Here is a 115343-nt window from a genome sequence, read left to right as displayed (position 1 = left end):
GCCTACCAAGTGTTCACCGCCCGCACGGTGGTTGAAGAGTCTTCAAGCGCGCCCACCAAGGCGCTCACGTTCTGGAATGGCCTGGTGATTCAGTTGCTCAACCCCAAGGGCATCGTCGCGGTATTGCCGATTACCAGTGTGATGTTGCCGGCAGCGCATATTACCGGGGCGTCCATCGCCGGGGTTTCAGCGTTGCTGGGGCTGGGCGCCGTTGGTGCGCCGTGGGCCTACGCCTTGCTGGGCGCCGTGCTGGGAAGGCGCATCAACGGGGCGTCGGCATTTACGGTGTTCAACCGCTGCATGGGGTTGGCGCTGGCCGGCTGTGCGTATTTCATGTTTCACGCGTTCTATCTGCACATCGCTTCAACATGAGCGGATCTTGTGACGATCTAGAATAAAATGAGTTTGTCTCACTATGAGTGTCTGTCGACAATGGCTGCCATCAATATCGACATTGGAGTTGTAAGTCATGGCAGTCGCTCATTCCCTTGGATTTCCGCGCATTGGACGCGATCGTGAACTGAAAAAAGCGCAGGAAGCGTTTTGGAAAGGCGAACTCGACGAAGCCGGCCTGCGTGCGGTTGGCCGTGACTTGCGCAAAACTCACTGGGCGCTGCAGAAACAGGCCGGTATCGAGCTGCTGCCGGCCGGTGACTTCGCCTGGTACGACCAGGTACTGACCCACTCGCTGATGTTCGGCGTGATCCCCGAGCGCTTCCGCCCAGCCGATGGCAAAGCCACCTTGCACACGCTGTTCGGCATGGCGCGTGGCGTCAGCGACAGCTGCTGCGGCGGTGCCCACGCCCAGGAAATGACCAAGTGGTTCGATACCAACTACCACTACCTGGTGCCTGAATTCAGCGCCGACCAGCACTTCCACTTGGGTTGGGAACAGCTGTTCGAAGAGGTCAAAGAAGCCCGCGACCTCGGTCATAACGTCAAGCCTGTCGTCATCGGCCCGCTGACTTACCTGTGGCTGGGCAAGGCCAAGGGCGGCGACTTCGACAAGCTCGACCTGCTCGACCGCTTGCTGCCGTTGTATGGCCAGATCTTTCAGCGCCTGGCTGACCTGGGCGTGGAGTGGGTGCAAATCGACGAGCCGATCCTGGTACTCGATCTACCTCAAGAATGGAAAAACGCCTTTGAGCGTGCCTACAACCAGATCCAGCGCGACCCGCTGAAAAAACTGGTGGCCACGTACTTCGGTGGCCTGGAAGAAAACCTCGGCCTGGCCGCTAACCTGCCGGTGGATGGCTTGCACATCGACCTGGTGCGCGCACCGGATCAGTACCCGACCATTCTTGATCGCTTGCCGGCGTATAAAGTGTTGTCCCTGGGTGTGGTCAATGGCCGTAACGTCTGGCGCTGCGACCTGGAAAAAGCCCTGGCAACCTTGCAGCACGCGCATGAGAAATTGGGTGATCGCCTGTGGGTGGCGCCGTCCTGCTCGCTGCTGCACAGCCCGGTTGATGTGCACCGCGAAGACACACTGGATGCCGAGTTGAAAAGCTGGCTGGCCTTCGCCGTGCAGAAGTGCTCGGAAGTCGCGGTGCTGGCCCAGGCCGTCAACGCGCCAGAAGCCCCCAATGTGCTCGCCGCCCTGGCTGAAAGCCGCGCCGTGCAAGCCGCCCGTGCGGCCTCGCCACGGATCCACAAGCCTGAGGTGCAAGCCCGTGTGGCGGCGATTACCGCCAAGGACAGCCAGCGCCAGTCGCTGTTTGCCCAGCGTATCGAGAAGCAACGCGCCGGCCTGAACCTGCCGCTGTTCCCGACCACCACCATCGGTTCGTTCCCACAAACCGCGTCGATCCGCCTGGCCCGCCAGTCCTACAAGGCCGGCAAGTTGAGCAAAGCCGAATACGTCCAAGCCATGCACAGCGAGATCAAGCACGCCGTCGAAGTGCAGGAAAACCTTGGCCTCGACGTGCTGGTACACGGCGAAGCCGAGCGTAACGACATGGTCGAGTACTTTGCCGAGCAACTCGACGGCTACGTGTTCACCCGCTTCGGCTGGGTGCAGAGCTACGGTTCGCGTTGCGTGAAGCCCGCGGTGATCTTTGGCGACCTGAGCCGCCCGCAAGCCATGACCGTGGAGTGGATCCGCTACGCCCAAGGCCTGACCGACAAGGTCATGAAAGGCATGCTGACCGGCCCGGTGACCATGCTGATGTGGTCGTTCCCGCGCGAAGACGTGAGCCGCGAAGTGCAGGCCCGTCAACTCGCCCTGGCGATCCGCGATGAAGTGGTCGACCTGGAAGCGGCCGGCATCAAGATCGTGCAGATCGACGAAGCCGCCTTCCGCGAAGGCTTGCCGTTGCGCCAGGCGCAGTGGCAGCACTACCTGGACTGGGCGACCGAAGTGTTCCGCCTGTGCGCCAGCGGTGTGCGCGACGAAACCCAGATCCACACGCACATGTGCTACAGCGAGTTCAACGACGTGATCGAGTCCATCGCGGCGATGGACGCCGACGTGATCACCATCGAGACCTCACGTTCCGACATGGAGCTGCTCGACGCGTTCGAAGCCTTTGCTTACCCGAACGACATCGGCCCAGGCGTCTACGACATTCACTCGCCACGCGTGCCGGATGCGTCGGAAATGGCCAACCTGCTGCGCAAGGCGGCCCAGCGGATTCCGGCCGAGCGCCTGTGGGTCAACCCGGACTGCGGCTTGAAAACCCGTGCCTGGCCGGAGACCGAAGCGGCGTTGATTCATATGGTGACCGCTGCGCGGCAACTGCGGAATGAATTGGCCTAACACGAGATAAATAATGTGGGAGCGGGCTTGCCCGCGATTGCGGTGGGTCAGCCAGCACATTCGGCACTGACACGCTGCTATCGCGGGCAAGCCCGCTCCCACATTGGATAGGCAGTGTTGCGAATGATGATGTAGCCGAGCGTCCCGACGCTGTCGTTCAGGCTGGCGATAACCCCCCCGGAAATCACCCTTGAGCTCCACTGGCCCGCGATCAGCCCCAGCGCCTCGATGCTGATGCTCATGTTGTAGTAGAGCGTGCGGATTGGCTTAATGTACGCCCAGCCGTAAGCACCGAGCACCACCGACGAGTGCCCCGACGCAGGAGCGGCTCCAGAGCGGAAACTTAATGGATTCTTACGGCGTCAATGATGAAATCAGCAGGGCTTTGTCTGCGGTGAACAGGGAGGCATGATGACGAACATGAATGGGCAGCCGGCCGAGGCGGTGATTGAGTTTTGGAAGCAGGCGGGGCCCAAGCGCTGGTTTGCCAAGGACGACGCCTTCGACGCGGCGTTTCGCGACACCTTCCACACCACGCATATGCAAGCCGCCCGGCGCGAGCTGGAAGGCTGGCTGGCATCGGCGCACGGCGCGCTGGCGTTGCTGATCCTGCTGGACCAGTACCCGCGCAACGCCTTTCGCGGTACGGCGCATATGTTTGCTACCGACCCGCTGGCACGTCTGTATGCGCAGCGCATTGTGGACGCCGGGCTGGATCAGTTGATCGAGCCCCAGTTGCGGGCGTTCTGCTATCTGCCGTTTGAGCACTCGGAAGACCCGACCGATCAGCAGCGTTCATTGGCGTTGAACCAGCGCCTGGATGCCAGCACCTACTACTGGGCCAGGGAGCATGCCGCGATCATCGAACGGTTTGGGCGTTTCCCGCATCGCAACGAGGTGTTGGCCAGGGCTACCACGGTGCAAGAGCGGGAGTTTCTGAATGCCGGTGGTTTCTCGGGTTAGGGCGATTGATCACGCCGAGGGGCTCGGGCATTTCAACAGAGTTTATGTGCAGAAAAACCTGTTATTTATGACAGTAGACTGAGCGCCGGGTTAGGTATGTAGTGCCAGTGAGTCAGCCTCGGAACCGCTGAGCGCTGAGTATTCACTATCAACCCGCCGGTGCGGTGAACGCTCACGGCCATGGGAGTGTCGATCATGTCTGATTCAAACCAATCTCCATGTAAAGTGTCTTGTAACGTGAGTTGTGATGAGCACCATAATGACTGCTGCGACGACAGCTCAGCGGTGCACGTGCATGTACATGTGCACCATCATCATCACTGCTGCCGAACCGCGCCGGTTAAGCCCGTTGCATTGCCGGTCATCAAGTTTGGATTTTGCGGCCCCACAGTGGGTAATCCCAGTTATACCAGATTGCTGGTGCAAGTTAACGAGCCTTCCAATTATGGGGTAAGTGGGATTTATAATAAAATCGAGGCTGTACGTTTTTTAGATGCATCAAAAGATGTCCTTTCTTCACCGTTAACGGCCGCTCAATTAAAAGCTGGGTATGATGTGCTTTCTATTGGTCTCTTTAACAGTAATTTCACCATAGCAGAAGCCGCTCGGTTGAAAGAGTATGCTGCGTTAGGCGGTGTTGTACTATTGACGTTCGATGTGACTCCGTGTGCAGGAGGGCCTGTTGTTCTAAAGCAATTTGGACATACCGGTTCCTTTGCTGGCTCTATTTTAGGGGAGTACAGCGGAGTGTCCTCTGTGACCCAAAATTTAAGCAGTTATTTTGGTGATTCTTCTGGCGTGACGCTAAAAGGGGCTTCAGCAATGGCAATAACGTCGGCACAACTTCCTTCGGGGAGCAGGGTGTTAGCGACCGCCGGTGCTAATGTGCTTTTCTGGACGGTAGGGGGTACTGAGGAGCGAGTGGTTGCGATGTGTGATGTGGATCTTATGCATGCTGAAGTGGCAGGCACTGCAGTCGATAACGGCCAAGAGAAATTCTTGAATAATATGATGGCTTATCTCTTTGATAAAGTATTAGAGAACAAATAGTCGTGGCGGACTTTAATACGGATAGGTGAGGTGGCAAGGCTGTTCATGCACGCCTACTGCGGGTATTCCTGCCGGTAATACCCCTATAAAAAGCAAGCATTGTCATTCTTGCCGCTGATCTCGTAGGTTGGGTGTTCACCTCAGGAGACCCGCTATGAATTCGCCCCGGCTGCGCCTATATGTAGATGCCCAATTCACCAGCCCCTACGCCATGTCCGTGTTCGTGACCCTGCGCGAAAAAGGCCTGGCGTTCGACACGCTCACCCTGGACCTGGACTCCGCGCAAAACCAGACGGCGGACTTTACCCAACTGTCGCTCACCCAGCGTGTGCCGACGTTGGTGGAAGGCGACTTTGCCCTGTCGGAATCTTCCGCAATCACCGAATACCTGGAACAGGCCTATCCCGAAACGCCGGTGTACCCGGCCGACCCAAAGCAGCGGGCGAGGGCGCGTCAGGTGCAGGCGTGGCTGCGCAGCGACTTGCTGCCGATTCGCCAGGAACGCTCGACGCTGGTGGTGTTTTACGGGCAGAAGATGCCGCCGTTGTCGCGTGTGGCCGAAGCGGCGGCGAGCAAGTTGATCAGTGCGACGCAGGCGCTGTTGGCCGGTAACCCACGACACCTTTTCGGCGAGTGGTCGATTGCCGACCTTGACTTGGCGGTGATGCTCAATCGTCTGATCCTCAACGGTGACAGTGTGCCGGCCGAATGCGTGGAATACGCACAGCGCCAATGGCAGCGGCCGTCGGTGCAGGCATGGGTCAACCTCCAACGCCCACCGCTCTAAGGGTTTACATCCATTCCTGGGCCACGCGCCGGTCCAGGTCTTCCCAATCGGCCATGCCCAGCACCCGCGTAGTGTTCAAGCCGCGCAGGTAACCGCGCAGTTGCTGGGCGCTGGCGTAACGCTGGTCGGCGTCGGCGGCCTCGTCCTGTAACACGGTTTCATAGTCGACCAGGTAATCGGCGACCCGCTCGCGAAACTCCGGCAAGACGGCTTCGCGGATGCGGTCGAAGGTTTTCTGGTGGGGCTTCATGGTGGGGTCCTTATATTTTTATAGAGGTCGAGATACCTGACACTATCGGTTCAAATGATAGTCACCATCAAGGATCACACGTTCTGTTTTTGTGCCAAAAGCGGACAATCAGCCCATCGAGACGCTGATCAAGGAAATGCGCGATGAGGACGATTATCCAACTGGGTTTAATGATGCTGATGTTCGGGAGTGTGGTCCTGACCAGCCCGGCATTTGCTGATGATCTGCGTACAGGCCATTTGCTGCCACTCGTCGGTAGCGTAGACTCCCTGCAGCACGTGCAGTCAGTGGGTGTGTTGTACAGCGAAAACACCCGCGACAACCTCAGTTACCTTGAACGCTACCACGCCATGGCCATGAACGGCGCCAAGGATGCCCTTGACGGGCGCATCCGTGAGGCCTTCGTCAACAGTTCCGACCCGGAACTGGCGATTGATTGGTTGATGAGTTCATTGCAGGGCACTTTTCGCATCGTCACTGTCTATAGCAGCCTGGATGAACTGGTGCAGGCTCACCCGGATGTGGTGGTGATGCTCGATACCCATAACCAACTGCTGACCCAGCGCAACGACGTGGTCGAGGCGCGTTTTGTGGCACGCTTCTATGATGCGGACCTGCAATACATCGCCAAAGCCGAAGGTTCGGTGCACAAGCAGGTGCCGTCGGTATGGGTGCATGACAAAGCGGCGCCCGAGATTGCCGCGCAGATTGAACAGCAACGTGATGTGCAGCTTGATGCGTTGAAGCAGTTCGACGCGTCGCTCAAGGCCCTGGTCCGCGCCGGATGATGTGCGGATCGATGTGAACCCTATTGGTTATTTTCAGGAATGTTTATGCGCTCTTTTTTCGTCCCGGCCCTGGCTTTTGCTTCCTTGTTGCTGACCGGTTGTATCACTGCTCCCAACGCTCCGACCTTGACCCTGCAAACTAACAAAACGCCCGAAAGCTACCTGCAATGCGTATTGCCCAAGCTTGAAAAACACGGCATCACTTCGACCGTGACGCAAAACTCTCGTCACGCCAAGGTGGTGTTGACCAGCAAGATTGCCGCCGATGACGTGCTGGAGGCCTACAAATCCCAGGACGGCACCAAAGTGTTCCTGTACGAGCGCAAGCCGCTGGCCTCGGCGATCAAGCCGTCGCGGCTTGAGCTGGCGGCGCAGGATTGCAAGTAACTAAAGACTACACACAGTTCCAATGTGGGAGGGAGCAAGCCCCCTCCCACATTTTGTTATGCGCAGGGCTTAAGGTTTCACTTCGTTGCTGAAGCTGCCGACCGTCTTGACCAAGCCCTTGGCCGCCAACGCCACCAACTCAGCGCCTTTTTCCACCGTCGCCAGGGCCGGGTCCGACCCCATGCGCCCGTCGGGGAAGCGTGCGCGGAAGTCCAACGCTTCGCGGATCGGCCCGGTGTTGGCGATTTGCGGTGAATACTCGGCAGACTTGATCGAATCCGGATACGCCCACTGCGTCACCGCAATTTCCGACGGCGTGGCATGGCTGCCGTGGCCGACCGGGAATTGGCGCTGAGCCAGGTCGCAAATGCCTTCCAGATCCCACCAGTTCACCAGTTTCAACGCGAAACCGGCCGGGCGCCGCGCGAAGCTGGCCTCGGCGTACAGCTCGGAAAACGCCGCTTCAATGGTGGCGATATTGCCGCCGTGGCCATTCAGAAACAGGATCTTCTCGAAACCGTGCCCGGCCAACGAGCGCACCCAGTCGCCAATCGCGGCGATGAAGGTGGAAGGGCGCAAGGAAATGGTGCCGGGAAAACCAAGGTGGTGCTGGGCCATGCCGATATTGAAGGTCGGGCCGATCAGGATGTCGGCGCTCTTTTGCGCCTCTTGGGCGATGATCTCCGGGCACATCCAGTCGGTGCCCAGCAGGCCGGTGGGGCCGTGTTGCTCGTTGGAGCCGATGGGGATCACTACCGTGCGGCTGCGTTCCAGAAACTGCCCGATCTCGATCCAGGTGGAGTGGTGTAGAAGCATGCGACGCTCTCTTTTATCTGTGGGGACAGGCTAACCACCACGGATTGTACGACTACTCGCCACCTGTTGGGGCTTGCAGTTGAGATAGGTTGAAGACTTCAACCAACGCTGGTCCGGATACCAGGAAAACATGAACTGCCCATCCTTGAGCTTATCCACCACCTGGCGCGCCACCTGCGGGCGTACGGCCGGGCAACCCTGGCTGCGGCCGATGCGGCCTTCGCGCTTGCTCCACGCAGAGTTGACGTAGTCGGCGGCGTGAATCACCAACGCACGGTCGCGGGCCTGATCATTGAAGCCGGGCTCCAGGCCGTCCATGCGCAACGAATAGCCGTGGGCGCCGAGGTAGCTTTCCTGGGTACGGAACAAACCCAGGCTGGACTGATGACTGCCTTCGAGGTTGGAAAACTGGGTGGCGAAGTTTTCCCCGGAGTTTGCCCCGTGGGCCACCAGGTCGCGCAGCACCAAGGTCTTTTTACGTAAGTCGAAGATCCACAGCCGACGAGCGGTCGAGGGTTGGGAGTAGTCAATAACTGCCAGGCGTTCTGAGCGTTCCTCGCCGTTATTGACCGCGCACTGCACGGCGCTCAGGGCGCTTTTCAGTACAGTGGGATTGAGTTCTGGAGCCGAGCGCGCCAGGCTGCTATACAAGTTAGGAGGATTCCCATTGGCGGCGAGCGCAAAATTGCTCAGCGTAGCCAGGGTTACGGTGATCAAACCGAAGCGGCACATAAAAGTCAGCATCTACAAAGCGTCCCCCGCTGTGGATTGGAGCCAAGTCAATTGTTCAAAAAACACGCATGTTACTTGAGCATTTGCCTGCTCGTTGCACCACTGGTCGCGACAGCCGATGAGCTGCCGGCGGGTGAGGTGCCGGTTGTTTCCCCAAGCCCTTTGCAAATGGCCCCGGTGCAACAGGCCCTCGCGCAGTTACCCAGCGTTTGCCCCAGCCTCGCTCCGCACATCGACGCTGCGGCCCAATCGCGCTTGCAAGCGTTGTACCAGCAGCAGGGTGATGTGCCGCTGTGGTCCGCCGATGATCGCCGCCAAGCCTTGCACGCGCAGTTGCTGATGCTGGCCGACGACGGCCTGGACCCCACCCACTATAGCCTGCCCACGGCGGACGCCACGGCGAACGTGCTGTGCAGCGATATCGACGTCAGCCGCCAGTACTTGCAAGCCCTGCAGGACCTGCACTACGGGCGCTTGCAGCAATCGCGCTTCGAACCGCTGTGGCATTCCCAGCCGCCTACGCGTGACCCGAATACCGAGGTGCTGGCCTTCGCCGCCAGCGGCTTGCAAGACATGGCCCAAGCCTTCGACCAGGCGCGCCCCAGCGCCGACCTTTATCGCAGTTTGCGCAATGCCTATGCCACCGTGCGCCTGCAACCCTTACCGCATTGGGACCCGGTCACCAGCGGCCCATTGCTGCGCCCCGGCATGGACGATGCGCGCGTGCCGGAGCTGGCGCAACGCTTGTACCACGGCGGCTACCTGGCCAAGGCGCCCACCGGCAATGGCAAGCAATACCGTGACGAACTGGTCAAGGCGGTCAAGGCCTTCCAACTTAGCCATTCCTTGCAGGCCGACGGCGTGATCGGCGCGGGCACCGTGGCCGAGCTGAATATCAGCCCGGCGATGCGCCGCGACCAACTGCGCATCAACCTTGAGCGTTTCCGCTGGCTGGCCCAGGACCTGGAGCCCGAAGGCGTGCTGGTCAACGTCGCCGCCGCGCAGCTGAGCGTCTATCAGAGCGGCATCCCCGTGTGGCAAACCCGCCTGCAAGTCGGGCGCGCCGAACGCCAGACGCCGCTGCTCAAGTCGCGCATTACCCGGTTGACCCTGAACCCGACCTGGACCATCCCGCCGACCATCATGCGCGAGGACAAACTCCCGGCTATCCGCCTCAACCCCGAATATTTGCGCCAGCAGAACCTGCAAGTGCTCGACCCCGAGGGCCGCCCGCTGGCGCCTGAACAGATCGACTGGGCGCGCCCCGGCAACATTCTCCTGCGCCAGGACGCCGGCCCGCGCAACCCGCTGGGCAAAATCGTGATGCGCTTTCCCAACCCCTACTCGGTGTATTTGCACGACACCCCCAGCCAGCCGCTGTTTACCAAAGGCCCGCGAGCGTTCAGTTCCGGCTGTGTGAGGGTTGAGCAACCGTTGCTGCTGCGCGACCTGCTGGTAACCCCGGCCGAACGCGCGCGCACCGACGAATTGCTCGCCACCGGGGTGACCCATGAATTCCGGCTGGCGACGCCGGTGCCGGTGTTGCTGGGGTACTGGACGGTGGAAGTCGACCGCCAGGGCGCGCTGGTGTACGCGCCGGATATTTATGGGCGCGATCCGGTGTTGATGAAGGCGATGGGGGCAGTGCTTTAACGTGTGGCGAGCGGGCTTGTTGTGGCTTGGATGTGCGTCAGAATCAACTCTACGGCCTGATCCGCCGTCACCAGCGCGGTGTCGACTGTCAGCGGCGGTTCATCCCAAGGCTCATACTCATGCGCCAATACCGACGGCCAAGTCGGCGGAGCCAGCCCGGCAATATCACCCGCGCGGGTTTCGACACGGCGCTGATGTTCCTGGTGGTCCGAACAGATAACTTGAATATCCAGCCACTCAACACCTGCCGCCCTAGCCACTGCCCGCCACGCCGCGCGGCTTTCCTTGACCGGGTTCACGCCGTCAGCAATCACAATCTGCCCCAAGCGCAGATTGCTCAGCGCCAGCGCATTCGCCACGCCATAGCCGCTGGCCCCCACATCCCCGGCCAATACGCCTGAACTGCGCAGCGCCTGTTCGATCACATCGATACGCAGGTAAACCGCCCTCGTTCGGCGTGCCAGTTCGCTGGCAAGCGTAGTTTTACCGGTGCCGGGCAGGCCACTGAACACAATGAGCATGGTCAATCCTTTGCAAAGGGCAGTGCGGCCAGTCTAGCCGCGCTTACTTCAAATAGCAGGCACTGATCCAGTCGGCCGGCTGCGCTGCCAATTGCGTGGCCACGGGCAAGTAACGCTTGTCCAATTGCGCCGCCAGCCAGAACAACGTCGCGCTGCTCTTGGGTTGCCAGGTGCCGCTGTAACCGGCTTCACCCACGCCAGCGCGGTCTTTGTCGAATTGCACATGGGTGTGCACGAACTCCTGATGGCTGCGCTGCCCATTGGCATATGGCACCAGCCAATCAAGGGCGGCCGCCAGGGACGCGCCGTTCGCGCGCAGGGTCAGCCAGTCGCCGCCGACGCCGTTGGGCTTGGCTGCCAGCGCGGCTTGCACCAACGGTTCGAGGTCGTAGACCACGTAATGCAGGGCGTCGCGGTCCTGAAAGTCGGTCACCGAACCCTCAGGCAGCACGTTATCGGCGATCTGCTGTTTAAACAGCTGATGGGCGTGCTCAAGCATCGCCTGGTCGCCGAGTGCGGCGCCCGCCACGGTGACCAATTTTACGCGATGACTCTGCCAGTTATTGGTCTGGGTGGCTTTTTTCTGCCTGTGGAATTGTTCGATGCGCGCGATGTAGCCGTTGCCCAATGTGCTGATCAGGCGACGGCTGGCCTCGCGGGTTGCCGGGCGCAGGCTGTCGGCGGTGAGCGCATAGGCAGTGATCAGCATGTCGAGGTTGGTTTCGTCGATCGGGTTGAAATCCGGCTGGTACACCTCGGCCCATGCGGCAAGGTAGTCGTCGACTTGCTTGAGGTAGCGCGGGTCATTGCTTAACCGCCACGCCAGGGCCGCCTGGCGCATCACCGGCCAATCCTGTTCGGTGGCGATACTTTGCTCGCGGATTCCCTGGTGAGGCAGGGTGCCTTCGGTGTGCAGATGGGGCAGGGGATGCGGCGGGTCTGCCAAGTGCCGTTGCGCGGCGGCCAGCAGCGCCTGAGCTACCGGGTTCGACGTGGCCGGCTGGCACAGGCTCGGTGCTTGCGCGGCTGCTATTGCGGTGTGGGAAAGCGCGACGAGCAGTGTGGTAAAAATGAGGGTGGTTTTTTGCATGGCGGGCTCTGCCGGACCGTAACGCGCCCACGCTAGCACGCTGGCGAATCGGCTTGGATGAAACTCCCGTATGCTGACCTCCCACCCAGTTCGCCTCTAGGACACCCCATGACCTTGCCGTTTGTGAAGATGCATGCCCACGGCGACGATTTCATCATCATCGACCGCCGTGGCCAGGGCGACCCGATCACTGCGCAGATCGCCCGCCGCCTGGGCAATCGCCACACCGGTATCGGTTTCAACCAGCTGGCCGTGGTTCTCGATTGCGATGACGCCGCTGCGCGCATCAAGTTCTGGAACCCCAACGGCACGCCGCTGCAGACCTGCGGCAGCGCCACACGGGGTGTCGCCGACCGTTTGATGCATGAAACCGGCCGCGATTCGATTGTGCTGCGCACCGACCGTGGCTTGCTCAAATGCGTTCGCGCGGCGGGGCAGCAGGTGTCGGTCGATATGGGCGAGCCGTCGCTGGGCTGGGCAGCCGTGCCGCTGGCCGAGGCGATGGATACCCGCAGCTTGCCCATCCAGGGCGACCCGGCGGCGTGCAGCATGGGCAACCCGCATTGCACTTTTTTTGTGGAGGACATCGCCGCCGTCGACGTGGCAGCCGTCGGCCCTGCACTCGAAACCCACCCGTTGTTCCCGGCCAGGACCAATGTGCATTTTGTGCAGGTGCTGGACCGCAGCCATATCCGCCTGCGCATCTGGGAGCGCGGCGGTGGTGTGCCGCAGGGCTCCGGTTCGTGTTGTTGCGCGGCGGTGGTCAACGGCATTCGACGCGGCCTGCTGGATGAAACGGTGCAGGTGCAGTGCGACGGCGGCACGCTCATGGTGCAGTGGGACGGGCAGGGCGGTGTGATATTGACCGGCAGCGTGGAACCGATCATGCAGGGCACCGCGTACGGTTTCTAAAATTTCACGGTAAACGTCGTGCCGTGGGGGGCGCAGGAACTCACCGCCACATCGCCGCCGTGTACTTTGGCCAACTCGCGCACGATGTACAGGCCCAAGCCCACGCTGCGCACATCGCTGCCCTGGTCGGTGCCACGGGTCATGGGCTCGAACAGGCCGGCCAGCAACGCCTGGGGAATCACCGCGCCGTAGTTGTGTACCGACACTTCACAGCCTTTATCGTAGAGCCTGGAGGTGACGGTGATCGGTTGATGCAGGTCGCCGTACGCCACGCTGTTGGCCACCAGGTTGCCGATGATCTGCTGCACACGGTCGGCATCCAGGCAGGCATCGCCCTGGCCTTGGGCGTGATGCGCCAACGTGGCCTTGGGAAAGGCCATGCGCAACTCATCCACGGCGCATGCAATTACCGCGTGCAAATCCAACGGTGCGGCTTTGATAGAGATACCGTGGCCGACCCGGGCCTGGGTGAAGTCCAGCAGGTCGGCGATCATTCGCTGGGCGCGCTCGGACGACTGGGCGATATGGCCCAATAACTGATGCTCCTTGGCCGTACGCTCGCCACGGTCGAGAAAGTCGGATGCCATACGGATGGCCGTAAGAGGGTTCTTCAAATCGTGACTGACGATCGCCACCATTTGCTCGGCAAACAGCGCACGGCGCTGGGCAATGGCGTAAGCCTCGCTCAACTCGGCCTGGGCTTGCTGCAGCGCGATTTCGGTGGCGGTTCTTTCCTGCAACAGTGCTTCGGCCATGTGGCGCGCGTTGAGCAGCTCGCGTTCGTACTTGTCACGGTCGGTGGTGCCGAACAAGGCCAGGTCGAACATCACCGCGTCAGCCTCTTCGCGCTTGTTGCCATTGAGCAGCACGGTCACTTTGTGCCCGTCGTGGTGCAGCATGTCGAGTTTCACTTCGCTGACACTGCCGCGCAGGCGCAGCATGGGCGCCAGGTGCGTCTGGTGGAAAATCCGCCCGCCCATGCTCAACAAATCCTGAAAGCGCCGCCCGCACAGTTCAGCGCTGCTGAACCCCAGCCATTCGCTGAACCGCGCGTTGGCCTGCAGGATCGTGCCGTCTTCAGCGGTGACGGCCAGGGCGCAGGCGGCGTTGTCGAACAGCTCAGCCGACATCGGCAATCGCCCACGGCGCCAGAAAGCTGTCCATGGCCGCCGCACAGGCCAGCGGCGCGCTCATGTGTGGGCAATGGCCGATGTTGTCCACCAGGCAGTAAGTACTGTTGGGCAGCACGCCATGCAGGTATTCACCCACGGCGACCGGGGCGATCAGGTCGTCGCTCGATTGCAGGATCAGCACCGGGGTGGTCAGGCCGATCACGTCCTGGCGGTTGTCCGACATAAAGGTGACCCGCGCAAATTGCTTGGCGATGTCGGGCTCAGTACGGCAGAAACTGTCGCGCAACTCCGCGCTCAATGCTGGCTGGGCGGGGGCGCCCATGATCACCGGGGCCATGGCGCTGGACCAGCCAAGGTAGTTGCTGTCGAGGGTGTCGAGCAGGTCGTCGATGTCGCTGCGCTGGAAACCGCCGACGTAACCGGCATCATCAATGTAGCGCGGCGAGGGGCCGACCATTACATGGGCGGCGATGCGCCCGGGGGCCAGGCGGTCGGTGAGGGTGGCGATCATTGCGCTGACCGAGTGGCTGACCAGGATCACCGGGCCCGTGGCAAAGGCTTCGATAATCTCGTTCAAATCCTGGGCGTAGCCGTCCAGTGTGCTGTATTTGGTTTTGTCGAACGCACCGAGGTCCGACAGGCCGGCACCGACCAAGTCGTACATCACCACGCGGAAACGATCAATGAATGGCGGCGCCAGGTAATTCCACATGGCTTGGTTGCAGCCGAACCCGTGGGAAAACACCAGGGTCGCCATCCCATTGCCCATCACACTGACGTTGTTGCGGTGCTCTAGGTTCATGGCGTCCTCCTGGATGGCGTTTTGCTATGCGCGCGTGGGCGCAGTTTAGATAGTCGCAGGCGTGGGGTCACGCGTTATACGTCGATAAGGTAAAGTCGGTGACTCCAAGAAGAAACTTCAGGTAACAAATATAATGGCGATTCTGCGGCAATCCGTATTGAGTCTACTGGCGCTGGTATTCGTTGCGCTGCTGAGCACCGCCCAGGCGCAGACTTCGCCCCTCGGCGTTACCCTGGACCAGCGGGTGATCGACCTCACCAACACCCTCGACGCCGGCACCACCCAACGCCTTAAAGACCAACTTGCCGCCCTTGAGCAGCGCAAAGGCGCGCAAGTCGCGGTACTGCTGGTGCCCACCACCGGCGGCGCGAGCATTGAGGACTACGCCAACCAACTGTTCCGCGCCTGGAAACTGGGGCGCAAGGACGTCAACGACGGCATCCTGCTGGTCGTGGCCAAGGACGACCGCAAAGTGCGCATCGAGGTGGGTTATGGCCTGGAAGGCACCGTCACCGACCTGTTGGCCCATCGCATCATTGAAGAACACATCACCCCGGCATTTCGCCAGGGCGACTACGTGGGCGGTGTGCAGCAAGCGGTCAACGATCTGACCATGCTGGTGGACGGCGGCGACCTGCCGAAGCAGGCGGCGCCGCAGGTTAACCCGCAGATCATCGCGGTACTGCTGGCGTTTATCGCCGGCGCCATCGGCGGTGTATTGATCGCCGCCGGCAAGCTGCACTGGCGCCGTGCGCTGATTGCCACCGTGGCGGTGACGGTGCTGCTGGCGATTTATGCGGGGGGCCATGAATGGCCGCTGTACCTGCTGGCCTTTCCCCTGACCCTGCTGATCGGCGGGGCCACGTTTGGCGTCTTGTGGCTGGCGCGCGCGGTGTTTTACTGCGTGGTGGCAGCGCTGGCGTACATCATCGCGTTGCTGGTGGTGGACCACTTCGTGGGCGTCAATTTCGTGCACTGGCTGGCGCTGCCATTTGGCGGCGCCTTGGTGTTGGCGCTGTACGTGGGGCTGTTCTTCGTCATCCGTGAATCCTGGAAGACCAAACCACGTTTCTTCCTTGTGCGTGCGTTGGTGGTGGCAGCGGTGTACGTGGCGGTGGGGTTCATGCTCGGGCACGGTTACCAGGGCTGGATACTGGCGATACCGGCGGCCTCCGTCGTGGCGTTCATAGTGTTTATCCAGAGCATTTCCGATGGTGGCTCGGGGTCGGGCGGCGGGTCGGGTTCAAGTTCCGGCAGCTCCAGTTCCAGCTCCAGCAGCAGTTCGTCCGGTGGCGGTGGTTCCAGCGGCGGCGGCGGGGCGTCGGGCAGTTGGTAAGCCGCTAGCGCGGCGTGTAGCCCACCCAGCCTTTAAAACTGAAACCGGCGTAGTGCGCCACCACCAGCGGCGCGCCCGCGCCCAACACCAACACATTGCCGGTGGATGGCACGCGTTCGCGCAGCAGCAGCGTGGTCATGCGCTGCAGTCCGTCAAAACCCGGCACCAACCGCACGGGGCCTTCGGCGTAGCGGGCGACAGCGTCAGGGTCGGAAAAAAAGCTCATGGCGGCACCTGCGGATTTGGCGAGGGGTAAACCCTACTGTGGCAACGTAACAGAGGCAATTGCTGCCACCGGCTTTCGTGGTAAAACGTTGATCTTTTCCACCCCGAGTACGGATGCTCAATGCCTGCCACCAACACCCCAAACATCATCATTCGTGAGGCCATCGCCGAGGACTCCCTGTGCATTGGCGTATTGGGCATGCAGGTGTTCCTCGACACCTATGCCACCGAAGGTATTCGCAGCTCGATTGCCAATGAAGCGCTGCAAGCCTTTGCGCCGCACGCCATCGCTGCACTGATCGCGCAACCAGGCACTTCACTGCTGGTCGCTGAAACCAACGGCCACCTGATCGGCTTTGCCCAGATCAAGCTCAACGCCAGCCACTCGATGATCGACACCGCCGACACTGCCGAGCTGCAACGCCTCTACCTCCAGGAGCGATTTACCGGCTGCGGGCTGGGCTGTCAATTGCTGCAAGCGGCGGAGCAAAACGCTGCACGCAATGGCGCGGCGTTACTGTGGGCGACCGTGTGGGTGGGCAACGAGCGCGCGTTGGGTTTTTACCCGCGGCGCGGCTATGAGGTGCTGGGTTCACCCACCTATACCTTCCAGGGCGAAACCCATGGCAATCGCCTGTTTGGTAAAGCCCTGCCACTCAACGCGTAAGGGCTCAGGGCAGGACGATATAGTCGTTCTGTTGGATGATCGGTCGATGCGGGCCTTGCACCAGGTGGACGTAGCGCCCATCCACCAGGTCGATAGGCAGGCAGTCGTCGATATCCATGACGCCGTCGGTATGCGCCTGTGACCAGTGGCGCAGCATCTGTTGTTTGCCCTTGCTCATCGCCTCCTTTTTGTTGCGGGCGACCAGCAGCAGGTAATGGTGGGCCTCGCCAAACGCGTTGGCTTCATAGCCGCCGAGGTTGATGAAGTACAGGTGATGCGCATCCGCCTGCGGCGCCATCTGGCTGATCTCGACTTTCCAGCCGTCGACGCCATCGACGGCCATCCACGAATCGATATGCACGCCCTTGGGGCTGCCGAACCAGCCGTCGCGCAGTTGCGGGTAGGCCGCCTCCAACGTATCCGCCACCGCGAACACCACATCGTGAACTTCAATTCTGGCCCGTGGGTGCTTGCCCCCGAGCATGACGACAAACAGCATTGCAGGTTCTTCCTGGCGACTTGGCAAAGGCTAACCATACTTCGATTGAACCCTTTTGTCCGGTCAGTGCCACACAGTTAATCCGCACACTCATCAGGAGGTTGTCATGCGTACTATTGATCTGGCCGGTGTTCCCGTGCCTGTCATCGGCCAGGGCACCTGGCGCATGGGGGAAAACCCTGACCAGCGTCGGGCTGAAGTCGCCGCGTTGCAATTGGGCATCGACGAGGGCATGAGCCTGATCGATACCGCCGAAATGTATGGCGAAGGCGGTGCCGAAGAAGTCGTCGGCGAGGCCATTCGCGGTAAGCGTGACCAGGTGTTCCTGGTCAGTAAAGTCTACCCTCACAATGCCAGCCACAAGGGTGTCCCTCGCGCCTGTGAAGCCAGCCTGCAGCGCCTGGGCACCGATTATATTGATCTGTACCTGTTGCACTGGCGCGGCCAATACCCTCTTGAAGAAACCGTCGAAGCTTTTGAACGCCTGCGCGAGGCCGGCAAGATCGGCCGTTGGGGCGTTTCCAATTTTGACGTGGCCGACCTGCAAGAACTTGCCTCCCCAGCCTGTGCGACCAACCAGGTGCTCTACAACATCGAAGAGCGTGGTATTGAATTCGACCTGCTGCCGTGGTGGCAACAGCACCACTTGCCATTGATGGCTTATTGCCCCATCGCCCAGGGCGGTGAATTGCTGTCCAGCCCCACGCTCAAGCAAATCGCGCGACGCCATGAGGTGACACCGGCCCAGGTATCACTCGCCTGGGTCTTGCGCCAGGACGGTGTGATTGCCATCCCCAAGGCCGTTACACCCGAACACGTGCGGCTCAATGCCGGTGCCGCGCAACTGGTGCTGGATGAGCACGACCTGGACGCAATCGACCGTGTATTCGGCGCACCCAAACGCAAGCACCCGCTCGCGATGGTGTAGCCGGCCAGCAGCGGGCACGGCGCCGTCCTTGGCAGCCGTGCCCGCATCAGCCGAGGTTAGCCGGCGACCGGGCTACGCCAGTCGTCCGAGCCGGACGTACCGGCCACTTCGTGGGTCCAGATGATCTTGCGATAGGTGAAATACACATCCTCCAAATGGGTGAAGTGCGCATTGTCGGGGTCCTGGCAATTGGGCATGCGCGATTGAACGTCGACGATGGTCGCGCCTTCCAGCTCAATGGTGAAGTAATGCTCCTGGGTGCCGGCCGAGGAGGTGCGGAACCACTCCAGCCGGCACGACACTTCTTCGCCCGAGGTCAGCGCGCTGAACAGCAGTGGTGAGGATTTATCGAAGACTTTGCTGATCATCAGCGGTTTGTGCACCCGTTGGCCGGTTGGCTGGCCCGACTGCGGATCGCGGGGAATGATCACCTGATGGGCAAATGCCTGCACGAGGATCTGATCCTCATGCCCCTCCTGATAGATGTTGCCGACCGAATCCTGGGTAAATGTGCCTGCCGTGATCAAACCTTGTTTTACACCGGTAACAGAGAGGTACGCGGGTGTTGGCATGACTGGTTTCCTTGTCTGATTGAGTAGGTATTCCTGAACGGCGAGGATGCTGTTCAGGCAAGTCTCTATAACAAGAAGCGTGCCTGAAATGACAAAGGCTAATGAAATAAAGGCGTTGGAAGTTTGTGGGCTGGGTTGGTTTAAAAGTTGTGGTGTTTTTATCGGCTTTTAGGGTCGATGTTTGCGCGCATGTGTGCAGTTAGTTGCTCACGCTGTGTGCGGTGTATGTGCGTGGCCGCACAGGGTAAAGGGGGTGTTTGTACTGGTTTAACTGCGCAGCTTGCTGCGCAGGTCCTGATTTTACTGGCGTGTAGGAAGTTTCTTAAGTATGGGTCTTTGACTTGCTGATTGTTCGTTGGATGGCTAAGGTTCGACTGCTTCCTTGAATATTGAACAGGAATCAAATGGGGTTCCGGTTTGTTTAATTGGAATAAGTTTGCTGCTTTTACCATGCAATAGTTCTCTGCGGCCAAAAATGCTTTATTCAGACACGCTGTATGCTTATTACCTTGAAGTTGCGCGGCAACCTTGTTCGCCAGGGAATTTTGCCGGCGGTGATATTCGGTTTTCGAGCGAGTTTGAAGCCTTGGAATCCGAGCTTGGCAAGGCGCAATCGATTCACGGTGCAAGCCTGCCCGATTGGCAGAAGGTCAGCGAGAACAGCGAGGGCCTGCTGCGTGAGCAGTCCAAGGATCTGCGGGTCGCAGCCTGGTTGGCCTGGGCGCTGTATCAGCGTGATTCATTTCCCGGGCTTTTGGCTGGCCTCGGTTTACTGCGTCATCTGTGTGAGCAGCACTGGGCGGTTGTGTACCCCGCCAAGTCGCGGACCCGCAGCGCCGCGTTTAATTGGTTGGTGTTGCGGCTGGAGCCACTCTTTGCGCAGAGCTTGTCCCTTACCGACCAGTTGCCCTTGTTCCAGGCGCTCCTGGAGCACCTCGCGAGCCTGGACGCGTTATGGGGCGAGCACCTCGGTGATGATGCGCCCTTGTTGTTGCCGATCCGCAGGCAATTGTCGGAGCGCCTGGCACTTGCTGCGCAAAGCCGACCTGATCCTGGCGGGCTTGCGGGCGTCATTGCCCAGGTCAAGCAGGCGACAACGCAATTGCGCAAGCCCGAGCAGCCGGTCAATAACGAAAAAGACGCGCAAAAACTGCTGCGTGCATTGCAGGAACAGGCTCGCCCGTTGTGTGCCTGGTGGTTACGCCAGAGTGCGACTGACCTGCGTGCCTTGCGCCTGAGCCGAACCCTGGCATGGCTGACGCTCATCAACTACCCGGACGCCAATAGTGAGCGCGTAACGGCGTTGCGTGCGCCGGCACCCGACAAGCTCAAGCGCTTCCAGGATCGCTTTAACCAGGGGCATTACGCGGATCTTTTGCTGGAACTCGAGGTAAGCCTGGCCACTGCGTTGTTCTGGTTCGACGGGTTGCGTATGGCCTGGGAGTGCCTTGAAGCCCTGCAGGCTGACCTGGCCATGACCGAGTTGGAAATGAATTTTGCCTTGTTGTTGCAACGCCTGCCGAGCCTGCCCGAGTTCAGGTTTGACGACGGCAGCGGGTTTGCCGACGCCGCGACGGCGGACTGGATCGCGCTGCATGTGCTCCGTCATCTGCATAAGGCCGAGCCCGCCAGCGTCGTGGCCGATGTCGGCAGCGAACCTTGGGAAGCGGCTTTGCAGGCCGTGATGTCCAGGCTGCGTAAGGACGGGCTCAAGGCGGCGGTCGGCGAGCTCAAGCAAGGTGTGCAGGCCGCGTGCAGTGACCGAGCGCGTTTTCATTGGCGATTGGCGCTGGCGAGGTTGTGCATTCGGGCGGGCAAGCATGAGTTGGGCAAGATCCAGCTTGAACAGCTCGACCTTGAACTACAGCACGCAGGCCTTGAGCGTTGGGAGCCTGAGTTGGCTTTTCAAGTCGCCCGGCTCCTGCATCGCTGCTACGACCTTTTGCCCCAAGACCACGCCGTGCGCGAGCGCAAGGAAGTCACCCATCGCAGGTTGTGCCACTTCGATCTCGAAGCGGTACTTGAATAGGCTTTCGAGCCCACCAAAAAAGGAGAAATACCGTGGCCAAAGACGGTTCGGTAGCACCCAAGGAACGTATCAATATCACCTTCAAGCCCGCCATCGGCGGTGCTCAAGAGGAAGTCGAGCTGCCGTTGAAGTTGCTGGTGCTGGGGGATTTCAGCCAGCGTGAAGATTCGCGCAAGCTCGAAGATCGAAAGCCTATTGGTATCGACAAGAACACCCTCGATGAGGTGCTGGCCAAACAAGCGTTGAGCTTGACGTTGAGCGTGCCCAATCGTTTGCAGGACAACACCGGCGTCGAAGAGTTGGCCATCCAGGTTCGGATCAACTCAATGAAAGATTTCAACCCTGCACACCTGGTTGAGCAAATCCCCGAATTACAAAAACTGATGGCATTGCGTGAAGCGTTGATGGCGCTCAAGGGGCCGCTGGGCAACACCCCCAGCTTTCGCAAAGCCATTGAACAAGCACTGGCCGATGACGAGTCGCGTGCGCGGGTACTTGCTGAGCTGGGGCTGAGCAGCTCTGGCGCCGCGAAACTTCAGTAAAAGGACACTGACACCATGATGACTACCCCGCAAAATTCGCAGTCGGCCAGCACGGCTGACGAGTACAGCATCCTCGACAACATCGTTGCCCAGACGCTGCTGAGTGCCGACGACGAGGCCTACGGCATCGCCAAACGTGGCGTGTCGGCGTTCATCGAAGAGCTGCTCAAGCCGCAGAACAGTGCAGAGCCGGTGAAGAAACGCCTGGTCGACCGGATGATCGCCGAGATCGATACCAAACTCAGCCAGCAAATGGACGAGATTCTTCATCACCCGGATTTCCAGGCACTGGAGTCTGCCTGGAGGGGCCTGCTCTTGCTGGTCGAGCGCACCAACTTCCGAGAGAACATCAAGATCGAACTGTTGAATGTCTCGCGGCAGGACCTGCTGGATGACTTTGAGGACTCGCCGGAAATTACCCAGTCCGGGCTCTACAAGCATATTTACAGCGCCGAATACGGTCAGTTCGGTGGCCAGCCGGTAGGCGCAATCATTGCCAACTATTTCCTTTCACCCAGTGCACCTGACGTAAAGCTGATGCAGTACGCATCCAGCGTAGCCTGTATGGCTCACGCACCTTTTATCGCCGCTGCCGGGCCGAGCTTCTTTGGATTGGAAAGCTTCACGGGGTTGCCTGATCTCAAGGACCTCAGGGACCATTTCGAAGGACCGCAGTTTGCCAAATGGCAAAGCTTTCGCCAGAGCGAAGACGCCCGCTATATCGGCCTTACCGTGCCACGCTTCCTGCTGCGCACGCCCTATGATCCGCTTGAATGCCCGGTCAAAACCTTTGCCTATCAGGAAACCGTGGTCAACAGCCACGAGCACTATCTATGGGGCAACACCGCGTATGCCTTCGCGACGCGCCTGACCGACAGCTTCGCGCGCTTTCGCTGGTGCCCGAATATCATCGGCCCGCAAAGCGGCGGGGCAGTGGAGGATCTGCCGCTGCATCACTTCCAGAGCATGGGTGAGATCGAAACCAAGATCCCGACCGAAGTACTGGTTTCAGACCGGCGCGAATATGAGCTGGCGCAAGAGGGTTTTATTGCCCTGACCATGCGCAAGGGCAGCGACAACGCCGCGTTCTTTTCCGCCAGTTCCGTGCAGAAGCCCAAGTCGTTCGGCACCAGTGAAGAGGGCAAGGCGGCCGAATTGAATTACCGCCTTGGCACCCAGCTGCCCTACATGATGGTGGTCAATCGCCTGGCTCATTACCTCAAAGTCCTGCAGCGCGAGCAATTGGGCTCGTGGAAAGAGCGCACGGACCTGGAGCTGGAGCTCAACAAGTGGATTCGTCAATACGTCGCCGATCAGGAGAACCCCAGTGCCGAGGTGCGTGGGCGCCGCCCATTGCGGGCAGCGCGCATCGTTGTCAGTGATGTTGACGGAGAGCCTGGCTGGTATCGGGTGAACTTGAGCGTGCGCCCGCACTTCAAGTACATGGGGGCAGACTTCACGTTGTCGCTGGTCGGCAAGCTCGATAAAGAATGAGCCGGAGCCAGGGGAGGCCCCACCACAATAGCCTTTTCGAACGCCTCGAATGCGATGCACCCACCCAGACGTGCGGCGTGACGTCTGTCGCCGCACACTTGGGGAAGATGCTCAGCACCCGCGCAGGCAGTGTCCAGACGCTGCCTGACTACGGCTTGCCTGATCTCAATGACATGCGCCTTAGCTTGCATGAGTCCTTGAGCCAGTCACGCCTGCTGATCGAGCGTTTCATCCGGGCTTACGAGCCGCGGTTGGCGAATGTGCGCGTCCGTGTGCTGCCACGGGTGAACGAGCCTTTGACCTTGGCCTTTGCGATTGACGCCGCGCTGATGATCGAGGGTGTGATGCAACCCGTTGTGTTCCATGCGCGACTGAGCGATGCCGGGCACGTTGAGGTCAGCATCGATGGGCTTTAATCACTATTTTCAGAGTGAGCTCAGCGCCTTGCGGCAACTCGGGCGACAGTTCTCCGAGCGTAACCCTGCGCTGGCGCCGTTTCTTGCGCAGACCGGCCAGGATCCGGATGTAGAACGATTACTGGAAGGGTTTGCGTTCCTGACGGGTCGCCTGCGCCAGAAGCTGGATGATGAGTTGCCAGAGCTCACGCATTCCTTGATGCATTTGCTATGGCCTAACTACATGCGGCCAATGCCGGCCTTCAGCATCCTGCAATTTGACCCCTTGAAACGTGCAGGCCCGACGGTGCGAGTGGCGCGCGATACTGCGGTGGAAAGTGCAGCTGTCCAGGGCGAGCGCTGTCGCTTTCGCACCTGCTACACCACGGATGTCATGCCATTGCAACTCAGTGGCCTGGAGTACAGGTGTCAGGGCGAAAGCGCATGTTTGGACCTGCGTTTGAACATGAGTGCCGAGGGCAATTTCAGCGAGCTGGCGTTTGACGCCTTGCGCCTGCACCTGGCCGGGGACCGCTATATCAGCCAAGGGCTGTACCTCAGCCTGCTGCGCCACCTTGACGGCATCCATTTACTGTTACTGGATCACGCAGGTTTGCCGGTCAATGGCACTGATGGGCAACCGGCAACGCTGCGTTTGCGCGCCAGTCAGGTCCAGCCGGTGGGGTTTTCAGAGGCGCAGGCGCTGATTCCGTATCCGCAGAATACGTTCCCTGGTTATCGACACCTGCAGGAATACTTTGCCTTTCCTGACAAGTACCTGTTTGTCGATGTCGAGGGGTTGGGTGCGCTGCACTCGCTCCCCCATGCACTGCTCAAGCAGGTGCATGGCATGGTGCTGCGCTTCGAACTGCGCACCCAGGGCCACCAACCCCAACCGCCCACGCTGGACAACGTGAAGTTGTATTGCACGCCCATCGTCAACCTGTTCAAACATGATGCGGTGCCCGTTCGCATGGACGGAAAACAGGACGAGTACCTTCTGGTGCCGGGGGAATATACGCCGGGCAATGCTGCGGTGTTTTCCGTGGACAGTGTCATCGGCTGGCGCCCTGGCGGGTTGGGTTATCAGGCGTACGTGCCTTTCGAATCCTTTGAGCATGATGCCGATGTCGACCTGTCGACGGCGCCTTCCAGCTACAGCCTTCGTCAACGCGTGTCGTTGCAGCATGGTGGCCTTGATACCTGGATGGGGTTCGGCGCTCGCTCTGGGAACGGCCAGGAAACACTTTCGATCGAACTGACCTGTACCAATGGCAACCTGCCACGGCAGTTGCGCGCAGGCGACATAAACCAGCCCTGTGAACAGGCACCGGTGTCACTCACCTTTCGCAATATCACTGCGCCAACTGCGAGCTTTGTACCGCCATTGGATCAGGACTTCCTGTGGAAGCTGATCAGCAACATGTCGCTCAGCTACGTGTCATTGGCCGATATCAACGCCTTGAAAGTGATCCTCGAAACCTACGACTTTGCGCGCTATCACGATCGGCAGGCGCAAAAGGTCAGCCAGACAAGGCTGGGTGCGTTGCGATCGATCAGCCACGAGGCAGTCGACCGGTTGCACCGTGGGCTGCCCATTCGCGGTTTACGCGTGGACCTTGCAATCGATCCACAAGGGTTTCTCGGGTTGGGCGACATGTTTGTGTTCGCCTCCGTCCTCAACGAGTTCTTCGCACTCTACGCCAGCCTTAATTCGTATCACGAGTTGCGAGTCACCAGCACACAAGGAGACGTGTATCTATGGCCATCCCGGATGGGGCAACAGCCCCTGCTTTGACCCACCTGTGTCGGGTGATTCGTGAGTACACGCTGTTCCAGGCGGTTCAGCAGGTGATCGAACGATTGCGCGAGGCCCACCCGCTATTGGATGAGGACGCGCTGTATGCGCAGCTGGAGTTCCAGGCGAACCCTGGCCTGGGGTTTGCGGGGCATGACATTGATCGTGTGGAGTTTTTTGTGGAGCACGGCCAATTGCGCGCGCGTCTGCGCCTGAACATTTTGGGGTTATTTGGTGCGGGCTCGCCACTGCCGGCATTTTATGGCGAGCAGGCGTTTACCGAGCGGCCTGGGGGCAACCCTACCCGCGACTTCCTCGACCTGTTCCACCAGCGGCTGCACCGGCTGATGTTGCCGATCTGGCGTAAGTACCGCTACCGCGCGTGTTTCCAGCGCGGTGCCAGCGATGTGTTTTCCGAGCAGATGTTTGCGCTGATCGGCTTGGGTGGCACGGCGATTCGCCGAGCCACGCAACTGGACTGCAAGCGACTGTTGCCTTACCTGGGGCTCCTGAGTTTGCGCGCGCATTCGGCCGCGTTGATCGAGACCGTCCTGCGGTACTACTTCAAGCACACCCCGTTGTTCATCGAACAATGGGTCGAGCGCACCGTGGAGGTCGCCCCTTTGCAACGCAATAACTTGGGCGTCGCCAACAGCGAGCTCGGTCAGAACCTGGTGTTGGGGCAGCGTGTGGCCGACCGCAGTGGGAAGTTCAGGGTGCAGGTGCTGGCACTCAGTTGGCAGCGTCTTCACGAGTTCCTGCCCACTGGCAGCGGGTATCAGCCCTTGTGCTCACTGGTGCGTTTCACCCTGCGCGATCCGTTGGAGTTCGACCTGCGCCTGGTGTTGGCCAAAGGCGAGATCAAGGCGTTGCACATTGGCGAGCGCAATGTCTGTCGCCTGGGTTGGACCACCTGGCTGGAACCTGAACATGCCGATGGCGTGGTCACGCTTGCGGGCAACTTTCGTTAGGGACGGATGATCATGATTAATGTAGACCTGCAACAACTTATACGCACGTTGACAGCCCAGGCACGGCGTGACCTGGAACGCGCATCCGAGCGTTGTGTGATGCGCGGTGGCCGTGAAGTGCTGGTGGAAGATTTGCTGCTGGCGTTGCTGGAGCATCCCGACGGGTTGATGGTCAAGGCCCTGGCTGACGCCGGCGTGCAGACGAGCGAGCTGCAAGCAACATTGCAGCCCAGAAGCGAACAGAGCGCTACCCGCAACCCGGTTTTCGCCCAGGCGCTGGTTCACTGGCTGCAGCAGGCGCTGATGGTTGCTCACATTGAGCTGGAGCAACGCTGTGTGGATCACGGCGCGCTGTTGCTGGCGCTGTTGCGCCACCCGTTGGATTACTCCGGCAGCGGCTATCACGGCGTGCTGAGCCGTCTGGATGCCGGCCGCGTGCGTGATTTCCTCGTGAGCCAGGTGGGTGAGCCCCAAGCTGAGGTGTCCGAGTCGCTGTTGCAGCGTTTTACCCATGACCTGACCCGCCAGGCGCGCGAAGGGTTGATCGATCCGGTGTTGTGTCGTGACAGTGAAATACGACAACTGATCGATATCCTTGTACGGCGGCGCAAGAACAACCCGATTCTGGTCGGCGAGGCCGGTGTGGGGAAAACGGCGATTGTTGAAGGGCTTGCCCTGAAAATCGTCACTTCACAGGTGCCCGAGGCGCTCAAGGATGTGCGCTTGCTGACCCTGGATATGGGCCTGCTGCAAGCCGGTGCCAGCCTCAAGGGCGAATTCGAGCGGCGCCTCAAGGGCTTGATCGATGAGGTCAACGCTGCGCCACAGCCGGTGATCCTGTTTATCGACGAGGCCCACACCCTGGTAGGCGCGGGAGGCCAGGCCGGAGGTTCCGACGCCGCGAACCTGCTTAAGCCGGCATTGGCGCGGGGAGGGCTGCGTACCATCGCAGCGACGACGTGGGCGGAGTACAAACAGTACATCGAAAAGGACCCGGCATTGGCGCGGCGTTTCCAACCGGTGCTGGTCGGCGAGCCGAGCGTTGAAGAGGCCGTGTCCATCCTGCGCGGCCTGGTCCCGGTGTATGAGGCGAGCCATGGGGTTTACGTACGCGACGATGCAGTCGTAGCGGCAGCGCATATGAGCGCGCGTTACCTCGCGGGCCGCCAGTTACCGGACAAGGCCGTGGATGTGCTGGACACGGCGTGCGCCCGGGTGCGAACGCGCCAGGCCATGCCGCCCGAGGCATTGCAGAGTCTTTGTGCGCAGCTGGAGCAAGGCACCCGGCAGCATCGGGCATTGAGCCGGGACGCCGACATGGGATTGCCGGTGGATGCGCAGGCGCTGCAGGCGTTGAAGGTGCACTTGCAAGCCGTTGAGTGCGAGCGCCAGGCGCTGGAGCAGCAGGACGGGCAATCATCGGGCACGCTTGAGGTGTGCCCGCGCCTGGTGGCGCAGGTCATCAGCGCCTGGACCGGTATTCCGGTGGAGCAGTTAGCGCTGGAGCCCAACGAAAAAGTCCTGGGCTTTGCCGATGCCCTGCGCGCTCGCATCCTGGGGCAAGAGCACGCCGTGCAGGCCCTTGACCGCGCCCTGCGAGCCGTTGCTGCCGGCCTGAACAAGCCAGAGTCGCCGGTAGGGGTTTTTCTACTGGTGGGCCCCAGCGGGGTAGGCAAGACAGAAACCGCACTGGCGCTGGCGGATCTTTTGTACGGCGGTGAGCGGTTTATCACCACCATCAACATGTCGGAGTACCAGGAAAAGCATGCCTTGTCCCGCCTGATCGGCGCTCCACCGGGCTACATCGGTTACGGCGAGGGCGGCATCCTCACGGAAGCCGTGCGCCAACGCCCGTATTCAGTGGTGCTGCTCGACGAAGTCGAGAAAGCCGACCCGGAAGTGCTGAACCTGTTTTACCAAGTCTTTGACAAGGGCCGCGCCAATGATGGCGAAGGGCGAGAAATTGATTTTCGCAATACGCTGCTCCTGATGACGTCAAACCTGGGCAGCGACTGCATCAGCGCGCTATGTGCAGACGGCCGGCGACCCGACGCCCAGGTGTTGCAGGAGGCGCTGCACCCGGTGCTGCGTGCTCATTTCAAACCGGCCTTGTTGGCCCGGATGCGTGTCGTGCCGTACTACCCGATTGAGGGGCACGTGCTGCACGACGTGGCAAGGCTCAAGTTGGCAAGCCTGGGGGAGCGGCTGCAGCGACGCAAGCTCACGTTTACGTACTCGCCCGAGCTGATTACACACATGGCCGAGCGTTGTGCCCACGCAGATAGCGGTGCGCGGTACATCGATCAATGGGTGGAGCGGTATTTGCTGCCACAGATGGTAGACCGCCTTCTCAGCGCCATGGCCATGGGTGAGTCATTGTCCTTGGCGCATGCGCAATTGGATGGCAACGGCCAGCCGACGTGTGAGTTCAGCTGATGACAGACGACCTGTTTAGCGATCTTCCCGATCCTCTGGCCTCTGCCAATACCTTGCTGAGCTGCTTGATGGGCTTGGCCCAAGGCGGTGACGAAGCAACCTTGCCTGACGTGTGTGTTGCGGGTGCCGCGCAACTGAGCCAGTGCGAACTCAGCCAGTTGTATCTGATGGATGAGGTGACGGGTCGACTTGACCTGATCGCCCAGCACGTGCCCGAAACGCTGAGGTGCATCGACCTGGCTGCGGGGCCTGCATGGCAAAAAGAGCAACTGCTGCACTACGTCCTCAACCAGCGGCACATGCTCAGCATTGATGACGTGGAACATTGCCTCTATGACACGGCTTTTCTGCCGGCGACGCAGACGCCTTGGCGTTCATTGTTGGCGGTGCCGTTGTTCAATCGGGGCCAGCACATTACCGGCGTACTGCTGTGTGCCAGTTGGCAGGCAACGCCGTTGCATGGCTATGCCCGGTCATTGGGCAAATTGGGCAGCGTTGCCTTGAACCAGTTGCGCCTGCTGCGGTGCGTTCAGCCCGCGCCAGGCGCGACAAGGTCGCAACGCGGTGCGCCGATTACAGGGGCGTATGGCTTGATCGGCAACAGCGCGGCGATTGAGGCGACCTGCCACTTGATCGACAAGGTCTTGCATACCCCTTACACCGTTCTGTTACGCGGCGAGACCGGCACCGGCAAGGAAGTCGTGGCACGCGCCATTCACTCGGCGGGGCCGCGCAGTGCCCAGGCTTTCGTGGTGCAAAATTGCGCAGCTTTCCCGGAGGGCTTGCTGGAGAGCGAGCTGTTTGGCTACCGCAAAGGTGCATTCACCGGTGCCGAGCGCAATTATGCGGGGCTGTTCGACGCCGCACATGGCGGCACGTTGTTGCTGGATGAAATCGGCGACATGCCGCTGGCATTGCAAGCCAAGTTGCTGCGGGTATTGCAGGACGGCGAGGTTCGTCCGTTGGGCGCCAGCAGCGCCCATAAGGTCGACGTGCGCATCATCGCCGCGACCCACCGTGACCTGGCTGCGATGGTGGCAGAGGGCAGTTTCCGCGAAGACCTTTATTACCGGCTCGCCCAGTTCCCTATCCAATTACCTGCCTTGCGTGAGCGCGATGGCGATGTGCTGCAACTGGCGCGACATTTCGCTGACAAGGCGTGTGCGTCACTCGGCAGGGCGCCTGTTGAGTGGTCGAACAGCGCACTTGACCAACTGTCGAGCCACGGCTTCCCCGGCAATGTCCGCGAACTCAAGTGCCTGGTGGAGCGCGCCGTTCTGCTGTGTGACGACGGCATGATTTTGCCCGTGCACTTGTCTCTGCCTCTGGGCCCGGTGGCTGGCGCTTCAGTCGATACGACGTTGCGCCAGCGCATGGAGCGAGTGGAGCGGGTGTTCCTGATGGATTGTTTGCACAAGAATCGTGGCAATCGCACGCGCACTGCACGTGAACTTGGCGTTGCGCGTCGCACGCTGCTCTACCGTCTTGCTCGTCTGAACATTCCTTTTGGCGATGCCAAGGGTGAGTGCTGAATGGTGTGCTTGAACATTGCCGAGTATGACCGCCGCCTGCGTCGAATCGGGCCTGGCGACCTTAACGTTGTGGGGGAAACCTGATGCCTGTTCGTGCGTGGCAAGCCGTTGTGCTTGTGTTGTGTTTGTTGGGGGGGTGCAGCGCGAACTATGTGTTTGATGATGCCGATTACCGCCCGTTGGGTGAGCCGAAGGTAACCACCCGTGGCCAGTAAATGGGGAGCGTCAGACCATGCAACTCGTGTTTGAAGTCTGTGATGTCAAGGGCGTGAACAGCGCAGTCTCGGCCCGCAAAATGTTCGACGGGCGTGGTGGTGTGATTGGCCGCGGTGCGGGTTGTGACTGGATGATTGCTGATTCCAGCCGCTTGCTTTCCAGCCACCATGGATTGGTCGCTTACCGCGAAGGTCGGTACTTTTTGACGGATATCAGCACTAACGGGATCGGTGTGTCCGGCAGTGCCGAGCGCCTGCGCAAAGGGCAGGCACGCTTGATCGGCGACGGCGAGGTGTTTGAACTGGGACCGTTTGCGATACGCGCGCGGCTGATAGCGCAGGTGCCGTCTCGCGATGAGCCCGACGATGCCGCGAGGGGCGCCATTCCCGATGATGCATTCCTGACGTTGGACCCGATCCAATCACTGGATCTTGAGCAACAGCGTCAGACAACATCGCAGGATTTGGCGGCATTGGACGAAGTCGTCGCCGTGCCTGGGTCGTGGCCGGATCACGGTGTGGCAAGCCGGGACCACCTGACACTACCGCGACGAGCTGAACCTGCGCAGCAAGCCTCCTCGACGCCTTGCGCCCCGCCACCGCAGGACAATAACGCCTTTTGGGCGCAGTTCGCGGCTGCGCTGGGCATTTGCCTGGAGGCTCAGGACCGCGCCAGCCAGGAGGCTCTGGCGATCAAGGCGGCGCGCTTGCTTCGCATGGGCGTCGAGGGCTTGCAACAAGGCCTGCGCACGTGTGAAGAGCTGAAAAGTGAGCTGGGCCTGACACTCGTCGACACCCGGCAAAAAAGCTTGAACCCCTTGACCGAGTGTGTCGATACCGATGCTGCTTTAGGGCGACTGCTGGGGCCGGAGAGTTCGGACTATCTGCCTGCCGAGCAGGCCATTGCCCAGGCCCATCGAGATCTGCAGGCCCATCAGGTTGCACTGCTGGCGGCGTCTCGCAGTGCGCTACGCAACGCACGTAATGCCTTCGCGCCAGGCCATTTGCTGATGTGCTTCGAATCTCACGATAAGCGGCCGCGGTTTTCCACCGACGGCGGGCACTGGCGCGCTTACCAGCGTCACTTCCAGCGCTTGATCGAGGATGAGCAGGCAGCCGGCGGCGACATTGCCAAGGCATACGAAGAACAGGTTCGCTTGATCTCAACACTGCACGTCGATTATTCAGGATGATAGTTATGCATCGAGCCACGCGTGTTTCAATGCTGTTCCTGCTCGGCCTGTTGGCTGGTTGCAGCGCGGTATCGCCTTTTTCCACGTTGACCAAATTGGAGGTGGCGCTGGCTGCCAGTGACCACGTCAACCCCGACCTGCACGGCCGCCCCTCGCCGGTGGTGGTGCACCTGCTTGAGTTGCGCCATCACGTTGCCTTTGAGAACGCCGACTTCTTCAGCCTGTACAGTAATGCCGAGCAAGCACTGCCCAAGGATTGGTTGGGCAGCGAGGAACTTGAGTTGCGCCCCGGTGAACGGTTGCCACTCAAGCTCAGGCTTGAACCAAAAACGCGTTTTCTGGGGGTGTTGGCGGCGTATCGAGACTTGCCTCATGTGCAATGGCGGTTGGTTATCCCGGTTACACCGCAACAGTTGACCGTGGCTGACCTCGTGCTGGACCAGAGCGGTATTCGCGTTGCCTCGCCCATACCTGACCAGGAGGCCGAGTGATATGCCGGTTCATAAAGTCATCTGGCAGGAAGGCATGTTGCTCAGGCCCCAGCATTTCCAGCACAACGACCGCTATTACCACCAGCAACTCAATCAAACCCGGTTACTTGGCAGTGATGCCTGGGGTTTCCTCACGCTTGAGGTTGACCTGCAGTACCTGAATTTTGGCAAGGTAGTGGTCAACCAGGCCTCTGGCGTTTTGCCGGACGGCAGCCTGTTCGAACTGAGCGGGGCGATGGAACCCTTGGTCCTGCAGGTGCCCGCCAACTCGGGCAAGCAAGCGATTTATCTGGCGTTGCCGCTGGTCACCGGCAACCAGGTCGAGGTGCGCGAGCAACAGCAGACTGATGTGCTGTCACGCTACCTGGCCTGTGATGTGGAGGTGGGTGATTCGAACGCCGGTGTCGACTCTCGTTTGCGTATCAGTTGCGCGCGCCCTGATCTGCGTCTTCTGCTGGGGGAACAGCCCAACGACCCCGCCTTGATCAAACTCAAGGTGGCGCAAGTGGTGGGCGCTTCCGATGAAGGCGGCGTGACCCTGGACACGGACTTCACACCCACCTTTATTTTTCTTCAGGGCAGTGGGTATGTGTCGTCGTGCCTCAAGGAGGTCATCAGCCTGCTTGGCAGCCGCGGCGACGCCATTGCGATGCGTATCCGCGGCGAAGGGGCGGCAGCCGGCTCGGAAATCGGCGACTTCCTGATGTTGCAACTGATCAATCGAACCGAACTGGAGCTACGTCATTACTTGAGCCAGGCCCAGGTTCGCCCGCAGGAGTTGTTCCGGGCGCTGCTGTCGATGTTTGGTGAGTTATCAACGTTCGCCACTGACAGCAAACGCGCGCATCTGGAGGTGCGTTACAGGCATGGCGATCAAGGTGGGAGTTTTCGCGGGCTGATGGACGGCGTCCGTGACGTGCTGTCTATGGTGTTGGAGCAACACGCCATAGAGCTGCCATTGCAGCAACGCCAATACGGGGTGTTGGTCTGCCCGGTGAGCGACCTGAAGCTGTTGGGCAGCGCAACATTCATTCTGGCGGCCACGGCGCAGTGTGATTCGGAGGAACTGCGCCATCGCCTGCCGGCACATTTGAAGGTCGGGCCGGTGGAACGCATACGCGAGTTGGTCAACCTGCACTTGGCGGGCATCAAGGTCAAACCCTTGCCGGTGGCGCCGCGCCAGATTCCGTTCCATGCCGGCAAAACCTATTTCATGCTCGATCTGAATGCCCGCGACATCACACAGTTAGAGCAGTCGGGCGGTTTCGCCTTCCATGTAGGCGGTGAATTTTCAGCGCTTGAACTCAACTTCTGGGCCATCAGGAACTGAACGCTATGGACAGTGAATACCCGCAGGACGAAAAAACCGTATTGCTCGACCATGAGGGCCGTGGCCCGGCACAGGGGCCGATAACGGATTTCCCTTCGCCGCCACGTTTCGAGCAATTGGAAGATCGCATGATCTACGCGGCCCGCGTGCAAGACGCGCAGAGTTTCAAGATAGGTCTCAACCCGCTGGTGGCCGCCGCGTCGGCTTTATTGTCGCAAGTGGTTCAGCTCAAGGGCTGCTCCGGTCGCGAAAGCCTGGGCACGGTCAACGATCGACTGTCATCGGCGGTCACTCAATTTGAAACCCGCGCCTTGCAGTGCGGGGTCGAGAGCAGCCAGGTCATTTCGGCGCGCTACGTGCTGTGCAGCGTGGTCGATGAGGCCGTGGTCACCACGGCGTGGGGTAATCGCAGCGACTGGTCGAAGATGAGCCTGTTGAGTCGCTTTCACAATGAAACCTTCGGCGGCGAGAAAGTCTTCCAGTTGTTGGAGCGACTGTCTCGCGACCCGGTCAAGCACCTGGCGATGCTGGAGTTGATGTACCTGTGCCTGTCCATCGGTTTCGAAGGCAAGTACCGCATCATGGAGCGCGGCGGGTCGCAACTCGACATCGTCCGAGACGCCTTGTATCGACAGATAAGGCAGGTGCGCGGTGAGCCACCCTCGCATCGTGTGCCGCCTGCTCCTGCGGGGCCTGCGCGACGTAGGCGAATACGCGTCATCTCTGCTGCTTGGCTTGCGGCCTTCACGTTGGCCTGTGTGCTGGCGATGTACGCAGGGTTTGCCTGGAGGCTGGGCCTCGATGCCGCGACGACGCTGCAACCCCTTCAATTTTCGGCGTCGACTCTGACTCAGACGCCCTTGTAAACGCTGGGAGCAATGAATGAACGCATTCTTCAAGAGCGCGGGCACCGTGCTGGGCAGGATTTGGGTCTGGAGCTTGTTACTGGTGCTGTCCTGCGCCGTATTGGTGTGGTGTGTGGGGCCTTTGCTGGCGGTGGATGATTACCGGTTCTGGCAGGGCCAAACGGCGCGACTGGTGACCATCAGCGCACTGTTTTTGCTGTGGGGGCTGGCGATGGTGGTCGCCGGCGGACGCCGTGCGGGCGGGACCAGGAGGCCTGAACGCGAGGCTCGCGATCAGCCACCGGGGTGGGCGCAAGACGAGCGCAAGCACGTACGCGGTCGCTTCAAGGAGGCGGTCCAACGGCTGAAAACTTCGCGTCGTTACGCCGGGCACAATGAGCGATGGCGTAATGAATTGCCGTGGTACTTGTTGATCGGCGAACAAGGCAGTGGCAAGACGCGTCTATTGGCGGCGGCCGGTTTGCAGTCGCCGCTGGATCATGGCGAGGCGATGCCGACGCACGGCACCGCGCATTGCGAATGGTATTTTGCCGACGACGGCGTGCTCATCGATACGCCGGGGCGCTATCTGACGCAACCCGACAGCGTGGTGGACGCCGCGGGCTGGTCGACACTGTTGAGCATGCTCAAGTTGCGGCGCCGCGTACGCCCACTCAATGGTGTGGTGGTGGCGTTATCGGTAGACACACTGATGAGCGGCAATGAACACGATCTGGATCTGCATGCTCGCCGTGTGCATTCCCGCCTGCAGGAAGTCCAGCAGTCGTTGCACGTGGATGTACCGATCTATCTGGTGATGACTCAGGCTGACCGGGTCTCGGGGTTCACCGAGTTCTTCGACGCATCTGCGGGAGAGCCTGCCGAAAGCGTGCTGGGGCAGTGCCTCGACCCTGGCAAGGCAGGCATTGACATCACACAGGTGCGCCAAGCGTTTGAGGCGTTACTGCAGGGGTTGAGTGCTGAGCTGATCACGCGATTGCACCAGGAACGCAATGTCGACCGCCGTGGCCGTATGTTGGATTTCCCTCAGCACGCGGCGCAACTCGGCGAGCGTTTGTGTTTGTTCGTCGAGTCGGCCTTTTCCGCTCACCGTTACCAGCGTATCAATGGTTTGCGCGGGTTCTATTTGACCTGTGCCGGCGACAGGCACGCCCAGTTCGTCCAAGGCTTGTTCAGTCGGGTGATCTTCGCTGAAGCCGGTCTTGCAGGCCTGCAGACCACGGAGCAACGTCGCATTCGTCGCCGCCTCGGGTTGCAGGTGTTAGCCATGGCCGGTGTAATCGGTGGTGTCGGGTGGTTGTGGGCCCACAGTTACGCGGTCAACCAGCAGCGCTTGGCACAATTGGCAACACTGCTCACGCAACCTTCGCCTACGGCGCCGGACACCGACCACACCCTGGCGCTGTTGGATGCGCGCCTGGCGGCGACGCAGGTGTTTCCACCCGCGCAAGACGCCCCGTTCATAGAGCGCGCCGGCCTGTATCAAGGTGAGGCGAGCCGCCCCTTGGCGGCCCGTGCCTATGAGCAGGCCCTGCTACAGCCTTTGCTCTCCCAGGTAACGGCACAGCTTGAAGAACAGGTACGCGCCAGCCTGGGGGATCGTGAACGGCTGTTGGAAAACCTGCGTGCGTACCTGATGCTCACATTGCGTGAGCGCCGCGACAGCGCCTGGTTGGCACAGCGGATAGCAGACCAAGGGCCTGTGGGGAATGGGGGCGATGCATCGGCGCAGACACGCCTGAATGAGCACCTGGCGCGGCTGCTCGCACAACCGTTCGTGGCGCCGCTGGATGAAGCGCTTGTGGCCACCGCGCGTGAGAAACTGCGCGGTGAGTCGCTGGCCGATGTGGTTTATCGCGCCCTGCGCGAACAATCGCGCAACCTGGAGCCCGTGCGTCTTGCCGAGGGCAAGGTGTTCGCCGCCACGGATCCACCGATACCGGGCTTTTACACAAAACGGTATGTGCAGTACTTCGAGGCTCAAGGCCCACGGCTGGTGAATGCCATCGCGCAGGACAACTGGGTATTGGGGGAGAGCACCGACCTGAGTGCCATGGCGTTGCGCCGGCTGATGACTGAGTTGCAGCAGCGCTATTTCAGTGAGTACGCCGATGTCTGGAGTGCCGCCCTCGCGCGAGTCAAGCTGCAACGCACCGACAGCCTCAAGCAAGATGCCGAACAGCTGGCGAGCCTGACATCGGCCCAGTCACCGTTGATGCAGTTATTGCTGATACTGCGTGAAAACACGCGGTTGCTGCCTGCCCCGGAGTTGTTGGGCACGTTGGCGCCTCTGACCGGTGAGGCTGGCGCGCTGGTGCAGTCGGCGCTGGCCGATGGCCGCGGCGCGTTGGTTCCAGACCCTGCCCGCCGTGCGCTGCAACGGCGTTTTGAGCCTTTGCACCAGTTGCTCGATGAGCAGCAGAACCCCGGCGCTGAGTTGACCCAGGCGTTGCGCGTGCTCGACGAATTGCACGTGCAACTGGCAGCGTTGAATCGGGAGAACTCACCGGAACAGGCAGCCTTCAATAGGGTCAAGCGGCGAATGGAGGGGCAGCAGGATGCATTGGGCGGCCTGCGTGATGCCGCTGCGCGTCTTCCGTTACCGCTCGCCGGCTGGTTCGAGGGGATGGCTGACGACAGTTGGCGCCACCTGCTGGAGGGCGCTTATGTGCACGTCAACCAACGCTATCAAAGTGAGGTGTATGGCCTCTACGCCAAAGCGATTCGAAAGCGTTACCCCTTCGAAGCCCACGCGGCCAGCGAAGTTGCGCTTAACGATTTTCACGAGTTTTTCAAGCCCAATGGGGTGATGGCGGGCTTTTATGAGGGCTATCTGCGGCCTTTCATCAGTGCCGACGGCGGCCGCTTCCGGCTGCGCGGCGTGGATGGCAACAGCTTGCCGATATCACGCTCGTTGCTGGAGCAACTGGCCAAAGCCCAGGTTATCCGGCGCGCGTTCTTCACCCAGGAAACCAGTGAGTTGTCTGTTCGATTTACCGTGGCGCCCTATAGCCTGGATCAGTCTGTCAGCCGCGCGACGCTGCGTTTTGGCGAGAAGCAGCTTGAGTATCGTCATGGCCCGATCGTGCCCATGACGTTTGATTGGCCCATCGACGCGGACAATGGCCGTAGCAGCCTGGTATTGGAAAGAGGGACCGAGCAACGGCCCTTGGGTATCGAGAAAAATACCGGGACCTGGTCGCTCTTCAGGTTTTTCGACTTGTTGCAAAAAGAACCTGCAAGCGGGCGAAATGCGCAGCTATACAAGGCCGACCTCGCCGGTTTGCGCGCCAATTACCTGTTGACGAGCCAACGCACACCCAGCCCGTTTGATATGGAGGCGTGGCGCACTTTCCGCCTGCCGGAGCAACTGTGAAGCCTGTGCACGTTCAGTGGCGCAGCGCCGGACGCACGCAACAGGGCCGGGCCAGGTCGCGCAACGAAGATGCCTTCCTGGACGGCCCGCAGCATGGCTGCTGGGCGGTGGCGGATGGCATGGGCGGGCATCGGGATGGCGATGTGGCCAGTCAGTGGGTGATCGAAAGCCTTGCTTCGTTGAGGGCCGAGGGTAACCTCGACCAACGTGTCAACGCTGCTCGTCAACGCTTGCAGAGTGTCAACCAGCGGTTGGGGAGTGCGCCAGGACGCTCCAACGCAAGCGTCGATGCCACGATGGGCAGTACCGTCGTGGCGTTACTGCTCGAGGCGGGGCGTGCGGCGTGTGTGTGGGCGGGTGACAGCCGTTGCTATCTATGGCGCGGCCAGCGGTTGTACCAGTTGTCGAGGGACCACTCGCTGCTTCAGCGCCTTGTGGCTGAGCGCCAATTGAGCAGCGCGCAAGCTCAGGCGCACCCTGATGCGCGGGCATTGACCCGCGCCATTGGTGCGCATGCGTCATTGCGGCTTGAGGTGCTGGAACTCAACACTCAACCAGGCGATGTGTTTTTGTTGTGCAGCGATGGCCTGTATCAGGCACTCAGCCACCGGGAGCTGGGGCGAGCCTTGAGCGTGGGGACGCCGCAGCAAGCGGTGGAGCGGTTGTTTGCGATGGTGTTACGCACACGCGCACGGGATGATTTGACCGCTGTGGTTGTACAGCCATGAGTGAAGCATCGACCCTGCCGGGTTTACTCGCCGGGCGCTATCAGCTTGAACGTGAGCTGGGCAGGGGCGGGATGGGCGTGGTTTATCGCGCCCGAGACCTGCTGCACGAGCAATTTGGCGAGCCCGGCTCCCGCGTGGCGCTCAAGCTGCTGGGCGAAGCGTTTTCTGCGTGCCCTGATGCACATGTGCTGCTCTACAGCGAGTTCGCCATGACCCGCAGCCTGCGCCATGAATACGTGGTAAGGGTGTTTTCGTTCGAGGTGGATACCGCCAGCCGTACGGCGTTCTTCACCATGGAGTTGATGCACGGCATTACCCTGGATCGACTGCTGCTGGGGTGCGCGGATGGCTTGCCCTGGCGAGAATTACAGCCCATTGCCTTGCAGTTGCTGGATGCCCTGGTTTACGCCCATCAGCAAAATGTACTGCACGGCGACATCAAGCCCGCCAACGTCATGATGAGCGAAGAGGGTGTTCGCTTGTTCGATTTTGGCCTGGGGCATGCCCAGGCGCAGGTGGCGGCAGGTTTGCCGAGTTTGAGCCGCAACCGTTTTAATGCCTGGACACGTGCTTACGCGGCCCCGGAATTACTCGCGGGCGGTGTGTTGACCGCTGCCGCCGACCTGTATGGCGTGGCGTGTATTGTGTACGAGCTGGCCCAAGGCAGGCGCCTTGGCGAGCGTGAACCCACGCAAAGACTGGCGCGGCCTCGGCAACTGCCCAGGTATTGCTGGCCGGCGTTACGCGCGGCCCTGGCGGTTGACCCCGAGCACCGAACCCTCACCGTTGCCGACTTGCGCGAGGCGATGGGGTGCACGCGACGTGCCTGGTATCTGTAGCAAAAACCTCACCCCGCCAAACCATGCAACTGACAGTATTCACCCCAACTCAACCCGGCCATCTGCGCGACTTCCTTGTGCACCTCAAGGCGCTGGGCTTCGAAGGCTTCGGCAGACTCGGCCGTCAACTTGAGGGTCAGCTCCCAGGCAAACAAGTGCTGGCGTTCAGCTTCGGCCTCAAAGGCTTCGTGCAGGCGTTCGGCGCGGTACTGCGCCTGGGTTTCGCCCTTGGCCTGCGCGGCCAGGGGGTTGAGGGTGTCCAGCTGCAGGGCCACGTCTGGATGGTCGTGCAAGAATTTGTCCAGGGCACGCTGGTGGTTATCACCGGGTTCTGACAAAGGTTTGTTCCCGTTCAAGTGAGTTAATCCAATGGGGCCAAGCCCCGATGCGCGTCAGTCAAGGAGCAACATCGCCACAGGTTAGCGGAATAATTACCCGCAGGCGCGGCAAAAGTCTTTCGCGCAGGCTATCAGGGCGTGTAGCGTTACCTTGGGTTTTCGGGCTTGCCTGTAGCGGGCGCAGAGGGACGGGTCATGGCGCAAACGCTGTTTAAACTTTTCCTTACGCAGCGTCTGGCAGCCTTGGCCAGCACCGAATCGTTGCGTGCCATCCGTGAAGGCTTGTTGTGGATATTGCCATGCCTGCTGGTGTCGGCCGGCTTCCTGATCTTGTCCGAATGCGCCAAGGTGCTGGGGTTCGATGCGCAGGTGGTGGTCTTTCTGTCCGGGCTGCACAACCAGATCAGCTCGGTGATCCCGCTGCTGGTGGCGGCCTCGATTGGTTACATGCTGGCGATCCAGCACCGTCTGCCCCAATTACCCGTGGCCTTTTTGTGCCTGGCCCATGTGATGGTCGCCACGTTTGTCTTGCGTGATTACCCACGGGCTTCGGCCACGTTCATGCTGTTTATCGCGATTGCCTCGCCGCTGCTCAATGTGCCGGCGATTGCCTGGCTGCACCGCTTTCGCTGGACCCGCCTGGTCAACGCGGACCTGGTCGGGCATAACCTGCGGGGCACCATCAATATGGTGGTGCCGGGCGCTATCACCGCGCTGTGGCTGGTGGTGCTGTTGTCGTTGCTGTTGCAGATTCCTTATGTGGCGCAACTGCAAGGCCCGCAGGTGCTCGACGCGCTGCAGTCGCCGTATGGCAGCGGCTTGTTTGTGACCTTGATGAATTCGCTGCTGTGGTTTTTCGGTATTCACGGTGTGTATGCCATGCAGCCGTTGTTCGATGTGCTGGACCAGGCCGTGGTGCTTAACGCCAGCGCATCTGCGGCGGGTGAACCGGTCAAGTACCTGCTCAACAGTGGCTTGTTGGGCAGTTTCGCGTTTATCGGTGGGTCTGGCGGTGCGTTGTGTCTGCTGATGGCGATCCTGCTGTTTTCCAAGAGCCAGTCCATGCGTTTGCTGGCGATGGCCAGTTTGCCGCTGTCGCTGTTCAACGTCAGCGAGGTGCTGCTGTTTGGCTTGCCGATCATTCTCAACCCGCGCTTGTTCATCCCGTTTTTACTGGTGCCGGCCGTCAACACCCTGCTGGCGTTGACGGTGGTGCAGCTGGGGTGGGTGTCACCGGCGGTGGCGAGTGTGCCGTTTACTGCGCCGGTGCTGCTCAATGCCTACCTCAGCACGCACGGCGATGTGGCGGCGGTGGTGCTGCAGCTGGCGCTGCTGGGCATCGGCACCCTGGTGTATGCGCCGTATGTGCGCGCGATTAATCGCCAGGCCAGCGAAGGCGGCACGGTGTATCTCAAGTCGTTGGGCATGACCTTTCGCGGCCTCGAAGAGAAGGGCCGCCTGCTGGAGCTGGACCCGGTGCAGGCCTCGCACAAGCACCTGGCACGCCAGGCCGTGGAGTTAAGCCGCATCCAGCAGATCAGTGATTACGAGTTCTACCTCGAATTCCAACCGCAAATTTCCACGCGCACCGGCCTGTGCACCGGCTGTGAAGCCCTGATGCGCGCGCGGGACAGCCAGGGCACGGTGCATTCACCCTGGGAATTCCTGCAGTGGCTGGCCCAGGCGCGGCTGATGCCGGACGTGGATGTGTGGGTGGCGTCCCAGGCGGTGCGCCAGTACCAGAAGTGGCGTAAAAGCGGCTTTGCGTTGCCGATGACCATTAATATTTCCAGCGCCACCCTGACCGATGCTGCCTATGGTGATCGGCTGGTGGAGATCCTCGCCCAGGCCCATGGCCAGGTGTCGGTGGAAATCACCGAAGACGCGCTGGTCAGTGATATCCAGGCCACGCGCCAGACCATCCAGAAGCTGCAGGCCATCGGCGCCAAAGTGTATATCGATGACTTCGGCACCGGGTTTTCCGCGTTGAGCTACCTGCACCAGTTCCCGGTGGACTTCATCAAGATCGACCGCAGTTTTGTGGTGGCCCAGCGCGACCCCAAGGGCGCCCAGGTACTGACCGGCATGCTGCGCTTCTGTGAGGCGCTGAACCTGGGCGTGGTGGTCGAGGGCGTTGAGACCGCCGAGCAGTTGGCGTTCCTGAACACCGGCACTGAGCTGTTTATTCAGGGCTGGTATTTCAGCAAGGCGCTGCCCGGTGATCAGCTGCAACGCTTCGTACGCGAACGTGCGGCGGCCCAGGTTTAGGCCGGCTGCGCGGCGTATTCGCGCCGGGTTTGTTCGATCTCTTCTACCAGCGTGTCGATCCGCGCCAGGCGCGCGCGGTTGTCGTGGTCCCAGGGGTGAAAGCCTGGTTTGAAGTAGTGCAGCCACGGCCGCAGCATGCGCGGGAACACACCCTTGGGGCCATACAGAAACTTGAGCATGCGCCAGAAGCCCTTCACATGCCCACCGGCCTTGCGGTCGGCAATCAGCAGGCGCAGGTGAAAATCCAACACCACCAACCAGAAGAACACGCTGGTGGTGAGCATGGTGGTGGTGCGCAACAAGTAGCGCCCAGGCCCGGGCGTGATCACCGTGTTCCACACATCGAAGGCGACGGCTTTGTGTTCGGTTTCTTCGAGGGCGTGCCAGTACCACATTTGCTGGTAGCCCTTGAGTGAATCGCCAAAGCGCGTGGGGTCACTCAGCAGGATTTCCGCGAGCATCGCCGTGTAATGTTCAAGGGCGATGGTCACCGCCAGGTTGAACGACGGCGGCAGGTGTTTTTTCTGCAGGTCGAGAATGAACTTGAGGCGCCGGTCCAGGGTGTGCGCCGGCAGGCCCGCCGCTTGCAAGTGATCGTTATAGGCCACGTGTTCGCGGCTGTGCATGGCTTCCTGGCCGATAAACCCCTGGATCTGTTTTTTCAGCGCCGGGTCGTCGATGCGCTGGCGGTAGTGGCGCACGCTGTCCATGAAAAACAGCTCGCCCTGGGGAAACAGCAGCGACAGTGCGTTGAAGAAATGCGTGATGAACGGGCCTTGTTCATGCCAGTCCTTGATGCGCTCGGCAGGCAAGGCAAAGTGGATATCGCGACGGATGGGCAGCATCGTAGGTGCTCCTGTTCAGAGACGAGGTTCGTCGTTGGTTTCAAACACCGGCGCACGTGTTTTGGGGGCCATGCGCTTGCTGGCGAACACCACCAGGGCTTGATACGCGGCGGGCAGGCAGCGGGCGAGCAGGTCGAGGCAGTACGCGTCGCGGCCGATCAGCACGCGGCGTTTGTTGTTGCGCACGCCTTGCAGGATGACCTTGGCGGCGTGGTCGGCGTCGGTGATGAAGAGCTTTTCGAAGTCGGCGCGGGCCTGTTGCTCGCTGTGGATCAAAAAGCCGGTCATGTTCGCGTCGATACGGCTGCTGCGGCAGATATCGGTGCGAATGCCGCCAGGGTGAACACAGGTGGCGGACACGCCGCAGCGTTGCAGGTCGAGTTCCTGGCGCAGGGATTCGGTAAAGCCGCGTACGGCAAACTTGGTCGCGTTGTAGCCGCTCATGCCGGGCTGGGCAAACAGGCCAAACACACTGGAGGTGTTGATCACATGCCCATCGCCGCTGGCTTTGAGGTGCGGCAAAAACGCCTTGGTGCCATGCACCACGCCCCAGAAGTTGATGCCGACGATCCACTCAAGGTCGGCGTAGTCCACACCTTCGACGGTACTCGACAGCGCCACGCCGGCATTGTTGAAGATCAGGTTGACCTGGCCGTGGTCGGCCACGCAGCGCGCAGCCCAGTCGTGCATGGCCTGGCGATCGGACACGTCCAGCACGTGGGTGGTGAGCTTGACCTTGGCCTGCGTCGAGGTCTTGATCAGCGCCAACGTGTGCTCCAGCCCTTGGCTGTTCTTGTCCGCCAGGGCCAGGTGGCAACCTTCGCGTGCCAGGGCCAAGGCCAGGGCGCGACCCATGCCGGAAGCCGCGCCGGTAATGGCCGCCACGCGGCCGTTGAATGACTTCATGACAGGCTGCCTTCTGCGGTGGAGTGGGGCGCCGAAACCGTGCGTGGTGTCGGTGTGGGCAACGGGTTGGCGAGGTAATCCTTGAGCGCAAAATGCCGCGTGACCTGCTTGAAACGCCAGGTCGAGCCGGGCCACAACGTGGTGTTCTTGCCGGTGCGCGGGTCGAGATACCAGCTTTGGCAACCGCCGGTACTCCAGATGGTGCGCTTGAGCTTGTCCTGCAAATACTCGTTGTAGGCGCGTTCCACGGCGGGTTTGACGTCGACCGTGGCGATGCGTTGGTGCTGCATTTGTTGCAGCGCATCGAGGATGTAGGTGACCTGGGCCTCGATCATCAGAATCATTGAATTATGCCCAAGGCCAGTGTTCGGGCCGACGATCAGGAACAGGTTCGGATAGCCCGGCACCGTGGTGCCTTTGTACGCGTGGGCGCCGTCGCGCCAAGCGTCCATCAGGTCGATGCCGTCGCGGCCGATGATGCAATCGCGCGGCAGCGGGTCGGTGGCCTGGAAACCGGTGCCGAAAATCAGGCAATCGGCCGGGTGCTTGAGGCCGTCGGCGGTGATCACGCCGTCCGCTTCGATGCGCAGCACTTTGTCGGTGACCACCTCGACATTGCTGCGCGACAGCGCGGGGTAATAGTCATTGGAGATCAGCACACGCTTACAGCCGATGGTGTAGTCCGGCGTCAGGGTTTTGCGCAGGGACGGGCGGGCGACTTGTTTGCGCAGGTGGCGCAGGGCGATTTTCTGCACCATCTTCATCAACCGTGGGTGCAGGGCAAAGCCCACCACGCGGCCTTCCAGTGCCCAATAAAAAGCCCCGCGCACCAGGCGCTGGGTGAAGGGCAGGTGTTTGAAGGCCCAGCGCTCAAGCCGCGAAATCTCCCGGTCGGGCTTGGGCATGATCCACGGCGGTGTGCGTTGGAACAGGTCCAGGTGCGCCACCTGCGGCGCGATCTTTGGCACGAACTGGATGGCGCTGGCGCCAGTGCCGATCACCGCCACGCGTTTGCCCTTCAACGAATAGTCGTGGTCCCACTGCTGGGAGTGGAAGCGTTTGCCCTTGAAACTGTCGAGCCCGGGGATATCCGGCAGCGCCGGGCGCGACAAGCCGCCCATGCCCGACACCAGCACCCGCGCGCTGACCTGGCGACCATCGCTGAAGCTCAGTTGCCAGCGTTGCTGCTGTTCATCGAACACCGCACGGTGCAGGCCCATGCCGAAACGCAGGTAGGGCGCCAGCGCGAAACGCCGCGCGCATTGCTCAAGGTAGGCGCGGATCTCCGCCTGCGGCGCGAACTGCCGCGTCCAGTCCGGGTTGGGCGCAAACGAAAACGAATACACATGCGACTGCACATCGCAGGCGCAACCTGGGTAGTGGTTGTCACGCCACGTGCCGCCGAGGGTCTGGGCCTGCTCGGCGATAAAAAAGTCGGTGAACCCGGCTTCCTTGAGTTTGATCGCCATGCACAGGCCGGCAAAACCTGAACCGATGATGGCGATGTCGATTGAATCGCTGTGGGCATTCATGGGTTGTCCCTCGTGGGCATCGATGTGCTCCTGTTTTTGTTTTGTCTTTTAGATAGAACACCATTGCAAAGGAAAATTGAATTAATTATTTTAAAAAAGATTTTAAATAATCTACCTGAAAATTTCGCCTACGCTAGGACCTTGTTCCGCATGTGCGACTTGTCCGACGGACGAGCACGGTATGCATGAAGTTCAGGTCCAGGGTGTGGACGATGGCTGAGGCCTTGATCAATACCGGTCAGGTCGACAGCGGCAGGGAAGCAGAGGGCCGAGCTATGGCGGTTGAATGGGTTGTCGCTGCGGGTGTAGTGGTGGGTGCCAGCATCGTGTTGTGGGGCTTCAGTGCCTGGATGACACGGCGCATTGAAGCCACCGTGCCGATCAACGGGCGTTTCGTCGAGGTCGATGGCGAGCGCTTTCACTATTACGAAGAAGGCAAAGGCCCACCGCTGGTGATGATTCACGGGCTGATGGGCAGCAGTCGCAACCTGACGTATGCCTTGTCCGGCCAACTGCGTGAGCGTTTTCGCGTGATCACGTTGGACCGACCGGGTTCGGGCTATTCCACCCGGCATGCGGGCACGCCGGCAGACGTGCCGGCCCAGGCCCGCCAAATCGCTGCGTTCATCAAGACGCTGGACCTGGGTAAACCGTTGGTGTTGGGCCATTCCCTCGGCGGCGCGATATCCCTGGCGTTGGCGCTTGACCATCCCCACGCGGTGTCCGGGTTGATCCTGGTGGCGCCGCTGACGCACCCGCAGCGCCTGTTGCCGCTGGTGTTCCTGTCGCTGGCGGTGCGCCCGGCCCTGTTGCGGCGCTGGATGGCACACACCCTGACCATGCCCGTGGGCTTGCTGACCAGAGGTTCGGTGGTCAAAGGCGTGTTCGCCCCGGATGCCGCGCCGGCCGACTTCGCGACACGCGGTGGCGGGTTGCTGGGTATGCGGCCGGACAACTTCTATGCCGCCTCAACCGAGATCAACACGGTCAACGAGCACCTGCCGGACATGGTCAAGCGCTACCCGCAACTGACCCTGCCCATCGGGCTGATCTATGGCGCGCGCGACAAGGTGCTGGACTTCCAGAAGCACGGCCAGGCGCTGGCGAGCAAGGTGCCGGGGCTCAAGTTGCAGGTGGTGGAAGGCCGCGGGCATATGTTGCCGATCACCGCCACGGAGCGTGTGGCAGCGCTGGTGGAGCAGGTCGCCAAGCGCGTGCATCCACCCCAAAGCGCCACGGTGTTGCACCCGCCGTTTGCCCTGGCGAGTCAATAATTGTGCTATCCGACTCGCGGTTCCATGGCGTCGATGCCTGCTTTAGACACCTGACCAAACGGCTGAAAAAGAGACTGCTCGGTCACGTCAAAAAGCCTTCGAGAAACTAGTTGACGACCTAACGATTCCGCGCTATTTATTTAAAAAAATTATTTCAATGTCTAATTTGAAACAATTTTTGAAGTGCCTAAGAGCGAATAAAATAATGAAAAAAACGCCTTTTATCGCATCTCCAATCTGTCTCGTTCGGAGGCTGCCATGAATCAGACTCTGGTAACCCCGACCGTCTGGACCGACGGCAAACGTCACTTGTGGTGGCTGGGCATCATGCCCCTGGCGACCCCGTTGCTTTCCGGCGCCCTGGCCATTACCACCGGCGTGCAGCAACTGTGGTGGGTCGGCGTGCTGATCATCTTCGGCTTGATCCCCTTGATCGACGGCCTGCTCGGCGAAGACGTCAGCAACCCGCCTGAATCCGCCGTCAGCAACCTTGAATCGCAAAGCTACTACCGCTGGATCGTCTACACCGGTGTGCTGTTCGTGATCACTTCGGTGGTAGTCACCGGCTGGCTGGCTGCAGGCGGTATCGACTGGATCATTAACGGCGGGCTGCTTAACGCCACCGCAACCCTCGAACCATCAAGCTGGCTGGCCAAAACCGCTGCGTTTATTACCGCGCGCACTGAGTTGCACGGCGAAATCAGCGGGTTCACTTACCTGGGCATGGCGATGTCTACCGGCGCCGCCACCGGGATCGCGATCAACACCGCCCACGAGCTGGGGCACAAGCCCAAGCCGCTGGAAGTGTTCCTGGCCAAGGTCACGCTGGCGCCGACCTTCTACGGGCACTTTTACACCGAACACAACCGTGGCCACCACGTACGGGTGGCAACCCCGGAAGATCCGGCCAGTTCGCGCCTGGGTGAAAGTTTCTGGGCGTTCCTGCCGCGCTCGGTATGGCTCAGCGCCGTATCGGCCTGGAACCTGGAGCGTGAACGCCTGCGCAAACTGGGCCTGCCGGCGTTGCACTGGAAGAACGCCGTGCTCAGCGCCTGGATGTACAGCGTGGTGTTGTGGGGCGCGATGATTGCCTGGTTGGGCGCAGCAGTGATTCCGTTCCTGATCATTCAGGGCATCTACGGGTTCTCGTTGCTGGAAGTGGTGAACTACGTCGAGCACTACGGCTTGAAGCGCCAGACGTTGCCCAATGGCCGTTATGAGCGTTGTTCGCCTCGGCACTCGTGGAACAGCAACCGTATTGTGACCAATATCTTTCTGTTCCAGCTGCAGCGGCATTCCGATCACCATGCCAACCCCACGCGTAGTTACCAGTCGTTGCGCCACTTTGATGAGTCGCCGCAACTTCCCTACGGGTATGCCAGCATGATTGTCTGGGCCTATGTGCCGTACTTGTGGCGACGGCGCATGGACCATCGGGTACTTAATCATTATGCCGGAGATATCACCCTGACTAATCTTCAGCCGTCACAACGCTTGAAGTATTTGGAGAAGTACAGCAACAGTGCCAGGCCGTTTTAATCTGAATTAAACCGCTGTGGGTGTACTTGCGATCTGAGTATTGCGCAGGTTTTTATCGCCCACGGTTTACCGAACTGAGTGCCGGAAAGTTTGACCCTACAACAATAATTCCAAGGGAAGGACGTACATTATGCAAAGCCCTGCCACGTTCACCGCTCACGTTATATTGGCCGCCCTTGGCCTGATTGTTTACCACCAGGCCCAGGCCGCGCGCATCGAACCTGCCGGCAGCGCCTTTACGGCCCAGGGCCCGATCAGCTTTTCCAAGGGCGCACTGATCAGCGCCGACTGCACCATCAAGGTCGCGGGTAAAGTCGCCGCCGATGGTGCGTCGGTGAATGTCGATAAAGTTGAATTTGACGGCGGACTTAAATGCAGCCGCGTCGAAGCCATCAACTTGCCGTGGGTCTTAGTTGCCAAAAACACCAAGAGCGGTTCCATGTCAAACATCAGCGTGGATGTGCACGCGTTCGGTTTAGGTGGCCAGTGCGGCCCTTCGACCGCCGACGGCACCTGGGATAACGCCACCGGCAAGTTGGAAGCCGCGAATGTGCCGATTGGCGAAGACTGCAAGATCAAGACGGTGTCGATCAAGATGCCGCCGAACTTCAAAGTCGTCGAATAAGCGTAGCGGTAATTGAATTGAGATTTGGCTGGAAAGGGAAGTTCTGCAGTTTCACCGTGACCTCTCGATCATGGCCATTACCCCTGGCGAAATGACTCGCCATAACATGTGAGGAAAAACAATGAAAAGCTTGAAAACTCTCGTGTCGTTGACTGCTCTGACTGTTTGCATGGGTGCTGCTTCGATGGCCACTGCGGCCACCATTTCTCCAGCGGGCACTGGCTTCACCACGCCAGGCGGCACGATTGCGGTGTCGTCACCGGCGTCGTTCGGAGCGGCTGTTTCTTGCAGCATCGTGTTTACCGGTAGCGTAGCGGGCGACGGTTCCTCCGCCTCCATCACTGGCGCGTCGGTCAGTGGTTCCAACCCATTGTGTGGTGTTCCGGTGCTGCTCGGTCTGCCTTGGACCTTGACCCCAACCTCTACCTCAACCGGGGCTGGCGTGTACCAAGGCACTGTATCGGGTGTGAACTTCAAGATCGTCAGCAACTGCTCCAGCAGCCCAACCACAATCAACGTGCTCTACAACAACAACACCCACGCTATCACCGTGCCTTCGGCGCAAACAGTTGGCAGCTGCAAAATTACCGCTCTGAACGCTGCTCCATCCCCATCGCTGACTGTAAACCCTTGATAGCAATGCGCTTGACGTGATGATCACACGTTGAAACGCAGGTGCCCCTCACGGGGCACCTGTTGAGGACAACCATGGGCGGCAGGTCCGGCCATGGTGAAAAAAATAATAAGGAGTGGAGCATGAATAATAAGAAACAACCGGCCCAGGCATTACTCGGCCTGGCATTGTTGGGCGGGCTTATGGTCGCAGCCGGGCCGGTACACGCTGGCGGCTTCTCGACTCCTACGTTTGGTGCTCAAGGTTGGGGCCGTGCGTTCGGCGGCGGTTCGTTGTTCAAGAACGACCCATCATCGGCCTACAACAACCCGGCTGCCATGGCGTTTATCGATCAAACCATCGCGCAGCAGAACGTCATCTATGCGCGCGTCAATATCAAGTTCAAAGGTGATGCCTACGATTACAAAGGTGATCCGGCCTCTGTCGGTGTGCTCGACGAATTCGGCGGCGTCACATCCACACCGCGTACCGGTGACGGTGGTGAAGGCGGTTTCACCGCTTGGCTGCCCACTGGGTTCCTGGTGATACCGATCAACGATCGTTTCAGTTTCGGTTTGAGCCAGGTCGTGCCACAAGGCATGAAATCGACCTGGGACGACGATTGGAAAGGCCGCGACTTTGCCGTCGACACCAAAATCGAGACCGTGGGCCTGACCGGCTCGCTGTCCTTCAAGGTCAATGACCAGTTCTCTATCGGTGGCGGTGCCATCGTTCAACACACCAGTGGGTTTGTCAGCCAGAACGTCGATTTGTACGCGGCGGCGGCGGTTTCACCGGGTCTGGGAGGCTTCGGTATCCCGTTTCCATCCGGGGTAGGGCAATCGCTTATTCGGGTAAAGGTCGACAATACGTCAGTGGGCTGGTTCGCCGGCATGGCCTGGAAACCTACCGACCAAGACACCATTGGCCTGAACTACCACGCCAAGATCAAAAACAAACTGGAGGGCAAGTACAAGTTCAACGCCGATCCAGGCAGTCGGTTATTGATGACGGACGTTGGCGGTGACGGCCTGACCCTGGTCGAGCGTGCCTACCCTGGCCTGAAGCTGTTCCCGGACGGCGCCAATGCCAGCACCCAGTTGGATATCCCGGCCACTGCGGCCATCGATTGGGTACACGTGTTCAACGATCGCTTCAGCCTCGGCGCCAGTGCGTTGTGGACCCAGTGGTCGTCGTTCAAGGCGCTGACGTTGAAGTCTGATGGCAACACCATCGTGTCGATTCCCTACAAGTACAAGGACGTGATGATGTACTCGCTGGGCGGCGACTATAAGCTCACCGACGACTTTACATTGCGTGCCGGTGTGGCGCTTGACCAGACGCCGACCCGCAACTCCACACGTGACCCACGCATTCCCGACGGTGACCGTTACTTCGCCTCGCTGGGCTTTGGCTACAACATCAAGGCTGTTCCGGGCTTGACTATCGATGGTGCCTATTCACGGCAGTTTGTCGAGGAGGTCAAGCTCAAGACCGTCAACGAGGACCGTCTTGGCGCCGCGCGCCTGGATGGCAAAGTCGACAGCAAAGGCGAGGTGGTCAGCCTGTCGGCAACTTACATGTTCTAAACCTGTTGAACCTGTGCATGCCGGTGTGAAGCAGTCAGTCAGCGCATCTTTCTGCTGCTTCATACTCGCTTGACCGAGCGGGTCTGAAAGGTTGTTTAAAGGCTTAAACAGGCTGATCTGCCAGCCTGTTTTTTTTGTCTACGCATTAAATAAAAATTTCAAAACATAATTTGAATTTATCTATTCAAGTTTGTAGTGTGGCCTTACCACGCAACTCATTTCGATGTGCCTGCGCATCGGCCATGCCCTGATCAAGTAGAGGTATCCCCATGGTTATCTGGTTATTGGCGGGTTTCGCAGCAGCGATTGCCCTGGCGTACCGACAAGCCGCTGCTGCTGTGTGGTTGGGCGCAGGCTTGATCTGGTTGGCGCTCGGTTACCTGTTCAACGTAGTGGCGGGTTTGGGCGCCACCGTCGCGGCGCTGCTGGTGGTGTTGCCCGCGTTGCTGCTGGCAATCAAACCTCTGCGCCGTGTGGTGTTGACCAGCAAGGCTCTGGGCCTGTTTCGTACGATCATGCCGGCCATGTCCGACACCGAGCGCGCCGCCATCGAGTCCGGCACGGTGTGGTGGGACGCCGAGCTGTTCAGCGGCAAGCCCAATTGGGATCGTCTGCTCAAGGCCGCACCGGCCAGCCTCAGCGCCGAAGAGCAAGCCTTCCTCGACAACGAGGTCGAGACCCTGTGCAATATGTCCAACGACTGGGAAACCACCCAGGTCTGGCAGGACATGTCCCCCGAAGGCTGGCAGTACACCAAGGACGCCGGGTTCCTCGGCATGATCATTCCCAAGCAATACGGCGGCAAAGGCTTCTCCCACTATGCGCATTCGCAAGTGGTGATGAAGCTGTCGACGCGCTGCTCGGCGGCGGCAATTTCAGTGATGGTCCCCAATTCCCTGGGCCCGGCTGAACTGCTGTTGCACTACGGCACCGATGCCCAGCGCAACTACTACCTGCCACGGCTGGCGCGCGGTGAAGACATCCCGTGTTTTGCGTTGACCAGCCCGTATGCCGGCTCCGATGCCGGGGCGATTCCCGACCTGGGCATCGTCTGCAAAGGCATGCACGAAGGCGAGCAAGTGCTGGGCTTTAAAGTGACCTGGGACAAGCGCTACATCACGCTCGGCCCCATCGCTACGGTGCTCGGCCTGGCGTTTCGTGCCGAGGACCCGGACGGTTTACTGGGCAAGGCGGGTTCGCTGGGAATCACCTGCGCGCTGATTCCGACGTCCCATCCCGGCGTCAACAGCGGCCGTCGTCATTGGCCTTTGAATGCCGTGTTCCAGAACGGTCCCACCACCGGCAAGGATGTGTTTATTCCACTGGAGTGGGTGATCGGCGGCCGCGAACAAGTCGGCAACGGCTGGCGCATGCTGATGGAATGCCTGGCCGCAGGCCGGGCGATTTCCTTGCCGTCGGCCAACGTCGGCCTGGGCAAAGTCGCGGTACGTGGCACTACCGCTTACGCGGCGATGCGCAAGCAGTTCGGCCTGCCCATCGGCAAGTTCGAAGGCGTGCAGGCGCCGTTGGCGCGCATGGCCGGGCATTTGTATGCCTGCGATGCGGTGCGCAAGGTGTCGGTGGCGTCGCTGGATGCGGGTGAGAAACCCTCGGTGATCTCGGCCATCGCCAAGTACCACGTCACCGAGCGTGCGCGCATCATCGTCAACGACGGCATGGACATCGTCGCCGGCAAAGGCATCTGCATGGGGCCGAACAACTTCCTGGCGCGCGCTTACCAGCAAAGCCCGATTGCGATCACGGTGGAGGGCGCGAACATCATGACGCGCTGCCTGATCATCTTTGGCCAGGGCCTGATTCGCTGCCATCCGTATGTGTTCCGCGAGATGGAGGCCGCGCGTAACCCGGATCGGCGCCAGGCGCTGGAAGCCTTCGACAGCGCAATGTTCGGCCATATGAGCTTTGTACTGGCCAATACTGTGCGCGCGGCGGTGCATTCGCTCACGGGTGGGCGGCTGATTTCAGCGCCTGCCAAGACCGAGCCGGCGCTGGCGTCCTACTACCGTCAGGCTAATCGGCTGTCGGTGGTGTTGGCGTTGATCTCGGATGTGTCCATGGGCGTGCTCGGTGGAGCGCTTAAACGCAAGGAAAGTATCACCGGGCGCTTGGGCGATATTCTGTCGCAGTTGTACATTTTGTCCTGCGTACTCAAGCGCTTTGAGGATGACGGCCGGCCCCAGGCAGACCTGCCGCTGGTGCACTGGTCGGCCCAGGACGCGCTGCTGCGTGCCCACGAAGCCTTGGCCGAAGTGCTCGATAACTACCCTTCGAAAGCCGCTGCCACCGTGGTGCGCGGGTTGAGTTTTCCGTTCGGCATTCCTCTGCGCAAGCCATCGGACCGATTGTTGGCCCAAGTGGCCGAGGTGGTGCAAACCCCCGGTGAAACCCGTGACCGCCTGCTGGCCAATTCCTACATCCCGCGGCCGGAAATCGACAAGCTGGCCTACGGCGAACTGGGTTTCCGTCTGTTGCCGCAAGTGGAACTGATCGATGCCAGGCTCAAGCCCGCCGTCAAGCAAGGCCTGATCGAGCCGATGCCGATTTGCGCCACGGCCTTCACCGGGTGGCGCGTCAAGGCGCGCGCGCTGGATTTGATCAGCGACGATGAAGACAGCCTGCTGGGGCGTTATGTGGAATACGCCGACCACGGCATCCAGGTCGACGACTTCCCGCAGGACTTTGGTCTGCTGGAGGCGTTGCAGCAGCGTCAACAGGCGTTGGAGCCCAAGGCCAAGCGCCGCACCACCCAAAGCGAAAACGCCTCGGTCAATTAGGACAAGCGCGGTCCCAATGTGGGAGCTGGCTTGCCTGCGATAGCGGTTTACCTGACACACCGCCATCGCAGGCAAGCCAGCTCCCACAAGGATCGGGTTTACAAGGCAAGGCATGTGGTGTGAGTGAATACGTTTACTGAATGAGCACGGTCAATGTGGGAGGGGGCTTGCTCCCGAAAGCGGTGGGTCAGCTTGCACCTATGCACCTGAGAGACCGCATTCGCGAGCAAGCCCGCTCCCACATTGGGTCGGGTTTACAAGGCAAGTTTGTTTTGTGAGTGGGACCTTTTATGAGTGACAGCTATCTATCCTTCGTCAATTCCCCCTGGGGCCGGCGCCTGGCCCAGGCTATCGGCCTGCCGCAACCCTTGCCGTTGCAGCGCCATCGCAGCGGCCAGCAAGGCCTTGCCAACCCGGTGATCGTCGCCGGGGCAGGGCGGCTTTGCGCGCAGGTGCAACAGGTTTTCCAAGCGACCGACACCGTCGCCGCCACCCCGGCGACCCTCAAGGCGCCGTCCACGGTCAAGGTGCAAGGCGCGGTGTTCGACGCCAGTGCGGTGCTCGACCTGCAGCAGCTCGATGAGCTCTATGTATTCTTCCACGCCAACGCCAAACGCCTCAGTCATCACGGCCGCGTAGTGGTACTCGGCACGGCCCCGGAACATTGCCAGGATTTGCCCCAGGCCATCGCCCAACGTGCACTTGAAGGCCTGGTGCGGTCGCTGGCCAAGGAACTGCGCCGCGCAATTACCGTGCAATTGATCTACGTCGCGCCCGGCGCTGAAGACGCCCTGGACAGCAGCCTGCGGTTCTTCCTGTCGCGCCGCTCGGCCTATGTGTCCGGGCAAGTGGTGCGCCTGGAGAAACCGGTGGGCGGCCCTGTCGCGGTGAACTGGGAAAAACCCTTCGCCGGCCGACGCGCCCTGGTCACCGGCGCTTCGCGTGGCATTGGCTTGGCCATCGCCCAGGTGCTGGCGCGCGACGGCGCCCATGTGGTCTGCGTCGACGTGCCCCAAGCCCAAGACGCGTTGCAGCAAGCCGCCAGCAGCGTGAACGGCTCCGCCTTGCCGTTGGACATCACCGCCGACGATGCGGCCGCGCTGTTGCTGGGGCATGTCAGCCAGTACGGCGCCTTTGATGTGGTGGTGCACAACGCCGGCATCACCCGCGACAAAACCATTGCCAAGATGACCGAGGCGGCCTGGCGCAGTGTGCTGGCGGTCAACCTGCAAGCGCCATTGCAGTTGAGCTGCGCGTTACTGCAAAGCCAGGGTGTGAACCCGGGCGGGCGGATCGTGTGCGTGTCATCGATTTCGGGTATCGCCGGCAACCTGGGGCAAAGCAACTACGCCACCTCCAAGGCCGGTGTGATCGGCCTGGTGCAAGGCCTGGCACCGCTGGCCGCAGCGCAGCAAGTCACGGTGAATGCCGTGGCGCCAGGGTTTATCGAAACGCAGATGACGGCAAAGATTCCGCTGATGATCCGCGAGGCGGGGCGGCGCATGAACTCGCTGTCCCAAGGCGGGCAGCCGATTGACGTGGCCGAGACGATTGCCTGGCTGGCGCACCCGGCGTCCGGCGCAGTCAACGGCCAAGTCGTACGCGTGTGCGGCCAAAGCCTGCTGGGAGCCTGAGCCATGCACTACGTGACGCAGATTATCGAACCACCACCGTCGCGCACCCGGTTGTTGCTGGACGGCGTGCGTGCGCTGCGCAAACCCAAGCTCGACGCTGCGCCGCCGCTGCCCAACGCGCTGCTGGTGCGTTCGGCGGTGGAGCTGTCGGCCAGCGGCATCGCGGCGTATGGCCGTGCCTGTGGTTTTTGCCGCGAGCAGGGCGTGCCATTGGCTTATCCGCATGTATTGGCGTTCCCGCTGCACCTGATGTTGCTGACCCGGCCGAGCTTCCCGTACCCGGCCAGCGGCATGGTGCACCTGGCCAATCGCATTCGTCAGCACCAGCGCTTGCACGAGGGCCAGGCCCTGCGCCTGGAGGTGTTTTGCGAGCGCTGGGTGGCGCATCCCAAGGGCCAGGCGCTGAGTATCGCCACGCGGGCCTACAGCGCCGACGCGCTGGTGTGGCAGAGCGACAGCCTGTACCTGCGTCGCGAGGTTAAAAACCCGGTCGGCGAACCGTGGGATGACGTGTTGGCGTTGCCGGAAGAGGGCCTGTTACGCACCCAACGCTGGGTGTTGCCCGCCGACCTGGGCCGCAGGTTTGCCCAGGTCTCGGGGGATTTCAACCCGATTCATACCTCGCTGATCGGCGCCAAAATTTTCGGTTTTCGCCGCGCCATCGCCCACGGCATGTGGACCCTGGGCCGCGCATTGGCCGCCCAGCAGCCGCCGGGTGGGTTGGATCAGGCGCAGGCGCATTGCGACTTCAAACTGCCGATTTTCCTGCCCGGCCAGGTCGCCCTGTGGAACCGCCCGGTGACCGGCCCGCGCCGTGAGTTCGAAGTGCGCAATTTTGCCGGTGATAAACCGCATATGCGTGGGCTATTTGTTTGGAATGAGACCCCCACATGAGTGACTACAGTTTCAACCCGGCCCCGACCCGCCGCGTGGCGATTATCGGCGGCAACCGTATTGCGTTTGCGCGCTCCAACACCGTGTATGCCCACGACAGCAACCAGGACCTGTTGGTCGCCGCGTTGCAAGGGCTGGTCGACCGCTACCACCTGCACGGCCAGCACCTGGGCGAGTTTGCCGCGGGCGCGGTGATCAAGCATTCGCGGGATTTCAACCTGGCGCGCGAATCGTTGCTGTCCACCACGTTGTCGCCGGACACACCGGCCTACGATGTGCAGCAAGCCTGCGGCACCGGCCTGGAGGCGGCGTTGCTGGTGGCAAATAAAATCGCCCTCGGCCAGATCGAAGTGGGCATCGCTGGCGGTTCCGACACCACCTCCGACGCGCCCATCGGCATCAACGAATCCCTGCGCCACACCTTACTTGCGGCCAATCGCGCCAAGGGCCTGGGCGATAAGTTCAAGGCGTTGTTGAAGGTGCGCCCGTCGATGTTTTTCAAGCCGTTGCTGCCGCGCAATGGCGAGCCGCGCACCGGCCTGTCGATGGGCGAGCACTGTGAAGAAATGGCCAAGCGCTGGCAGATCAAACGCCTGGCCCAGGATGAGTTGACCCTGACCAGTCACCAATGCCTGGATGCCGCCTACAAACGCGGCTTTTTCGACGACTTGATCAGCCCTTACCGCGGGCTGGCGCGCGACAACAACCTGCGCGCCGATGCCAGCCTGGAAAAGCTCGCGGGCCTGTCGCCCGCCTACGACCGCCAGAACGGCACGCTCACGGCGGGCAATTCCACGCCACTGACCGATGGCGCCTCAGTGGTGCTGCTGGCCAGCGAAGCCTGGGCCGCCGAGCATGGCTTGCCAGTGCTGGCTTACCTGCGCACTGGCGAGACGGCGGCGGTCAATTTTGTCGACGGCACCGAGGGCCTGCTGATGGCCCCGGCCTATGCGGTGCCCAGGATGCTCAAGCGCGAAGGCCTGAGTTTTGCCGACTTCGATTTCTTCGAGATCCACGAAGCCTTTGCCGCCCAGGTGCTGTGCACGCTCAAGGCTTGGGAAGACGCCGATTACTGCCGCGAGCGACTCCGCCTGGACGCACCGCTGGGCGCCATCGCGCGCAGCAAGATGAACGTCAATGGCGGCTCGCTCGGCTGCGGTCACCCGTTCGCCGCTACCGGTGGCCGGCAATTGGCGGCGCTGGCCAAAACCATTCATGAGAACGGCGGCGGGCGCGGCTTGATTTCGATCTGCGCGGCGGGCGGGCTGGGCATTACCGCCATCGTCGAAAAGTAGCGCTAAAAAAATAACAACAAGGAGACTGCCATGAACGCTGTAAGCCTGGAACACGCAGAACGGATCTGGTTGAACGCTTACTTGCCGGGCGTGCCGGCAGACATTGAGTCCGGGATCGAGGCCTACCCGTCGTTGCGCGAGGTGTTCCTGGAGCACCTGGAGAAGTTTCGCGAGCGCGTCGCCTACGTCAGCATCGGTACGCAAATGACCTACGCCGACTGGCAAGTACAAGGTGTCGCGTTTGCCGCGTGGCTGCAGGGCCAGGGCGTGCAGAAGGGCGACCGCGTGGCGTTGATGATGCCCAATTGCTTGCAGTACCCGATCTGCCTGTTGGGTACGATCCTGGCCGGTGCGGTGGTGGTTAACGTCAACCCGCTGTACACCGCCCATGAGCTCAAGCACCTGCTCAAGGACAGCGGCGCCGAAACGGTGGTGATCTTCGAGAACTTCGCTCACACCCTGGAAAAGGTGATTGCCGGCAGCAGCGTCAAGCGCGTGGTGGTGGCGGCCATCGGCGATTTGCTGGGCACTTTCAAGGGCGCGGCGATGAACTTCATCCTGCGCCGCGTGCAAAAGCAGGTGCCAACATTCAACCTGCCAGGCGCCGTGCGCTTCAACCAGGTGCTGAAACAGGGGCGGGCGCTGAATCACTTCCCGGTGGCGATGAACCTGGATGAATTGGCCTTCCTGCAATACACCGGCGGCACCACCGGTGATGCCAAAGGGGTGATGCTCAGCCACCGCAATATCATCGCCAACCTGTTGCAGGCCAAGGCCTGGGTCGGTGACCAGTTGGACCAGGATAAGCAGGAAACCAACGTCACCTTGCTGCCGCTTTACCACATCTTTTCGCTGACGGTGAACTGCTTGATGTTCATGTGCCTGGGCGGGCGCAACATCCTGATCGCCAACCCGCGCGACGTGAAGCGCGTGCAGATGATCCTGCGCAAGGAGCGTTTCAACGGGATTGCCGGGGTCAACACGTTGTTCAATGGTTTGCTGGAGAACAAGGAATTCTGCGCGCGGGATTTCTCCGACTTGCGCATGGTGATCGCCGGCGGCATGGCCACGCACACGGCGGTGGCCAAGCGCTGGAAGGAAGTCACCGGGTTGCCGATTATCGAAGGCTACGGGCTCACCGAGTGCTCGCCGGTGGTGAGCATCAGCCCGATCAACATCGCACGCATGCGTGAGATGGAATTCACCGGCAGCATCGGCGTGCCCTTGCCGTCGACCTGGGTGCGCTTTATGCGTGAGGATGGCGAACTGGCCGAGGTCGGTGAACAAGGCGAACTGCAAGTGCGCGGCCCACAGGTGATGCAGGGCTACTGGCAGCGCCCGAAGGAAACCGCCGAAGTGCTGGATGCCGAGGGCTGGCTGTCGACCGGTGATATTGGCGTGATGGATGAGCGCGGTTATATCCGCCTGGTTGACCGCAAGAAAGATATGATCCTGGTCTCGGGCTTCAACGTGTACCCCAATGAAATCGAAGACGTGGTGGCGTTGCATCCGGGCGTTGGGGAAGTGGCGGCTATCGGCGTGGAAGACGCGGTGACGGGGGAGAAGGTCAAGATCATCGTCGTGCGCAAAGACCCGGAACTGACCCAGGAACAGATCCTCGCCCACTGCCGGGAATACCTGACGGGTTACAAAGTGCCGCGGTATGTGGAATTTCGCACCACTGAGTTGCCCAAGACCACCGTGGGCAAAGTGCTGCGCCGCGCCTTGCGCTGATTCGAAGGTCTCGACGCTCCAAAGGTGGGAGGGAGCAAGCCCCCGATGGCGGTGGGTCAGTTGATGCATTTGGTGGCTGACCCACCGCCTTCGCGAGCAAGCCCGCTCCCACCTTTGGAGCTCAGTACATCAGGTAGATGTGTGTACTCGGTCAAGTGTGGGAGCTGGCTTGTCGGACCGCCGAACCGCTGCGAAGGCAGCAACTGGTTATGCCTGATGTACCGAGGTGTCTGCATCGCAGGCAAGCCAGCTCCCACATTGGGCCTATGTAAACCTCAGGAATTAGTGTTTCCAGGCCGCCGGATTCACCAGGTTTTTCGGCCGCTCACCCGCCAGCGCGGCCAGCAGGTTGTCCACCGCACACTTGGCCATTGCCTCGCGCGTTTCATGGGTCGCCGAGCCGATATGCGGTGTCGCCACCACGTTATTCAAACGCAACAACGCCGAGTCGTGATTCAACGGCTCGCGCTCAAACACATCCAAACCCGCCGCGCGAATCGTGCGTTGCTGCAGGGCCTCAACCAGCGCGGCCTCATCCACCACTTTGCCGCGTGAGATGTTGATGAAGATCGTCTCCGGGCCCATCAGCGCGAATTCTTCAGCGCCGATCAACTTCTCGGTTTCGGCGGTCAACGGCAAGGTCAGGCAGACAAAATCGGCTTCCTTGAGCAACTCCACCAGGCTGCGGTATTGCGCGCCGAAACGTTCTTCCACCAACGGCTTGGGTGAGTGGCTGTGGTAGATCACCGGCATGCCAAACCCAAAATGCCCGCGCTGCGCCAGGGCTTCGCCGATGCGGCCCATGCCGATAATGCCCAGGGTTTTGCCGTGCACGTCGGTGCCGAAATGCGCCGGGCCAATGTTCTTGCTCCACTGGCCGGCACGCACCATGTCGGCCAGTTCGACCACCCGGCGTGCAGTCGCCAGGATCAGCGCAAAACCGGTATCGGCGGTGGTTTCGGTGAGCACGTCCGGGGTGTTGCTGAGCAGGATGCCGCGCTGGGTCAGGTAGCCGATATCGTAGTTGTCGACACCCACCGATACGCTGGCCACCGCTTCAAGCGTGGGCGCCAGGTCGAGCAGTTTGGCGTCCAGGCGCAGGCTGGCACCCAGCAGCCCGTGGGCGGTGGGCAAGGCGTCGCGCAGCTTGGCCAGGCCGGTTTCGTCCAGCGCTTCAATAAGCGTGACGTCGGCGTGCTCGTGCAGGCGGGCCATCAGTGGGGCGGAGAGTTTTTTGTACAAAACGACAGATTTTTTCATCAGGTTTTCACCTTTAATCCAAGGGTGGGCATCGGCGCGCGTTCACGGTCGCTGGCGCCGGGCTTGAGGAAAATCGTGAGGACCACCGAGAGCATCAGCGCACCGCTCATCAGCAGGTACGAAGCGCCCGGCGAGCCGGTGCTGCTATTGAGATAACCGACCAGGTACGAGCCGCCAAAAGAACCGAGCGCGCCCATGCTGTTGATCAGCGCCATGGCGCCACCGGCAACGTTGGCCGGCAGAATCTCGGGGACAATGGCGAAGAACGGCCCGTAAGGCGCATACATGCAGGCTCCGGCGATCACCAGCAGGGTGTAGGACCACCAGAAATGTTCGGCGCCGAGTGCGTAGGAGGCGTAGAACGCGATGGACGCAATCAACAACGGCGGCCACACAAAACGTTTACGTTTTTGCAGCTTGTCCGAGCCCCACGACACCGCGAGCATGCCGATCACGGCCGCCAGGTACGGCAGCGCCGACAGCCAGCCGGCTTCGACCATGTCCATCTGCAAGCCGGCCTTGAGGATCGACGGCAGCCACAGCACAAAGCCGTACACGCCGATGCTCCAGCAGAAAAACTGCAGCGCCAGGATGATCACCTTGGGCGAGCGAAAGGCCTCGGCGTAGTTCTTCACCGCCTTGATCCCGACTTGCTCGGCGGCCAGCGCGCTTTGCAGGTCTTTCTTATGTTGCTCACTCAGCCACTTGGCGTCGGCGGGTTTCTCATCCGCCAGCTTCCACCAGATAAACGCCCAGATGACCGCCGGCAAGCCTTCGATGATAAACATCCAGCGCCAGCTGAAATGCTGCACCAGATAGCCCGAGACCACTGACATCCACAGCATGGTCACCGGGTTGCCGAGGATCAGGAAGGTATTGGCACGCGAGCGTTCGGCACGCGTGAACCAGTGGCACAGGTACACCAGCATCGCCGGCATCACGGCGGCTTCGACCACCCCGAGCATGAAGCGAATGGCGATCAGCATGTAGGCGTTGGACACCACGCCGGTCAGCGTGGCGAGGCCGCCCCAGAGGATCAGGCTGACGAAAATCAGCTTTTTAACGCTGCGCTTTTGCGCGTAGATCGCCCCCGGCACCTGGAAAAAAAAGTAACCGAGGAAGAACAGCGCACCCAGCAGTGATGACATGCCGGGGGTGATCATCAGGTCTTCGGCCATTCCCGAGGCGGCGGCGAAACCGTAGTTGGCGCGGTCCAGGTACGCCAGGCTGTAGGTGATAAAAACGATGGGCATGATGTACCACCAGCGACGGGTGGCGAGTTTCAAGGTGTCCATGGGGTTGCTCCTGAGCTTGTTGTAGTTGTGGCAACAGGGTGTGGGTCATGCAACAGATCGAGTGGATAACTGCGCACGCGTGGGCAAACCTTCCATATCGCCGCGGCTCTGCACGGCGCGGCTGCCGATCCAGTTACCGCGCTGTACGGCTTCGCGAAAGCTGAGGTTTTCCAACAGGGCGCTGATCATGCCGACGGCGAAACCATCGCCGGCGCCCACGGTATCCACGACTTTTTCCACCGGCACGGCGGCGACAAAGCCCTGGTCCATCTGGGTGCGGTAATAGGCGCCGTCCGGCCCAAGCTTGATCGCTACGGCTTCGGCGCCTTGGTCGAGGTAGAACGCGGCGATGTCGGCCGGGTCGTCGAAGCCGGTGAGCAAGCGACCTTCGCTCAGGCCCGGCAAGACCCAATCCGCCAGCGCGGCAAGGGCGTTGATTTCGCTGATCATTTGCGCCTGGCTGGCCCATAACGAGGGGCGCAGGTTCGGGTCGAACGACACGCTGCGCCCAGCCTTGCGCATTTGTGTCATCAGCTCGCGGGACAGTTCGCGGGTGGCCGCGGACAACGCGGGCGCAATGCCGGTGGCGTGCAGGTGGCGCGCCTGCAGCAGCGCGGGGCTGATGGCGGCAATCGACAAGTGACTGGCCGCCGAGCCTTTGCGAAAGTATTCCACCTGAGGGTCGGCGCCGGCTTCTTCGCGGGACTTGAATTGAAAGCCGGTCGGGTGCAGCGGATCGACCGCCACGTGCCGGCAATCCAGGCCTTCGTTTTTCAACGTGTCGACCACAAACCGCCCCAGGGAATCATTGCCGACCCGGCTCAGCCAGGCCACATTGAACCCCAGGCGCGACAGGCCAATGGCGACATTGCTGTCGGCCCCGGCAATGCGTTTGTGAAACTGGGCCACTTGGGCCAGGTCGCCGGTCTGCTCGGCGACAAACATCGCCATGGTTTCACCAAACGACAGGATATCGATCTCAGACATGGGCATTCTCCGCACGCGGCTGGCCAAGGAGGGCGAGGGTGGCGACCTGTTGCGCGGTGACGTCGATCAGGTCATCGCCTTGCAACGGGAATTCCACGGCCCGGGTAATACCTTGAGTCATATGCTTGAGCAGTTGTTCCCACAGATGCAGGTCGGTGGCGCCGGGCGGCAGGGCGACCAGCTTGCCGTCCGGCCGACGCGCCACGGCCTTGCAGTGCAGGTAAGCCACGTGCCGGCCCAACAGGCGCGCGGCGGTGAGGGCGGATTGGTCCTGCCACTGCCAGTTGCCGATGTCGAAGGTCATCTTGACCGGCAGGCCCAGGCGCTCAACTTCGCTAAAGAACCGCTGCATCGGCTCGATCCGCCCGCCGTGCAGGGTCTGGTCGTTTTCCACCAGCAGTTGCACCGCGTGGCGGTTGAGCAGGGCATGCAGGCTTTGCAGGTCGTTGGTGTCGGTGAAGTAGCCGAGGGAGACTTTCAGCCAGCGCGAGCCGAAGGCCTGGGCGCGGTCCAGGGTGGCGGCGAGTTCGGCATTCGGCTGGGCACGCCCGGCCACCCAGAGTTCCAGCGGCGAGGAGAACACTGATTCCAGGCCGTGTTCGGCGGCGGCCTGGGCCAGTGTGGCCGGGTGTTCGCGGGTCAGCAGTTCTTCACGCCATTCGATGCGTTGGGCGCCGGCGGCGCTCAGCAACTCGACAAAACTCAGTTGGCCCTGTTGGCGAACCAAGTCGGCGCCGTAGCTGGAAAGGCTGATGGAAACGGGGTATTTGTGCATTGTTGTGTACCTCTGAAACCGGTTTCATTTTTATTCGCAAAACCAAAAGTGGGCGCTGGCTTGCCTGCGATGACGGTGTGTCGGCGACTACTTTTTCGTCTTAGAGACCGTCATCGCAGGCAAGCCAGCTCCCACAATAGATTGGGTTGATCCTCGGATAATCAGTTCCGGCAAAAAGTCCAGGGTGCGCGCCGGCGCGTCATCACCGCGCAGGCGTTTGAGCAGGCAGTCGAAGGCACTGGCGCCAATCGCTTCAGTGGGCTGGGCGAGGGCGGTAATGCCGCTGCCTACCAGCGAGTACCAGTCCAGGTCATCCAGGGCGATCAGGCCAACCTCTTCAAACAGGTTGCAGCCCAGGGCCTTGAGCGCGCGGGTGCAGGCCAGCGCGGCAATGCCGTTGGCGCAGAACACGGCCTTGGGGCCGGGGTTGGCAAGAAAGCGTTGCAAGCGCTTTTCCAGTGCGTCATCCAGCTCCAGCACCGCGCCGGTCAAACCCGGGCGGCTGCCAATCTCGGCCGTGAAGCTGGCCTGGCGCTCCAGGCGCGAGCTGGTGCCATCGGCGGCTTCACTCACCAACAACACATCGCGATAACCCTGCTGTTGCAGATGCTCGATGGCGATGCGCACGGCTGCGGGGTTATCCAACCCCACCAGGTCGCTGTGCAGTGGCTCGACTTTACGGTCGACCAGCACCAGCGGCATTTCCGCCTGCAGTTCAAGTAATTGATCAAGGTGATGGCCGAGGGTGTTCACGATCAACCCTTCGATGTTGTACGAGCGCAGCGCCGCCAGGTGTTGGCGCTCCTGCGCGTCATCGCGGTCGGTGTTGCACACCACCAGGCTGTAGCCGTGCTGGCGGCAGGCGGTTTCGACGCCGTGCATCACGGCAATGGAGTAAGGGTTGCGGATATCGGCGACCAGCATGCCGATCAAGCGTGTGCGCCCTCGTTTCAAACCGCGCGCCATTTGGTTGGGGCGGTAGCCGAGGTCGTTGATGGCCTGTTCGATGCGCAGGGCTGTGGCGTCGGAGAGCAGGGCGCGGTCATCACCGATAAAGCGCGACACGCTGGCCTTGGACACACCGGCGCGCTCGGCCACGTCGAGCATGGTCACGCGGCTGCGCTGGGCGGCGGAAAATGGCGTCACGGTGGTAAGCCTTTCTTATTGGATTTAACGGATTCGTTACCTGGGTGTTGAACTGAAACCGGTTTCATCAAATGCCAGTTGCCCGGTTTGCGTCAAGGAAAATTTAGAAATCGGCAGCGGTTCCACGCCGAAGAAAACGACGAATGGTCAGGTCTACCTGTTAGTTATGACAGTATCCAGCGAGGGGCTTTGGGCGTTTAATTATTCCAACAGCGAACAGGTAACGCAGTTCTATCCTGGCTCGGCGTGATGACACTTATCCTGAGGCCGGAATATGACTGACATAAAAAAACCCCTGCTTGCCGCCGGTAAAAGCGGTGGGGTGTTTGCAAGTATCCCAGGTTTGACCCCGTTAACTATCGATGGCGTCACTACCACCGACTTCAGAGGGATCGTTCCGCAAGCGTTATTGCTGGCGCCACTCAAAGTGACTATTCGCATGTGGGGCACGACACTAGCACCGGGTTCCGTGCCCGATAAAGTCCAGCTCTATTGGATTAGCAATAAGCTTGTAAAGCTACTTGATACATTGGATGTACCACCCGCTCCGCCACCCCTTCGTGACTCTTACGACCTTTATATCAGCGTGGGAGATTTGTTCAGCGCCCCTTATCGCGAAGCGCAGCTTTATTACACCGTCACGACTGACGGCGGCTTGAACATGAACACCATGGAAGGGACCGTTACGATCACCATCGACCGTGACGTGCCACGGTGGCTGCTCCCGAGTGACACACTGCGGTTTGTCGTGCCACCGGTACCGGCACTCAACGAACAGTATTTGCTGGCCAATCCAAGTGTTCGTTTTTTCCATCCGTTCTACAACGTCGGGGCGGTCGGTGATTATGTCGAGCTCTATGTATCCAACCAACCGAACCCGCCTCCCGGCCTGCCCGCGGCTGGAAGGTCATTGGTCGACTTCAGCACCAACCCGCCGACTGTGGCGCTCGATGCTGCGGCCTTTCGCAGCCTGAACAACGGGCCAGCATACGTTTTCAGTAAAATTTTTGACGCCACCGGGAACTTCAGTACCAGAAGTGTCGGTGCGCCGTTTGTGGTTGGTTTCGCCACTACACCGTTGCCGGTCCCGACCCTTCCTGCTCCGGTTGTGCAGCACACACTAAGTAAAACTGGCTACTTGTACTGCAATTCGCAACCCAGTGTGATGTCCGGAATACGTTGGTTGATACCTGCCAACAGCAACATTTTGGTGAATGATAGGCTTGTGATTGTTTGTCAGGGTTTCAATGAAAATAACTGGGCGACTCAAAACCCGAATTTCATCATTAGCCAAACAATAACGTGGGCCCCGGAGCACGCAAGTAGTAAAGGCGCATTCATAACGGTGGGGACGTTGGAGTCGTTTGACACAACGCTGTTTCCATTGCGCGACGCAAAATCAGCAACCCTGGTTTACGAAGTATGGCGCAACGGTGTGAAAGAGGCCGAATCGCACCCTGGGCGTGTGCGAGTTGACCTGACTTACTCGACAGGCTGCTATTGCACGCCGCGAGGAGTTGTTTGCGTTAAGTAGTGCGTTTTTTATAAGGCTTATTGCAAGGCAAGTGCGGTCGCAGTTTTTCAAAAAAGTTGGCGGTTGATTCGAAGGCTTTATTCAGCCGGCGATGGAAGCAGTTGTTCGATTGATATAACTAACCGGAGCATGACGATGGACATCACAAACAGACAGCTCATTACCAATTTTGTACCCAAGCTTCCTAGCGATTACACGCCTGCTAAACTACCCGCCGGCAGATTTACAGACGAGGTGCTAGGTTACACAGGGCTTCTGAAATATAGCGCCGTAAAAGGTCAACAAACCGACCTGGTGGTTGGCAATTGGGATAGCGCCACTACAGATCCTGACGTTCCGGACAACGTAACGGTCAGGCTCCGTCCTTACATGGACGTTAACAGTATGACCCCAGAGGCGGAAAATACGTATTTCGAGCGGGGTGGGATTGATTATAGGATACAGGTTTCTTCTGGCGACCCTTTTCTCACGATATCCCTACCGCAGGCCAGTTATCAGCGTGGCGTTTGGTTGGTCAGCGTACTATTCACAGACGCTTATGTAGTTAACCAAAACAGCACGGTCGCACAACTGCTGATCGTGGATGATACCGCTCCTTTCGAGCGTTCTGGCACTCGGCCTCCTGCACTCACGTTGCCTGCTGGCGTATCGAATCCGCTGACGCGTGCGGACTTCTTGAGCGCAGCCAATCAAACGTTGAATTTGGGGATACCTTACACCGCAGCGGACGGTTATTCTGCTGACGATATGGTCGAGGTACGACGCAACGGCGTGCTGCTTAATGTTCCGCCCTTTGGCACAAGGTTCCCGATCACCCTCACCACGCCACCCACTGTTCCCATTTCATTGGCCATGTACGACGCGGCACCTGGAAACTTTCCAATTACCTATCAAATATTTGAAGTCACCGGAAAACCCTCCCAGGATTCGGAAGCCTTGTTGCTTGGCGACTTGTCGCAGGCTCCAGCACCGACCGGTTTCCAGCCACTTACCATCGATAATGCGGTTCCCGGTGACAGACAGTTCGATCTTCGTGAAATGGGCATCTCAAATGGTTTGATCGCGCGAGTTCCTGCTATCCAGAACGTCCTGCCGACAGACGTAATCACCGTCACCTTGTCAGGAGGGGCTGGCGGCCCATTCTCGGTGGGGCAGCAGGTGAACGCCTCTACCTTTCCGATGCGGTTTGATTTCACCGATGTTCAACTGCGCGCACTGTGGGGCGCAGGTCCAGGCGATGTGTCAATCACGGCTGCTTATACTTTAATGCGTGCCGGCAATATCTTTCCGGCAGTGCCATTGAGTGAAACGTTCAATCTGAACCTTAAACTGGTTGGGCCGAACCCGAACCCAAATCCTCCAGGGCCTAACGGTGTCAACAACGATCTACTTCCTTTGGTGGTGCAGGCGGTTCGTGGCCCCGGCTCATTTGGACCCAATAACATTCTGGAAATTGGCGACGTAAATCGGGATGCACGCGCAGTGATTCCTTATTGGACCGCACAGCCATTGATCGATACGCAACTGCCGGTCACGTTTAACGTGAATTACGGTGGTCGGATTTTCTCGCAAACAGTGACAAGTATCGATCCGGCCCGGCAAGTTGTAGTGCCGATTCCGTTCGATGCTATATTGAATGCGGGAAATGGTAAGGTGCAGGTCTTTTATACTGTTACGTCCACAGGCAGCTCTTACACGCAGCGTTCTCCCGATACGGAAGTCACTGTAAGTTCTGCGGTCCGATTTATGGATGCGCCGGTAGTAGTGGGCGCTATTGCTCAAGGTACAAGTAGGGCGGTAGGTTGCGTTAGTTTGGTGCCGCAGGGGCCTACTGGTCTCCTTAGAGTGACTATCCCTGCTTCTCGATATTTGTCATTAACAGAGGAGGTTGAAGTGACGTACATTGGCTACCAAACCAACAACGCTACAGGTACGCCTTTACCGGCGTTCGTTAAATCTTTCAGATTACCAGGTGTAGCGGCTATTACGACCGGTTTTACGGTGGATTTGGGGACTTCTACCGAACTGTTTGATCCGATTCACGCTACGCGTGCGCAAAGGGCTATTGGTTCTGCAACGTTGACATATAAAACCATTTCCGGAGGTGTGACAGTGGAATCTCGTACTGCCACTATTATTGTAAGGGGCGTCGTTCCTGGCCCTACCGGAACTAGCCTCTATTGCTCCGGTGGCGTTATTCCATAAGCAAGGGCGGCAGTAGTTGCCAAAGAGGGGGCAGGCTCCTCTTTGGCATCATCCATTGCGTTAGTTTTATATTTTGGGGGTGCTGGCGAGGTTTTTCCTGCATCTCTGATTGGCTTGTTCACTTAGCTGATCAAGAAAAGTCCTACATATTTTACAGGCGTGCTGTTCAATCATGGCGCCGCTTGATGGGTCGGGCTCCATGCGATTTAGAACCCTCCCTGTCGTTTCGTGAAGGCATTAGAGGTTCATTGATATGTCGGCAGTATTCAGTTTTAAACCAACACCCTTGAGCCTTGCCTTAACGGCTCAAGCAGTCTCCTTATTGTTCCTGGCCGTTCCGAGTGTTCAGGCACAAACGCCAGTCAATGTGCCAGGCACGACTATAAATGCGTCCACAAGGCTGGACAGCTATTTATTGAGTCCGGGCTCGGGCTTAACTGGCACGGGTGCGAACACCAACGAAATTATTGCGAGCGGAGCCAGTTTAAGGCTTCAGGCAGGCAGCCGATCGTTAGAGATTACTGCGCGCGATAATTCGAGGGTGGAGCTAGATGCTTCACAAATGACCGGCAGGACCACGTCCGGTCTTTCTGCCATCGGCAACACCAGTGTGTTCATTACCAACAACAGCTTGGTTTCCAATGCTTTTGGCAGTGGTGTGACGCTTGGCCGTAACAGCACCGGTAGGGATGGTTCATTCGTTACGGTGAAAGACAGCAGGGTGGTGGGTACTGTTCGCGGTATTACCGTCGGCGGCTACAGTGCGGCGACGCTGGACAATGCCCGCGTTGAAGCTACCGCTGCGACGGGTAGCGGTTTGATGCTGCTTAATGGCGCGGCGGCGGTCAGGAATAACAGCGTGGTAGTTGGAGGGCAAAACGGTGTAATGATGTTCACGGCCGGCAATCTGACGCAGGCCAACTCTTTGATAGTCGACAGTTCGGTAGTCCAAGGTAGAACCGGGGCCGCCATTTTGGTCAACCCGAGTGCAGCCAATAAGCCGCTGGCCGATATTCAAGTGCTTAATGGCTCGCAATTGCTCAGCGGTAACGGTGTTCTGCTTCAGGTCATCAATAATTCCACTGCCAACATGAACGTCGACAACAGCACTCTGGTCGGTGACGTGAGCATTGGCGCGGGCAGCACCGGCACGGTACAGCTCAACAACAATGCGTCGCTCACCGGTCAGCTGTTCAACGTCAAGCAACTTGATGTCAACGGTAATGCTCAATGGATGCTGGTGGGTGACAGCCAGGTCAACGCGCTGAGAATGGCGGGCGGTAACGTCGTCTTTGGCAGCCCAACCCAGTACTTCCAACTCAACACCAACAGCTTGGCCGGTAACGGCACGTTCAAAATGCACACTAACTTCAACACCGGCGAGACCGACTTGTTGAATGTCAACGGCAACGCCGAAGGTAATCACCAACTGTTGATCGGCGCCAGTGGCTCGGAGAGGGCCACTGGCGACGCCATTAAGGTGGTGCACACTGAAAGCGGTGGCGCCAAGTTCGCCCTGCTAGGCGGTACCGTCGACGCCGGCGCTTATGAATATGGGCTCAAGCAGGAAGGCACCGATTGGTACCTGGACACCGAGAAAAAGGGCACCAGTACCAGCGCCAAAGCGGTCCTGGCACTCGCCAACGCGGCACCGGCTGTATTGCTGGGCGAGTCGAGCATCCTGCGCACCCGTATGGGTGAAGTCCGCTTCGGCGAAGGCAAGAGCCAAGGCCTGTGGATGCGCGGCTACGGCAACAAGGTGGACGTGGCGGCGAACAGCAATGGCGTGGGCTACTCGCAGAATCAGGCGGGCCTGACCATTGGTGCGGACTGGGCTGTAGATGAACTGTGGACATTGGGTGTGATGGGCGGTTACAGCAATTCCACCCTGGGCCTGAGCCGCGGCAGCAGCGGTATGGTCAACAGCTACTACGCTGGTGTTTATGGCATTTTGCGTGATGACGAGAGCGGTGTGTATGTCGACCTGACAGCCAAGGTCAACCGCTTGAACGGTCAAAGCCAGGTCAATATGAGCGACGGCCAGCGCGCCAAAGGCAAATACTCGCAAGACGCCGTGAGTGGTTCGGTTGAAGTCGGTAAGAACATCAAGCTCGATGATGACGGTTTGTACCTTGAACCCTTCGCTCAGTTGGCCGTCGCCGCGATTGGCGGCTCCAACTACACCATGGACAACGGCCTGAAGGCAAAAAGCGATCGTGCCACTTCAGCAATCGGCAAGGTCGGTGTAACCCTCGGTAAAAACATCCAGCTCGACAGCGGCGGCATCCTGCAGCCGTACATGCGTACTGCTGTGGCGCGTGATTTCAGCCCGGACAACAAGGTCTATATCAACGATCAGCAATTTAAAAATAACCTGTCGGGTGGCAGTGTAGAAGTCGCGGGCGGCATGGCTGTTTCGTTGTCGCCAAGCCTGAGTGTGCATGCCGAAGCCACGCACATGAAAGGCAAGGCCTACGATCAGCCTTGGGGTGCGACGGTAGGTGTGCAGTGGGCCTTTTAAAGGGTTCACGCAGTTGAACAGGGGAAGCTTCGGCTTCCCCTTTTTTTGCGCATCAGATCAGCACGCTCGACCTAACTGAACAACCCTGCCGCAATATTGATCGAAAAACCCAAAATCGCCGTGTTGAACAGGAAACCGATCAACGACTGGCCAAGCACCACTTTGCGCATACTGCGCGTGGCCACGCCCACGTCCGCTGTTTGCACTGCCACGCCGATGGTGAACGAGAAGTACAGGAAGTCCCAATAGTTGGGGTTGCGCAAACCTTCGGCAAAGCGCAGCGCCGGCTCCTCGCCTTCCCAGGTGTAAAAAAGCCGCGCGTAATGCACGCTGAAAATCACCCCGGTCAGCAACCATGAGCCGACCACCGTCATGCCGGTAAAGCCGTAATGCAGCAGGCGTGCCGTGCTGTCCAGGTCCTTGCTGCCCACCAGGTTTACGGTGATGGTCGCCAGGCTGGCTATGGCCGCGATGCACACCATGAACAGCACCAGCCCGGCGTTTTCATCCTCGATCTCGGCGATGCGTTTTACGTCGTCGGCGCGGGCGCGGGTCGCCAGCCACATCATCAGCAGCAAGTAGGTCCAGACCCCGGCGTTCCAGCCGATGAGGATTTTGCTGATGAGGGTATCGGCCGGCGCCAGGATGCCGACGGCAAGGCCGAGGACGGCGGCGCAGGAGAGGCGGGGGTGGGTGCGGGCGAGGAAGGCCATGGGGGCTCACAACAGGGGAGGTTGTGAGCACGATAGCGCATTCTCCACAGGCTGACCTCTGCGGCGAGCGGGCTTGTTGTGGTGAGAGCGCTCGCCACCTGATGCCCGCCCGCCACAACGGGCCTGCATGCCACAACAGGCCCGCTAGCTGCACAGATCCGAGCTTAGCTCTTTTTGCGCACCAGCTTCATGACCACCACAAAGAACACCGGCACAAACACCACCGCCAGCGTTGCGGTGATCATTCCGCCGATCACCCCGGTGCCGATGGCCTGTTGGCTGGCCGAACTCGCGCCGGTGGCAATCGCCAACGGCACCACGCCGAGGATAAAGGCCAGCGACGTCATGATGATCGGCCGCAACCTGAGCCGCGCGGCTTTCAGGGTGGCGTCGATCAGGTCCTCGCCTTGCTCATACAGGTCCTTGGCAAACTCGATGATCAAGATCGCGTTCTTCGCCGACAAACCGATGATGGTGATCAAGCCGACCTTGAAGAATACATCGTTAGGCATGCCGCGCAAGCTCACCGCCAATACCGCGCCGAGCACACCGAGCGGCACCACCAGCAACACCGAGGTGGGGATCGACCAGCTTTCATACAGCGCCGCCAGGCACAGGAACACGATCAGCAGCGACAGGCCAAGCAGCAACGGCGCCTGGGAGCCGGACAAGCGTTCCTGCAGCGACAAACCGGTCCATTCCTGGCCCAGGCCCGCGGGCAGTTGGCTGACCAGGCGCTGGATTTCTGTCATCGCCTCACCCGTGCTATGCCCCGGTGCCGCTTCGCCGCTGATGGCGATGGCGGGGTAGCCGTTATAGCGGGTCAATTGCGCCGGGCCCTGGGTCCACTTGGCCTCGACAAACGCCGACAACGGCACCATTTTTCCGGCGGTGTTGCGCACGTTGATCTTCAGCAAGTCCGCGACCTGGCTGCGCTGGTCGCCTTCGGCCTGCACCACCACCCGCTGCATGCGGCCCTGGTTGGGGAAGTCGTTGATATACGCCGAGCCAATGGCCGAGGACAGCACATTGCCGACGTCTGCAAAAGACACCCCCAATGCATTGGCCTGCTTGCGGTCCACTTCCAGTTGCACTTGCGGCGCTTCGGCCAGGGCGCTTTCACGCACGTTGGCCAGGATCGGGCTTTTCGCGGCAGCCGCCAGCAACTCGGTACGCGCGGCCATCAAGGCCGCGTGGCCGACACCGCCACGGTCCTGCAAGCGGAACTCGAACCCACTGGAGGTGCCGAGGCCGTCCACCGGCGGCGGCAGGATCGCGTAGGCAATCGCGTCCTTGAGCTCGGTGAAGGCTGCGTTGGCGCGATCGGCAATCGATGCGGCAGAGTCATCGCTGCCGCGTTCCGACCAATCCTTCAACGTGGTAAACGCCAACGCTGCGTTCTGCCCCGAGCCGGAGAAGCTGAACCCCATGATCATGGTGGTATCACCCACGCCAGGCTCCCCAGCGTTATGTGCCTCGATCTGCTCGGCCACCTGCACCGTACGGTTTTTGCTCGCGCCCGGTGGCAGTTGGATATCGGTGATGGTGTAGCCCTGGTCTTCCACCGGCAGGAACGAGGAGGGCAGGCGGCTGAACATCCACCCCAGGCCTACCAGCAACACCAGATAAATCAGCAAATAACGGCCGCTGCGCTTGAGCGCATACGCCACCCAGCCTTCGTAGCGATCGGTGAGGCTTTCAAAGCGTTTGTTGAACCAACCGAAGAAACCGCCCTTGGCATGGTGCTCGCCCTTGGCAATCGGCTTGAGCAAGGTCGCGCACAGCGCCGGGGTCAAGGTCAGGGCGAGGAACGCCGAGAACAGGATCGAGGTGGCCATCGACAGCGAGAACTGTTGGTAAATCACCCCCACCGAACCCGGCATGAACGCCATCGGCAGGAATACCGCCACCAGCACCAAGGTAATGCCGACGATGGCCCCGGTGATCTGGCCCATGGCCTTGCGCGTGGCCTCCTTGGGCGACAGGCCTTCGGTGACCATGATGCGCTCGACGTTTTCCACCACCACAATCGCGTCGTCCACCAGGATACCGATGGCCAGCACCATGCCGAACATGGTCAGCACGTTGATCGAGAACCCCAGCAACAGCATGGTGGCAAAGGTGCCCATCAACGCAATCGGCACCACCAACGTCGGGATCAAGGTGTAGCGCACGTTTTGCAGGAACAGGTACATCACCGCAAATACCAGCGCCATGGCTTCCAGCAAGGTGTAGACCACCTTGGTGATCGAGACTTTGACGAACGGCGAGGTGTCGTACGGAATCTTGTATTCCACGTTGGCCGGGAAGTAGCGCGACAGCTCATCCATCTTCGCGCGCACCAGGGTCGCGGTGTTCAGCGCGTTGGCGCCCGGCGACAGCTGCACACTGACGGCGGTGGACGGCTTGCCGTTCAGGCGTGTGGAAAACTGATATTCCTGGCTGCCGATTTCTACCCGCGCCACATCGCCGATGCGCACAGTGGAACCGTCGGGGTTGGCCTTGAGCACGATGTCGGCGAACTCAGCCGGCGTCGACAATTGGCCCTTGACCAGGATTGCGGCGGTGATTTCCTGGGTTTTGGTGCCCGGCAAATCACCAATACTGCCCGCCGAGACCTGGGCGTTCTGCGCGCTGATGGCGGCGTTGACGTCGGCCGGCGTGAGGTTGAAGCCAATCAGTTTTTGCGGGTCGATCCAGACGCGCATGGCGCGCTCGGCGCCATACAACTGCGCCTTGCCCACGCCGTCGAGGCGCTTGAGCTCATTCATCACGTTGCGCGCCAGGTAATCACTGAGCGCGACGTCATCGAGCTTGCCGTCGTTGGACGTCAGGGTCACCAACAGCAGGAAACCGGCGGAGACTTTCTCCACCTGCAAACCTTGCTGGGTCACCGCTTGCGGCAGGCGCGGCTCTACCGCTTTCAGGCGGTTTTGCACATCGACCTGGGCCATTTCCGGGTCGGTGCCCGGTTGGAAGGTCGCGGTGATGGTGGCCGAACCCAGGCTGCTCTGGGATTCGAAATACAGCAGGTGATCGGCGCCGTTGAGCTCCTGCTCGATCAGGCTGACCACGCTTTCGTCCAGGGTCTGGGCCGAGGCGCCCGGGTACACCGCGTAGATTTCCACCTTCGGCGGCGCGACGTTGGGGTACTGGGCCACCGGCAACTGCGGGATGGCGAGCGCGCCGGCCAGCAGGATAAACAGGGCCACCACCCAGGCGAAGATCGGGCGGTCAATAAAGAACTGCGGCATTGTCAGGTATTCCTTTGCTTAGCGGACCGAGGCCTGGGCATTCGGCGCGGGGCTGTCGTCCACTTCGACCTTTTCGCCGGGGCGCGCGTGTTGCAGGCCTTCGACGATGATGCGGTCACCGGCTTTGAGGCCGCTGCTGACGATCCAACGATCCTCGATCACCGCGCCCAGCTCCACCGGCTGCAGGCGTACGGTCTGTTCGGCGTCCAACAACAGCACCATGGGGATGCCGGCGCTGTCACGGGTAATGGCGCGTTGCGGCACGCTGATGCCTTGTTTGTCCACGGCTTGTTCCAGGCGCACCCGCACAAAGCTGCCGGGCAACAGGTCGAGGTCCGGGTTGGGGAACTCGCTGCGCAGGACGATTTGCCCGGTGCCCGGGTCGACGCTGATTTCGGCAAACAGCAATTTGCCCGGCAGCGGGTACAGGCTGCCGTCGTCCTCGATCAACGTGGCCTTGGCCTGGTCCTGGCCGACTTGCTTCAAGCTGCCGGCACGGAAGGCGCGGCGCAGGTCGTTGAGCTCACGGGTGGACTGGGTCAGGTCGGCGTGGATCGGGTCCAGTTGCTGGATGATCGCCAGCGGCGTGGCTTCGTTCTGCCCGACCAGCGCGCCCTCGGTGACCAGTGCACGGCCGATACGCCCGGAAATCGGCGCCGTCACGGTGGCGTAGCCCAGGTTGAGTTTGGCGCGTTCGACGGCGGCCTTGTTGGCGGCGACTTCGGCGTTGGTCTGGCGCACGGCGGCGCGGGCGTTGTCGTAGTCCTGGCCGCTGATGGCGTTGCCTTCGACCAACTGGCTGTAACGCTGCTCTTGCAGGCGCGCCTGGAAGGCGTTGGCCTCAGCCTTGCGCAGGTTGGCCTGGGCGCTGTCGAGGTCGGCTTTAAAGGGCGCGGGGTCAATGCGAAACAGCACGTCGCCCTGTTTCACGTCATGGCCTTCCTTGAACACGCGGTGCATCACCACGCCGGCCACCCGTGCGCGCACTTCGGCAATGCGTGGCGCGGCAATGCGCCCACTCAGCTCACTGGTGATGGACAAAGGCTTGGCCTCAAGGGTCTCGATGCGGACCTTGGCCAGGGGCGTTTCCGGCGCTTCGTCCGTCGACTGGCCGCACGCGCTCAGGGCGAGCGTCAGGGCCAGCAGGCAAAACGGCGCAAACAGATTCTTCGACATGCTCATATCCCAATAGTGACTGGCGCATCCTAAAGACACCTGCGCCGTGGTGCTGTGAAGCTGTGTAGCTCGTCTGTGAAGAAATGTAAGGTGCGACCCATAGTTCGCTGAGGGCGTATATCCTTGCACAATCCTGCAAACAGCAAAGATCAAATGTGGGAGGGGGCTTGCTCCCGATGGCGGTGGATCAGCCAATAAATGGGTCGACTTAACCACCGCCATCGGGAACAGCCCCCTCCCACAGTGGTTTTGTGTACGACCGCTAACAGTATTATTTGGAAACACCATGCCCAACATCCTTCTGGTGGAAGACGACGCCGCACTCTCCGAGCTGATTGCCAGCTACCTGGAGCGCAATGGCTACCACGTCAGCGTACTCAGCCGTGGCGACCACGTGCGCGAACGCGCGCGCCTCAACCCACCGGACCTGGTGATTCTCGACCTGATGCTGCCCGGCCTCGACGGCCTGCAGGTGTGCCGCCTTTTGCGCGCCGACTCGGCGGGCCTGCCGATCCTGATGCTCACCGCGCGCGACGACAGCCACGACCAGGTGCTGGGCCTGGAAATGGGCGCCGACGACTATGTAACCAAACCCTGCGAGCCGCGCGTGCTGCTGGCCCGTGTGCGTACCCTGTTGCGCCGCAGCAGCCTGTCCGAACCCCAGGCGGCCAACGACCAGATCATCATGGGCAACCTGTGCATCGACCTGTCGGAGCGCACCGTGACTTGGCGTGAGCAGGCGGTGGAGCTGTCCAGCGGCGAATACAACCTGCTGGTGGTGTTGGCCCGGCACGCCGGTGAAGTGCTCAGCCGCGACCAGATCCTGCAACGCCTGCGCGGTATCGAGTTCAACGGCACCGACCGTTCGGTGGACGTGGCCATCTCCAAGCTGCGTCGCAAGTTCGATGACCACGCCGGAGAGGCGCGCAAGATCAAGACCGTGTGGGGCAAGGGCTACCTGTTCAGCCGTTCCGAGTGGGAATGCTGATCCATGTTTCGTGTCCTCCTGCGCCTCTACCTGATCACCATCGTCACCTACAGTGCGGCGATTTACCTGATCCCCAAGTTGGTGATTCAGGTGTTCGAACACCGCTACATGAACTACAACGTCGAGCAGAGTCGCGGCCTGCAAACACTCATCGTCAAGCAGTACCTGCGCGCACCGGTTGAGCGTTGGTCGCAGGTCACCGACCAACTGCGCCAAGACTTCGCGCCGCTCCAGGTTCACCTGCTGCTGCGCCAGGACGCCAGCTACACCCCTGCAGAAGAGCAGCTGCTGGAACAAGGCAAACCGGTAATTCGCCTGGGCGAGTGGGGCTGGATGGAAGAGGTCAGCTCGCCGATCAACCAGCAGTATGCGGTCAAGCTGACCATCCCGCCCGACCCGCTGGACATGAACCTGTTGTACTGGTCAATGAACGTGCTGATCGGCGCCGCGCTGCTGGCCTGCCTGCTGTTCTGGCTGCGCCCGCACTGGCGTGACCTGGAACGCCTGAAAAACACCGCCGCCCAGCTGGGCAGGGGCAACCTGACCGAGCGCACGCGTATTCCCGCCAGTTCCAACATCGGCAGCCTGGCGTCGGTGTTCGACACCATGGCCGACGATATCGAACGCCTGCTCAACCAGCAGCGCGACCTGCTTAACGCGGTGTCCCATGAACTGCGCACGCCGCTGACGCGCCTGGATTTCGGCCTGGCCCTGGCATTGTCCGAAGACTTGCCGCCGGCCAGCCGCGAACGCCTGCAAAGCCTGGTGGCGCACATTCGTGAGCTGGATGAGTTGGTGCTGGAGCTGCTCTCCTACAGCCGCCTGCAAAACCCGGCGCAACTGCCGGAGCGGGTTGACGTGGTACTCGATGAGTTCATCGACAGTGTGCTGGGCAGCGTCGACGATGAGCTGGAAAACCCCGAGATTGTCATCGACGTGGCGCTCGACTGCGCCGTGGAGCGCTTCAGCCTCGACCCACGCCTCACCGCGCGCGCGCTGCAAAACCTGCTGCGCAATGCCACGCGCTACTGCGACAGGCGCATCCAGGTGGGCGTCAAGGTGTGTGCCAACGGCTGTGAAATCTGGGTGGATGACGATGGCATCGGCATTCCCGTGGACCAGCGTGAGCGGATTTTCGAACCCTTCTATCGCCTCGACCGCAGCCGCGACCGCGCCACCGGCGGCTTCGGCCTCGGCTTGGCGATCAGCCGCCGCGCGATGGAAGCCCAGGGCGGCAGCTTGACGGCGCAGGCTTCGCCGCTGGGCGGCGCGCGGTTTCGGCTGTGGTTGCCCAGCGTCGCCTGATCAGAGCACCTTGACGGCACGGCCGATCGCCTGGATCGGCCCCGTCGGCTTGCCGGTCGGCGAGCCACGCGGGTCTTCCAGGGTCAGTTCGAACAATTGGTTTGGCGCCAGTGGCGGGAGTTTGTCCAGCGGCACCGACAACGTCTGCCCCGGCTTGACCAACCCCAGCGACACGGGGCCTTGCCACCCATCCGCTTTGGTCCAGAATTGCAGCGCCTTGTCGGCAGGCACCTCCATCACGCCCAATGGAATCAGCTGGATCTGCTGGGTGTTGCTGGCCTGGATAACCCAACCTGGCGCCTGGCTTTGGGGCGCCACCAGCACCACCACAAAGGTTGGCTCAGCGGTGGGTGGGCGGGTCAACAGCAGCGCGGCCAGTAGCACCGTTGTCAGCAGACCGGCACCGGCCAAACCGCGCCAGAGCGCCAGCAGGTTCCACCACGACACGCGGGTGTCGGGGCTTGCTGTGGTGCGTTCGATACGCCGCCACAGCTGGGCGGAAGGTGGCACCGGCTCGGCCAATGCCGTCAGCGGCAACAGGCGCTGCTCCCAGGCATCCACCGCTGCGCGTAACGCGCTGTCGTGTTGTAGGCGTTGTTCGACCTCGGCGCGCTGTTCAGAGGGCAGGGTGCCCAGCACGTATTCGCCGGCCAGTTCATCAAGTGGGTTACTCATGCCATGCACTCCCGCAGCGCGGCGAGGCTACGTTTGATCCAGGCTTTGACGGTCCCCAGCGGAGTGTCCAGTTTCTGTGCGATTTCGCTGTGGGAATAGCCGTCGACATAGGCATGCAGGATGCAGCGGCGACGGGCCGGGTCGAGCTGTTCCAGGCAGTGGTGAATCTGCCCGGACCGTGCGGTGAATTCAACGCTGTCATCGGTGGCTGCAATGGCCTCATGTTCTTCGCTCAACGCCACCTCGCGGTAATGATTGCGCACCCAATTCAGCGCCAGATGCCGAGTCACGCTGAACACCCAGCCCCGCGCCGAGCCACGGCTGGGGTCGAAACTGCCGGCGCCACGCCAGATCTTGATAAACGCTTCATGCACGATATCTTCGGCCAGGGCTTTGTCACGCGCGATGCGCAGGGCCACGCCGAGCAGGCGGCTGCTCTCTTGCTCATAGAGTTGGCGCAGGGCGCGTTGATCGCCCCGGGCGCAGGCCTGCAAACAGGCGTCGTAATCAAACAGGGTTTCAGGTAAGGGCACGGTTTTACGCCGCAAGAACAAGACCAATACCCCGACCCAGAGGCCGGGGCGCTATCGCAGCAGCGTAGCTGAGTTTGCTCAGTTGGCCGCCCAAAAGATGTAGTCGGCCTGGTACTTCACCACTTCCTGCTTGCCCTTGTTCGCGACGGTGCACGCAGTGCTCGGTGCCACGCCGCCTTTAAGGGCGACGCGCTGGACGTAGCTGACGCCAGTCATCGCACCTTTGCCTTCGGCCGGGTTGGCCTTGACCAACTGATAGGGCAGGTTGCCCGCACTCGACGGCGCCACGGCCAATTGAGTGCCGGTGATTTTCGAACCGTCATTGGCCTGCCAGGTGGCAGGCGGGCCGAAATAGGTGCCCACGGGTTTGCCGCTGCGGTCATTCAGCACAGCCTTGGGGCCGACGAAGGTCCATTCGGTCTGGCCGGCGGCGTTAGCTTTGTCGCGGCATTCGTAGGTGATTTCGCCGACGCCGGTAGTCTCCAGCGCCACTTTGTGCCCGTCCGGCACCTTGATGCTGTCGGGCAAACCGGTCTGGGCAAAGGCAGTGGGTGCAGCGGCCAGCAGAACAGCCAGGCAGAGCAGTGTTTTAGCGTGCATGGGGGTTTCTCCATTTCAGTAAAACAGCGGGGTAACTGCAGGTACTACCCACGGCGCGCACGATTGGATGCAGTGATTAGAAAATAAACCCACGAGGGCGCACACTGTGCCCCCCGCACTACCCGAGGAGAGATTGGCAATGACCGGTGTTCACACGTCTGCTCAACAGGGTTTCTCTACCCAGGCCGTCACTTACGCCCAAGGCCGGCCCGACTATCCACGGCAACTCACCGGCTGGCTGACCGAGGCACTGCACGTCAACGCGCAATCGACGGTGATCGACCTGGGTGCCGGCACCGGTAAGTTCACCCGTTTACTCAGCACCCTGGCGCCCGCGTTGATCGCCGTCGAGCCGGTGCAGGCGATGGGCGCGCAGCTGAATAAACTCCTGCCGCAGGTGCGCCTGGTGGAGGGCACCGCCGAATCCATGCCGCTGGCAACCGCTGTCGCGGATGCGCTGGTGTGTGCCCAGGCCTTCCATTGGTTCTCCACCGAGGCGGCGCTGGCGGAAATCCACCGTGTACTCAAGCCCGATGGGCGCTTGGGGCTGGTGTGGAATGTGCGCGATGAGTCAGTGGATTGGGTCGCCGCGATTACCGAGATCATCACGCCGTATGAGGGCGACACGCCGCGCTTTCACACAGGCCGTTGGCGAGAAGCCTTCACCGGCGAGTATTTTTGCGCGCCGCAAATGACCTGCTTTCCCTATCAGCATGTCGGCAGCCCGCAGGAGGTGATCATGGATCGCTTTCTGTCGGTGAGCTTTATTGCGGCGCTGCCCGCTGCAGAAAAAGCCACCGTGACTGCGCAGTTGCAGGCGCTGATCGACAGCCATCCCGCTTTGCAGGGGCGCGACACCGTGGCGTTCCCTTATCAGACACAGGCTTATGTGTGTCAGCGCCTGCCATAAAAGGCATAAAGTCAGATCATATTGATATAAGTCGTTATAAGAAAAATCGCTATCCTGCGGCCAGAAATTTATAAGGCCGCGGGTAGCTGTAATGGATGTGGGGAATATTGGTTTTGTAGTGGCGGGCCTGATTGTTGGTTTTATCGTGGGCATGACCGGTGTCGGTGGGGGTTCCTTGATGACGCCGATCCTGCTTTGGTTCGGCATCAACCCGGCCACCGCTGTGGGCACCGACCTGTTGTATGCGGCCATCACCAAGTCGGGTGGTGTGCTGGTACACAGCAAGAACAAGAACATCGACTGGACCATCACCGGCTGGCTGACCTTGGGCAGTGTGCCTGCGGTGCTGCTGACCTTGTGGTTTCTGGCCAGCCTGCATACTGACCCCAGCGCCATGAATGCGGTGATCAAGCAGGCGCTCGGCGTTGTGTTGCTGCTGACGGCGTTGGCGATTCTGTTCAAGAAAAGCCTGTTGGCGTTTGCCCAGCGTCATGCCGGTGATGACTACCACATGAGCCCGCGTAATTTGAACGCGCTGACGGTGGTGACGGGGGCGATCCTCGGCACTATGGTTGCGCTCACGTCGATTGGCGCGGGTGCGCTGGGGACGGTGGCGCTGTTTATTTTGTATCCGTTTCTGGCTACGCGGCGGTTGGTCGGGACTGAGATTGCCCACGCCGTACCGCTGACGCTGGTGGCGGGGCTGGGGCATGCCAGCATGGGGAACATGGACTGGCATTTGTTGGGTTTTTTGCTGATGGGGTCGTTGCCTGGGATTTACTTCGGCAGCCATATGACCGGCAAGGTTCCTGATGGTGTGTTGCGGCCGTGTTTGGCGGTTATGTTGATGGCCATTGGGTATAAGTTGGCGTTTTGATGAGTACATATCCGTTGCTGCGGTAACGGCTTCGTATGGTTCCGCTCTTACAGCGGGTCACTTTTGTAAAGACACAAAAGTAACCAAAAAGTCTTTGCCCCACCACTCGGTGCCTCGCCTAGGCTCGGCATGCCCGCACTCCGGCTTGAATCCGTGGGCCGCCGCGATGGGCCATCCTTGGCCCAGCGCGGCTAACCCGGCGTCCTGCCGGGTTACCCACGGATTCAAGCCTGCGTTCGGCCATCGTGGTTAACGGGGCCTGTCAGATCAAGATCAAAATCTACAGCACGGCGGCCTAGTAGCCGACCTGAGTGGTTGAAGCAAAAGCAGGGCAAAAGCAGAGCAAGAACAGATCAGAAACAGAGCTGCTTTTCTGTGGGAGCTGGCTTGCCTGCGATGCAGACACCTCGGTAGATCAGTGAGACACAGTTGATGCCATCGCAGGCAAGCCAGCTCCCACATTTGACCGAGTACACACATCTACCTGGTGTACTGAGCTCAAAATGTGGGAGCACGGCGGCCTAGTAGCCGACCTGAGTGGTTGAAGCAAAAGCAGGGCAACAGCACAGCAAAAACAGATCAGAAGCAGAGCTGCTTTTGTGTGGGAGCTGGCTTGCCTGCGATGCAGACACCTCGGTACATCAGTAAGACACAGTTGATGCCTTCGCAGGCAAGCCAGCTCCCACCTTTGACCGAGTACACACATCTACCTGATGTACTGAGCTCCAAATGTGGGAGCGGGCTTGCTCGCGAATGCGGTGGGCCATTCACCAGGTGCATCAACTGACACACCGCCATCGGGAGCAAGCCCCCTCCACAGTTAACCGAGTTCAGCTTCCAAGAACAGGTCGGCTGCCAGGCCGCCTTGGCTGTGCTTTTGATTCAACCACTCAGGTCGGCTACTAGGCCGCCGTGCTGTAGATCTTGATCTTGATTTTGATCTTAGGCGCCCCGTTAAACCACGCTGGCCGAACGCAGGCTTTGGAGCGGGGGTAAACCGGCAGGACGCCGGTTTAGCCGCGCTGGGCCAAGGATGGCCCATCGCGGCGGCCCCCGCTCCAAAGCCTGCGTGAGGGCACACCGAGCCGGAGGCGAGGTGCCGAGTGGTGGGGCAAGAGCGTTTTGGTTACTTTGCCGCTTTTGCAAAGTGACCCGCCGTAAGGGCGGAACCAATACCAGCCGTGACCGCAGCAACGGATATGTACTCATTCTTAGTCGATAAACCTAAACCTAACCCTTCCCCGGCCCATTCCCGATCTGCCACACAAACGGCGGCTCTGCCCCATTAATCACCCAATCCCCCACAATCCGCGCCTTATAGATCACCGGATTATGCGAAGACACCGTGCGCGCATTCCGCCAGTGACGATCAAGCGCCTTGCCCTGACGCACATCCGACGCCCCCAGCGCATTGAACAACTCACTGGTAGCCCGCTGGATCAACGCCGACACCACCACCTGCGCCGTCGCCGAGTCAATCTCGGCCGCCACATTCGCGGCATGCTCGGCGGCATCATCCCCACCAAACCGCGCCAGGTAAGCCTCTTGCGCCGGCACTGCGGCCTTCAGCGCACTGGCCTCGGCGGCATACACCAGGGCCGCCACTTCACCGACGACTTGTTGAACCTGCGCATCCTGGCTGACATGCGCGGCATTGCCATGGCTGTAAATACGCTTGCGGTTGCGCACCTGGTGCGCCACGTCGCTGAGCGCTGCACGACCAATCCCGGCCAGGCTGGCCAGCAGTACGAGCTGGTAAAAAGCGGTCTGGTATTTGAACCGGGTGGCAAAGTCGATCACGTTTTCCGCTTCCACCACAGCATCGGTAAAGCGCGTTGTACCGCTGCCCGTGGTGCGCTGGCCGAAGCCGTCCCAATCATCGCTTTGCACCACGCCAGGCTGGCGCGTGCGGGTGGCCGCGATCACATCGCCACCGGTGTCGCTGCGCTGCGCGTACACGTCGATCCAGTCGGAGAAAAGGCTGCCGGTGCTGTAGAACTTTTCGCCGTTGAGCTTCCACCTGTCGCCATCGGGGCTGACCTGGGTGACCACATCGCCGATGGCCACGTTGCCGATCTCAGTCCAGGCGCAGCCGACGATATCGCCGTCGACAAAGCGCTTGAACCACAGCTCACGGCCGGCGCTCGGTGGCGCATTCAGGCGGTCTTCGGCAAACGCGAAATGCCCACGCAAGGCCTGCGGCACATTCGAGTCGGCGGCCGCCAGTTCAATCAGCAACTCGAACAGCTGCGGCAACGACGCGCCACCGCCGCCGTATTCCACCGGCACCCGTACCGCGCCGAAGCCGGCCTGCTTGAGCCATTGGATCGGTTCATAGGGCAGGGCGCGCGTCTGTTCGCGCGCGACCGCGCCTTCGGCGATGCGCTGGAAGATCGGCCGAAAGCGTGCGGCCAGCGTGGGGTAGTCGACGCCGGTAGACAGCGGGTTGATGACGTGTTGTTCGGTCATGGGGACGGCTCCTTGGCAGTGATCAATCGTTAGCCGATTGCACAGTCCGTGCCGGGCGCCAGCCCCCATGTTTACGGGAGATGGGGCTGAACAACTGTTGCTCCGGCAACAACGAATCGACAAAGCGGCGCGATTCACGACATTCACGCCAACGCCGTTGAGCGTCGCTTTGCAGGCTGCAACGCCTGTGGGCCGGGCCTTTGCCGGTGGCTGGCACGCTTGCTGCTCAAGCCTTGGGAAACATCCCTGTGTGCGAGGTACTGCCAGATGAGTCAGCAAGCCGTGAAATTTGCCTATTGGGTGCCCAACGTCAGCGGTGGGCTGGTGGTCAGCAAGATCGAGCAACGCACCGATTGGGGCATCGACTACAACCGCAAGCTGGCGCAATTGGCCGAAGCGGCCGGCTTTGAATACGGCCTGACACAAATTCGCTTCACCGCCGGCTACGGCGCGGAAAACCAGCATGAATCCGTGGCCTTCAGCCATGCGCTGCTGGCGGCGACCACCACGCTCAAGGTGATCGCGGCGATCCTGCCCGGCCCGTGGCAGCCGGCGCTGGCGGCCAAGCAACTGGCAACCATCGACCAACTCACCAATGGCCGTATCGCGGTGAATATCGTCAGCGGCTGGTTCAAGGGCGAGTTCCAGGCCATCGGCGAACACTGGCTGGAGCACGATGAGCGTTATCGGCGTTCCGAGGAGTTTATCCGTGCGCTGAAAGGCATCTGGACCCAGGACGATTTCACCTTCAAAGGCGACTTCTACCGTTTCAATAACTACACACTCAAGCCCAAGCCACTGGGCCAGCCGGAAGTGTTCCAGGGCGGCAGTTCGCGGGCGGCGCGGGACATGGCTGCGCGCGTGTCGGACTGGTACTTCACCAACGGCAACACGCCGGAAGGCATCAAGGCCCAGGTCGATGACATTCGCGCCAAGGCCGCTGCGAATAACCATTCGGTCAAAGTCGGCGTGAACGCCTTTGTGATCGCCCGCGACACCGAGGAAGAAGCCCGCGCGGTGCTCGCCGAGATTATCGACAAGGCTGACCCTGAGGCCGTGAATGCCTTTGGTGACGCGGCCAAACAGGCCGGCAAGGCCTCACCGGAAGGCGAGGGTAATTGGGCCAAGTCCAGTTTTGAAGACCTGGTGCAGTACAACGACGGCTTCAAGACCAACCTGATCGGCACCCCGCAGCAGATTGCCGAGCGCATCGTTGCGCTCAAGGCCGTGGGCGTGGACCTGGTGCTGGCGGGCTTCCTGCACTTCCAGGAGGAAGTCTATTACTTCGGCAAACGTGTGTTGCCGCTGGTGCGCGAGCTGGAAGCCAAGGCCGGGATCAAGCAGGTGGCATAAGCCTTTACCGAGTGAAGACCACCACCGCCGCACGCAGTTTGTTGTTGCCAAACCGGCACATTCGTTCGAACTCCGTGTGGCTGACCGGCAGATGCTGGCAGTCCAGGGGCTGGCGATGCTGGCTGTGGTCAACATCCGGGTCGTGCAGGTAGACGAAGTCGTCGTCGCAATCGGTAACCATCACCCAGTGCGGCGATTTGGAGCGGGTCAGCCGGTAGCTGCTGATCAACACCAGCGGCTGCCCGCCGGCCTGCAACACCTGCGGTAAATCCAGTGCGCCGCCGAGCAGCTGCTCGACGTCGCTGCCGGCCAGTTCTTCCTCAAACGCTTCGTGCACCAGGCGCATGACGTCCTTTTTATGCTGATCGCGCACGCCATCCAGAAACAGCGGCCCGCGCACATTCACCTGCATGCGCACGCGAAAGCCCCGGCGCCAGGCCGCCAGCGCCAAGCCTTGCGGGCTGCAGCCGCCGTGGCCGGCGGTCATGAACACGGTGGTCGCTTCACGCCAGATTTGCAGCTCTTCGCGCCGCCCGGCCACACGGCCCGGCACCAGCGCACCCATTGCCATCAGCAGGCACGCAGCGCCGCAGGTGAAGTCGGTGGTCTGCTGGTAATACGGCACGCTTTGCGGGCGCGCATCCTGATGCTGGACGATGCGTTTTTCCAGGCGCAGCGCCGGGGCGTGGTCTTCGTAGTAGTCGTTGATCAGCGCAAAGCGCCGGTAGCCATTGCGCTCATACAGGGCGAGGGCGCCGGGGTTGTCGGCGCGCACTTCCAGGCGCAGGTAGGCGCAATCATGCGCCACGGCGCAGGCCTCGATGCGTGCCAGCAGCTGTTTGCCCAGGCCCATGCCGCGTGCGTGCTCGGCGATGGCAATGGAATACAGGCGTGCCAGCGAGGTGCCGCGATGGAACAACACCAAGGCGTAACCCAGTAACGACGCGTCTTTTTCGGCGACCAGCAGCTGGCCATGGGCGCGGCTGATCATCCACTGAAAACTGCGCGGCGAGAGCCGGTCGGTGGTGAAACAGTGCTGTTCCAGTGCCACCAATTCGGGCACGTCAGCGGGGGTTGCAACGCGAAAGGAAAGAGCCATATGACCGCCGTAAAAGTTGCGTAACGAAACGGGACTTCTCTAAAAGATCGTGCTTAATAGAAAAGGTCGAGTTCTCTAAAGCGGATCAAATATTATGTCGGCGGTACAAAGTCATTGGCGTGAAGTATCCGAGCAAACCGTCACGGCGACAATAACTTCCAACGGTTATTTTTCTCCACCCCTCAAAGGTTCCAGTCAAGTCGTGATCATTGTCGAACGCAAGGAAGATTGGGCCTCCTACTTCCCCAGCGAAGACATCGTCACCGCCCAGGAGTACCTCGAGCAAACCCGCGAGAACGAGACGGGCAAGCGTGTGCAGGTGATCAACCTGTGCCGCAGCTACAAGTACCTGGGGCATGGCTACTACTGTTCGCTGCTGGCCGAGGCACGTGGGCACAAAGTGATTCCGTCGGTGCGCACCATCAGCGAACTGACCAAGAAGTCGTTGTATGGCCTGTCGTTGGATGACCTGGATAAAACCCTCGATAAAGCCTTGAGTCATCACCTCTACAGCAATACCGAAGGCTTTACCCTGACACTTTATTTTGGCCGGACCAATATAGAGCCGCTGCAGGAGTTGGCCCGTCAGTTGTTTGAAACCTTCCCATGCCCGATTCTGTTAGTTGAGTTTCGCAAGAATAACGGCTGGCACATCGAAGGGGTTAAATCCGGCGTATTGCACAAGTTGCGTGACGACCAGGAAGACCAGTTCGCCCACGCCCTGGACAACTTCAGCCGCAAGATCTGGCGCCAGCCGCGCTCACGCCGCTTGGCGCGTTACGACCTGGCCATCCTGCACGATCCCCAAGAGCAACTGCCGCCGTCGAATGCCAAGGCCCTGGAAAATTTCGTACGGGTTGGCAAGGGCCTGGGCATTGATGTGGAACTGATCGAACGCAAGGACTACTCGCGCCTCGCCGAGTACGATGCCTTGCTGATCCGCGAGACCACCAGTGTTGACAACCACACCTACCGTTTCGCCAAAAAGGCTGAAAGTGAAGGCTTGGTGGTGATGGACGACCCGGCGTCGATCCTGCGTTGTACCAACAAGGTTTACCTCACCGACTTGCTCAACAGCCATCAACTGGGCATGCCCGCCACCGAAATTCTGTACAAGGAACGACCGGAAGATTTCGAGCGGGTCGGCGAACGCCTGGGCTTCCCGCTGGTACTGAAGATTCCCGACGGCTGTTTCTCCCGCGGTGTGATCAAGGTGGAAAGCCAGGAGGCCTTGCTCAAGGCCACCGCCGAGTTGTTCGAACATTCGGTGCTGTTGCTGGCCCAGGAATTCTTCTACACCGAGTACGACTGGCGCATCGGCGTACTCAATCGCAAGCCGATCTTTGCCTGCCAGTACTTCATGTCCAAGGGCCATTGGCAGATCTACAACCACAAGGCCATCGGCCAGGACATCAACGGTGAATGCCGCACGCTGGCGGTCCACGAAGCGCCCAAGGCGGTGGTGGAGCTGGCGGTGAAGACCGCCAACCTGATCGGCGACGGGCTCTACGGCGTCGACCTCAAGCAGTCCGGTGACAAGGTGGTGGTGATCGAAGTAAACGACAACCCCAACATGGACGCCGGCATCGAAGACGCCTACTTGCAAGACGACCTGTATGCGCTGGTGCTGGAGGAGTTTGTGCGGCGCCTGGAGTTGAAGCGCCAGGGCCAGGTGTGGTGACGCGCGATGATCCAGCGCTTTGAATTGACCGGTGGCAAGCTGCACAGTGGCGAGGGCGACGATGCCCCGATCATGTTGTTCAATAACCCCGACCTTGCCGAGCGTGAGTGGCTGCGTGACCACCACAAATTGGATGAACATGCGCTGGCCTCGGCGCTCGACCCGGATGAAGTGTCGCGCATCGAATTTCACCCAGACAACCTGTTCCTGATCTGGAAACGTCCGGAGAACTATTCCGGCGGTGGCAACCTGGTGTTTGAGGTGTCGTCCTGCGGGCTGTTGTTTTCGCCGGACCGCTTGCTGGTGATTGCCACTGATGAAACCCCGCTGTCGGGGCTCGGCGCACGCCGGCCGCTGCACACGCCGCTGGATGTGTTGCTTGATCTGTTGCTCAATAACATTCATCACTACTTGGGCCACCTCAAGGTGATCAAGCTGGTGGCGCGGGAGTTGCAACAGCAGTTCAACGCGTCGATGAGCAATCATCACCTGATGCAGATGTTCAGCCTCAGCGAGAGTTTGATCTATTACATCAATGCGCTGCACAGCAACGGCGCGGTGCTGTCGCGGTTGCGTAACCATGCTGAAAAGGAGCATTTCAGTGCTGAAATTCTGGGGCTGATTGATGACCTGATTATCGAAAACCACCAGTGCTACAAGCAGGCGGAGATTTATTCGAATGTGTTTTCCGGGTTGATCGATGCGCGTGGGAATTTGATGAACAACAGCATGAATAATCTGTTGCGTAAGTTGACGCTGATTAACGTGGTGTTTTTGCCGCTTAACTTGATTGCCAGTGTGGGGGGGATGTCGGAGTTCAGCATGATGACGGCGGGGACGCCTTGGTGGGTGTCGTATCCGCTGTTTCTGCTGGCGATGGGGATGGGAGCGGGATTGATGGTGTTGGGGTTGAAGCGGATAGCGGGTGGGGCGAGTGTGGTGTGAGGTGATGTGATGTGAGTACATATCCGTTGCTGCGGTAACGGCTTCGTATGGTTCCGCTCTTACAGCGGGTCACTTTTGGCAAACGCCCCAAAAGTAACCAAAAGGTCTTTGCCCCACCACTCGGTGCCTCGCCTAGGCTCGGCATGCCCGCACTCCGGCCCGTTTCCGCGGGTCGCCGCGATGGGCCATCCCTGGCCCAGCGCGGCTAAACCGGCATCCCTGCCGGTTTACCCGCTCCACCGTGCCTACGTGCGGCCATCGTGGTTAACGGGGCCTGTCAGATCAAGATCAAGATCAAGATCAAGATCAAAATCAAAAGCAAGAGCACGGCGGCCTAGTAGCCGACCTGAGTGGTTGAAGCAAAAGCAGGGCAAAAACAGATCAAAAGCAGAGCTGCTTTTGTGTGGGAGCTGGCTTGCCTGCGATGCAGACACCTCGGTACATCAGTAAGACACAGTCGATGCCTTCGCAGCGGTTCGGCGGTCCGACAAGCCAGCTCCCACCTTTGACCGAGTACACACACATCTACCTGATGTACTGAGCTCAAAATGTGGGAGCGGGCTTGCTCGCGAATGCGGTGGGCCAGTTACAAATAAACTGACTGACACACCTCCATCGGGAGCAAGCCCCTCCCACAATTCAACCGAGTTCAGCTTCCAAGAACAGGTCGGCTGCCAGGCCGCCTTGGCTTTGCTTTTGATTCAACCACTCAGGTCGGCTACTAGGCCGCCGTGCTGTAGATCTTGATCTTGATTTTGATCTTAGGCGCCCCGTCAACCACGCTGGCCGAACGCAGGCTTTGGAGCGGGGGTAAACCGGCAGGACGCCGGTTTAGCCGCGCTGGGCCAAGGATGGCCCATCGCGGCGGCCCCCGCTCCAAAGCCGGAGTGAGGGCACACCGAGCCTAGGCGAGGTGCCGAGTGGTGGGGCAAGAGCCTTTTGGTTACTTTTGGGCTCTTTTCAAAAGTGACCCGCCGTAAGGGCGGAACCATACGAAGCCGTTACCGCAAAAATGGATATGCCCCCAGCAGCACCAGCCTACACATCGACATTCCTCTGCAAGGTAAGCACCTCAAACCCGTCCGCCGTCACCGCCACGGTATGCTCCCACTGCGCCGACAAACTGTTGTCCTTGGTCACCACCGTCCAGCCATCCTTCAGGCTGCGCACCTTGGCGCTGCCTTGGTTGAGCATCGGCTCAATGGTAAACACCATGCCTTCACGCAGTTCCAGCCCGGTGCCGGGGCGGCCGAAGTGCAGGATTTGCGGCTCTTCATGCATCTGGCGGCCGATACCGTGGCCGCAATACTCGCGCACCACGCTGTAGCCGTTGGCTTGCGCATGGCTCTGGATCGCATGGCCGATATCACCCAGGCGCGCGCCGGGTCGGACCTGGCGAATACCGGCCCACATCGCCTCAAAGGTCTTTTCCACCAGGCGCTGCGCTTTGGGCGTCACGCTGCCGATCATGTACATCTTGCTGGAGTCGGCAATAAAACCGCCTTTTTCCAGGGTGATGTCGATATTGATGATGTCGCCGTCCTTGAGCACTTCCTTGGCGCTGGGCATGCCATGGCACACCACCTCGTTGATCGAAGTGTTGATGCAGAAGGGGTAGTCGTATTGCCCAAGGCTAGCCGGGCGGGCGTTCAGGTCGTTACGGATGAAGGCTTCGACGGCGGCGTCCAGGTCCAGCGTAGAACGGCCGGCGGCGACGAACCCGTCGAGCATGTTGAACACCTGGGCCAGCAGGCGTCCGGCTTCGCGCATCACGGCCAATTGTGCGGCAGTCTTGATCATCAGCTGCGCCCCCGGATCAGGTCGGGCTTGTCCAGCAACAGCTTGTTGATCAGCTCGTTGTAGGGCAGGTGCGGGTTGAGTTCGGCAAGCAGGCCGATTTTGATCCAGAACTCGGCCTGGGCGTTGATGGAGCGATCCATGGCGGCGCTGGCCAGGCGGAGCTGTTCGTGCAGTTGGTCGGTGATCTTGACGATGCCCATAAGGTTCACTGTGCTGGGTGGATATACAAAGCGTATACGTTTCGTATATCAATCGTAAACCCCCATCGGCTAATCGGTGGGCTGGCCATTGACTTGCCCGTCCAGCGCCGGTTAATTTTGTGGCATGACATTTCAAGCCTTCCGCACTCAGCCAAGCATTATTACCGCCACTCCTCATTTGGCGGGATAGCGCACGGCTGCTGTACCCAAACCCGCCCTAGAGGCGGGTTTTGTTTTTCCGTCTCCAGCGCCTTTTGCAAAAACGCCAGGAGACACCCATGAGCCGCTGCACCGTTTCCCACACCGCCGACCCAGGGCTACTTGAGCACTACGTGAAAAAGATCCTCGCCGCACCGGTCTATGACCTGGCGTTGCGCACGCCCTTGCAGGCGGCACCGGCGTTATCGGCGCTGCTGGGCAACCAGGTGCTGCTCAAGCGCGAAGACCTGCAACCCACGTTCTCCTTCAAGGTTCGCGGCGCCTACAACAAGCTGGTGCAGCTAACGGCTGAGCAAAAGGCCCGCGGTGTGGTGACCGCGTCGGCGGGTAACCATGCGCAAGGCGTGGCCCTGGCGGCGCGGGAGTTGGGGATTAAGGCGCGGATTGTCATGCCGTGCAGCACGCCGCAGTTGAAGGTGCTGGGCGTACGTTCGCGGGGTGCCGAGGCAGTGTTGCACGGCGAGAGTTTTCCCTTCGCTCTGGCGCATGCATTGCAATTGGCCCAGGCCTCGGGTTGCACCTTCGTCTCGCCGTTTGACGACCCGGACGTGATCGCCGGCCAAGGCACCGTGGCGATGGAAATTCTGCGCCAGCAACAGGGCCCGCTGGACGCGATCTTTGTACCGGTGGGCGGCGGTGGGTTGATCGCCGGGGTCGCCGCCTATGTCAAATACCTGCGGCCCGAGGTGCGCATCGTCGGTGTCGAGCCCGAAGGTTCCAGCTGCCTGTTGGCAGCCCTGCGCGCGGGCGAGCGGGTGGTGCTGCCCAGTGTCGACGGGTTCGCTGATGGCACCGCCGTGGCGCAGATCGGCGCTTATGGGTTTGAAATCTGCCGTGACTGGGTTGATGAGGTCATCACCGTCAGCAACGATGCGCTGTGCAGCGCCATCAAGCTGATCTACGACGACACGCGCTCGATCACCGAGCCTTCAGGCGCGCTGGCGGTGGCGGGCATTCGTCACTATGTCGCTGAACACGGCGTGCGTAATCAAACGCTGGTGGCGATCAACTCGGGTGCCAATATCAACTTCGATAGTTTGCGACATGTTGCTGAAAGAGTTGCCGCACAGGGCACCGTTTAACGCAGGGCGCTAAGTTAAACGTTTAATCGGCGCAGTTCGGCGACGATTTAAACAGCATAAACAGCTCATGGCTGAAGTTATATACCTTGGGAGGTTGCTTATGAGGAAAGGTTACAACGAGACCTGTATTTGCCGAGTAGGCTGAGGAAGGTAAGCGTCTTCCAAGGTTGGTAAGACGTGGCAGGCAGACGCCTGCCGGACACACAATCATTCATCTGTTGGCAGTCTCATAAAAGGAGAGGTTAGCCATGCTTTCGGAATTAGAACTTCGCAGCATCATAGAAGGAAGTTTCCTGCCCAAACGGTGCGAATGCACCAAAGCTGAAGACGCTTCGTTGACGATCAAGGTGTATGACGACCGGGACCGCGACCGAGTGGATTTGGAAGTCAAAGGTATAAACGCTGACAAACTCGACAGCAGTCGAGCCATTTGCAACCTGATCGCCGGGTTGCGCGAAGACCTCAAGCACAACCAATCACCCGCTTTGCAAAGACCGCCTCTGCAAAGAGTGGGCGGGCGCGGCTATTACTAGCTGATGGTTTGAGGTTGAATTACAAAAGAACTGCGGGCCTGGTAAACGCCAGGCCCAGGACGGTTGTGTTGCCAGTGCCAGGGCTCAATTCTGGAAATCACAGGCTTCGGACATTTTCCGATAGCCCACGTCTTCGATCTTGCCGGCTTTATCTACGAACTTGATATCCGCATTAATGACTTTACAGTCGTTGGTGGGGGTTTCGTTCATTGCAATCACCTTGTCGATGTTCAAGGGCATGCCGTACTTATAAGGCACGGGTTTGGCTGAGGTTGCTTGAGTGTCCGCCTGGGCCAGGCCCGAGACGGCGGCCAACGCCATTACGCCGCCAACCATTAAAGTGCGCAGTTTCATGCTAGTGCTCCGTGAGTGGGTACAGGTTCACTCTCGGTGCGCGGGATTAACCATCGATTAATTTTGCCGTGGCTGACAAAACCTTCATCTTTACCAACTCATGCGTACACCGGCGTTGCCGCTAACGCCCTCCAATGCGTTGCCATCCAGGTGGGTGTTGTAGTCCGCCGCGAGATAAACGCTCACCGTCGCCGATAACCTCGCCACCACGCCCACACCCAGGTCGGCCGTGGAGGCCTTGTGCGCGGTTTTGATGCGGTCCACGTTATCGTAGGTCACCGTGTCGCTGCCACCGAACGTGCGCCAGGCATTGGCCCGCACATACGGTTCAATCGGCGTGTTGTTCAGCAGGTAACGGCCCTTGAGGCGTGCGCCCAGGCGGCCGGTCCAGTAGTCCTGGGCGTCGAAGGAGATTTTGGCAATGCCATCGTCCTGGTTATCCAGGTTGATGGTCTGGCGGATCACCTGTACCTGCGGCTCCACCACCCAATGTTCGGAAACCGTGATCGGGTAGCCCGCTTCGGCCGACAAGGCCAGGGCATGGCCTTTGGTGTCCATGTTTATACCGCGAGCGGATTTATTGTTGCCATCCAGACGCGTGCCCATGGCCACCAGGTCAACGTACCAGCCGGTGGGATCGGTGAGGGTCCAGTAGGCGCCGACGTTGTCGCCGTCAAGTTTGACCCGACCTGCGCGATTGTCCTGGAAGCCCATTGAGAAGCCTTTCACGTCACCCTGCAGACGGCTTTGGCCAATAAACAGCCCAAAGCGTTGTGTTTGCCCGCCGCTGGTTTCGGCGGCGTAGAGGTCGTGGCCCACTTGGTAGCCTTTGACGGTGCCGTCAAAACTGGGCGACACGCTGCCTGACCAGCTTTTGTTGAAGTCACTGCCATACGCACGGCCCCAACCGGCCGGCACTGCACCGGTTTCGGTCAGCAGGCTTTGCTCACCCTGGCGGTCATGAAAGGTGCCAAGCGCTTGCAAGGTCATCAGTTGCGCGGCGGGCACGATGACCGAATACACCGGCACCTCAAGGCGATATAACGGAATCGGCTCGGCCCCGGCAATCGCGGCCGGCAGCACCGGGTTGCTCGCGGCGGATTCCGGCGACGTGGCGGCGGCGACCTGGCTCGGCGGCGGGGCAGGCGGCTCTATCGGTGCCACGGGTTGCGCGGTCGGCGGTTCCACCGGCGGCTCGTCCGGCGTGACCACCGGTGGCGTCGCTGGAATTGGCGGCACCGGCACTACCACTGGCGGTGTCGGCGGCACAGGCGGGACAGCGGGCGCCTGTATAGCGACCACGGACGAACGCAAGTACCAGTTATTTTCCGTCCCCGCCGTCACCCCACCCTTGAATAACAGGTACTCATAGGCCCCGGCAGACACCGAGCCCTTCAAGGCAAACGCATCGGTGCTGCTGACGGCGCCGTTAAGGGCCTGCACCACCTCAATCCCGTTGTTCTGGGTGAAGCCACCGACGCCACCCAGGTTGCTCACGGCCAATTGTGTATGGCCACTGAGGGTGCCGTCGGCCACCACCAGTTTGTCAGTGGCTGAGGAGTCATCACCCAGTACCGTTTGCAGCCACAGCTGCCCGTTGTTACCCACGTAATTGCCGCGCACGGTCAGTGTGTCGGTGGCGCTGTTGCTGGCGGTCGTCATGTCGACAACGCCAGCATTGTTCAGCGTGGCCAACTGGCCTGCGGTATAGGCGCGGATGCTGCCTTGGGTCACGGCCAGCGCGCTGCTGGCGTCGATGTTGAACGTGCCGGTAGTGCTCGCACTGTCACCCAGGAAGAAGTCCCCGGAAAGCTCAAAGCGTGAGCGGTTGTTGAGGTTGACGGTCTCCCAGCCGATGTAGCGCGAAGCGGTGCTGGAGGTCGTCGCGTCGAAGGTCAGTTGATCGTTGCCCAACCCGCCATCGAGGGACGGCGTGGCGGCCAACTGGCTTTCGCTGAGGCCACGCAACAGCGCGGTATCGTTACCATCGCCCATCAACACGGCGGATTTGATCTGGCCACCGCCCAGCCAATTGAAGGTGTCATTGCCGAAGCTGGCGCGGATCTCGCCGTTGATCACGCCGCCACTGACGCTGATGCTGTCGTCGCCGCCACTGACGCTGATATTGCCGCCAATCGTGCCGCCGGAGACGATGATCGTATCGGTGCCGAAGCCCGTCACCAGGTTGCCGAGGATCGAACCACCGGACATGTCATAGAGGTTGTTGTCGAGTTTCATGTCGACGCGGCCGATGGTGCCCCCGGTCTGGCGTGCCACATCGCCGTCCTCGAATGCGCCGACGAGGGTGCCGCCGGTCATCAGGAAGGTGTCGCGGCCATCACCCTGGGCCAGCGACTGGATCCGCCCGCCGCTCATGCTGAAGTCATCAATGCCGTTGCCCTGTTGCACGGCGCCGCTGATAAGGCCTGAATCGATTTGCACCACATCCGCGCCGGCGCCGAAGGTCACGTTGCCATTGATGGTGCCAGTACCGCCTGTAGGCAGGACCAGGCGGTTATTGCCCAGCAAGTCAGTGAGGCCGGTGCTGCTGGCGCTGTCGCAGACAAAGCTGTCGTCGCCCGGGCCGGGCGTCAGTGCGCAGGCAGCGTGCGCATAAGGTGGGTGCAGGTAGTGCAGTGAAAGGATGCCGGCAGCTAATACGGCGTGATAGCCAACTGACCGTTCTTTAAGCATGGTGAGGCCCTGCTTGCAGTGTCAAAAACTGTACGATTGGTTGTGTTTAGTACAGTTTTTGACACTGGGCAGATCTTTCTGACGAACGTGCATAGCCCACAGGCCACGAAATACGTGGCCTGCGATGATGGCTAAAGAGTCATGGTGCAGGGCTTTCAGCCCAGTTGTTGGCGATACGGCAGGTCGGGCCCGGTCTTGCTGCAGGTCAGGGCGGCCGCGCGAATGGCAAAGCCGAGCAGGGTGTCGATCTGCTCACGGGTGAGCTGTTGCAGGCCTTCGACCGAATCCAACTGCTGCTCGGTCAACCAGGCAATCAACGCGGCCTGGAAGGTATCGCCAGCGCCGACCGTATCGGCCATCACCACCTTGACGGCCGGCTGCGACCAACTGCCGTGCTGGCGACTGAATACCGTAGCGCCGTCACCGCCACGGGTGAGGAACACCAACTGACAGCGGTGTTGCAGCCAGCCTTGCAGCACGCTTTCCGGCGACCGGTCGGGGTAGAGCAGGTGCAAGTCTTCGTCGCTGACTTTGATCAGGTCGGCATGCGTGACCAACTCGGCCACGCGATCACGCCACAATTGGATATCCGGCTGCGGGTTGAGCCGCACGTTGGGGTCCAGGCTGATCAGGCGCTTGCCGCTTTCGCGCTTGACCAGGCTCAGCAGGGTGTCGCCGATCGGCTGCACCACCAGCGAAAACGAGCCGACGTGCAGCCCGCGAACCTCATGGCCCAGCGTGGGCAAGTGCGCGACCCGCAATTGGCGGTCGGCGCAACCTTCGCCACGGAAGCTGTATTGCGGTGAGCCATTGGCGCCCACAGCGACCATCGCCAGGGTGGTCGGTGCGGGGAACTCCACTAGAAATTGCTCACTGACGCCCTCGTCCTTGAGCACTTGCAGCAAGCGCTGACCGAGGAAGTCGTTGGACACACCGCCGAACAGCGCGGACTCGATGCCCAGGCGGCGTAAACCCACTGCCACGTTGAACGGCGAGCCACCGGCAATCGCCTTGTAATTGACCTTGGAAGCCTGCCCACTGGCATCCTCCTCGCTGAAAAAATCAAACAGCGCTTCGCCACACACCAGATACATAGTCGTTCACTCTTAAAGGGTTGCCACGCGTTGTTGATAGCGTTCGTAAACCTGTTGATAGGCGCTCACACTGGCCGCCACCGGCAGCGTGCGGCTGGCCGGGTCGACGCAGACGCATTTGTCGCACAGGCTTGCCAGGGATTCACCGGACTGGCTCCACGCCGCCTGGATCGCCGCGCCCAGGGCGGCGGCTTCGCTTTGTTCGGTGCAGACCACTTCGGTGTTCATGATATCGGCGACCATCTGCCGCCACACCGGGCTTTTCGAGCCGCCACCGATCAGGCGGATGCGCAGGCTTTGCAGGCCGGTCTGGCGCAGCAGGTCCAGGCCATAACGCAGGCCGAAGGTGGTGCCCTCGACCACCGCGCGGCACAGGTTGGCGCGGGTCAGGTTGGTCATGGTCAGGCCATGCACACTGCCGGTGGCGTGGGGCAGGGCGGGCACCCGTTCGCCATTGAGAAAGGGCAGCATACTCACGCCGTCGGCGCCAATCGGTGCTTCGGCGACCAAGGCGTTGAAGGTGGCCAGGTCGAGCTCGAACAGTTCGCGAATGACGCTGGTGGCGTTGGTCAGGTTCATCGTGCAGATCAACGGCAGCCAGCCACCGCTGGACGAACAGAAGGTCGCCACCGAGGCTTGCGCGCTCACATTCGGTTGGTCGGCAAAGGCATACACGGTGCCGGAAGAGCCCAGGCTCATGGTGATCACGCCGGGGGCGATATTGCCGGTGCCAATGGCGCCCATCATGTTGTCGCCGCCGCCGCTGGACACGCGCGCGTCAGGGTTGATGCCCAGGCGTTCGGCGATGGCCGGCAGGATCGTGCCCACGCTTTGATTCGCTTCGATCAGCTGCGGCAGCGCGGCTTCCAGACGGCCGCTGGGGTCGATGTGCTGGAGCAGCGCCACGTCCCACTCACGGGTGCGCACGTTGAAGTAGCCGGTGCCTGACGCATCACCGTATTCCGCCACGGCCCGACCGGTCAGCCAATAATTGAGATAGTCGTGGGGCAACAGGATATGCGCGATGCGTGCGAACACGTCCGGGTGCTGCTCGCGGGTCCATAACAGCTTGGACACGGTGTAGCCCGGCGCAACCGCCACGCCGAGGCGTTCCAGCGAGCCGCTTTCGCCACCCAGGTGCTCCAGCAGGCGCTCGTTTTCCGGCGCGGTTTCGGTGTCGCACCAGAGTTTGGCCGGGCGCAGGACCTGGCCTTGGTCATCGAGCAGCACCAGGCCGTGTTGCTGGCCGGAGACGCCGATGCCGAGAATGTCCTGGCCGTCCACGCCGGCCTGTTGCAAGGCGCGGTGCGTGGCTTCGGTAAAGGCGTCCAGCCAATCCTGGGTGTGTTGTTCGCGACGGCCATTGGCGCCGCTGATCAGCGTATGCGCAGCGGCGCCCAGGCCCAGCACTTTGCCGCTGTTGGCGTCGAGGACGATGGCTTTGGTGCCTTGGGTGCCGCAGTCGATGCCGAGGTAAAGGTTTTGCTGGGTCATGGTGGAGTGCTCAGCAGTATTATTTTTTTGGATTGAAAACCCGATCAGTGTGGGAGCGGGCTTGCTCGCGAACGCGGTGGATCAGTCAATATAACCTTCACTGACACACTGCATTCGCGAGCAAGCCCGCTCCCACATTTTTTAAGCCGGTTTCTTCAGGAGTTGTTGCAGTGTTTCGGTAACGCCCTTGTCGCGCAGGCTTGCATAGCACCGCTCAAACGCTGCCACAAACTCCGGCGAGTTGGGAATAGCCTTGCCAAAAATCTCCTCTACGCCCAGCAACCGCTGGCTGATCAGCGCATCGTCACTCACCAGGCCCTGACAGAACTCCGCACGCGGGTCTGGGATCTTGTAGCTCACGCCATGCTCATCGACGCCCTTCAAGTACAGCGCCCAGGCCGCGACCACCAGCGCCGCGCGCTCAGTCTCTCGCCCATCAGCGATCAGGCGATTAATCGTCGGCACCGTAAATTTGGGAAACTTCGACGAACCATCCGAGCAGACACGCTCCAACTGATCGGCAATCGCCTGATTGGAGAAGCGATCCACCAAGGTCTGTTTGTACTCGGTCAGGTCAATGCCCGGCACCGGCGCCAGGTTCGGCGTGACGTCCAGGTCCATGTACGCGCGCATGTAGGCGACAAACACCGGGTCGTTCATGGTCTCGTGCACAAACCGGTAACCCTTGAGAAAACCCAGGTAGGTGAGGGCCAGGTGGCTGCCATTGAGCAGGCCGATCTTCATTTCTTCGTAGGGCGTGACGTCGTCGGTGAACTGCACGCCGACTTTTTCCCAGGCCGGGCGACCGTTGACAAACTTGTCTTCCAGCACCCATTGCACAAAGGGCTCGCACACCACCGGCCAGGCATCGTCGATGCCGTGGTCATCATGCAGCTGCAAGCGGTGGGCGGTGCTGGTCATCGGTGTGATGCGGTCGACCATGGCATTCGGGAAGCTCACGTTGGCCTTGATCCAGTCATGCAGCTCGGCGTTGTGCAGGGCCGCGAAGGCCAGCAGTGCCTTACGGGTGACGGCGCCGTTGTGCGGCAGGTTATCGCAGGACATCACGGTAAAGGCCGGGACGCCCGCCGCGCGGCGTTGCGTCAGCGCGGCGCAGATAAACCCGAACACGGTTTTTGGCGACTTCGGGTGTGCCAAGTCATGCTGGATCTGCGGCAGGTGGGCCATGAACTCGCCGTTGCTGTCGTCGATGCAGTAGCCGCCTTCGGTGATGGTCAGCGAGACGATGCGAATCTGCGGGCTGGCCAGCTTGTCGATCAACGCCTGGGCGCTGTCTTCGGCCAGCAACATGTCGCTGATCGAGCCAATTACGCGCACTTCGGTGTCGTCGGTGTCACCCAATTCGTACAGGGTGAACAGGTAATCCTGGCCGGCCAGGTCGTCGCGGGCCTTGCGGTCCTCGGCACGCAGGCCGACGCCGCAGATGCTCCAGTCGAGGCCTTCGCCCGTATTCATCAGCGCGTCGGTGTAATACGCCTGGTGCGCGCGGTGGAAGCCGCCAACGCCGATATGCGCGATACCTTGCGTGGTGCTGGTAATCGCGTAGGCCGGGATTTTCACGTGCGGCGCCAGTTGGGTGAGGTTCTGTTTATTCAGTTTCATCACAAATCTCGCGAAATCAGGCGGCGGCGCGCAGCGGGCGGGCCACGGCCACGCCTTCAGCGTCGAACAGGTGGCATTGGGTCGGGTCCAGGTACAGCTGCAGGGTTTCGCCATATTGGCTGGCCATGTCGCCACGAATGCGCAGGGTCAACGGCTCTTTGCTGGCGGTGATCACGTGGCAGAAGGTGTCGCTGCCCAAACGCTCGCCGACATCGGCGGTGACGGTCAGCGTGGCCTGGCCAGGCGTGGCGATTTCCAGGTGCTCGGGGCGAATGCCCAGGGTCACGGCACCGCCGACACTCAAGGTGGCGCTGCTCAGAGGCAGGTTGATACGGCCGCCGGCATCCAGTTCAACTTCGCAACCCTGGGCCTCGACGCGGGTGACTTTGCCCTTGAGGAAGCCCATCTTCGGCGTGCCTAAAAAGCCTGCCACAAACAGGTTGGCTGGCTGGTGGTAAAGCTCCAGTGGCGAGCCCACTTGTTCCACGCGGCCGCTGTTGAGTACCACGACCTTGTCGGCCAGGGTCATCGCTTCGACCTGGTCGTGGGTCACGTAGATCATGGTGGCTTGCAGTTCTTTGTGCAGGCGCGACAGCTCCAGGCGCATTTGCACACGCAGGGCGGCGTCGAGGTTGGACAGTGGTTCGTCGAACAGGAAGATCTTCGGGTTGCGCACAATCGCGCGGCCGATGGCCACACGCTGGCGCTGGCCACCGGACAACTGCTTGGGCTTGCGCTCAAGCAATGGGCCCAGTTCCAGGATGCGCGCCGCTTCGTTGACCTTGCTCTCGACAATCTTCTTGTCGACGCCGGCCAAGTCCAGGGCAAACGACATGTTCTTGCGCACACTCATGTGTGGATACAGCGCGTAGGTTTGGAACACCATCGCCAGGTCACGCTTGGCCGGGGTGACTTCGGTGATGTCACGGCCATCCAGTTCGATGGTGCCTTCGGTGACTTCTTCAAGGCCCGCAATCAAGCGCAGCAGGGTGGATTTACCGCAGCCCGACGGGCCGACGAAGACCACGAATTCCTTGTCGTTCACTTCCAGGTCAATGCCCTTGATGATAGAGAAGCCTTCGAAGCCTTTTTGCAGATTCTTGATTTTCAGGTTGGCCATGATGGGCCTCCGCTTCTGAATATTTTTAAAGGAGCCGTTACTTAACGGCGCCGAAGGACAAACCGCGCACCAGCTGTTTCTGGCTGATCCAGCCAAAAATCAGGATCGGCGCGCAGGCCAGGGTCGAGACGGCGGACAATTTGGCCCAGAACAAGCCTTCGGGGCTGGAATAGGAGGCGATCAGCGCGGTCAGCGGCGCGGCGTTTGACGAGGTCAGGTTCAACGACCAGAAGGCCTCGTTCCAGCACAGGATCAACGACAGCAACACCGTGGAGGCCAGGCCGCCCTTGGCAATCGGCAGCAGCACCCGGACCATTTCCTGCCACAGCGTGGCGCCATCCAGGCGTGCGGCCTCGAGGATGTCCTTGGGGATGTCTTTGAAGTAGGTGTAAACCATCCACACCACAATCGGCAGGTTGATCAGGGTGTAGATGATGATCAGCGCGACGCGCGTATCCAGCAGGCCTAAGCTCTTGGCCAGCAGGTAGATCGGCATCAAAACGCCTACCGGCGGCAGCATCTTGGTGGACAGCATCCACAGCAAGGTGCCCTTGGTGCGCTTGGTCTCATAGAAGGCCATGGAGTAGGCGGCCGGCACCGAAATCAGCAGGCACAGGGCGGTGGCGCTGAACGAAATCACCACCGAGTTCCAGGCGTAGGCGAAGTAGTTGCTGCGCTCGTTGATGTGCAGGTAGTTCTCCAGCGTCGGCGTGAAGATGAACTGCGGCGGCGTGGCGAACGCGTCGATTTCGGTCTTGAAGCTGGTCAGCACCATCCAGAAGATCGGGAAGAAAATCAGGATCGCGATGGCCCAGGCCAAGGTGCCGAGCAACAGGCTTTGCAGGCGGCGGGATTGTTGAAGCGTCATGGCGCGGCCCTCAAGGCTTGTCAGTCAGGTTTTTGCCGATCATCCGCACCAGGATGATCGCCGCGATATTGGCGATGACCACGGCAATCAAGCCGCCGGCCGAGGCCATGCCCACGTCGAACTGCACCAGTGCCTGGTTGTAGATCAGGTAGGCGAGGTTGGTCGAGGCGTAGCCTGGGCCACCGTTGGTGGTGGTAAAGATTTCAGCAAACACCGAGAGCAGGAAAATGGTCTCGATCATCACCACCACGGCAATCGGGCGCGCCAGGTGGGGCAGGGTCAGGTGCCAGAAGATCGCGATGGCACCGGCACCGTCCAGGCGCGCGGCTTCTTTTTGCTCCTGGTCGAGGGACTGCATGGCAGTCATCAGCAGCAGGATCGCGAAGGGCAGCCATTGCCACGACACAATGATGATGATCGACAGCAACGGGTAGTGCGCCAGCCAGTCCACCGGCTCGGCGCCGAACAGCTTCCACACGGCGGCGAGAACCCCCGACACCGGGTGGAAAATCAGGTTCTTCCAGATCAGCGCACCGACGGTGGGCATGATGAAGAATGGCGAAATCAGCAACACCCGCACCACGCCGCGACCAAAGAACTCACTGGCCTCAAGCAAAGCGCTGATCAGCACGCCGAACACCACGCTGATCAGCAAGACGCTGCCGACCAGCAGCAAGGTATTGGTGGCGCCGGGCAAGAAGCCCGAGTCGGTGATGAAGTAGGTGAAGTTCTCCAGCCCCACGAATTGGTTTTCGCCAGGGTAGAGCAGATTGTAGCGAATCAGTGAAAAGTACAGGGTCATGCCCAGCGGCACGATCATCCACAGCAGCAACAAGGCCACCGAGGGGCTGACGAGGAACCAGCCGGGGTTGGCCAGGCGGCTTTTGCGCGGCTTTTCAGGCGCGGCGGTTTGCACTTTGGCAGTGGTGGTATTCATAGGGTCAGAACCAGTCAGGTACATGCAAAACTAGAGTCGAAGCGCGGTCAATGTGGGAGCGGGGTTGCTCGCGAAGGCGGTGTGTCAGTCACGAATGCATCAACTGGTAGACCGCATTCGCGAGCAAGCCCGCTCCCACATTAATTACGGGGTTGCGTACTATTTGGGATAACCCGCCCGCTTCATTTCACGCTCGGTGGTGGTCTGCGCAGCGGTCAATGCCGCATCGACCGTTTGCTGACCGGTCAGCGCGCCCGAGAAGAACTTGCCGACCTGGGTGCCAATCGCCTGGAACTCAGGAATGGTCACCAACTGGATACCGATATACGGCACCGGCTTGAGCGTCGGTTTGGTCGGGTCGGCGACTTTCAGCGATTCCAGCGTCACCTTGGCGAACGGCGCGGCTTTCATGTACTCATCGCTGTAGGTCGACTTGCGCGTGCCTGGCGGCACGTTGGCAATGCCGTCGGTTTTAGCCACGAGCTGGCTGTATTCCTTGGAGGTTGCCCAGCTGGTGAACACCTTGGCGGCGTCCTTGGCCTTGGAGCTGGTGGGGATCGCCAGGCTCCAGGAGTACAGCCACGACGTGCCTTTGTCGGTCTTCTCGTGCGGGGCGAAGGTGAAGCCGACATGGTCGGAAACCTTGCTCTGGGTTTTGTCGGTAACGAACGAGCCGGCCACGCTGGCATCGACCCAGATCGCACACTTGCCGCTGTTGAACAGCGCCAGGTTTTCGTTGAAACCGTTGCTGGAAGCCCCCGGCGGGCCGGATTTCTTCATGTTGTCGACGTAGAAGTTCAGCGCGTCCTTCCATTCAGGGCCGTTGAATTGCGGCTGCCACTTCTCATCGAACCAGCGCGCCCCGTAGCCGTTGGCCAAGGTGGTGATCAGCGCCATGTTCTCACCCCAACCGGCTTTGCCGCGCAGGCACAGGCCGTATTGCTCTTTGGTCTTGTCGGTGAGTTTTGCCGCGAATTCGCCGATCTGGGTCCAGGTCGGGTGCTCGGGCATGGTCAGCCCGGCGTCCTTGAACAGGTCGGTGCGGTAATAGGTGATGGAGCTTTCGGCGTAGAACGGCAGGGCGTACAGCGAGCCTTTGACGGACAAACCGTCACGCACCGAAGGGAACACGTCGTCAAGGTCGTAGGACGCCGGCAGGTCTTTCATCGGTTCCAGCCAGCCCTTGGCGCCCCACAGTGCAGCTTCGTACATGCCGATGGTCAGCACGTCGAACTGCCCGCCCTGGGTGGCGATGTCAGTGGTCAGGCGTTGGCGCAGCACGTTTTCTTCGAGCACCACCCAATTCAGCTTGATCTGCGGGTGCTCGGTCTCGAAGGTTTTCGAGAGCTTTTGCATGCGGATCATGTCGCTGTTGTTGACGGTGGCAATGGTCAGGGTTTGCGCGCCAAGGCTGACGGCGCTGAGGGTCATGCATGCAGTCATGCAAGAACAGGTAAGCAGAGCTTTTGCTGTGAACTTCATCGCGCACTCCATTTCTGCGCCCAGGGGCTGCAGAAGGACAGTTATTGTTGTTGTGTCTTCCTACAAGCAGTCAGGAAGAGTGTGCGTTGATTACAGCCTTCAAATGGGGTTATGACAAATCCTTGGGCGCACTTGGACTGATACTTTTTTGCACTCGTGGCTCAGGGCGCTGAAACGGTTCGCCGGCGCGTCAGGGCAAAGCACAGCCGAACGGCCGCCGTAACGTTTGCCCGGTTGTAATTAGCCAAGCATCGCCGTTCGCCTCGAAGCGGTGGCAAGCGGGCTGCCTGGCAGCCCGCGTCCGGTTATGCGTTAAGCGGCTTTTTTTCAAGCGTGGTCAGGTCTGTTATCCATTTGGGGTAAAGCGGGCTGCGCCAGTCTCCGTGGGTGTAGATCGTTTCACCTTTTGCGCTCCACTCAGCCATCTTTTTCTTGAACAGGCCGGTGTACTCGGACGCCTTGCATGAAATGTCAGCCCAAGGGTCGACGATCCAGGCATCTTTCCATTCGGCTTGTGCAAAATTGACGGTGCTTTTGCCTGCCGCGGGCGGCCCCCCGACCACGGTAAACGCATGGTCGCCGCCGTGGACAAACCATACTTCAGCGCTGCCTCCGCTTTTTTTGATGATTTGAGCGGTGGCCTCAGCCATTTCCCCGCAATTGCCGGCACCGAACTTCAACACGGAGTTGACATAGTCAGGGGAGGCTACCTTGATGCCTTGTATCCAACTGACGAGCGCGTCTGCAACGTCCTGCCGGTAAAGATCATTAAGGTCATTGGCAGAGCGCTTGTTCTGGGACCCGACCCCGGTAGCCTTGACCTGTGTGTCGACTGATTCCTTCGCGCCTTCAGCGTAAAATTTGTTTTGTTGCTCCACGGGTAGGCTCGCGAAATTGCCGGTTTTATTCAGCGGTTCGAGGCGTGCCGATTTGAGCACTATATGGCCGTTGGAGTTGTCCAGTTTGTTGATAAGTTGATAAACAAACTCGCGTTTTTTCTCATCGGTGAACGGTGCGATGGTGGCTTTCAGCTCATTGACCTGGGCCGGCGTATAACCCGCGGCTTCAAGCTTTGAAAGAGCCGAATCGAGGGTAGGCAGCGCGACGAGCTCTTTATTCACGGACGCACCCGCCAGCTCAAGAAAATGTTCGGTTTCCGCGATGTGCTTTTCCACAAGGGCTGCTTCAAGCCGCGACGTCGGTTGGCCCATTTTTTTGAAGTTGAGAACCGTCGAGTCCGCTTCAAATTTGCTGTAGTAATACGTCAGAGTATCGGCTTCTACAACGACATACCGATCGGTTCCCCCCGAGGCTGTTTGTTGCAGGGCAATGCTTCCACGTAATTCACGTTTGTCGTTGCTCAGGCTGCTGATAGCGTCGAGTTTGACAATTCGCGTGTTTTGCTCAAGGTTGGCCAGGGTGGAAGAGCCCGTTAAACCAAAGTGTGGGTCCTTGACGAGGGTGCCACGCGTCGTTTCCAGGTAATCAATAGGCTCTTGAAGCTCGCGTTGGACGGTCGTCTGGAGGCCGTCCTTTTCCACGACATCGAAGATACGGTGCTCAAAAAGAAGCGTTGAGGATTTCCCTGCACCCGCAGGCGAAGGGTAGAAGCGCGCGTGTTGCAGGCCTTGAACCAACTTGGCGGTATTGCCGCTGAGGTCCGCGACGACGGTTGTAAAACACACATCATCAGGCTCGCGTTTGGCTCTGGGCCCAGCGGGGCAAAAGGGTTCCAGGCCCTGTGCATTGTTGAAATGGTCGGCCGATTCAAGATCGGTCAGTACATCCGGTTTCTTAGGGTCGTAGCGATATACCTTGTTGCCCACCCTGACGTCGGAGTAGGTCGACCGGTGAATCACCAGCGCGTCGTCTGACAGTAACCGCTCAGGTATCAAGACGCTTGAGCCGTTGGGCAGGGTCTCGCGTTTTAATGCGATGGATGAATCCGAGCGAAAACCTTTCTGCGGGGGCCCATAAGCCTCCTCTGTCCTGGCATCGTAGGCGTACCAGCGGCTGTCCTGGGTGACCGCCGTGAGCTGTTCCTTGACGCCGGAGCGTAATACTCGGCCATTGGCCATGTCAGCCGTTGGCTGAGCCAGTGTGCGCCCCTGCATTCGGCTCAAAGCGTTCAGCGAGGTGGAGGCGCTGGCGGCCGTCACGTCCTTGATTGTGGTGCTTGTGACTTCTTTAGCCCCGAACTTCTCGATGAATTTGGCGGAGACTTTGGTGGCCGCCCAGCTCGCGCCGGATTTAGCCAGGGTCCATGCTTTGCCCAGGCCCTCGGTGGCTAAATAGATCGCGACATCAATGCCCAGATCTACGCCGGCCTTGAAGAACTCACCGTGATACAAGTCTTCGAGGCTGCTGGCGCCCGGCAGGGAGTGCCAGACGGCCTTGAAGAAATCACTCGGCTCGACAGCCGTTTCAAGGGGGTTGCTGGTCCAATTGCGGTGCAGGTTTATGAACTGAGCTTGGTTGAGGTAGGTCGTGTCAACCATCGCTTTGGCCAGTTGAGATACTCGCCCACTCGCGTAGTGTGGGGAGAACCGGTCGTTTTCTGTGTGCGCAGGAAACGAGACTTTGAGTGGCCAGTGCTGGTTATTGTCATCGAGGATGTGCTGGTCAGCGGTTCTCAATATGACGTCGGATTTAACGCCCTTTTTAGGTTCGGTAGCGTTTTTAAAAGCTTGGGCATCGATTTCGAGACTGACTTTTTTGCCCAGTGGCGTGGTGGGGTCAATGTCGGCAATTCTGACGATCTGGCCCCATGCCGGACACACCGCAAAGTCCCTTCTGACCTTGTTATAAACGGAGGTGATCACCATGCCGCGGCCGGCATCTTTGGCCTCACTGTCCACATTCAAAAACTCCACCTGGCCATAGATGAGGCTCTTGCTCTCTTCCTCAGGCAGCTTTTTGAGCATGTCTTCGAACAGCGTCAGGGTATGGTGCCTGCGCAGGTTGAAATCTGCGTTGATGGCTGTGTCGAATTCCGTGTTGATAACCGGTAAGTCTTTGGCTTTTTTGCGCAGGCTTTCGAAGTCCACATGCGTGCCTTCCTGGCCCCAGTCTTCATCCAGCCGGCCGGCTTCATAGATTTCTGCGAGGCTATAGTGGCTACCGCTGAAAACACCCCACATCCGTTCCCACATGTATCGACTTTCATAATCGATGTCGCTGCCAAAAGTCTCTCTTAATACCTTAAGCGTCATAGCCCTTCTGTTTGGGGCCTCATGGGTGGCCAGCCAGTTTCTGCTATCGGCGCTGGCCTGCTGCTGTGTTTGAAGTTTTTGCTGGCTCTGTTTCAACTGGTCCAAGGTGTAGTTGCCCTTGTCCACGCCGTTGTTGATGGCCGCCCAGTCCAGCAGCGGGTCCATCTGCGCATAGCTTTGTATCTGCGCTTCAAAGTCGGAAATGGGCTGGATGTTGTGGTGATTCATGACTTGCTGGTAGGTCATGTTTGCGGTGGCGCCGGGGGCGGTCCATTCGATCCGGTTCACCGCCGTCGTAAAGCTGAACCACTGCGGGGAGCCGAGCGTCACTGTCTTGGGTACATCGCTTACCAGCAGTTGCGGTGCCATACCCGCCATCAACACGCGCGAGGCTGCAGGTGCAAGGTGAGCAGGGATACCTTTTTCGCCGGTCAAGTAATGGTTGAAGCGTTCACGGATAACGTCGCTGCTGTACCCCGAGTTCGCCGCCCCCATGAGGTCAACGCCCGCGACGGTCTTGTGTTGGCTGCCGGCGGTGGGATCAAGCTCCAGCACCAGGGCCGTCAGCAGCCATTGTTTCAGACTGGTGGCGGTTGGGGCGCCCTGCATCTCGGTTTCCAGTTGCGTGGCAAGCTCAAGGGCGCTGTTACTGGACAGCAGCTGTTCCAGTGCAAGTGCCGGGTCTTTGCTGAGGTTTGCGACACCGGCATTGAGGTAGTTGAGAAGGCTGCCATGGCTGCCAACCGAGCGTTTGACACACTCGACCAACGCCGTACGTTGCTCAGCACTCAGCGGGATATCCGTGGACAGGAAACCCCAGTGGTTGCCGAGGGCAGGGGATTGCGGCACGGGCGTTTGCAATGCCTTTAACAGGTTGGCTGTTTCAGCCGCCGACGTTGCACCGTACCAGTTTTGGTTCGCCAGGAATTTTTGAACCGTGGTGACGCCTTTAGGCTGGTGCGATGAATCCGGATCGACCACGAAGCGTGTGGTGTCGTCGTTGCTGAGAGTGCCGTTTTTTAACTGCTTGATCAGCGCATACCGGTCGTTGCTATCACCGACTGCAGTGCGTTGCCGGCTCAACCAATTGACAATTTTTTGTGGGTGTTCAGGTGCTTTTGGGAACTGTTGGGTGCGGCCCATCAACTCGGTCTGCCGTGCAAACTCCGCACTGCTGGGGTCGGTACTGATGCCATAAAAGTTGGCGACCCATTCAAACGGTACGCTGTCGCTGTTGACGTCGTTCAGCGCGATGGGTTTGTCACGGCTGAATGGGCCCAGGGCAGTGTCCCCATGCGCCATTGCGTCGAAATACTCAGGGTTTTCTTTTGCAAAGGCTGCTTCTCTGGAATAGCGCTCAGCCTGATCTTTTGGCGGGATCCACACTGCACCGTCCAAAAGAAGATTGTTTTTCTGCATGTGCTCAACAAGCCCGCGCGCGTTCACGGCCTTGCGCGCGTAAGCCTTCCACTGGCCAAACAGGCTGTTGGCCGGTATCGACGCGAGCCTTTTCGAGGGGGCACTGCTTGGGTTGGCTTGGAGCTCAAGCATGATCTGATGCACGCTCACAGCCAGCGCGTGTTCGGCGCTCGCCACCGAGTCTGTGCGCGGCTGGCCAGTGTTTACCGGCACGTTGGCACTGGCTGGCACGGCTGCCGCCAGGGCTTCAAGTGGGGAGGGCGTGAGGGGCGCCCCGCTGAGTTGTTGCGTCACCGCCTGTTGTCGTGCCCGTACGGCTTTGGAGTCGCTGTCGTCGGTCTTTGTATCGATCAACGCCTTGAAACCGTTGTTTTGGGTGATCTCAGCCATTCGACCCAGCGTGGACACGAGCTGGCGTTGTTCCCAGCCCTGTTGTTGAGTTTCTTGCTGGTGAGGGAGCGCCTCATTGTAAAACTCCATGACCTCATACAGCGGCGCAGACGCCCTGGTCGGGTATTTAACCTCAGCGCCGGAGCCTGCGGCCATCTGTTGGACGGCGCCCTGTATCTCGCTCCAGGCATCGTCCCAACCTGAAACATCGTTCAAGATGAAGGTGGTGTTGACGCCTTTCACTTTGCCCGTCAGTTCACCGCTGACCGGGTTGATAAGAACGCTGGTGGGGTCGAGATTGTTCTCCCGCGCAAAGGTTGTAAACGTACTTGCGGTCAGCGCTTTCAGGAGGTTTTTGCGGGCCAGGTTGAAGGTTGAATACTCAGGAATAGCTTCCAACATGACGGGGTAGTCGTATTCACCGGCTTCGGGCACCAGTTTCATCAACCCCTGACTGCACAGCTGTGCCAGAACCCGATCAGCCTCTTGAACCTTGTGCGCCGCCGTCGAAGGGGTGAACGTTGCAAGGATCTTGCTCAGCGGTTGCGGCGGCAAATCGGCGAGGTGTTGGCGGGCCTCAAGTTGTCGCTGTTTGACGGGGGCGTCCAGCGGGTCGGCGCTGGTTAACGCCCTGAAGGTCCCGTCGCGAAACAGTTGGCCAATGCTCGCCAGCGTGTCGTTGCTGTCGATGGAGCCCAGTTGCACAGCGTAGAACTTGGCGACATTGCGAGTGGGGGCGTGGTTTCGATCAGTGAATGAGACTTCGCCAAGGCGCCCGCCCGTCAACTTTTTTGCAGCGGCTAAAACGGTCGCTGAGACGGCCGACCATGCGGGGTCACTCGGCGCGAAGTAACGCGCAACGCCGCCGTCACTGCCTCTTTCGGTCAGCTCACCCTGTTGGCCAATGGTCAGTTTGGAAGTATCGATCAACTTGGCTTCGACAAACGATTTGAACGGTTCCGATTGCAGCGCGTCAGCCAGCTCAGCCCAGGCTCGGCCAAAGGTGGAGTGCGGCGGCACGGCAACCTGGTCTTGCGCCGCGCTTGAGCGACGGGTTTCACTGGCGAGCCGCTGGCCGATCAAACTATTGGCGACACCGATGGCCAGCTGTTGGTCACCCTTTTCCACCAAGGCGTCGGCGAACTGGCGAATTGCCGCCTTGCGTGGCTCGGGTGCGGAGCTGGCATTTTGCAGGTCCCGCCGTGGTCGTGATAACAGGCGCGGCGCCACGGTGGCAGGCTGCCGGGGTGGCAAATGCGTTTCGCGGTTGGCAGCGACGACGGGGGAGGCAACGGGCGCGTTCGGTTCGGTTGATCGAGGGGGGGCGGACGGAATGGCTGGCAGCTGAACGTTGATCATGGGGGTGCCCTTTGGCCTGTGCTTTATATAAGCGCCCCCACATCGATTGAAAGAGAGGGGGTGCTTTTGCTCAGTGGCAGAGGGCGCTTTGAGGTTCCTACACGCTGGGGTGAAAACTGCCATTTCACCGGTGAATTTAGTTCGGCGTGTTTCGCTGCTGTCAGATTCACGCCAGGTTTTGTTCAGTCAACCGCTGCACCGACAGGCGTCGTTAAAGTTCACCAGCATGTCGCGCTTGGGCATGACTTCGTCTTCCTCCACCTGGCTGATCCAGTTGTGGCATAGGTATCTACGCAACTTTTTGTGTTGCGCTAGGGCTGTGACGGGTTTAGGTAGATTGAGTACATATCCGTTGCTGCGGTAACGGCGGCTTAGGGTTCCGCTCTTACAGCGGGTCACTTTTGTAAAGACACAAAAGTAACCAAAAAGTCTTTGCCCCACCACTCGGTGCCTCGCTAAGGCTCGGCATGCCAGAACGAAGGCTTGAATCCGTGGGCCGCCGCGATGGGCCATCCTTGGCCCAGCGCGGCTAACCCGGCGTCCTGCCGGGTTACCCACGGATTCAAGCCTGCGTTCAGCCATCGTGGTTAACGGGGCCTGTCAGATCAAGATCAAGATCTACAGCACGGCGGCCTAGTAGCCGACCTGAGTGGTTGAAGCAAAAGCAGGGCAACAGCACAGCAGGAACAGATCAAAAACAGAGCTGCTTTTCTGTGGGAGCTGGCTTGTCGGACCGCCGAACCGCTGCGATTGCATCAACTGGTTATGCCTGATGTACAGAGGTGTCTGCATCGCAGGCAAGCCAGCTCCCACCTTTGACCGAGTACACACATCTACCTGATGTACTGAGCTCAAAATGTGGGAGCGGGCTTGCTCGCGAATGCGGTGGTTCAGTTACAAATGAACTGACTGACACACCGCCATCGGGAGCAAGTCGAACCGTCGCACCGCCCCTCCCACAATTGAACCGAGTTCAGTTTCCAAAAACAGGTCGGCTGTCAGGCCGCCTCGTCTTTGCTTTTGATCTAACCACTCATTTCACCGGTGAATTTAGTTCGGCGTGTGTCGCTGCTGTCAGATTCACGCCAGGTTTTGTTCAGTCAACCGCTGCACCGCCAGGCGTCGGTAGTGTGAGGGCGTCATGCCCTTGAGCTGTTGAAAGCGTCGATTGAAGTTGGAAATGTTATTGAAGCCCGACTCGAAGCACACGTCGGTGACGGCCTTGTCGCCATCGGCCAGCAACTCGCAGGATTTGCTGATGCGCAAGCGGTTAACAAACTCGATAAACGTGCGCCCGGTGGCTTGTTTGAACACTCGCGAGAAATACGTGGGCTTCATCCCCAGGTATTCCGCCACTTCCTCCAGCGACAGCTCGCGTGCGTAATGGGCAAAAATGTAGTCCACCGCGCGGTTGGTGCGGTCGATGCTGTGCTCATCGGCCAGTTGCGGCGTGGTCACCCCCGACAGCAGTTGGTAGTCCTCACACGCGCTCAACACTTCCAGCAGAATAAAGAAGTGCCCCAGGCGCGCCATGCCTTGGGCCTCTTCGATGCGTTGCATCAAGGTCATGGCCTGGGCGATGGTCTTTTTGCAGCGAAATTCGATGCCGTACTGCGCACGTTCGAGCAACGGCGCCAGGCTCTTGAGTTCGGTGAAGATCTGGCTACCGCCCTCAAACAACTCATCGGTAAAATTCACCAGCATGTCGCGCTTGGGCACTACTTCGTCTTCCTCCACCTGGCTGATCCAGTTGTGGGGCAGGTTGGGGCCCGTGAGGAACAGGCTTTCAGGGTAGAAGTTACCGATGTAGTCGCCGATAAACACCTTGCCGGAGCTGGCGACGATCAGGTGCAGTTCGTATTCCTTGTGGAAGTGCCAGCGCACCAGCGGGCAGGGGAAGCCGTGTTGGCGATAGATGATGGACAGACCGTTGTGATCGTCCATCAGCTCGTAGGAAGGGTCGGTAATTCGCGCTGCTCGGGTCATGCTGCCGTCGCTTTATTGTGGTTGCTGCGTAGGATAATGCCCCCTTGCGCGCGACCCCGCCAGCGTCGGTGTTTATACGCTGCGGTTTTTCGCCTCGATCCACTGCGACATGTATTGCGTACTCTTGTGCGCGTGATGACGCAGCATGCTGCCAATGAAGTTGTCCCGGCGGTGGGCCGAAAGGTTGCTGCGGCACTGCTCCAGGCATTCCACCAGCGCCGGGCCGTGGACGGCCAGGTCGTAGCGACGGGCGAGCAACTGGCGACCGTCTTCCTGGGCCTGGGTCCAACGTGTCTGGTCTTGATACAGCGCTACAGCAGCGGCGGCCAGGGCAGAGGCGCTGTGTTCGATCGCGCCCGGCCAAGGCTGCTCATCGCCCATGCCCTCGGCACCGATGGGCGTGGTGATATTCGGCGTGCCGCAGAGCATGGCATCGGCCAGCTTGCCCTTGATGCCGGCACCAAAACGCAGTGGCGCCAGGCAGATACGCGCGGCGCTCATCACCTGCAGCGCATCTTCGGCCCAGTTCATCACGTGAAAACCTTGGGCGGGGTTGTGCAGGGCGGTGGCCTTGGGCGGCGTGTAGGAGCCGTATATGTGCAGTTGAGCGCCCGGCAATTGCTGGCGGATCAGCGGCCAGAGGCTGTTCTTCATCCAAAGCACCGCATCCCAGTTGGGGGCGTGGCGGAAGTTGCCGATGCTGAGGAAGTGCGCGCGGTCTTCAAACGGTGCGAAGGCGTCGGTCGGCGGCGCCAGCATCAGCGGGCACCAGTGGAGCAGGGCGGCCGGCACCTTGAACTGCTCGGTGAGCAGCCGGGCTTCGACGTCGGAGATCATCAAGCTGATGTCACAGCGCAAAATCGCCGCGATCTCACGCTTGGCCACGTCGGTGTCGGCCATTAATTGGAACTCTTCCAGCAACGCGGGGGCGAACAGTGCACTGAAGTCGTCGCCGTGGGGGTACGCCTTGAGGTGATCCTTGAGGCGCTGCTGGCGAGCGTCGCGCAGGCTCTGCAGGTCGCAGGTCTCGAGCACACGCAGGGCGTCGGGGCAGTGCTTTTCGACACGCCAGCCGAACTGCTCCTCCATCATGAAACGGTCGAACAGCACGATATCCGGCGCCAATTCGCGGATAAACTCATCGAAACTGCTGTTATTGAGCTCGATGGCGCACTCGCTGATACCCAGCGCCTGCAAATCAGCCTTGTGCTCGCCAACGGTCGCCGGGCTGGCGAAGGTAATGTCCCAACCTTGTGTAAGAAACGTCTCGAGAATCTGCATCATGTGCCCGCCGGCGGCCGAGGAGCGGGGTTCCGGCCAGACATAACCAATGACCAGGACTTGGGTGGCGGGCTGCTTCATCAACAACGGTTTCCTTGCAGGGTGGGCGAAAAGCGCGCAATTAAACCATAGCTACTGTTAATCGGGTGCCGGCATGACAATTTACGTTCGGCCATAGGTAGCCACGGCAGTTTGTGGTTAACTTCTGCGTCTCGAATTCGTTAAATCAAACCCAGCATAAGGATTCCGTTCATGGCTCAAGTCACCCTTCGTGGTAACCCTGTCCAGGTTGAAGGCGAATTGCCGAAAACCGGTTCCACCGCCCCAGAGCTCGCCCTGACCACCGTCGATCTCTCCGAGGCGACCCTGGAAACTTTCGCCGGCAAGCGCAAAGTGTTGAACATCTTCCCAAGCGTTGACACCCCAACCTGCGCGACGTCGGTACGCAAGTTCAACGCCCAGGCCAACGAATTGAGCAACACGGTCGTGTTGTGCATCTCCTCCGACCTGCCATTTGCCCAGAAGCGTTTCTGCGGCACCGAGGGTCTGGACAACGTCCTGAGCCTGTCGGACTTTCGCAACGCCGACTTCGCCGTTGACTACGGTGTATCCATCGCTGACGGCCCACTGCAAGGCCTGACCGCCCGTGCCGTGGTGGTATTGGACGAGAACAACAACGTGCTGCACAGCGAGTTGGTCAGCGAAATCGGCCAAGAGCCGAACTACGAAGCAGCCCTGGCTGTTTTGAAGTAACTGTTTCAGCGCATTACTGTCTTTTGGCAGTAACACGCTTGATAGATGATTGCGGCCTGGCCTAGTCCAGGCCGTTTTCATTTAGAGTCAGCGGTTTAGCGAAATAGCGAACGGACTAAGGTCAGAAGTTAAAAGTTGTAATCCAAGGTAAATAGCC

At 60.2% G+C, this 115343-nt stretch carries 92 protein-coding genes and 2 pseudogenes (1 of these 94 cut by a window edge); 51 read left to right on the top strand and 43 right to left on the bottom strand.

Annotated elements, in window-relative coordinates; genetic code table 11:
* Both ACA065_RS17315 and metE read left to right on the top strand, forming a co-directional pair.
* On the top strand, positions 1-372 hold the 3' portion of the coding sequence (locus ACA065_RS17315; protein ID WP_497690746.1) for a LysE family translocator. The gene continues 234 nt to the left of window position 1, outside the view; 372 of the gene's 606 nt are visible here — the last part of the coding sequence; its start codon lies beyond the left edge, outside the window; it ends in the stop codon at positions 370-372.
* A gap of 97 nt (positions 373-469) precedes the next feature.
* Positions 470-2758, top strand: a complete 2289-nt coding sequence (metE, locus tag ACA065_RS17310) for a 5-methyltetrahydropteroyltriglutamate--homocysteine S-methyltransferase (RefSeq protein ID WP_497690745.1) — start codon at positions 470-472, stop codon at positions 2756-2758.
* 77 nt (positions 2759-2835) lie between these two features.
* Here metE and ACA065_RS17305 read toward each other — a convergent pair.
* Positions 2836-3087 (bottom strand): annotated as a pseudogene (locus ACA065_RS17305) (hypothetical protein); the annotation flags it as partial.
* A 91-nt stretch (positions 3088-3178) separates the two neighbouring features.
* Between ACA065_RS17305 and ACA065_RS17300 the strand changes: the two are divergent.
* The 3 genes from ACA065_RS17300 (at position 3179) to yfcF (ending at position 5558) form a co-directional block, all read left to right on the top strand.
* Positions 3179-3721 carry a DUF924 family protein gene (locus ACA065_RS17300; protein WP_497695369.1) on the top strand — a complete coding sequence of 181 codons (543 nt, stop codon included), beginning with the start codon at positions 3179-3181 and terminating at the stop codon, positions 3719-3721.
* Between the two features lie 195 nt (positions 3722-3916).
* Complete coding sequence (locus tag ACA065_RS17295) at positions 3917-4771, top strand: hypothetical protein (RefSeq protein WP_497690744.1); 855 nt, start codon at positions 3917-3919, stop codon at positions 4769-4771.
* 154 nt (positions 4772-4925) lie between these two features.
* Positions 4926-5558 (top strand): glutathione transferase, encoded by a 633-nt coding sequence (gene yfcF, locus ACA065_RS17290; protein WP_497690743.1) that lies wholly within the window; start codon positions 4926-4928, stop codon positions 5556-5558.
* A 4-nt stretch (positions 5559-5562) separates the two neighbouring features.
* Here yfcF and ACA065_RS17285 read toward each other — a convergent pair whose 3' ends face one another.
* Complete coding sequence (locus ACA065_RS17285; protein WP_497690742.1) at positions 5563-5808, bottom strand: hypothetical protein; 246 nt, start codon at positions 5806-5808, stop codon at positions 5563-5565.
* A 143-nt stretch (positions 5809-5951) separates the two neighbouring features.
* Here ACA065_RS17285 and ACA065_RS17280 point away from each other — a divergent pair, with 143 nt between their 5' ends.
* Positions 5952-6596, top strand: a complete 645-nt coding sequence (locus tag ACA065_RS17280; RefSeq protein WP_497690741.1) for an ATPase — start codon at positions 5952-5954, stop codon at positions 6594-6596.
* 45 nt (positions 6597-6641) lie between these two features.
* A complete protein-coding gene (locus ACA065_RS17275) occupies positions 6642-6983 on the top strand; it encodes a hypothetical protein (RefSeq protein ID WP_497690740.1) in 342 nt (113 codons plus the stop codon).
* Positions 6984-7052: 69 nt separating this feature from the next.
* On the opposite strand, the gene ACA065_RS17270 is transcribed toward ACA065_RS17275, so the two are convergent.
* Both ACA065_RS17270 and ACA065_RS17265 read right to left on the bottom strand, forming a co-directional pair.
* The gene (locus ACA065_RS17270) at positions 7053-7799 is read right to left on the bottom strand and encodes a creatininase family protein (protein ID WP_497690739.1); all 747 of its coding nucleotides are present in this window, start codon (positions 7797-7799) and stop codon (positions 7053-7055) included.
* A gap of 30 nt (positions 7800-7829) precedes the next feature.
* Positions 7830-8543 carry a murein L,D-transpeptidase catalytic domain family protein gene (locus ACA065_RS17265; RefSeq protein WP_497690738.1) on the bottom strand — a complete coding sequence of 238 codons (714 nt, stop codon included), beginning with the start codon at positions 8541-8543 and terminating at the stop codon, positions 7830-7832.
* A 39-nt stretch (positions 8544-8582) separates the two neighbouring features.
* On the opposite strand from ACA065_RS17265, the gene ACA065_RS17260 reads away from it, so the two are divergent.
* Positions 8583-10184, top strand: coding sequence for a L,D-transpeptidase family protein (locus tag ACA065_RS17260; RefSeq protein ID WP_497690737.1), 1602 nt, complete (start codon positions 8583-8585; stop codon positions 10182-10184).
* Here ACA065_RS17260 and ACA065_RS17255 read toward each other — a convergent pair.
* Positions 10181-10705 carry a P-loop nucleotide/nucleoside kinase family protein gene (locus ACA065_RS17255; protein WP_497690736.1) on the bottom strand — a complete coding sequence of 175 codons (525 nt, stop codon included), beginning with the start codon at positions 10703-10705 and terminating at the stop codon, positions 10181-10183. The genes ACA065_RS17260 and ACA065_RS17255 overlap by 4 nt on opposite strands.
* Before the next feature lie 43 nt (positions 10706-10748).
* On the bottom strand, positions 10749-11795 hold the full coding sequence (locus tag ACA065_RS17250; protein WP_497690735.1) for an alginate lyase family protein: 1047 nt from the start codon (positions 11793-11795) through the stop codon (positions 10749-10751).
* 108 nt (positions 11796-11903) lie between these two features.
* Here ACA065_RS17250 and dapF point away from each other — a divergent pair, with 108 nt between their 5' ends.
* Positions 11904-12707: a diaminopimelate epimerase gene (gene dapF / locus ACA065_RS17245; RefSeq protein ID WP_497690734.1), complete on the top strand. Its 804-nt coding sequence runs from the start codon at positions 11904-11906 to the stop codon at positions 12705-12707.
* Here dapF and ACA065_RS17240 read toward each other — a convergent pair.
* Positions 12704-13837, bottom strand: coding sequence for a PAS domain-containing sensor histidine kinase (locus tag ACA065_RS17240; protein ID WP_497690733.1), 1134 nt, complete (start codon positions 13835-13837; stop codon positions 12704-12706). The genes dapF and ACA065_RS17240 overlap by 4 nt on opposite strands.
* A complete protein-coding gene (locus ACA065_RS17235; RefSeq protein WP_497690732.1) occupies positions 13827-14642 on the bottom strand; it encodes an alpha/beta fold hydrolase in 816 nt (271 codons plus the stop codon). The genes ACA065_RS17240 and ACA065_RS17235 overlap by 11 nt, the downstream gene beginning before the upstream one ends.
* 130 nt (positions 14643-14772) lie before the next feature.
* On the opposite strand from ACA065_RS17235, the gene ACA065_RS17230 reads away from it, so the two are divergent.
* Positions 14773-15978: a TPM domain-containing protein gene (locus ACA065_RS17230; protein ID WP_497695368.1), complete on the top strand. Its 1206-nt coding sequence runs from the start codon at positions 14773-14775 to the stop codon at positions 15976-15978.
* Positions 15979-15982: 4 nt separating this feature from the next.
* Here ACA065_RS17230 and ACA065_RS17225 read toward each other — a convergent pair whose 3' ends face one another.
* A complete protein-coding gene (locus ACA065_RS17225; protein ID WP_497690731.1) occupies positions 15983-16204 on the bottom strand; it encodes a hypothetical protein in 222 nt (73 codons plus the stop codon).
* A gap of 120 nt (positions 16205-16324) precedes the next feature.
* On the opposite strand from ACA065_RS17225, the gene ACA065_RS17220 reads away from it, so the two are divergent.
* Positions 16325-16870 carry a GNAT family N-acetyltransferase gene (locus tag ACA065_RS17220; protein WP_497690730.1) on the top strand — a complete coding sequence of 182 codons (546 nt, stop codon included), beginning with the start codon at positions 16325-16327 and terminating at the stop codon, positions 16868-16870.
* Between the two features lie 4 nt (positions 16871-16874).
* Here the strand turns inward: ACA065_RS17220 and ACA065_RS17215 are convergent, their stop codons facing one another.
* Complete coding sequence (locus tag ACA065_RS17215; protein ID WP_497690729.1) at positions 16875-17369, bottom strand: DUF1543 domain-containing protein; 495 nt, start codon at positions 17367-17369, stop codon at positions 16875-16877.
* Positions 17370-17475: 106 nt separating this feature from the next.
* On the opposite strand from ACA065_RS17215, the gene ACA065_RS17210 reads away from it, so the two are divergent.
* Positions 17476-18297, top strand: a complete 822-nt coding sequence (locus ACA065_RS17210) for an aldo/keto reductase (RefSeq protein WP_497690728.1) — start codon at positions 17476-17478, stop codon at positions 18295-18297.
* A 56-nt stretch (positions 18298-18353) separates the two neighbouring features.
* On the opposite strand, the gene ACA065_RS17205 is transcribed toward ACA065_RS17210, so the two are convergent.
* Positions 18354-18869, bottom strand: coding sequence for an Hcp family type VI secretion system effector (locus ACA065_RS17205; RefSeq protein ID WP_159957170.1), 516 nt, complete (start codon positions 18867-18869; stop codon positions 18354-18356).
* Between the two features lie 475 nt (positions 18870-19344).
* Here ACA065_RS17205 and tssA point away from each other — a divergent pair, with 475 nt between their 5' ends.
* The 15 genes from tssA to ACA065_RS17130 all read left to right on the top strand — a co-directional run bounded on the left by tssA (position 19345) and on the right by ACA065_RS17130 (position 39104).
* Positions 19345-20898 carry a type VI secretion system protein TssA gene (gene tssA, locus ACA065_RS17200; RefSeq protein WP_497690727.1) on the top strand — a complete coding sequence of 518 codons (1554 nt, stop codon included), beginning with the start codon at positions 19345-19347 and terminating at the stop codon, positions 20896-20898.
* A gap of 32 nt (positions 20899-20930) precedes the next feature.
* A complete protein-coding gene (tssB, locus tag ACA065_RS17195) occupies positions 20931-21440 on the top strand; it encodes a type VI secretion system contractile sheath small subunit (protein ID WP_497690726.1) in 510 nt (169 codons plus the stop codon).
* Between the two features lie 18 nt (positions 21441-21458).
* Positions 21459-22934 (top strand): type VI secretion system contractile sheath large subunit, encoded by a 1476-nt coding sequence (gene tssC / locus ACA065_RS17190; protein ID WP_497695367.1) that lies wholly within the window; start codon positions 21459-21461, stop codon positions 22932-22934.
* Positions 22931-23350, top strand: a complete 420-nt coding sequence (tssE, locus tag ACA065_RS17185; protein WP_497690725.1) for a type VI secretion system baseplate subunit TssE — start codon at positions 22931-22933, stop codon at positions 23348-23350. Before tssC ends, tssE begins: the two co-directional genes overlap by 4 nt.
* A complete protein-coding gene (gene tssF / locus ACA065_RS17180; RefSeq protein ID WP_497690724.1) occupies positions 23340-25127 on the top strand; it encodes a type VI secretion system baseplate subunit TssF in 1788 nt (595 codons plus the stop codon). Before tssE ends, tssF begins: the two co-directional genes overlap by 11 nt.
* Positions 25091-26098, top strand: coding sequence for a type VI secretion system baseplate subunit TssG (gene tssG / locus ACA065_RS17175; protein WP_497690723.1), 1008 nt, complete (start codon positions 25091-25093; stop codon positions 26096-26098). The genes tssF and tssG overlap by 37 nt, the downstream gene beginning before the upstream one ends.
* A gap of 12 nt (positions 26099-26110) precedes the next feature.
* Positions 26111-28534: an AAA family ATPase gene (locus tag ACA065_RS17170; protein ID WP_497690722.1), complete on the top strand. Its 2424-nt coding sequence runs from the start codon at positions 26111-26113 to the stop codon at positions 28532-28534.
* Positions 28534-30066 carry a sigma-54 interaction domain-containing protein gene (locus ACA065_RS17165; RefSeq protein ID WP_497690721.1) on the top strand — a complete coding sequence of 511 codons (1533 nt, stop codon included), beginning with the start codon at positions 28534-28536 and terminating at the stop codon, positions 30064-30066. The genes ACA065_RS17170 and ACA065_RS17165 overlap by 1 nt, the downstream gene beginning before the upstream one ends.
* Positions 30067-30298: 232 nt before the next feature.
* Entirely contained in the window at positions 30299-31474 is a 1176-nt protein-coding gene (gene tagH, locus ACA065_RS17160) for a type VI secretion system-associated FHA domain protein TagH (RefSeq protein ID WP_497690720.1), read from the top strand.
* A 5-nt stretch (positions 31475-31479) separates the two neighbouring features.
* Complete coding sequence (gene tssJ, locus ACA065_RS17155) at positions 31480-31965, top strand: type VI secretion system lipoprotein TssJ (RefSeq protein WP_497690719.1); 486 nt, start codon at positions 31480-31482, stop codon at positions 31963-31965.
* Position 31966: 1 nt separating this feature from the next.
* Positions 31967-33295 (top strand): type VI secretion system baseplate subunit TssK, encoded by a 1329-nt coding sequence (gene tssK, locus ACA065_RS17150; RefSeq protein ID WP_497690718.1) that lies wholly within the window; start codon positions 31967-31969, stop codon positions 33293-33295.
* A gap of 5 nt (positions 33296-33300) precedes the next feature.
* Positions 33301-34161, top strand: a complete 861-nt coding sequence (gene icmH, locus ACA065_RS17145) for a type IVB secretion system protein IcmH/DotU (protein ID WP_497690717.1) — start codon at positions 33301-33303, stop codon at positions 34159-34161.
* Between the two features lie 16 nt (positions 34162-34177).
* Positions 34178-37537, top strand: a complete 3360-nt coding sequence (gene tssM / locus ACA065_RS17140; protein WP_497690716.1) for a type VI secretion system membrane subunit TssM — start codon at positions 34178-34180, stop codon at positions 37535-37537.
* A 5-nt stretch (positions 37538-37542) separates the two neighbouring features.
* Positions 37543-38265 (top strand): PP2C family protein-serine/threonine phosphatase, encoded by a 723-nt coding sequence (locus ACA065_RS17135; protein ID WP_497695366.1) that lies wholly within the window; start codon positions 37543-37545, stop codon positions 38263-38265.
* The gene (locus tag ACA065_RS17130) at positions 38262-39104 is read left to right on the top strand and encodes a serine/threonine-protein kinase (protein WP_497690715.1); all 843 of its coding nucleotides are present in this window, start codon (positions 38262-38264) and stop codon (positions 39102-39104) included. Before ACA065_RS17135 ends, ACA065_RS17130 begins: the two co-directional genes overlap by 4 nt.
* Positions 39105-39112: 8 nt before the next feature.
* Here ACA065_RS17130 and ACA065_RS17125 read toward each other — a convergent pair whose 3' ends face one another.
* Positions 39113-39442 carry a DUF6388 family protein gene (locus ACA065_RS17125; protein ID WP_497690714.1) on the bottom strand — a complete coding sequence of 110 codons (330 nt, stop codon included), beginning with the start codon at positions 39440-39442 and terminating at the stop codon, positions 39113-39115.
* Positions 39443-39637: 195 nt separating this feature from the next.
* Between ACA065_RS17125 and ACA065_RS17120 the strand changes: the two genes are divergently transcribed.
* Positions 39638-41710, top strand: a complete 2073-nt coding sequence (locus ACA065_RS17120; protein WP_497690713.1) for a PTS sugar transporter subunit IIC/EAL domain-containing protein — start codon at positions 39638-39640, stop codon at positions 41708-41710.
* On the opposite strand, the gene ACA065_RS17115 is transcribed toward ACA065_RS17120, so the two are convergent.
* From ACA065_RS17115 to ACA065_RS17105, 3 genes are read right to left on the bottom strand one after another with little or no spacing between them, the layout of a single operon-like run.
* Complete coding sequence (locus tag ACA065_RS17115; protein WP_497690712.1) at positions 41707-42555, bottom strand: metal-dependent hydrolase; 849 nt, start codon at positions 42553-42555, stop codon at positions 41707-41709. The two genes, ACA065_RS17120 and ACA065_RS17115, sit on opposite strands and share 4 nt — an antisense overlap.
* 15 nt (positions 42556-42570) lie before the next feature.
* Positions 42571-43461 (bottom strand): SDR family NAD(P)-dependent oxidoreductase, encoded by an 891-nt coding sequence (locus ACA065_RS17110; protein WP_497690711.1) that lies wholly within the window; start codon positions 43459-43461, stop codon positions 42571-42573.
* The gene (locus tag ACA065_RS17105) at positions 43458-44993 is read right to left on the bottom strand and encodes a flavin-containing monooxygenase (RefSeq protein ID WP_497690710.1); all 1536 of its coding nucleotides are present in this window, start codon (positions 44991-44993) and stop codon (positions 43458-43460) included. Before ACA065_RS17105 ends, ACA065_RS17110 begins: the two co-directional genes overlap by 4 nt.
* 275 nt (positions 44994-45268) lie before the next feature.
* On the opposite strand from ACA065_RS17105, the gene ACA065_RS17100 reads away from it, so the two are divergent.
* From ACA065_RS17100 to ACA065_RS17055, 10 genes are all read left to right on the top strand, one after another.
* Positions 45269-46267: an alpha/beta fold hydrolase gene (locus ACA065_RS17100; protein ID WP_497695365.1), complete on the top strand. Its 999-nt coding sequence runs from the start codon at positions 45269-45271 to the stop codon at positions 46265-46267.
* A 258-nt stretch (positions 46268-46525) separates the two neighbouring features.
* Positions 46526-47806 (top strand): alkane 1-monooxygenase, encoded by a 1281-nt coding sequence (locus ACA065_RS17095; protein ID WP_497690709.1) that lies wholly within the window; start codon positions 46526-46528, stop codon positions 47804-47806.
* A gap of 130 nt (positions 47807-47936) precedes the next feature.
* Positions 47937-48431: an alkane oxidation protein activator PraA gene (praA, locus tag ACA065_RS17090; RefSeq protein WP_497690708.1), complete on the top strand. Its 495-nt coding sequence runs from the start codon at positions 47937-47939 to the stop codon at positions 48429-48431.
* 121 nt (positions 48432-48552) lie between these two features.
* Positions 48553-49065 carry an alkane oxidation protein activator PraB gene (gene praB / locus ACA065_RS17085; protein WP_497690707.1) on the top strand — a complete coding sequence of 171 codons (513 nt, stop codon included), beginning with the start codon at positions 48553-48555 and terminating at the stop codon, positions 49063-49065.
* Positions 49066-49187: 122 nt separating this feature from the next.
* Entirely contained in the window at positions 49188-50633 is a 1446-nt protein-coding gene (locus tag ACA065_RS17080) for an outer membrane protein transport protein (RefSeq protein ID WP_497690706.1), read from the top strand.
* A gap of 269 nt (positions 50634-50902) precedes the next feature.
* A complete protein-coding gene (locus tag ACA065_RS17075) occupies positions 50903-53428 on the top strand; it encodes an acyl-CoA dehydrogenase (protein ID WP_497690705.1) in 2526 nt (841 codons plus the stop codon).
* A gap of 290 nt (positions 53429-53718) precedes the next feature.
* Positions 53719-55062 carry a 3-oxoacyl-ACP reductase gene (locus ACA065_RS17070; protein WP_497690704.1) on the top strand — a complete coding sequence of 448 codons (1344 nt, stop codon included), beginning with the start codon at positions 53719-53721 and terminating at the stop codon, positions 55060-55062.
* Between the two features lie 3 nt (positions 55063-55065).
* On the top strand, positions 55066-55956 hold the full coding sequence (locus ACA065_RS17065; protein WP_497690703.1) for a MaoC/PaaZ C-terminal domain-containing protein: 891 nt from the start codon (positions 55066-55068) through the stop codon (positions 55954-55956).
* Positions 55953-57251, top strand: a complete 1299-nt coding sequence (locus ACA065_RS17060) for an acetyl-CoA C-acetyltransferase (RefSeq protein ID WP_497690702.1) — start codon at positions 55953-55955, stop codon at positions 57249-57251. The genes ACA065_RS17065 and ACA065_RS17060 overlap by 4 nt, the downstream gene beginning before the upstream one ends.
* Positions 57252-57281: 30 nt before the next feature.
* Positions 57282-58985, top strand: coding sequence for an AMP-binding protein (locus ACA065_RS17055; RefSeq protein ID WP_497690701.1), 1704 nt, complete (start codon positions 57282-57284; stop codon positions 58983-58985).
* Between the two features lie 282 nt (positions 58986-59267).
* Here the strand turns inward: ACA065_RS17055 and ACA065_RS17050 are convergent, their stop codons facing one another.
* The 5 genes from ACA065_RS17050 to ACA065_RS17030 all read right to left on the bottom strand — a co-directional run bounded on the left by ACA065_RS17050 (position 59268) and on the right by ACA065_RS17030 (position 64448).
* Positions 59268-60245 (bottom strand): NAD(P)-dependent oxidoreductase, encoded by a 978-nt coding sequence (locus ACA065_RS17050; protein WP_497690700.1) that lies wholly within the window; start codon positions 60243-60245, stop codon positions 59268-59270.
* The gene (locus ACA065_RS17045) at positions 60245-61540 is read right to left on the bottom strand and encodes an MFS transporter (RefSeq protein ID WP_497690699.1); all 1296 of its coding nucleotides are present in this window, start codon (positions 61538-61540) and stop codon (positions 60245-60247) included. Before ACA065_RS17045 ends, ACA065_RS17050 begins: the two co-directional genes overlap by 1 nt.
* 45 nt (positions 61541-61585) lie before the next feature.
* Positions 61586-62527, bottom strand: a complete 942-nt coding sequence (locus ACA065_RS17040) for a sugar kinase (protein WP_497690698.1) — start codon at positions 62525-62527, stop codon at positions 61586-61588.
* Complete coding sequence (locus ACA065_RS17035) at positions 62520-63302, bottom strand: sugar phosphate isomerase/epimerase family protein (RefSeq protein ID WP_497690697.1); 783 nt, start codon at positions 63300-63302, stop codon at positions 62520-62522. Before ACA065_RS17035 ends, ACA065_RS17040 begins: the two co-directional genes overlap by 8 nt.
* Positions 63303-63389: 87 nt before the next feature.
* On the bottom strand, positions 63390-64448 hold the full coding sequence (locus ACA065_RS17030) for a LacI family DNA-binding transcriptional regulator (RefSeq protein WP_497690696.1): 1059 nt from the start codon (positions 64446-64448) through the stop codon (positions 63390-63392).
* 274 nt (positions 64449-64722) lie between these two features.
* Here ACA065_RS17030 and ACA065_RS17025 point away from each other — a divergent pair, with 274 nt between their 5' ends.
* From ACA065_RS17025 to ACA065_RS17015, 3 genes are all read left to right on the top strand, one after another.
* The gene (locus ACA065_RS17025) at positions 64723-65982 is read left to right on the top strand and encodes a hypothetical protein (protein WP_497690695.1); all 1260 of its coding nucleotides are present in this window, start codon (positions 64723-64725) and stop codon (positions 65980-65982) included.
* 135 nt (positions 65983-66117) lie between these two features.
* Positions 66118-68187, top strand: a complete 2070-nt coding sequence (locus tag ACA065_RS17020) for a hypothetical protein (protein ID WP_497690694.1) — start codon at positions 66118-66120, stop codon at positions 68185-68187.
* 253 nt (positions 68188-68440) lie between these two features.
* Entirely contained in the window at positions 68441-70708 is a 2268-nt protein-coding gene (locus ACA065_RS17015; protein WP_497690693.1) for an autotransporter outer membrane beta-barrel domain-containing protein, read from the top strand.
* Positions 70709-70779: 71 nt separating this feature from the next.
* Here ACA065_RS17015 and ACA065_RS17010 read toward each other — a convergent pair whose 3' ends face one another.
* The 3 genes from ACA065_RS17010 to ACA065_RS17000 all read right to left on the bottom strand — a co-directional run bounded on the left by ACA065_RS17010 (position 70780) and on the right by ACA065_RS17000 (position 75851).
* Positions 70780-71421 carry a DUF1345 domain-containing protein gene (locus ACA065_RS17010; RefSeq protein WP_497690692.1) on the bottom strand — a complete coding sequence of 214 codons (642 nt, stop codon included), beginning with the start codon at positions 71419-71421 and terminating at the stop codon, positions 70780-70782.
* Positions 71422-71585: 164 nt separating this feature from the next.
* On the bottom strand, positions 71586-74675 hold the full coding sequence (locus ACA065_RS17005) for a multidrug efflux RND transporter permease subunit (RefSeq protein WP_497690691.1): 3090 nt from the start codon (positions 74673-74675) through the stop codon (positions 71586-71588).
* Positions 74676-74693: 18 nt separating this feature from the next.
* The gene (locus ACA065_RS17000) at positions 74694-75851 is read right to left on the bottom strand and encodes an efflux RND transporter periplasmic adaptor subunit (RefSeq protein ID WP_497690690.1); all 1158 of its coding nucleotides are present in this window, start codon (positions 75849-75851) and stop codon (positions 74694-74696) included.
* Between the two features lie 286 nt (positions 75852-76137).
* Here ACA065_RS17000 and ACA065_RS16995 point away from each other — a divergent pair, with 286 nt between their 5' ends.
* Complete coding sequence (locus ACA065_RS16995) at positions 76138-76839, top strand: response regulator (RefSeq protein ID WP_497690689.1); 702 nt, start codon at positions 76138-76140, stop codon at positions 76837-76839.
* Between the two features lie 3 nt (positions 76840-76842).
* Positions 76843-78144: an ATP-binding protein gene (locus ACA065_RS16990; protein ID WP_497690688.1), complete on the top strand. Its 1302-nt coding sequence runs from the start codon at positions 76843-76845 to the stop codon at positions 78142-78144.
* On the opposite strand, the gene ACA065_RS16985 is transcribed toward ACA065_RS16990, so the two are convergent.
* From ACA065_RS16985 to ACA065_RS16975, 3 genes are all read right to left on the bottom strand, one after another.
* On the bottom strand, positions 78145-78819 hold the full coding sequence (locus tag ACA065_RS16985; RefSeq protein ID WP_497690687.1) for an anti-sigma factor: 675 nt from the start codon (positions 78817-78819) through the stop codon (positions 78145-78147). It abuts the gene before it with no gap.
* Positions 78816-79334, bottom strand: a complete 519-nt coding sequence (locus ACA065_RS16980; protein ID WP_497695364.1) for a sigma-70 family RNA polymerase sigma factor — start codon at positions 79332-79334, stop codon at positions 78816-78818. Before ACA065_RS16980 ends, ACA065_RS16985 begins: the two co-directional genes overlap by 4 nt.
* Before the next feature lie 96 nt (positions 79335-79430).
* The gene (locus ACA065_RS16975) at positions 79431-79952 is read right to left on the bottom strand and encodes a DUF3455 domain-containing protein (protein WP_497690686.1); all 522 of its coding nucleotides are present in this window, start codon (positions 79950-79952) and stop codon (positions 79431-79433) included.
* A 139-nt stretch (positions 79953-80091) separates the two neighbouring features.
* On the opposite strand from ACA065_RS16975, the gene ACA065_RS16970 reads away from it, so the two are divergent.
* Entirely contained in the window at positions 80092-80862 is a 771-nt protein-coding gene (locus ACA065_RS16970; RefSeq protein ID WP_497690685.1) for a class I SAM-dependent methyltransferase, read from the top strand.
* Between the two features lie 91 nt (positions 80863-80953).
* A complete protein-coding gene (locus tag ACA065_RS16965; RefSeq protein WP_497690684.1) occupies positions 80954-81739 on the top strand; it encodes a sulfite exporter TauE/SafE family protein in 786 nt (261 codons plus the stop codon).
* Between the two features lie 1230 nt (positions 81740-82969).
* Here the strand turns inward: ACA065_RS16965 and ACA065_RS16960 are convergent.
* Positions 82970-84208: an acyl-CoA dehydrogenase family protein gene (locus ACA065_RS16960; RefSeq protein ID WP_497690683.1), complete on the bottom strand. Its 1239-nt coding sequence runs from the start codon at positions 84206-84208 to the stop codon at positions 82970-82972.
* Between the two features lie 267 nt (positions 84209-84475).
* Between ACA065_RS16960 and sfnG the strand changes: the two genes are divergently transcribed.
* A complete protein-coding gene (gene sfnG / locus ACA065_RS16955; protein ID WP_497690682.1) occupies positions 84476-85561 on the top strand; it encodes a dimethylsulfone monooxygenase SfnG in 1086 nt (361 codons plus the stop codon).
* A 4-nt stretch (positions 85562-85565) separates the two neighbouring features.
* On the opposite strand, the gene ACA065_RS16950 is transcribed toward sfnG, so the two are convergent.
* Positions 85566-86660: a peptidase C39 family protein gene (locus ACA065_RS16950; RefSeq protein ID WP_497690681.1), complete on the bottom strand. Its 1095-nt coding sequence runs from the start codon at positions 86658-86660 to the stop codon at positions 85566-85568.
* 94 nt (positions 86661-86754) lie between these two features.
* On the opposite strand from ACA065_RS16950, the gene ACA065_RS16945 reads away from it, so the two are divergent.
* Positions 86755-88341, top strand: coding sequence for a RimK family ATP-grasp domain-containing protein (locus tag ACA065_RS16945; protein ID WP_497690680.1), 1587 nt, complete (start codon positions 86755-86757; stop codon positions 88339-88341).
* 6 nt (positions 88342-88347) lie between these two features.
* Positions 88348-89286, top strand: coding sequence for a magnesium transporter CorA family protein (locus ACA065_RS16940; protein ID WP_497690679.1), 939 nt, complete (start codon positions 88348-88350; stop codon positions 89284-89286).
* 1038 nt (positions 89287-90324) lie between these two features.
* Here the strand turns inward: ACA065_RS16940 and map are convergent.
* Entirely contained in the window at positions 90325-91086 is a 762-nt protein-coding gene (map, locus tag ACA065_RS16935; RefSeq protein WP_497690678.1) for a type I methionyl aminopeptidase, read from the bottom strand.
* Positions 91086-91286 carry a ParD-like family protein gene (locus ACA065_RS16930; protein ID WP_003190946.1) on the bottom strand — a complete coding sequence of 67 codons (201 nt, stop codon included), beginning with the start codon at positions 91284-91286 and terminating at the stop codon, positions 91086-91088. The genes map and ACA065_RS16930 overlap by 1 nt, the downstream gene beginning before the upstream one ends.
* A 278-nt stretch (positions 91287-91564) precedes the next feature.
* Here ACA065_RS16930 and ilvA point away from each other — a divergent pair, with 278 nt between their 5' ends.
* Positions 91565-92587 (top strand): threonine ammonia-lyase, biosynthetic, encoded by a 1023-nt coding sequence (gene ilvA / locus ACA065_RS16925; RefSeq protein ID WP_497690677.1) that lies wholly within the window; start codon positions 91565-91567, stop codon positions 92585-92587.
* Positions 92588-92835: 248 nt separating this feature from the next.
* Entirely contained in the window at positions 92836-93120 is a 285-nt protein-coding gene (locus tag ACA065_RS16920) for a DUF1652 domain-containing protein (protein ID WP_497690676.1), read from the top strand.
* An 84-nt stretch (positions 93121-93204) separates the two neighbouring features.
* Here ACA065_RS16920 and ACA065_RS16915 read toward each other — a convergent pair whose 3' ends face one another.
* From ACA065_RS16915 to ACA065_RS16855, 13 genes and pseudogenes are all read right to left on the bottom strand, one after another.
* Positions 93205-93474, bottom strand: coding sequence for a DUF2790 domain-containing protein (locus ACA065_RS16915; RefSeq protein ID WP_497690675.1), 270 nt, complete (start codon positions 93472-93474; stop codon positions 93205-93207).
* Between the two features lie 90 nt (positions 93475-93564).
* Positions 93565-96168: an autotransporter family protein gene (locus ACA065_RS16910; RefSeq protein WP_497690674.1), complete on the bottom strand. Its 2604-nt coding sequence runs from the start codon at positions 96166-96168 to the stop codon at positions 93565-93567.
* A gap of 155 nt (positions 96169-96323) precedes the next feature.
* Positions 96324-97262, bottom strand: coding sequence for a carbohydrate kinase family protein (locus ACA065_RS16905; protein WP_497690673.1), 939 nt, complete (start codon positions 97260-97262; stop codon positions 96324-96326).
* A gap of 12 nt (positions 97263-97274) precedes the next feature.
* A complete protein-coding gene (gene xylB, locus ACA065_RS16900) occupies positions 97275-98756 on the bottom strand; it encodes a xylulokinase (protein WP_497690672.1) in 1482 nt (493 codons plus the stop codon).
* Positions 98757-98897: 141 nt separating this feature from the next.
* A complete protein-coding gene (locus tag ACA065_RS16895; RefSeq protein ID WP_497690671.1) occupies positions 98898-100379 on the bottom strand; it encodes a mannitol dehydrogenase family protein in 1482 nt (493 codons plus the stop codon).
* Positions 100380-100395: 16 nt separating this feature from the next.
* On the bottom strand, positions 100396-101499 hold the full coding sequence (locus tag ACA065_RS16890; RefSeq protein WP_497690670.1) for an ABC transporter ATP-binding protein: 1104 nt from the start codon (positions 101497-101499) through the stop codon (positions 100396-100398).
* A gap of 37 nt (positions 101500-101536) precedes the next feature.
* Positions 101537-102367 carry a carbohydrate ABC transporter permease gene (locus ACA065_RS16885; protein WP_497690669.1) on the bottom strand — a complete coding sequence of 277 codons (831 nt, stop codon included), beginning with the start codon at positions 102365-102367 and terminating at the stop codon, positions 101537-101539.
* 10 nt (positions 102368-102377) lie between these two features.
* Positions 102378-103304 (bottom strand): carbohydrate ABC transporter permease, encoded by a 927-nt coding sequence (locus tag ACA065_RS16880; RefSeq protein ID WP_497690668.1) that lies wholly within the window; start codon positions 103302-103304, stop codon positions 102378-102380.
* Positions 103305-103463: 159 nt separating this feature from the next.
* The gene (locus ACA065_RS16875; RefSeq protein ID WP_497690667.1) at positions 103464-104786 is read right to left on the bottom strand and encodes an ABC transporter substrate-binding protein; all 1323 of its coding nucleotides are present in this window, start codon (positions 104784-104786) and stop codon (positions 103464-103466) included.
* A gap of 305 nt (positions 104787-105091) precedes the next feature.
* Positions 105092-111166 (bottom strand): hypothetical protein, encoded by a 6075-nt coding sequence (locus ACA065_RS16870; protein WP_497690666.1) that lies wholly within the window; start codon positions 111164-111166, stop codon positions 105092-105094.
* A gap of 189 nt (positions 111167-111355) precedes the next feature.
* Positions 111356-111451 (bottom strand): annotated as a pseudogene (locus ACA065_RS16865) (AraC family transcriptional regulator); the annotation flags it as partial.
* 795 nt (positions 111452-112246) lie between these two features.
* The gene (locus tag ACA065_RS16860) at positions 112247-113152 is read right to left on the bottom strand and encodes a helix-turn-helix domain-containing protein (protein WP_497690665.1); all 906 of its coding nucleotides are present in this window, start codon (positions 113150-113152) and stop codon (positions 112247-112249) included.
* A 72-nt stretch (positions 113153-113224) separates the two neighbouring features.
* Entirely contained in the window at positions 113225-114514 is a 1290-nt protein-coding gene (locus ACA065_RS16855) for a glycosyltransferase (protein WP_497690664.1), read from the bottom strand.
* A 171-nt stretch (positions 114515-114685) separates the two neighbouring features.
* Between ACA065_RS16855 and tpx the strand changes: the two genes are divergently transcribed.
* Positions 114686-115186: a thiol peroxidase gene (gene tpx, locus ACA065_RS16850; protein WP_497690663.1), complete on the top strand. Its 501-nt coding sequence runs from the start codon at positions 114686-114688 to the stop codon at positions 115184-115186.
* Positions 115187-115343: the final 157 nt, after the last annotated feature.

It is taken from the genome of Pseudomonas sp. LBUM1640, from assembly GCF_059716225.1.
The sequence above is the reverse complement of the archived record's forward strand: the minus strand, read 5'-3'. Positions and strand labels throughout refer to the sequence as shown.

Coding starts and splice junctions, on each gene's coding strand:
- tpx (WP_497690663.1), top strand. CDS start 114,686: ATGGCTCAAGTCACCCTTCGTGGTAACCCTGTCCAGGTTGAAGGCGAA.
- ACA065_RS16930 (WP_003190946.1), bottom strand. CDS start 91,286: ATGGGCATCGTCAAGATCACCGACCAACTGCACGAACAGCTCCGCCTG.
- ACA065_RS17025 (WP_497690695.1), top strand. CDS start 64,723: ATGACTGACATAAAAAAACCCCTGCTTGCCGCCGGTAAAAGCGGTGGG.
- ACA065_RS17035 (WP_497690697.1), bottom strand. CDS start 63,302: ATGCACAAATACCCCGTTTCCATCAGCCTTTCCAGCTACGGCGCCGAC.
- ACA065_RS17120 (WP_497690713.1), top strand. CDS start 39,638: ATGGCGCAAACGCTGTTTAAACTTTTCCTTACGCAGCGTCTGGCAGCC.
- ACA065_RS17215 (WP_497690729.1), bottom strand. CDS start 17,369: ATGCTGTTTGTCGTCATGCTCGGGGGCAAGCACCCACGGGCCAGAATT.
- ACA065_RS17225 (WP_497690731.1), bottom strand. CDS start 16,204: ATGAGCTTTTTTTCCGACCCTGACGCTGTCGCCCGCTACGCCGAAGGC.
- ACA065_RS17170 (WP_497690722.1), top strand. CDS start 26,111: ATGATTAATGTAGACCTGCAACAACTTATACGCACGTTGACAGCCCAG.
- praA (WP_497690708.1), top strand. CDS start 47,937: ATGCAAAGCCCTGCCACGTTCACCGCTCACGTTATATTGGCCGCCCTT.
- ACA065_RS17165 (WP_497690721.1), top strand. CDS start 28,534: ATGACAGACGACCTGTTTAGCGATCTTCCCGATCCTCTGGCCTCTGCC.
- ACA065_RS17270 (WP_497690739.1), bottom strand. CDS start 7,799: ATGCTTCTACACCACTCCACCTGGATCGAGATCGGGCAGTTTCTGGAA.
- tssF (WP_497690724.1), top strand. CDS start 23,340: ATGGGCTTTAATCACTATTTTCAGAGTGAGCTCAGCGCCTTGCGGCAA.
- ACA065_RS17005 (WP_497690691.1), bottom strand. CDS start 74,675: ATGCCGCAGTTCTTTATTGACCGCCCGATCTTCGCCTGGGTGGTGGCC.
- ACA065_RS17265 (WP_497690738.1), bottom strand. CDS start 8,543: ATGCTGACTTTTATGTGCCGCTTCGGTTTGATCACCGTAACCCTGGCT.
- yfcF (WP_497690743.1), top strand. CDS start 4,926: ATGAATTCGCCCCGGCTGCGCCTATATGTAGATGCCCAATTCACCAGC.
- ACA065_RS16950 (WP_497690681.1), bottom strand. CDS start 86,660: ATGGCTCTTTCCTTTCGCGTTGCAACCCCCGCTGACGTGCCCGAATTG.
- ACA065_RS17285 (WP_497690742.1), bottom strand. CDS start 5,808: ATGAAGCCCCACCAGAAAACCTTCGACCGCATCCGCGAAGCCGTCTTG.
- ACA065_RS16960 (WP_497690683.1), bottom strand. CDS start 84,208: ATGACCGAACAACACGTCATCAACCCGCTGTCTACCGGCGTCGACTAC.
- ACA065_RS16880 (WP_497690668.1), bottom strand. CDS start 103,304: ATGAATACCACCACTGCCAAAGTGCAAACCGCCGCGCCTGAAAAGCCG.
- ACA065_RS17065 (WP_497690703.1), top strand. CDS start 55,066: ATGCACTACGTGACGCAGATTATCGAACCACCACCGTCGCGCACCCGG.
- ACA065_RS17000 (WP_497690690.1), bottom strand. CDS start 75,851: ATGTCGAAGAATCTGTTTGCGCCGTTTTGCCTGCTGGCCCTGACGCTC.
- ACA065_RS17095 (WP_497690709.1), top strand. CDS start 46,526: ATGAATCAGACTCTGGTAACCCCGACCGTCTGGACCGACGGCAAACGT.
- ACA065_RS17045 (WP_497690699.1), bottom strand. CDS start 61,540: ATGGACACCTTGAAACTCGCCACCCGTCGCTGGTGGTACATCATGCCC.
- ACA065_RS16910 (WP_497690674.1), bottom strand. CDS start 96,168: ATGCTTAAAGAACGGTCAGTTGGCTATCACGCCGTATTAGCTGCCGGC.
- ACA065_RS17220 (WP_497690730.1), top strand. CDS start 16,325: ATGCCTGCCACCAACACCCCAAACATCATCATTCGTGAGGCCATCGCC.
- tssG (WP_497690723.1), top strand. CDS start 25,091: ATGGCCATCCCGGATGGGGCAACAGCCCCTGCTTTGACCCACCTGTGT.
- praB (WP_497690707.1), top strand. CDS start 48,553: ATGAAAAGCTTGAAAACTCTCGTGTCGTTGACTGCTCTGACTGTTTGC.
- ACA065_RS17040 (WP_497690698.1), bottom strand. CDS start 62,527: ATGTCTGAGATCGATATCCTGTCGTTTGGTGAAACCATGGCGATGTTT.
- ACA065_RS17240 (WP_497690733.1), bottom strand. CDS start 13,837: ATGTCGGCTGAGCTGTTCGACAACGCCGCCTGCGCCCTGGCCGTCACC.
- ACA065_RS17050 (WP_497690700.1), bottom strand. CDS start 60,245: ATGAAAAAATCTGTCGTTTTGTACAAAAAACTCTCCGCCCCACTGATG.
- ACA065_RS16890 (WP_497690670.1), bottom strand. CDS start 101,499: ATGGCCAACCTGAAAATCAAGAATCTGCAAAAAGGCTTCGAAGGCTTC.
- ACA065_RS17235 (WP_497690732.1), bottom strand. CDS start 14,642: ATGAACCTAGAGCACCGCAACAACGTCAGTGTGATGGGCAATGGGATG.
- tssA (WP_497690727.1), top strand. CDS start 19,345: ATGCTTTATTCAGACACGCTGTATGCTTATTACCTTGAAGTTGCGCGG.
- ACA065_RS17295 (WP_497690744.1), top strand. CDS start 3,917: ATGTCTGATTCAAACCAATCTCCATGTAAAGTGTCTTGTAACGTGAGT.
- ACA065_RS17300 (WP_497695369.1), top strand. CDS start 3,179: ATGAATGGGCAGCCGGCCGAGGCGGTGATTGAGTTTTGGAAGCAGGCG.
- xylB (WP_497690672.1), bottom strand. CDS start 98,756: ATGACCCAGCAAAACCTTTACCTCGGCATCGACTGCGGCACCCAAGGC.
- ACA065_RS17130 (WP_497690715.1), top strand. CDS start 38,262: ATGAGTGAAGCATCGACCCTGCCGGGTTTACTCGCCGGGCGCTATCAG.
- ACA065_RS17275 (WP_497690740.1), top strand. CDS start 6,642: ATGCGCTCTTTTTTCGTCCCGGCCCTGGCTTTTGCTTCCTTGTTGCTG.
- ACA065_RS17020 (WP_497690694.1), top strand. CDS start 66,118: ATGGACATCACAAACAGACAGCTCATTACCAATTTTGTACCCAAGCTT.
- ACA065_RS16870 (WP_497690666.1), bottom strand. CDS start 111,166: ATGATCAACGTTCAGCTGCCAGCCATTCCGTCCGCCCCCCCTCGATCA.
- ACA065_RS16875 (WP_497690667.1), bottom strand. CDS start 104,786: ATGAAGTTCACAGCAAAAGCTCTGCTTACCTGTTCTTGCATGACTGCA.
- ACA065_RS16945 (WP_497690680.1), top strand. CDS start 86,755: ATGTCGGCGGTACAAAGTCATTGGCGTGAAGTATCCGAGCAAACCGTC.
- ACA065_RS17105 (WP_497690710.1), bottom strand. CDS start 44,993: ATGAATGCCCACAGCGATTCAATCGACATCGCCATCATCGGTTCAGGT.
- ACA065_RS17210 (WP_497690728.1), top strand. CDS start 17,476: ATGCGTACTATTGATCTGGCCGGTGTTCCCGTGCCTGTCATCGGCCAG.
- ACA065_RS17010 (WP_497690692.1), bottom strand. CDS start 71,421: ATGGCCTTCCTCGCCCGCACCCACCCCCGCCTCTCCTGCGCCGCCGTC.
- tssC (WP_497695367.1), top strand. CDS start 21,459: ATGACTACCCCGCAAAATTCGCAGTCGGCCAGCACGGCTGACGAGTAC.
- ACA065_RS16855 (WP_497690664.1), bottom strand. CDS start 114,514: ATGAAGCAGCCCGCCACCCAAGTCCTGGTCATTGGTTATGTCTGGCCG.
- icmH (WP_497690717.1), top strand. CDS start 33,301: ATGGACAGTGAATACCCGCAGGACGAAAAAACCGTATTGCTCGACCAT.
- ACA065_RS16990 (WP_497690688.1), top strand. CDS start 76,843: ATGTTTCGTGTCCTCCTGCGCCTCTACCTGATCACCATCGTCACCTAC.
- tssJ (WP_497690719.1), top strand. CDS start 31,480: ATGCATCGAGCCACGCGTGTTTCAATGCTGTTCCTGCTCGGCCTGTTG.
- ACA065_RS16970 (WP_497690685.1), top strand. CDS start 80,092: ATGACCGGTGTTCACACGTCTGCTCAACAGGGTTTCTCTACCCAGGCC.
- ACA065_RS16905 (WP_497690673.1), bottom strand. CDS start 97,262: ATGTATCTGGTGTGTGGCGAAGCGCTGTTTGATTTTTTCAGCGAGGAG.
- ACA065_RS16940 (WP_497690679.1), top strand. CDS start 88,348: ATGATCCAGCGCTTTGAATTGACCGGTGGCAAGCTGCACAGTGGCGAG.
- dapF (WP_497690734.1), top strand. CDS start 11,904: ATGACCTTGCCGTTTGTGAAGATGCATGCCCACGGCGACGATTTCATC.
- tssK (WP_497690718.1), top strand. CDS start 31,967: ATGCCGGTTCATAAAGTCATCTGGCAGGAAGGCATGTTGCTCAGGCCC.
- ACA065_RS17055 (WP_497690701.1), top strand. CDS start 57,282: ATGAACGCTGTAAGCCTGGAACACGCAGAACGGATCTGGTTGAACGCT.
- ACA065_RS16915 (WP_497690675.1), bottom strand. CDS start 93,474: ATGAAACTGCGCACTTTAATGGTTGGCGGCGTAATGGCGTTGGCCGCC.
- ACA065_RS17060 (WP_497690702.1), top strand. CDS start 55,953: ATGAGTGACTACAGTTTCAACCCGGCCCCGACCCGCCGCGTGGCGATT.
- ACA065_RS16885 (WP_497690669.1), bottom strand. CDS start 102,367: ATGACGCTTCAACAATCCCGCCGCCTGCAAAGCCTGTTGCTCGGCACC.
- ACA065_RS16860 (WP_497690665.1), bottom strand. CDS start 113,152: ATGACCCGAGCAGCGCGAATTACCGACCCTTCCTACGAGCTGATGGAC.
- ilvA (WP_497690677.1), top strand. CDS start 91,565: ATGAGCCGCTGCACCGTTTCCCACACCGCCGACCCAGGGCTACTTGAG.
- ACA065_RS17115 (WP_497690712.1), bottom strand. CDS start 42,555: ATGCTGCCCATCCGTCGCGATATCCACTTTGCCTTGCCTGCCGAGCGC.
- ACA065_RS16975 (WP_497690686.1), bottom strand. CDS start 79,952: ATGCACGCTAAAACACTGCTCTGCCTGGCTGTTCTGCTGGCCGCTGCA.
- ACA065_RS17070 (WP_497690704.1), top strand. CDS start 53,719: ATGAGTGACAGCTATCTATCCTTCGTCAATTCCCCCTGGGGCCGGCGC.
- ACA065_RS17075 (WP_497690705.1), top strand. CDS start 50,903: ATGGTTATCTGGTTATTGGCGGGTTTCGCAGCAGCGATTGCCCTGGCG.
- ACA065_RS17110 (WP_497690711.1), bottom strand. CDS start 43,461: ATGAAGTCATTCAACGGCCGCGTGGCGGCCATTACCGGCGCGGCTTCC.
- ACA065_RS16965 (WP_497690684.1), top strand. CDS start 80,954: ATGGATGTGGGGAATATTGGTTTTGTAGTGGCGGGCCTGATTGTTGGT.
- ACA065_RS17280 (WP_497690741.1), top strand. CDS start 5,952: ATGAGGACGATTATCCAACTGGGTTTAATGATGCTGATGTTCGGGAGT.
- tagH (WP_497690720.1), top strand. CDS start 30,299: ATGCAACTCGTGTTTGAAGTCTGTGATGTCAAGGGCGTGAACAGCGCA.
- ACA065_RS17080 (WP_497690706.1), top strand. CDS start 49,188: ATGAATAATAAGAAACAACCGGCCCAGGCATTACTCGGCCTGGCATTG.
- tssM (WP_497690716.1), top strand. CDS start 34,178: ATGAACGCATTCTTCAAGAGCGCGGGCACCGTGCTGGGCAGGATTTGG.
- ACA065_RS17015 (WP_497690693.1), top strand. CDS start 68,441: ATGTCGGCAGTATTCAGTTTTAAACCAACACCCTTGAGCCTTGCCTTA.
- ACA065_RS16985 (WP_497690687.1), bottom strand. CDS start 78,819: ATGAGTAACCCACTTGATGAACTGGCCGGCGAATACGTGCTGGGCACC.
- ACA065_RS16920 (WP_497690676.1), top strand. CDS start 92,836: ATGCTTTCGGAATTAGAACTTCGCAGCATCATAGAAGGAAGTTTCCTG.
- ACA065_RS17205 (WP_159957170.1), bottom strand. CDS start 18,869: ATGCCAACACCCGCGTACCTCTCTGTTACCGGTGTAAAACAAGGTTTG.
- map (WP_497690678.1), bottom strand. CDS start 91,086: ATGATCAAGACTGCCGCACAATTGGCCGTGATGCGCGAAGCCGGACGC.
- metE (WP_497690745.1), top strand. CDS start 470: ATGGCAGTCGCTCATTCCCTTGGATTTCCGCGCATTGGACGCGATCGT.
- ACA065_RS17100 (WP_497695365.1), top strand. CDS start 45,269: ATGGCGGTTGAATGGGTTGTCGCTGCGGGTGTAGTGGTGGGTGCCAGC.
- ACA065_RS17250 (WP_497690735.1), bottom strand. CDS start 11,795: ATGCAAAAAACCACCCTCATTTTTACCACACTGCTCGTCGCGCTTTCC.
- tssE (WP_497690725.1), top strand. CDS start 22,931: ATGAGCCGGAGCCAGGGGAGGCCCCACCACAATAGCCTTTTCGAACGC.
- ACA065_RS16895 (WP_497690671.1), bottom strand. CDS start 100,379: ATGAAACTGAATAAACAGAACCTCACCCAACTGGCGCCGCACGTGAAA.
- ACA065_RS17255 (WP_497690736.1), bottom strand. CDS start 10,705: ATGCTCATTGTGTTCAGTGGCCTGCCCGGCACCGGTAAAACTACGCTT.
- ACA065_RS16995 (WP_497690689.1), top strand. CDS start 76,138: ATGCCCAACATCCTTCTGGTGGAAGACGACGCCGCACTCTCCGAGCTG.
- sfnG (WP_497690682.1), top strand. CDS start 84,476: ATGAGTCAGCAAGCCGTGAAATTTGCCTATTGGGTGCCCAACGTCAGC.